Genomic DNA, 115343 nt, shown 5'->3' with positions numbered 1-115343 from the left:
TGATCTTTATTAGCTTCATTAACCCTATCTTTAAGCCAGCCTTTATCCCAATGCATATTCAAAACCACGTACATATTGTTGTTCATACAATAATCAACAACCTCTTTAACACGTGCAATCCAAGCTGCATCAATCACAGAGTTAATAGTATCAGAATGGGTAAACCAAGCAGCTGGAAGCCTAACAGTATTAAAACCTGAAGCTTTCACCTGGTCAATTAATGCCTGAGTAGTATAAGCACCACCCCATGCTTGCTCTCCACCAATAGCTTCAAGCGTATTTCCCATATTCCAGCCAATTTGCATTTTGCTGGCAATTTGTTGTGCTGTTGGCAATTGTCCAAATAAACTTGCGGACATTAAAATCCCGGTTAGAAAACAAACAAAACGTAGGTTTCTCAAACATAGATAGATTTTTTTCATAAAAATAGATTTTGAAGATTTAAATTAACTAGTTCGCTTTAAATATGATCTAAGCATTTTTGATTTTAAGCAACCTTTATTAAGTTGAAATTAGTTGTAGATAGATATTCATAGTTTCACTTGATTTTAGGCATATTAAAATATACCTAAAATCAAGTGAAACCATGAGGGGCTTGATGTGATCAATGAACCTTAATATTCACTTTTCCTTTTATATCACGAGATGAACTTCCAACTAAAAGGGTATAACTTCCCGGTTCTACTACCCAATTGTTATCCGTTTCACTATAATAGGCCAAATTATTTATTAAAACATCCATTGTTACAACACGGCTTTCTCCTGCCTTTAAATATACTTTTTCAAAAGCTTTTAGTTCCTTTGCTGCTCGTTCAACTTCTGATTGAGGCTTAGCCACATAAAGTTGAGCTATTTCAGCACCATCAGTGCTACCACTATTGGTTATTGTAAAAGACACTTTAACTGTTCCTTCTGCATTTACCTCTTTTTTATCCACTGTAGGTTTTGAATAAGTAAATGATGTGTAACTCAATCCAAAGCCAAACGGATAAAGAGGTTCAATCTTTTTTGTATCAAACCAACGGTAGCCCACCAAAATACCTTCTTTGTAATATTGATTAATGCTATCACCTGGGTAAGAAATTCCCCCAAACGACTGAGCTGCATTATTTTCCAATCTTTTAGGAAAAGAAAATGGCAATTTACCTGATGGATTCACATCTCCTGAAATAACATCTGCCAGTGCATTCCCGGCTTCTGAACCCAAATACCATCCTTGCATAATTGCCGGAACTTTGTCAACCCAAGGCATAGCCACTGCATTTCCGCTTAGAAGGATTACTGCTGTCTTTTTATTCACTTTTAATAAAGCATCAATCAATTTATCCTGTCCGAAAGGAAGGTTCATTGCTCTCCTATCGCCACCTTCACAATCCTGAAAATGATTTTTATTCAGACCTCCAATATAAAGTACTACATCAGCCTTTTTGGCTACTTCTACAGCTACAGCAAAAAGCGAATCAGTATCTAACTTTGAAGGCTCTTCCCTGCCATATAAAGAAGGTCCCGAAGCATAACCAAGGCTATAAATAATGTGAGCATCGCCATATTTTTCTTTTAACCCTTGCAATGGAGATACCTCATATGCCACTTTCAATGAAGAAGAACCTCCTCCAATAACCAGACTTTTTGAAGCATTTTCACCTATAACAGCAATCGTTTTAAGCTTACCTGCAGGTATTGGAAAGAAATCATTCGTGTTCTTCAAAAGAACAATTCCCTCTTGGGCGATTTTTCGTGCGGCCTCGCTATGTTCTGGTGACACAAAACGCCCAAATGGACGGTTGGCACTCATTGTTGTACGGAATATCAATCTTAAAATACGACGTGCTTTATCGTTTAACACTGCCATATCATATTTTCCATCTTTGATTCCTTTTAGGAAAGGATTAGCCAAATAATACTCAGAATATGGAAAATGACCTACCGTAGTCAAACCATTAGTATAGGTTCCCATTTCAATATCCAGTCCGTTGTTTACTGCTTGCTCTGTATCATGAACTCCACCCCAGTCGCTAATGACAACACCATCAAATTTCCAATCGTGTTTAAGTATTTTATTTAGCAAAAGATCGTTATGGCAACAGTGCTCTCCTTTAAATTTATTGTAAGAGCCCATAATTGACCAGGCTTTTCCTTCCTGAACTGCCGCCTTAAAAGCAGGTAGATAAATCTCGTACAAAGCCCTGTCACTTAAATTAACATTGATATGCCCACGCCAAACTTCCTGATTATTCAAAGCAAAATGTTTTACACAAGCTGCTACACCATTTTCCTGTACACCTTTTACATAAGGCACCACCATACGCGATGCTAAGTAAGGATCTTCGCCCATATATTCAAAGTTTCGCCCATTCAGTGGTGTTCGGTAAATGTTAACTCCAGGTCCTAACAACATGGTTTTATTACGATAGCGAGCTTCTTCCCCAATTGACTTGCCATAAAGCAAAGCTAATTCAGGATTAAAAGAGGCTGCTAAACAAGTTAGTGCAGGGAACGCAGTACACGAATCATTTGTCCAGTTGGCTCCACTCCATTCATCCCAAAAAACCTCCTCACGAATTCCATGAGGTCCATCAGAAGTCCATACTTCAGGGATTCCCAATCTGGCTACCCCTTTCGAACTGAATTTTGATTGAGCATGACAAAGTTCTACTTTTTCAGCTACTGTCATCAATGAAAGAGCACTTTCAACACGCTCTTCTAATGGCTTGGTTACATCCAGATATGCAGGTTTACTGTTTTGAGCAGAAAGGAATAGTACGTTTCCTAACATTAATATGAAGAGAATTCTAAGTTTCATCGTTAAATCATTATTCAATTAAGTGTTATAATCTCAACTACTCACTCCATACCAATACACCAGCAGGTTTCAATTTCTTTTCACCAATTAGAATCTTAGCTGATTCCGGAATATCCATTTTATAATCATCTGAAGAATAGTTTACTGCAATATTGAAACCATCTCGCCAATACACATAAACACCTTCAGGATAGTTTTGGGTAGTTGCTCCAGTTCCTTCATAAGTATTGCGTAGAATATCCTTTTCAAGTTTAGAATCGTCTGTAACAACTCCAATGTATGTCACAGTACCTTTACCTATTTTATTTTTCACAACAGCAGCCTTGCCTTTGTAAAAATGGTTATCATACGCAGCTAGTACTTCTGTGTTTTTATCAGGATTTAGCAAGTCGCCCCAACTATCCCAACTATAATGAGCTGAATTCATTAAAACATCTCCTTTTTTCGCATAATTAGATAACATATCGGTAGCCTCCACCTTTGCCCCAATTAAATCTGATAAAGGCGCAGCCCAATCTCCTTCCCAAATATGTCCGTCGCGATTTCGAGTGGCAGTGCGGCAAGTTAAAATTAAGTGGCCTCCATTGACTACATAGTTTTTCCATCTTTTCACCAAAGCAGAATCAACTAAATCATATGCTGGAGCTATTAAAACCTTATACTTTGAAAAATCAGTCTCTTCTGAAATAACATCTGTAGGTGCCCCTAAAGATTTTGTCATTTCTATAAACTTAATCGGGTAATTCCATGTATCCCACTGATAGGTTAGTTTCTGACGATCAATAGCCCAATAGTTTTCCAAATTCCAAAGTATAGCAGTTGATTTCTTTGCTAGTTCCTCAGGCATCTTCTGGTTTGCTTTGTAGGCTTTACGAAGTGTTTTTATATCCTTCATAAATTGCATGTATTCTTCTCCTCCTTGCGAAGCAGTTACTCCATCAGGTTTCATGATGCCTGAGTGATACTGCTCTGAACTATAATTGATTTGCCGAAATCTGTATGAGCAGGCGATTTTACCTCCTGCTGCAAATGTGTGATACAACCACATACGAACTGTACCTGGTAAAAGCAAAGGATTATACCATCCCCAATTTACCGGACCGGGTTGAATTTCCATAACACCGGAAACTCCACCAACAGACTTATAATACTCAGCTGCAAAAAGAATAGCTTTGCTATTTCCCAAACGATAACCCAGTTCACCTAGATTGTCGCTACCGCCATTAGGATAAGCCGTGTATGCTGCAAAATCAAGATGTTTGGTTCGACGCGGATCGGCTCCTGTAGAAACAGCAGTATAATTTGTAGTAATATACTGACTATCTGAAATGTACTTTCTCAAAGTTATTGCCTGAAGATCAAGCATCTCAGCTTGACCATCTGAAAGAAACCTCTTAACATCCAAAAGAGCATGTGGGTTATTTCCCCACCAACCAACTAAATCAGTATTAGGAATAATAACTTGCTCAAAACTATCAAACCATTGACTCCAAAAAGCGGTTCCCCATGCACTGTTTAATGCATCAACTGTTTTATATTTATCTTTTAACCATAACCTAAAAGCAGCTTGCGACGAAGGACTATAATCGGCAATAGCAGGTGGCTCATTATCTATTTGCCAACCTATTACATACTTATTTTTACCATAATGCTCCCCCAATTTAGCTACAACTTTTTCAACCAAATCACAGTATTTTGCATTTGTAACAGAATTTAAACCACGTGTTCCGTTCTCGGCACGAATATAGTGGCTATTTTCAATAAAGGTTTCCGGGTAATTAACGCGCATCCACGTAGGACTTGTTGCTGAAGGTGTACACATAATTACCTTTAGGTTATTCTTTATACACAAATCGACCACTTTATCAAGCCATTTAAAGTCGTACGTCCCCTCTTCTGGCTCCAATTTATACCACGCAAACTCTGCCAAATGGACAAATTCATAGCCCATATCAGAAATCTTCTTAATATCCCTTTCCCATTGGTTTTCGTTCCAATGTTCAGGATAATAATAAATTCCGGTTGATATCAGATCCTTTTCAGAAAAAAACCTATTGGCATCCTGTGTTTGTGCCTTTAATCCTGTCATCATCATCGACAGGATGAATACTATTGAGAGCACCTTTATTCTATTCCATTTTTGTTTATCCATATTTTTCACTTTTTTTTAATTGCCGAGTTTCATTTTTGAAACATCTTCCATATTACCCATGTTCCCAAGGTATGGGCGGATAGAAAAACTAAAAGTTGCTTTTTCTGTTTTCAGCTGATATTTTTCCATTGGTCCGGGGCCACAACTTCCTCCACCTAATCCGCAATGCTGCATATCAACAGTCAGGATTGTTTCTTTCCTGCGTATTAATTCGTAGGGGTGGTTTGCTTTTTCCAAATCGAGCGGAGTATAATGAAGTGCACTGAAATTCATCAAATTATCGGTAGTTACCATCATTCCAACTCCATTGTGATTGCTTACGGTAAACCAACGCACATTTGACCGATTGCCACAATCCTGAGTACGCAAATAAGGCACAAACATGTTATCAACTGATAATTCGTAACGGCCAATGGCTGCCGAGTGCAAGCGATCTCTGTAATTTTCGTGAGGTCCTGCTCCATAAAATGTAACGTTTTCAAACCCTTCAGGCATCTGCATTAGGAATCCTAATTTTGCCAATGGGTAGTCTAACTTGTCCGGATCGAAATCTGTGGTCACATCAACAAACCCATTTCCGTATATTTTCCAGATAGTATGCTGACCAACGGTGTAGCCTTTGGGTGATTTCGATTCAATCATAACATCAATCTCCAAAGCGTCACTTTGTTTGTTTAGAGTTATACTTTTCACCTTAGGTTGCATATCATACAAGGCAGCGTCGCGCCATTTCGGTCCATATCCACCACCGAACATATAATCATTATCTACTGGTGCACGGAAAACATTAAGCATTGTCCCTGCCACTTGCGCATTGTTCAACGTATCTTTGTAAAGCATTTTTGTATCAGGTTTAACACCGTAAATAGCTTCCGGATTGGTTTGCAACACAGCTGTACCAAAATAATCGAGGTCAGTAATCGTTCCTACACGTTTATTAAATTTCAGATTGAATGCTTTTCCGGAAACGAATATCCAGTCCTGATATTCATTATAAGAAAGTGAGGATAATGTTTGAGGATGAACAGGTTTAACGGCCGGCACAATGAAAGGCACTGCCATTTGTTCCCATGCCACTACATATCCACGTGATGCCCATATCTCATCCGTACGTAGTTTAAAAGTAACTTTCAGGAAATATTCACCTCCAGCTTTTAATTGTGGTTTTGTGAAAGAAACCGTCACATCGGCCGATTGCCCGGGTTCAAGATGTAGAGCAGGCATGTTTCCGGCCTCAATAACACTTCCATCACAGCTCAGCTCCCAGCATAGATCAAATTTATCAAGATTGACAAATTGATATTTATTTTTAATAATGACTTTACCGTTAAGAATATCCTGAGGTGCAATACCAATGTACTGGTACACTTTTTTTACTTCTTCCATCTTAGGTGTAACGGTACGGTCGGGTGTTGTTAAACCATTAACACAAAAGTTCCAATCGGTAGGACGGTCGCCATAATCTCCACCATAGGCAAAAAAGTATTCTCCAGATTTTCCGGGCACCTCTTTTTGTAGTCCCTGATCTACCCAATCCCAGATGCAACCACCTATCAATCGTTTGTGATTTTCAATTACATCCCAATACTCCTGAAGATTACCTACAGCATTTCCCATAGCATGGGCATATTCACAGGCAAAAAATGGTTTAGGATCATCCTTGGCTCCGGTTGCATCAAGCGACCCCACACTTGGATACATGGTTGATTCAATGTCTGCCACCTCATTGTAACCCTGATAATGAATAGGGCGTGATGAATCTAAATTCAGTGCTGCTTTACGACAGGCTTCAAAGTTAATACCCGTACCAGCTTCGTTGCCCAGCGACCAGATAATGATTGCCGGATGGTTTTTAAATGCTTCCACCATCGACACAACTCGGTTAACTTCTGCTTTTTGCCAGCTAACAAAATGACCTAATCCCTCCTTTTCGAAACCCATACCATGTGATTCCAAATTGGCTTCACTTACCATATAAATACCATAGCGATCGCATAATTTATAAAAATCGGGATGATTGGGATAATGACAGGTACGTACGGTATTAATATTAAACTGTTTGAACAATTTAATATCCTGTAACATACTTTCGTAAGTAATGTAGCGTCCGTTAACCGGATCAAGATCGTGTCGATTCACGCCTTTAAGCAGCACGCTTTTTCCGTTTACCCAAAGTTGTGAATCTTTGATTTCTATTTTACGAAAACCAAAAGGAGTTGTAACAACTTCGAGTGTTTCGCCAGATGCATTTTTCAGCACAAACACCATTTGATACAGATTCGGAATTTCGGCTGACCATAAATCGGGATGATCAACTGAAGTTTCAAAAGTCAGTTTCGAACCTTTTTTACCTATGCTGGAAGCAGAAAGTTGCTTGGTAAAAACAGGTTTCTCCCCTTGGTAGGTTTGTTGATCTTTTAATAAATATCCTTCAAGAGAAACAGCTCCTTTGTATCCATTATTGGCAAATGAAATATCTGATTTAAGTGTTGCCGAAGTAAAATCATCATTCAAGTCAGACTGTACAAAAAAATCGCTGACCTGTAATTTAGGAGTGGCGTATAAAAACACATCGCGAAAAATGCCACTCAAACGCCAAAAGTCCTGATCTTCTAAATAGCTGCCATCGTTCCATTGATACACCTCAACAGCCAGCATATTATCACCTTTCTTGAGATAAGAAGTTATATTGAATTCGGCCGGAGTCATACTTCCTTGACTGTAACCTACTTTTTTACCATTTACCCATAGATACATGGCCGATTGCACTCCGGCAAAATGCAGGTAAACCTCGTGTCCGTTCCAATTATCGGGCACAACAAAATTGCGTCGATACGAACCCACAGGATTAGGTAATTCGCTATTGGTCCAACCATTATAAGCCGCAGACATCACGTAAGGCGGCTTCTTTGCAAAAGGATAAGTAATATTCGTATAAATGGGTTTTCCGTACCCTTTCATTTGCCAGTTTGATGGCACTTCGATATCGTCCCAGTAACTTACATTGAAATTTGGTTGATAAAAGTCAACCGGACGCATATCCGGTGATTTCACCCAGTTAAACTTCCATGATCCATTTAAACATTGATAAAAAGGCGATTCGTCGGCGTAATCAGCCAAAGCCTGATCAATAGTTGCATATGGGATATATACGCTATGCGACGATTCCTTGTTGATACCAATTACTTGTTCATTCTCCCAATCGTGTTGTTGCGCAAATAAAGAAGAAAATGAGAGGGCTAAAACAAAACCCAGAATAGAAAATAATTTTGCATTCATACCTACATGAAGTTTTTATAGTTTTTATATTTTTTCCCAGATAAAAAAATAATAATTCGAATTAACTAATGCGACAATCATCTGCTCTTATCAATTTCTTGATTTGATGAAAACAAAAGAAGCCTACAAAACTATTTATAACTATTATATAAATCCTACTCTAATGTTTCCAATCTAGTATCATAATCGTGCATGAATTTACTTGTCACCCTCTAATTCAACCCAAATTTTATCTTCTTTCTGATTTCGAAAAAGTACCACTCTGATTTTCGAACCTCGATGTGACTTGTATGCTTCGAATAAATCGCTTAACCTATTTATTTGTTTATTGTTAAAAGAAAGAATCACGTCATTAACCTGTAAAAACTTAGCTGATTCAGAAGTTTTTACTACTTCCAATACCAGCACTCCTTTGGTATCGTCCATCCCAGTTGCCGAACGTTCACCAAGGGTGGTGAGGTTTTTAACCTTGGCTCCTAAGAAATCTATTACCTCGTCTTCATTGCTCTTTTCAAGCACAGTGACTTCAGGAATGGTGACTTTATTGGCAAAATCCTTTAATCTTTTAGAAACAACACCAAAACTATCCATCGGAAAATTTTTGAACCCCACAGAAAATGCTACCGAACCATCTTTTAATCGAAAATCACCTCCTTGAGGATCTATAAAATCAAATCCACCATATACCGAATGTTGATCCGTCCCCCTAGCTTGTGCCTCTTTTAAGGAATTTAAATCTGGAAAAATATTATAATCTGTTTCCTTACCCCAAACATCTATGCGAATTGGCGCATAGCCTTTAAAAACAATATTATGCTTAAACACATCATTACTATTTTTGAACCATACATGTGGATGAAAAGTGTTATTGACAAGAATATTGTTTTCAACCACTCTATTCACACCTTCTCTAAGTTTAATACCTCCATTTAGGCATAAATTATTACGGATGATGTAATTGCTGGATCCGTCATCCAAATCAATGTCCCATCCATGATCACATCTCATTCTATTGTTCTGTATAACTATGGGCTTTACTACATCAAGCATGGTAAGTTCAAAGTCGTTTTCTACAATTGAATCTAGACGCGTTTTATCAAAATGCCAGAATCTGTCGCGCCCCCAGGAATTGAATGAGCCATGATCTCCGGTTTCTTTAACGGTATTAAAAATATCGTTGTATTCTATGGTATGCCCTCCCCATGTACCTTCATTTACATTGATACCTGCTCTGGGAATATCGTAAATGGTATTATGGCTCACGGTAATACTTTGACACATGGATAACTGCACGCCAGCCGACTGCTTTTCCACTACACCTAAATTGAACATCAGGTTATCATATACCTTACATTCTGCCGGAAAATTGTTTGTTTTTGATCCAGGGGTACGATCCATTTTATCCAACGGAACGTACTGGTAGTATTGAAAACTAGGGGAACGTACCGCATTCGGATCTCCCACAAAGCAAAATGCACTGGCTCCGATTTCTGAAATCAAACAGCTAGACACCTCACAATGGCGATTATAATTATTGAAAAATACAGCGTTTCCACCTAGATTAGTCAATGTACAGTTTATTAAATCACAATTTACAGCACCATTGAAAAGCACTGCTCCTCCACGATAGATAGTCCAATCACTGCGTAGCAATGGCTCTTTATTATACATAAATGTGCGCAGAGTTTGTGTAAGTGTAAGCCCATTCACCGAAATATTTTTTACTGGGTCACTTTCAGATCCTTTGAACTCAAATAAATGAGTTATTTGTGGTGTTTCAAATTTTGCTTTTTTAATATCTAAGTCTTTTGGAGGATAGAAATACAATACTTCGGCTTTCTTATCATAAAACCACTCATTGATGGTATCCAATTCTTCAAAAACGTTTTCAACAAAACGATATTTGTTGTGCATTCCCATTTGCCGGTTGTTTTGCCAGCCTCCTTCAAGAGTTAATTCGCCTTTTTCATCTTTTCCTGTAATGAGATAATGATAATCTCCCCACTGCGAAGAATGTAAAGCGTGTACATAGCCTCCTGCAGGGGATTTCCACAGGCTAGCCCGTTCTATTGAAACAGCATCTGCAGCTGTTCCTCCATAGTATTGAGCAGAAGAATCGTAATTTGGGTATCTGGCCATATGTTGCAATTGTCCGTTGACAAATAGCTCATCAAAAATAAGCTCTTGTTTTACTTTTGCCTGCCATATGCCCTTTTTGTATTCGTTCCACTTTAAATTCAAAACAGCACTTCCACTTATAGTTACTTTCTGATTATTATAATTTACAATCTCAAGAGAGTTATCATCCTTTCGAGAATCCTTAGAAGTAAACACAATAGGTTTTTTCAGGTAATAAGTTCCTTCCATAAGTTTAATTTCAACTTTACCTGTTGTATTACGAACTTCCTCAACCGCTTTACTTATTGAAGCAAAGGGTTTTGCTTGAGTACCTTTGTTTGCATCGTTTCCTTTTGGAGAAACGTAAAAGTTTGTTTGTGCAAACAAACCTGATGGCAAAAAGAAAGCTATTGCAATAATAATTTTTTGAATCATATTCATTATTAATATAGGTAATCACATATTTTCATCGTACACTCAAGAACATCTCACCCCATGCAATTCATTACCTTTCAGCTATTGATATTAATAAAATGAAAGCATTTTTATTCACATCGACTATTGAGAACTATTACAATTTGAAAGGTATTTTATAGTGTCATCTTGATTTTCTGGAACTTTAATTAATCATTTCATGTGTCTATAATTTTTCTTTTAATGGCCACATGGAACTCGCCCCAAAGTCATTCTCCTGTGTGAGAAAGACTTTATCATGGCTCATTTCATCTTTAAAAAACCTCTTACCTCAAGCCATTTGAAACAAGCTTCCGGCCAGGTAGATTCGGTATCGTTTGACCGGCCAAGTCCATAACCATGTCCACCTGATTCATAAAGATGAAGTTCGCAAGGAATTTTAAACTTATGCATGGCCAACGTGTAGTCAATACTATTCTGTACCGGAACAGCATAATCATCTATTGATTGAACCAAAAAGGCCGGAGGTGTTTCACTGCTGACCTGCAACTCATTTGAAAAATGGTCTACCTTTTCAGAAGATGGATTTACACCAAGCAAATTCATTCTTGATCCCCAATGGGTTACGCCCTCTTTCATTGATATAACAGGATAAATCAACAAGGAAAAATTGGGTCGGGCACTGGTTGAATCAATAGGTTGATACACCTTTTCATTGAAATGAGTGGAAAGAGTGGATGCTAAATGACCTCCCGCGGAGAAGCCCATAATACCAATTTTATCCGGATTGATTCCCCACTCTTTTGCATGACGCCTGACGATACGGATGGCTCTTTGCCCATCCTGCATTGGTCCAATGGACTTATTTTCCATGATTAAACTGTCAGGCAATCGGTATTTCAACACGAAAGCAGTTATCCCTAAACTATTCAACCATTTGGCAACTTGATCCCCTTCGTGGGAAATGGCTAGCCCCCAATAACCACCACCCGGGCAAATGATTACGGCTGTACCTGTTGCCTTTTCAGCAGGAGCAGGATACATGTCGAGGGTAGGATCGGTGACAAACCTCATCTTAATCCAATTATCGGCAGAATCAACTGTCTGCTTAAAACTGCTATTGTAAATGGCACCCGGTACTTTACCATTCCAAAGATCAATAACTTTATTTTGACCTGTAAGATTACCGAAAGTGGTGATTAAAGCTATTAACGCTAATATTGTATATTTGACATATAAAATTCTCATTTTCTTTTATAATATTCGTTCATAATATACCACGCCTTCTTCTTTTCTCCTTTATCGGATAATAAGCCCTTTCGGTTGAACCCTTTCTGATTCACCGGATGCATTCGTCCTAAAGATTTATAATCGAATAAAATCCAGGGACAAACTCCGCATAAATTAGGAATCGTACCAAACATTTCTACTTGATTCTTATAAATCTGTTCCTGGTATTCTTCGGACCAAGAAGAGGCTTCGTCAGTTGGAACATCTTTGTTTCCATATAATGCCTCGCCTCCAAATTCAGAGATAAATACTGGTTTATCAGGGAAATTAACTTTCCATTTCACTTCCGAAGGTTTTCCTTGCCAAGGAATATACCAACCTATATATTGGTTAATGGCAATTAAATCTGAATAGTTATACAGAGTGTCCCAAACATTGAATGAGTTATTAGTATAGCCTTGTGTATTTATAACATGAGACACTAATCTGGTCGAATCTATTGCTTTGCAAATTTTAGTCAAATTAATAAGTGCTTTATTCCTGTTTGGAGTACTCGAATAAGTTTCGTTCGAAAGACTCCAGATAGCAACTCCACAACGGTTTTTATCTCTGCGAATCATCTCTCTCAACATTGTCTCCATTTTTTTAGGAACCAGACTATCCGCAAATTGAATATTCTGATAGATGGGAAGTTCGCTCCATATCATTAATCCCATTTTTTCTGCTTCCTTTATCATGTATTCGTTATGTGGATAGTGTGCCAATCGAACAAGGTTGCAGCCCAATTCTTTTGCTGAATTCAGTAATAGTTTGGCATCGTCCAATGAATAGGCTCTGGCTTTTTTCATTGGGTTTTCTTCGTGGATATTTACACCTTTCAGAAAAATTGGCTTTCTATTCAACAAGACCTTATCCCCCTGTACATCAAGGGTTCGGAAGCCTATTTCGTCCACAATCGTATCGGTTTCACTTTCAACAATTACATTGTAAAGCTTAGGGCTTTCTGGCGACCAGAGTTTGAAACGCGACGAAAATTCTACTCTAGCAAAACCACTGTTATTGGTTTGGCTTTTATAAACGATATTTAGTTCGGGTATTTTTACTTTAATCTTTTGCTCAGCTTGCCCACCATTGAGTTGAATCCAGCCCAGCACATCATTTAGGCTACCTTTTTCTAATTGTATAAAATAGTCTTCAATGTATGTATTGGCTGTTTCAATAATACTAACATCACGTGTGATACCTCCATAATTTAACCAGTCATAACCATAACCCGGAAGTCCATTCTCTAAACGGCGGTTATCTACATTTACGATTAATGAATTACTGCCGTCTTTAACTTTACCTGTAATCTCGAATTGAAAAGGAGTGAAACCACCTTCGTGGCTTCCGAGTTTTTCACCATTCAAATACACATCTGCGATATAATTAACAGCACCAAAATAAAGGAAAAGTCGCTTATCTTTCTTTTGGGCAACATTGAACAGTTTTCTGTACCAAACAGAGCCTTCATAAAAAGAGAGTTCGCACATCTGCGAATTGAAGTCGCCCGGCACATTCAATTCCGGTGCACCGTCAAATGAATATTCAAAAAAGTCGGTCTTCTTCTGTAATTTTGGTTCTATCCAAAATTTTTTCCATCCCCCAACATTTCCCTGATCTACCATCACATTCCATTTCCCATTCAAACTTATCAAATGCCGGGATTGATCATTAACCATGGCCGTTTGGGCATGTGAACTTCCTGCCATATTCAATAACCAAAACAGAACAATAACCGAACCCCTAAATAAATTATCTTTAAAAACATTCATTTCACATCGTATTTATTTAATTTTACCTGCTACCTTTAAGTTTCATATCACATAAACCTGTGTATAGTATAAAGCACTACAAGCAAAACACCATCAAACCTACATTAATCTAAATTTCCGGGTTTGTACATAAACTTATCAAAATCAGCATAAGCTTTAGTATTTTTACTTTGGGATGTGGCATATAATCCAATATAAACTCCCGTGAAACCGCCATTGGTTTCAGAACTCAGATACCATACGTTTATCTTGTTTAAAAAATTAAATTTTTCACCATCCAGAGAATAATAAAACGAATAAAAGTCCTTATCTCCTTTCACTTTCAAATAGATTTTATCATCTGATATTTCCTTCTCGTAAGCGATGTGGTTCAGCACTCCCATATGATAACGTACTACCAGTTTACGTTTGCCTTTTTCCGATTTTTTTAAAAAGATGTCATAATGCGCTTGACTCGTGTACAGAATTGTCATTCCTGCTTCGTCACCTTCCTTCGCATCATTTAAGGACAGAACAGTGGTAGCCGAAAAATCAATATGCTCCTGTCTGCGTCCTACAAAAGTAGGGGAATCATTATCATCCAAAGAAACCGGGCTGGCTTTCAACCTCAAAGAACCTTTCTTCTCTGTAAGAGAATAATTCTTCATATATGGATTTCGAAGATAGTTCCAATCAACACCTAACTTTGCTTCATCAAAATCGGTAGAGAGATCATGTTGCTTTACAGGTTGTAAAGGTAAAGTAGGTACCTTCATATCTATACTAACAGTACCGTTACCATTGATCACAGGCCAAGCATTTGCATCCCATCTTACCGGAGCTAAAAATGTTTCACGCCCCAATACGTGATGTAGTAAGCTTTGTGGACGAAAGCCCAAGAATACTATCCACCACGAACCGTCATGAGCCTGAATAAAATCGCCATGCCCTGTACCTTGAATTGGATTGCTTTGTGCATTTTCATTTATATGGGTAAAAATCGGATTGGCAGGATTCGAATTATAAGGTCCATAGATATTTTTGCTACGTGCAATCGTCATTTTATGTCCATATTCGGTACCTCCTTCAGAAATGAGTAAATAATACCATCCGTCTTTTTTATAAATATGCGGTGCTTCCGGATAACGTCCTCCTGTACCATTCCATACAATTCTGCCTTCAGTAAATTTTTTTCCTGTTTTAATATCTATTTCAGAAATGGTGATGCCTTTGCCATTTGATATAAAGTAACATTTTCCATCTTCAAAATACAATGTTGGATCAATACCTCCCTGTTCTACAAAAATAGGTTCAGACCATTCCCCTGCAGGATTATCTGTATATACATAAAAATTTCCACTAGATACATTTGTAGTAACCATATAAAAAAGCCCCTTATGATAACGAAGTGTCGGTGCATAAATACCCGCAGAAGGTGGACATTTATCTAATTTTAATTGGGAAGGACGAGTCAGACAGTGTCCAATCTTTTCCCAGTTTATCAAATCTTTACTATGAAAGACCGGAACCCCTGGGAAATATTCAAAACTACTAGTTACCAAATAAAAATCATCACCCACCCTACACACACTTGGATCTGGATGAAAACCAGAAATAACAGGATTTTTATATCCTTGAGCATTTGAGTAGTGAGAAAAACCTAAAATGCAAACTAAAAGAAAAATTATTTTTTTCATATTGTTTTTTTAATCAATTATAATGTTCTATTTCAAAAGAAAGTTAACTGTACCTTTGATATCGGTTGCCGAAGCTCCAATCATAATTTTGAAATGACCCGGTTCTGCAATCCATTCCTTTTTTTTGTCATTATAATAAGAAAGATCCTTTTTTGTTAAAGTAAAACTTACCGTTTTTTCCTCTCCCGGCTGTAAAGAAATTTTCTCAAATCCTTTTAGTTCTTTAACTGGGCGTGGCAAACTTGACTTTTCATCATTAACATACAGTTGAACTACTTCCTTTCCCGCAACTTTTCCTGTATTTTTTACTGGAATTGTCACAACTAATGAATCGGCTGTTGTAATTGATTTTGAAGAAACTGTAGGTTTTCCATATTGAAATGTTGTATAACTCAATCCATATCCGAATGGGAAAAGGACTGGAATATTTTTAGTATCGTACCAACGGTATCCTACTAAAATATCTTCTTTGTAATACACGTTGACACTGTCGCCTGGATAACAGAGTTTATCAAAGGCATGTGCCCCAACATCTTCAAGTTTTTTAGGAAATGAAATAGGGAGTTTCCCTGAAGGGTTTACGTCGCCAGAAATAATATCTGCCAAAGCATTTCCGGCCTCAGAGCCAAGATACCATCCTTGCACAACAGCTGGTACTTTATCTAACCAAGGCATCAAAACCGCATTTCCGCTTAATAAAACTACGGCAACATTTTTATTGACTTTCTGTATGGCTTCAATTAATTTGTCTTGTCCGAATGGCAAACTAAGAGATTTACGGTCACCACTTTCACAATCCTGAAAATAATTTTTATTCAACCCACCAACAAAAAGTACCACATCGGCCTGACGGGCAACCTCAACTGCTGCGTTTTGCAATGAGTCTATATTTAATTTAGAGGGTTCTTCTGCTCCATATAGCGACCGACCTGAAGCATATCCCATGCTGTAAACAATATGATTTTCACCGTATTTACTCCTTAATCCCTGTAATGGTGAAACTTCATAAGCAGCTTTCAGCGACGTGGAACCTCCACCAACAATCAGACTACGTGTAGCATTTTCGCCTATCACAGCAATCCTTGTGTATTTACCTTTAGGAATGGGTAAAAACTGTTTGTTATTTTTTAGAAGGACAATACCTTCATCTGCTATTTTTCGAGCCACTAAATTATGTTCAGGTGATACAAACCGACCGAAAGGACGATTGGCACACATGGTAGTGCGAAAAATCATCCGCAGGATTCGGCCCGCTTTATCATCAAGTTTCGACATCTCGTATTTCCCCGATTTAATTCCGTTCAAGAACGGATCGGCCAAATAATAGCTAGAAAAAGGGAAATGACCTTGTGTTGTCAATCCATTGGTATATGTACCCATCTCAATATCAAGTCCACCATTAACAGCTTCATCGGTACTGTGTACACCGCCCCAGTCACTGACCACCACGCCATCAAACTTCCAATCATTTTTCAGGATTTTATTCAATAAGAAGTCGCTGTGACAGCAATGCTCACCCCGTATTTTGTTATATGCGCCCATGATTGACCACACTTTCCCTTCCTGAACGGCAGCTTTAAAGGCCGGAAGATAAATCTCGTGCAACGCCCGGTCACTAACATTCACATTAATTTCGCCACGGGAAATTTCCTGATTGTTCAATGCAAAGTGCTTTACGCACGCAGCAACTCCATTAGACTGTACACCCTGAATGTATGGAACCACCATGCGTGAAGCCAAAAAAGGATCTTCACCCATATATTCAAAATTCCGACCATTGAGTGGTGTACGATAAATATTGACTCCTGGTCCTAACAACATGGTTTTGTTTCGGTATCGGGCTTCTTCTCCAATAGATTTACCGTAAAGCAATGATATCTCGGGATTGAATGTTGCCGCAAGACAGGTTAATGCAGGAAAAGCGGTGCAAGAGTCATTAGTCCATTGTGCCCCACTCCATTCATCCCATAATTTCTCATCGCTCACACCATGCGACCCATCGGCAGACCATACATCTGGAATTCCCAGACGGGGAACTCCTTTTGAACTGAATTTTGACTGAGCATGGCAAAGTGCCACTTTTTCTTCTAATGTCATTCGTGACAAAGCATCCTTTATACGAGCTTCTATAGGTTTATTTACATCTAAATAGACAGGCCCTTGTGCCCATCCGTGAACAGACAACAGCGTAAATAGTAATACTAAAACGCTAATTTTTCTTTTTTCCATGATATTGTATTCTTTTCTTTCTATTTCTCAAACTACTATTCCGTTTATTTATGACAAAATAGATAGCTGAGTTAGTGTCTTTCAATTAACTTTATTCGCAGACTGTTTTTATTTCATCTCATAAGTAGTCACTTTATAAACTGCAGGAGTTTGAACCTCTGTAGTCTTAGCAGACTCTTGTACTGGCTGGTCTGGCCCTGGCTGAGGAGGAACAATTTGTCCGTCTACAGTTTGTGCAACTATGGCTTTACGTCCTGTTACCAGCACACAGTCATGCTGCCAAGTTTCATCACCATTAAGCATACGGAAAGGCACCCATTTTTCTCCTTCAAACTTTCCATCAAACACATGTCCTAAGCGAATCTTTCTTGATGGATCTTTCTTTCCAAATGTTATTCTTGCTGTAATACCTGCTATTATATATTCATCCGGAGCAGTTTGAATAACCAAACCATATCCTGTAGTATTCCATTTATCATATTCCACATACACTTTATCGTCTCCAAATGTTAGTGTGTCTCTGGTACTTTCTTTTGTGCGCATAAAACCCCGCATTTTACCAGTACCTTGATATTTTTTAATATAGGGCATTAATTCATTTATTACAGAAATTGCTTGACGATAAGGTAAATTGGTATAAGCATCTTCGATTCCAAATGGAGAAAAACACATCGCATCATGTTCTGCGTATGCATAAAAAGCACGAGCCTGATCTATAGTACTTTCGGGAATGAAAATTGGATTATCTGCACGATGATACATTGACAATACTTCTTTAAAGGTAGGTACGTAAATATCAGGCGCACAGAAATCGATATCAGATGCAGCGGCTTTGTAAACATCCATTGCTCTGGATACAGGTCCTCCGTTTGGATATGTACCAGGCAAATCAGTTGGATTTTGAACCAACCAGGCATTTACAAACATTGGAAGATTTAGCTCTTTTTTACCTAAGCGACATATTTCATTTATATACGAAGCATATTGCCAAGTCATAAAAAAGTTTTGTGCACTTTTCATGTTATCAGCAAATACTTCAGACCATGTGCCTTTAGTTTTGCTTCCATTTTTTTGCCAAACAGATTTCATTTCTGGGCTCAAATTATTCGTGTTTTTTTGCAAATACCGAATTAAGGTTTCCGGAACAGGAGACTTAAATAAGTCAAGTGCTTGTTTATTGTAGTCCATATCCTGGAATGCTCCAACCTCGTTTTCAGGCTGCATCATTACAACAGTATGGTCTTTGTCAACTTCCTTAATTCGTTTCATTAATTGCACATAAGCCTTGGCATCTGCCATCTGCGCTTCCTTGCAAAAAGAGGAGATTACTTCGCCAGTGCTCCCATCGCTTTGCTTTAATTTAAAAAAACGTTTTGAATCCTTTTTTACCCAAAGTGGCGTATAAGTGGAAAGTCCATTTTTCCAGCTGGCAAACCATAAAATACAAAGTTTCAGATTATTTTCGCGAGCTTGGGATATAATCCCATCAATAAGTGTATAATCAAATTTACCCTCCCGTGGTTCGAACTGTTCCCATGCAATAGATGCTATCACTGTATTAAGTCCCATTTCTTTTAATTTTGGAAAAATGGGTGCTAAATAAGTTAAGTTGGAAGATGAAGAATTATGCAACTCTCCTGCAACCATCACAAATGGCTTACCATCAACATACAATCTGGTTATATTTCCCTCTTTTTTCAATTGTGGTAATTCCTGAGCTTTTAAATTGTTGAATAGTATGGCTGTAAAAAATAAGGAAGTAAGTAGAAGTAATTTCTTCATAAAATAAATCTTTCTAAATGATTTCAACAAAATTTACGACTTGTTGAATGCTTGATTTGTAATGGAATTGGGTTGTTGCCAACATCTCAATTCTTCTGATTAATCAGTTATTCCCTAACTCAAGAGCCGGGGAATAACCGATTTTATTCATTATTCTGTAATTACATCTACTTCGGCATATCCAGCAACGTCATCACCATACGTATTTTTCAATGCACGCAACTTAATGTAACGAGCTTTTACTGGTGCAAAAGATTTGATTTGCATCAAGGGATTGTTTTTGATGTTTGAAAATTCGCCTTCACTTACCAATTTCCAGTTTATATTATTGGTCGAAACAAAGAACTGATAGGTAGTTATGATACCCGAACTCCATTTATTCTGATCGGGCAAGTATTTGAAACCACAAACACTATTATTACTGCCAAGGTCAATCACTAGATCAATTGGCATTTTCAGGTCTCTCTGATGCCAAACACTGGATGGATCTCCGTCAAGTAGTGCTGTAGCTTTATCATCGCTTATCCCTACCAATTTCCAGTTATTCTTTGAAATACCGAATTTTTCCTCACCTACAGGGCTGCTTTTACGCAAAGTCGGATCGTAGGATATCGCTTTTACAACCACTTTCCCATCTGCTGCAAAAGGACCTGTATATTTAATTGAATTTGCAGTTGGTTCACTACCATCTAATGTATAATAAAAGATGGGACCAATATCATTTGTGTTAATAGACACTTTACCTGATTGATTTCGGACAATAGCAGGTGCATTTAGGAAAACCGGTGCATCATAAATTCCAATACTAGAAATGATAGGACTGCATTTTGAGTCGATAACATTGAAACGTACCTGAGTTGCATTCACTGCCGGGAAACGAAGAATACGTTTGTAACCGATAGTAGTTGCTCTCGCTATTTCTTTCCAGTTTCCGTCCACTAGAGCTTCAACTGAGAAAGCCTTCACACGTTGTCCTAAACGAATGTATTCCTGTACCAGAAAACGATTAAACAAGGTTGGTTTGCCCAGATCAATGGTCAATGAAGCTATGTTCACGCTATCATCAGTCGCCCAATAAGTGTCTTTATCATCATCGATTGCTTTTGCTGCACCAAAATCTTTCTCGTTCCCGCGAATATTAGACGCTTCAGCCTTTGCTTTTTGAGCCAAGTTGACAGCAAAAGATTCCTTCACCGCCTGGCCAAATTCAATTGCATTCTTTTCGTCGGTTGGGTGAATTAAACCGTTTGGCATAATAGGGAAGTTAAGCAACAAGGTGCCGTTACGCCCGATAGAGTGATAGTAAAGATCCATCAATTGAGGAACGGTCTTTACTTTGTTATCTTCGTTCGGATGGTAAAACCACTCCGGACGGATAGACGTATTTACTTCGGCAAGAACCCAGGCATTACCGGTTTCGAGACCAAAATGTAAATTGTTCCATGGAACATCACCCGTTGCGTTCAAGAGACTCCAGTTGGTTTCGCCCACAGAACCTTCTTCGGTACCTACCCAACGAAGGTCGCCACGATCACCGCCATCGTTCCAAATCACACAGTTGGGCTGTAACTTATGAATTAGCGCATACGTATTCTTCCAATCGTAATAAGTTGTACGGTCAATTTTACGAGTTTCGTTAGCTCCACCGTAGTAACCGTCTCCACCATTAGCTCCATCAAACCACACTTCGAAAATTTCACCATAATTGGTAAGAAGCTCTGTCAACTGGTTTCTGAAATAGGTAATATATTCAGGTTTTCCGTAATCTGCACTGTTTCTATCCCATGGTGACAAATAGATGCCCAATTTCAAACCATACTCTTTACAAGCATCGGCCATTTCGCGGATCATATCGCCGTTGCCATCTTTCCATGGTGCATTTTTCACCGAATACTCTGTGTATTTTGAAGGCCATAAGCAAAAACCACAGTGATGCTTTGCTGTAATAATTACACCTTTCAGCCCTGCTTCCTTGCAAATACGAGCCCATTGGCGACAATCCGATTTCTCTGGATTAAAAAGATTAACATCTTCATTTCCAAACCCCCAAGACTGATCTGTGTACGTATTGAGTGAAAAATGTACAAAAGCATAGCTTTCCATTTCCTGCACTCTCATTTGGTTCTCTGATGGTGTTGGGCCGCATGCTGCAGGTACCTTCGTTTTTACGCATGATGTTGCTGTTAAAACAAAGGTGAATATGACACCCAAAAAGAATTTGTCCCGCATAATATCTTAGTTTGTTTAATATTAAATAATGTTTAATACTCTTTGTAAAAGACCTTAGGTGAAAACCACAGTGGAGCTTTGCCGTAAGGATAACAACATACAGTTATAATTATTTTTCAGTGCTAATGATAATTGCAAAGCCACCACCATTAGCCATATTAACTGTTAGCTTTTCGCCATTTGCAACTTTCACTATTTCGCGTTTATAGTCGGTGGCATCTTTCGCCGCGTTAATTCCATCTTTAAAAATTTCGGCGGAGTAGGTTCCCTCGCCCAGAAAAGACAAGTCTATCGTCATGTCTCTTGCCGTCCAATTAGTTAAACCACCTACAAACCATTTATCATTCTTTCGCCTGGCAATAGCAACGTATTCTCCAACTTTTCCATCCAGAGCTATAGTTTCATCAAAAGTGGTAGGAATCTGAGAAATAAAGTTGGTACTTTCCTGCTCTTTCAGATATGCTGTAGGACTATCAGCCATCATTTGCAACGGCGCTTCAAAAATAACATACATGCCCAATTGATGACATCTTGTTCCCTGACTCATCGGCATGGAATTACTTGGACGAAAGTCTGCTCTTGTGGCATTACGCATTGCCCCCGGTGTATAATCCATAGGTCCGGCTAGCATTCTGATAAAGGGGATACTGGTTTCATAGCGTGGCATATCATCATCGGGTGTCCATTTGGCGTTCTCTAGTCCTTTAACCCCTTCAAAATTAACAACATTCGGGTAGGTTCGCTGTATACCGGTGGGTTTATACATACCGTGGAAATCAATAAATAGTTTATATGATGCTGCTTTCTTTGCAATGTCATAAATTGATTTTACCATTTTTTGGTCATCACGATCAATGAAATCGATTTTAAAGCCCTTCACTCCCATTTCTGAATAGTGAGAAAAAGCATTATCCATAACCTGATTTATAGCATACCAGGAGGCCCAAAGAATGATACCGACATTTTTCTGTTTTCCATAGCTGATGAGTTCTTCAATGTTCATACTCGGCGAAATTTTCAGCATATCGGTATCTTCACTCCAGCCTTCATCCAACACTACATACTCAATATGGTTTTGGGAAGCAAAATCAATATAATATTTATAGGTTTCCGTATTAATACCGGCTTTAAAATCAACCTTTGATATATTCCAGTCATTCCACCAATCCCAAGCTACTTTTCCAGGTTTTATCCAGCTTACATCAGCAATTTGCGAAGGTGTAGAAAGCTTTTGAACCATATCATTATTCAACAGATCTTTATCGCTCTCACTTATTATAATTGCTCTCCATGGGAAATCACGGGTACCGCTTGTTTTTGCGATATAAGATTCCCTTTTCGCCACCATAAAGTTCATTTTATTATAACCACCCAAACGTTCTTCCTTCGGGAAATGGGCAAATACACCCTTCAAGCCTGGCTGTGATTGATTATTCCGAGTTAAGTACATGCCTGGATAATCCACCAATTCGGCCTCCACAATAGCCGCTTTTTTTCCATTTCCTAAATCGATAAGAAGCGGAGAAATAGCCAGTGAATCTTTTACAAATTTTGATAGCGGAATGTCATCATACATAGCTTCGAAAGCAGATGAATACATATCGTTTTCCCTTAGATCCCGCACATAGGGAACAAAGGCTTTATGATCTGTACTGAAGTTAAAATTGGCTTCCTCTGATTCAACAATGATTTGTCCCTTCTTACTGGTGAAAAAACGGTAAGCTACACCATCGTTATAGGCTCTTAAAATCAAACCGAAATCACCCTTAAAGTTTACTATAACCTGATTGTACTCATCAATCACCGATTTCTTTTTATAAAAGGGTGTGGCAAAAGAGCTGTTTACTTTTGAGTTTTTAGAACTAATAATTTTTACATTATTTCCTAGAACGCCCCCGCTACCAAGTGTCAATGAAATAGTGGAAGGAGCAATAACTTCTGTATTTTCATGTTTTACAGACCATGAAAGTTTCGCACCACTTTCCAAAGCCATGTCAATTTTCCCGTTGGGAGACTTTACATGGATTACCTCAGCAATACCAACACTTGTTGATAGAAACATAAGAACGGCTAGGTATAAGAATAATCTATTCATATGATACATGGTATATTAAAAATACTATTTAATCGTTTTGATAATTATTACTGTTTCTGCTAACCCGGGCGAGGCAACCATTAGTTTAATATCGCCGACATCATGTGTGCTCTTTATCACAACTAAAGCACGGCCCTTCCATGCTTTACGTGAATCTCCCACATATTGGTCGCAATCTTTGATGTTTGCATTATCTACTCCCGCAATTACACCGGGTCCATCAATTTTGAAATTCAAACGATTTGCTGCATTCGGTTGGATTATTCCATCCTTATCAGTTATTTCAACAGTTATGTATGATAAGTCCTGTCCATTGGCCAGTATCTCTTTTCGGTCGGCTGTAAGTTTTATTTTTGCAGCATCACCCGAAGTTTGCAGAATGGTTGATTCCATTTCCTTATCATTTTCAACCCCAACTGCTTTAAGCTGTCCAGATGAATAAGGAACTGAAAATATTGCTTTAAACTGCTGATCGCGGGTCGTTGCCTGTTCACCAACCAATTTGTTGTTCAAGTATAACCTAACTTTTGGATATTTGGAATAAACTTCAACATCGATATTCCGACCTTCAAAACCCGGCCATGTCCAACTTTCCCACGTTGGCCATACCGACCACCAGGTTGTTTTGATTTCCAAAGGTTCCGGTTCAGGCTCACGAACTGCCATGTAGAGTTTTTCGTTGTTGTTGTACAACATGCTCCGGTAATGCGAAATCGGTTTTCTCCAACCAATCAAATCAATATCGCCACAATAGGCAGCATGAATGGGAAACATATCGTTATCCCAGTTTTCGCCAGGTGTTTCACCAGAATAATAAGTTCTACCAAGACCTGCTTCGCCGAGATAATCTATTGCTGTCCAAACAAAATCGCCAATAACGTAATTATTTTCTTGCACCAATTTCCAATTATTAAAAGCATTTTTCGGGTAGGATTCGGTGTGAACTATGATACGTGAAGGGACTCTTTTATGATCATCCGGTGCACTCCACAGGTTGTAATTATATCCCGCAACATCATGTACTGCCATAAGTGTATCAAATTTTGACCAATCCTTACCATTATTCACAATGGCGGATGTTATGGGGCGGATGTTATCCATTTTCTTTATCGCATTTAAGAGCATTTTGGAAGTTTCAATGGCAGAATGATCACCTCTTTCAGGTATTTCGTTACCTATACTCCACATGAAAATGGATGGATGATTGCGATCGCGCAATACCATAGCATCCAAATCGCGTTGCCACCATAGGTTGAAATACTTTGAATAATCGTTATTGTTTTTTCCTACTTTCCAGCAATCGAAAGATTCGTCCATTACCAACAAACCTAATCTATCGCAAGCATCCAGAAATGCTTCGGAAGGTGGATTGTGCGAAGTCCTGACAGCATTGAATCCACCTGCTTTAAGTAATTCGACTTTACGTTCTTCGGCACGGTCAAAAGCAGCAGAGCCTATGCAACCATTTTCGTGATGAACGCAACCGCCGTTTATTTTCACTGTTTTTCCATTCAATTGAAATCCGTTTTCGGCAGTAAATTTTATGGAACGGATACCAAAATCGGTTTTGGTATCATCAAGCACTTTTTTATCTTTTAATACTTGAATCTGAGCCTGATATAAATTGGGGGTTTCAGGCGTCCAAAGCAAAGGATTTGATATGTTTATGGTTTGACTGATTTCCTTTTCGCTATTGGCAGGAATCTCAATTTGTACCTGACCTTTTCCTGCATTTTTAGAACTTTTATTCCAAAGAATAGTTTTAACAAGAATACTCTGTATTGATGAAGTTTCGTTTTTCACCATCACTTTCACCAGTACGGTTGCCTTTTTGGTAGACACTACTGGAGTAGAAATGGCTGCACCCCAATGTGCTACATGCACCGGATTGGTTACCATCATCCAAACATGGCGATAGATTCCGGAACCACTGTACCAACGGCTATTTACCTGCTGTGAGTTGTCTACACGCACAGCAATAATGTTCTCTTTTCCGAAATTCAGATAAGATGTAAGGTCGTAGCTGAACGATGTGTAGCCATAAGGATGAATACCCAGCGATTTACCATTGATAAAGACTTCGGAATTCATATAAACACCTTCAAAATAAATAGCTATTTTCTCAGTTTTCCACGCATCGGGTGCCTGAAAGGTTTTCCGATACCAGCCAATACCCGCAGGAAAATATCCTCCAGCTCCTTTTATCGGATTTTTTGGATTTACTTTTCCTTCGATGCTCCAATCGTGAGGTAAATCGAGTTTACGCCAGCTATCATCATTGAAATCATTTGTTATGGCTTCAGAAGCATCGCCTAAAAAGAATTTCCAATTATAGTCGAATAATTGTTTTCTCGCCACGCCATTTTGTGAATAGCCTGAAATAGAGCTTATAAATAGTATGATTACCCATACTATTTGTTTTGCAAAATAATTTTCTTTGTATGAATTTAAGCTATACATTTTGTTACGTTTATATTTATTTCATCATTAATTTTCGCACTTCCAATTTACCTTCATTTACAACACTAATAAAAAGTTCCTTATTTGTAAATGCTTAGATCAAGAGTGGTTTAATTCATAAAAGAACCCTTGAATGTTTCCCTTTCCAAAGTGTAGCCAAAGAATAACTAATCAGATTAGCTGAATTTTAATATTTCAGATTAACAATTCATTTGTTTGCAGGATTAGAACATGCCTTTTGCAAAGGAGATTTTGAACCCAAAATAGCCGAAACTGAACCAATCGAATCAGTCAGAGTTACATTATCAAAATACAAATCAATATTACCTGTGGCTCCGTAAGTACCAACATTTATACCAAAATAAATAGTATCTGAACTAAGGGATGTAGGAATTTTAAAATACTGGCTTGACGCAGCACACGATGTCTCAACAAGACCATCGAATCCTTTACCATTACATGCTTGCTTCGAGTCGAAGTTAGCAACATTAGCTTCAGAAATATCCTGACCAGTTACAGGTTTTTGATCTGTCCACGCAATACCAATCCAACCATCGACTAAAGTCGTAGATACATCCTTCATTGCAGCCGAAAATTTATATGCACGTCCTCTTTTGACAACAACTTTCTGATACACAAACACCTGCGAAGAACTTCCAGCTGCCGGACATTTAAGCTCCAAAAATTTATTTGCCCCACCCTGAGGGCCGGTTCCATCGGTGCCAAATGCTGCGTTGATTGCTCCGTTCACATCGCATTGTGTGACCATCCAAGAGCCTTGTGTTTCACAATCGCTGTTTTGCAACAAATTAACACCTGGCTGACCTGTACCAACTGTAATCTGTGCTTGTCCAAAACTATCGGAATCATCTTTGGCTGTTGCCGTTACAGTAACCAAGCCATCTTTATTTGCAATTAGTAAACCAGTATTGCTTATTGATGCTATAGTTGCATCACTTACACTCCAGGTTACTGTACTATCGGTAGCAGTTGTTGGTGTTACAACCGCTGACATTTGCAAAGCACCTCCAACATCCTGAATACTAGTCAATCCGTCCTGCCCCATCACGTTGATACTACTTACTTTCGTATATTCCGTTGAAGCTGTTGGAACACCGTTTACATCGATAACTACAACCGAGTTATTTGCATTCGGAACCTTAACCGGCACAGAAATACGGATATATCCAATACTATCTTTATAGCTCAATAATGTTGTTGTGTCATTCAACAAGTAAATTTTGTTGATTGTATTTGTTAGTGATGGTACTTTTAACAATCCGTTTGCAGGCCACGAAAAAACATGGGTATATAGTTTTCCAGCTTTCTTTGTGTACAAACCCCATGTAGGTTCCAACGCAAAAGGGCTACGGGTTGCTCCATATATACTGCTGCTATATATTTTCATCCAATCGCCGATGGCGTTTAAATCTGCAATTGATTGCTCTGTGACCGAACCATCACCTTTTGGTCCAATATTCAACAAATAGTTTCCATCTCGCGATACCACCTGAACCAATTGCTGAATTAAAGCTTTGGGTGTTTTATAATTATTATCACCAGAATTATAGCCCCAAGTGTCATTCATAGTCTGGCATGTTTCCCAAGGTCGGCTTTCTGGGGCGGCAGGCACTACACCTTCAGGACACGTCCAATCGCCCAATCCGGCTCCTCTGAAAACCCGTTCGTTTACCAATAGATTTGGATCAAGTTCTGTTAGGTAATTATACAAATCTTCACCATCAGCCTTAGTCCACCACGAAGCTAGTGTTGCTGCACCCCAATTATAAGTCCAGTCACCATCGAACCACATTATTGCCGGATGGTATTTGTCTATTAGTTCTTTCAACTGCGCTTTCATATCGGCAATATAAGCGGTTCGTGCTTCAAAGCTTTTCATTGTAGTAGAATAGAAGCCTGTCTGCGAAGAGTGATTCCAATCTAATATTGAATAATACAAACAAAACTTAACTCCCACTGCATCGCAAGAATCTTTGAGTTCTTTCAGAATGTCTCTTTTTTTGAAAGCCGTAAAACCGGGCAGGTCATAATCTTTTTTTCCTGTAACATCTTTAAAACTGGCTACCTGAGTGTCCCACATACAAAACCCCTCGTGGTGTTTAGCAGTAATTACCAAATATTTCATACCTGCTTTTTGTGCCAACCGCGCAATTGTACCTGCATTGAAATTTGTTGGGTTAAACTTTGCCGAAACATTGGTTTGATAAGTTGATTTTGTCCAACCATTTGGCATATCCCATTCGCCCTTAGCTAAATAGGAATATGAGCCAAAATGTATAAACATACCAAAACGGGATTCATACCACCAGTTCATTTTGGCTGGAATGGAGTATTGGGACACTACTTTTTGAGCAGAAAAAAAAAGTGTGACAAACAATGCTACAAATAAATAAAAATGAGATTTCTTCATGAATGCAATATTATAATTAAGAGTTATATTGTACCTGAACTATACTAATTTTGAGTTTTTGTATTATCACTTAGCTTTAAAATATAGACTTCTTTCGACAAGTGAGGGTCGGAACTGATACGCTTTACAAAGTCAATATCATTTTTACTTGTTTTTTTGTATTCATTTTCATTATTTTTAGATTTTCAGAGTTTTTCTACAGCCTGTATATTGGTGTGAACCAGCACAATTCAATATCATTTTATTCTTGAATTATTTTAAATACGATTGCAATATTATTCGGAATAATCTTTGGTTTTATAATTACCAGAGAATCTGAATCTTGTTTCCAAGTAATCTTTTCAGTACTTCCGAGCACTTCGACATTTTTGACTTTGCCAGTTTTGTTCTTTTTACCAAGTAATTTCAAACTTACATCACCTGTTGGAACTCCCAATATGGTAGCATAAAGAGTATTGCCTTTTTGGTTGTAACGAACATCTTTGTCTGAGAATTTTACTTTCCCTGCATTAAATTCATCTTTTTCAAAAGGATTTACGTTATCTATAGCAGGTCCTTCGCCAAATATTTTCCACGGACGTGTATCAAAAATGCTTTCTTTATTGATGTCCATCCATGCCGCAACATCCTCAAGAATTGCGATTTCTTTTTCATCAATAGTACCATCGCCACGAACAGGAACACTAAGTAACAGGTTGCCATTTTTACTGACAATATCGACCAACATGTGAATAACAGTAGTTGCAGATTTATACTCCCCCTTTTCATATAATTCCCTTTTATAATGCCAGCTCCCAATACAACTACAGGTTTGCCAGGCAAGGTTTTGTGCTTTATCAGGAACACCACTTTCCACATCCCATACTATGCACTTTTTTTGCTCATCGGTAAGTTTCTTCCCAAAGATCACAGCTTCCAATTTACCATTGTGGGTGACCATATTATGGTTGTAATAATGGGCTGCAAGCTTCAACCCTGCATCACTAATGGGATATAGAGGAAGTGCTGTATCATCAAAATAAATCAAATCAGGATTAAATTTATTGATGAGATCCATGGTACGATTGTAAAATTTATCGCAATATGACTGCGAAGGTATAGAGCATCCATTGCTCCATTCCCAGTTAAATGCTGTACTTAGCGGATGATTTTGTGCATACAACTCTTGCGGATCAAGACCATCCCACCATGTTCCTTTGCCATCGTCTTTTGTAAGGTTTCCATCGTAAGAAACTCCTTTGAATTTGCCAATGGTATCCGCTTTTTGAGCCGGTTCATAAAACATCCATGCATGAGATGCGTGTACGCTCAATCCGAATGGAAGACCCTGATTTTTTGCCGCTGCTGCCCAACCTGCAATAATATCTTTTTGAGGTCCTACACGAACTGAATTCCATTCCTGATATTTACTGTTCCATAAATCGAGGTTATCGTGGTGATTAGCCATGGCAAAGAAATATTGGGCCCCCACTCGTTTGTAGAGGGCTACAAGCTTTTCAGGATCCCAATTTTGGGCTTTCCAATCGTGTATCACTTCTTTAAAACCCACTTTAGAAGGATGACCGTAATTTTGCACATGCCATTTGTAGTAATCGGAGCCTTCTTCGTACATGCCGCGCGCATACCAGTCGCCTTCTTCGGGCTGGCATTGTGGTCCCCAATGAGCCCATATACCAAACTTGGCATTACAAAACCAATCCGGAACTTTGTATTGAGATAAGGATTGCCAGGTTGCTTCAAATTTACCGGAGGCAATGGGTTCTTTTTCTGTGTTGACCACTATAGTTTTATTATCCTGGGCTGACGTTAAAAAAGATAGCAGGACTAAACAAATACTTAAGATAGTTGAGCGCATGACTTTATTGAATTATTATAATGATATTAGTTTATTATACGTTTTCTTTGCGTTGTTCTATTCTCGATTTTCAATTCTTAATATCAATCTTATTTACTCCATCTTTCAATTGCTTTTGAACGCCATTCCAAATGAAAACCCCACCTAAATTAGCTGGTAAATCCACTTCTCCACGAAGGCTATTTTTATCTTTTTGCAACTTAACATGAATAGCTCCCAGCTTATGTGGCATGGTGGCATCGATATTTTTCAAATTTCCAAACTTAGGTTCTATCCTTACGGTTTTAAAACCTGATGAGGCAGGTTTAATACCACTTACCAAAGATAAGAAGTAATAAACCGGCGAGGCACTCCATGCATGACAATCGGAACGTGCTGGATCGGGTGTCTCGGCAAAAGTAGTTAAACCGGTATCCACCATTTTTTCCCAAGGAGTTAAAGATGCTGTAAATTGGTCGGCCTGCCCGGCTTTCTCAAGTGCTTCGATCAAGTAAAATTTGAAATACAAAGTACATTGTGCCAAATCTTTGTCGTTGAGAAGATCACTAACTAGTTTAGCTTTATCCGTTGTTTTGGGAAATGTATTGGTTAAAATAGCCAAAACATTAGCATGTTGACTAAATGTGTTTTTTTCAGGCGAATCAGCAATTAATCCTTTATTCGAATCGAAGCATGTTGAAAAAACAGCTTTCTTAATCTTATCCGCCAAATTTCTATATTCAACAGCCATGTCATGCATTTTGTAAGCATCGAAAACTTCTGTTGCTTTTTCCAATGTGTATACATATTGTAAACTGAGTATAGACGAATTGCCGGTATGCGCAGCAGGCGGATTACCATTATCCCAACCTTTTGAATAGGTCCAATCTACAAAATCCCACCACTCAACAGCACCTAACATACCACTTGAGTCAATGCGGTTTCTAAACCAGTTGAGTGTTTCCTGCATGCCGGGAATCATTGATTTCACAAAAGTAGAATCGTCATTTAGCATCCAATAATCATAAACCATTGTAACCCAAACCAGCGAAAAGGTTGGAATAATTTGGGTTTGGTTACTTGGGAACCGGCTTTGTGTTATGCCAATTGGCAATTGTGAATCGTGTAAAACGGAAATTGCATTTTTAGTCAAGCGTGAATCTCCTGAAACATAAGTCGATACCAATGCCTGAATCCGGGCATCGCCAATGTATTGAAGTTGCTCGTAATATGGGCAATCAAAAAAAGTTTCGTTCGCACATAAGCGTTGGGTACGCCAGCCAACATTCCAAATTTCACTAAACTGAGGATTATCACAAGAAAACGATGCCTTTTCTTCGAAAGGGTATGCTGAAAAAATACTATAGAAATCATTCAAAACAAGCGGTTCATCTTTCGTTTGAATCTCCATTTCAATGTATCTGAAGGTCCGCCACCACAACGTTTGGAATATCCGGTTGTTTGACCCGTCACAAATTATAAGATCGGAGTTGCCGTATATTTGTTTGTTTTCAATGTTATTACGGTTACCCTTATTTCCAATACTATCAAATAAGCTTTCTGCATAAGTAAGTTTTATTGTGCTTTTCCATCCTTTCGAGAAATTTAGTACAGGATATGCAGTTGTCAATACATTTTGGTCAATAAGCAATTTTACTTTCGAATTTACTGCAATAGTGATAGGTGTTTTGCCCATCAGGAAACTTTCCGGAATGTTGGTAATATCAGAACGGCGAACTTTAAAAAAACGCTGTTCCTTTTCTTCCATGAAAGGTATTTGTCTTTGCGAAAGCAAATGGATTGAAGGCTCTCCCCATTCACCCATACAACCAAGAGGTTTACCGTTTTCCACCAGCTGAGCTTGTTTCCACCCTGTTGCATTAAATTCATTATCCATCCAGTCCCACCGATGCTTTTCACAATTGAACTCCTCGCCGGCTCCGGCAGCATAATATTGTTTTAAATTTACCGGAAGAGGCTTATAGGCAATATCTTTAAATACAACCCAACTGTTATCTGAGTTAATAATATTCTCTTCTTTCGTATTTCCCTGAATGATAAATCCTGTTTGCCCCGAAATCTGAGCTAAAGGACGATGCCATGCAAAATTCCATACTATTGAAGAAATAATATTTTTTCCAGAATGAAGATAAGATGAAATATCTATACTTTCGAAATTCCATTTGAACAAATGACTTCTGGCAGGGCCGTTACAAACGCATACACCATTGATATATAGTTTGTAGCGATTGTCTGCCGATACATGAATAATAAATTTGTCAGGTACTGCATCAATTGAAATTTCTTTTCTGAATAAATAAACTCCATAATCCGTATTTGAATTATCGGGATATGAAATCCATTTTGCAGTCCAGGGTTTGCGTGGTAATTCAAGATTGACTTCTGTCACCTGTTGTGCCAAAAGTCCGGTACTAGTATGAGATACACTCTTTTTCTGTGCACTAATATTTAGTGACAGAAAAAAGAGAAGTATCATTATATTCACAAAAAGAGGACGAATTGGATTTTCTTTTTTCATGGAGATTTCTTTTTAACCTACTTAACAGTTACAATAACGACTTCTGTTGCTTTTAGATTTTCTGATATTGCTTTTAACCTGATTTCACCATCCTTTTTATCCGATTGAACAAGAACCAAACAATACCCGTTGAAAGCCATACGTTGACTAACTTTATCGCGTTCGTGGCTATTAGGATTGCCGTTGGCTACACCAATTATTTTACCTGGTCCTTCAATCAAGAACTTCACCAGATTGTCGGCTGTTGGCACTACCCTGCCTTTGGCATCTTTAATAGACACCTTTATTATTGCCACATCGCAACCATCAGCTTTTAGGGTGCTAACATCGCTATTTAAAGCAACCTGTTCAGGTGCTTTGGTAGTTGCCACAATATCTTTGGTTACCAGTTTTCCAGCTTTGTAACCACGAGCTTCTAGTTTTCCGGGTTTATATATCAGTGGCCAAATCAGTTTTGTATAAGGAACTGCTTTTTGCTTTCCTATACTTTTGCCATTAAGGAATAATTCAACTTCATCACAATTGGTGTAACAGTGTACTTTGATGCTGTCTCCTTCTTTGCCGGCCCAATTCCAATGTGGAAAAATATGTACAGTCGGAATATCAGTCCAAGCCGATTTGTAAGCATAATAGCCGTCTTTTGGAAATCCACAAACATCCAAAAAACCAAATTGAGAGGATACACTAGGCCACGAAAATGGCGTTGGTTCTCCACGATAATCGAACGCTGTCCAAACAAATAAACCACCTAGATAGGGATACTTAACTATATCAGCCCAATCTTCTCCCGGATAAGGCCCCCAACCGGGTTGCCATAAAATTGAGTTTGAACATAAATGTTTCCACCAACTATTCTCATATTCGCCACGGGTCGAAACAAAGCTTGTCCCTTCGGTACAAAACATAACGCGGTCAGGGTGATTCTCTTTATCTTTTACATACGCCAATTGCTTGTCGCCATAATTATAACCTACAACATCCAGGACATCGCCATACCCTCCCTCATTGCGAGCATGATTCATAGCCGCAGTGACTTTTCGAGCAGGGTCGATCTTGTGGGCTGTATTAACCATTGTTTGCATAATTCGGGCACCCATTACAGTCCCCTGCATTGCTTCTTCATTCTCCAAGCTCCACATGAATATCGAAGGATGGTTGCGATCGCGATAAAGCATGGCAGACAAATCCTTTAATCCTTCTTCACTACTTGACAAGTGGCGGTTTTCATCGAGTACCAGCATACCGATACTATCGCACATATCAAGTACTTCAGGGGTCGGCATGTGATGTGTACATCTATAACCATTGCTTCCCATTTCTTTAAGTACCTTTAATTTGTACCAATTTATTTTATTGGGAAGTGCAACCCCTATGCCTGCAAAATCCTGATGGTTACAAGTTCCTTTTACAGGATAAAGTTTGCCATTAAGAAATACACCATTCTTGTTAATTTCAACAGTTCGCACTCCAAAAGTAGTTTCATAAGCATCTACAATATTGCCATTTTCAACAACTTCGGTAAGTACTTTATACAGGTTTGGTGTTTCGGGCGACCAAAGCAAAGGTTTTTTAATTGCACCTGTTTGAGATACTTCAATCTGATCGAATGGAGAGATTGATAGAGTAGAAGTTTCAGTATCAAACACAAAACCTTTTTTGTCTACTATTTTAGAAACAAGAGTAACGTTTTTAGCAGTTTTGTATTCATTTTTCAATGTTGTTTTAATACTTACATCTGCTTCTGCATCAGAAATCGTGGGCGTGGTAATATATGTACCAAATCTTGCAACATGCAGCCTGTCGGTTTTAACTAGCCATACATGCCTATAAATACCACAGCCTTCGTACCACCAGCCTTCAGGCTGTGTAGCATCCACCTTTACCAAAATCACATTTTTTCCTTCATTGCCATAACGCAAAACATCGCTAAGGTCATAGTTTGATGGCGTATAACCGCTTAAGTGAGTCCCCATAAGATGACCGTTTACCCAAACGGTGCTATTTCTGAATATCCCGTCAAATTCAATGGATATTTTCTTTCCTTTGTCCAATTCAGGTATTTCAAATTCCTTCCTATAAACTCCTACACCGACAGGTAAATATCCACTAGCAGATGGCTGACTTCCCAAATAATCGTCATGAACGAAGTCTCCTTCGATACACCAGTCGTGAGGAAGGTTTACCGTTTTCCAATCGGCCGGTAACATTGATGTGCTACTCCTAAAATTCGTATAGTCGATAACGGTATCTTTCTTCTGAATAATTGGGACATTAATATCAGTTATACCTCCTTGACCGACTCTAACAACAAGCTTCATAGCTATGTCGCCTTTGTGGAACTGCCAGTTGAAATCAAAATTTAGCCTGACTCTTTTTGAAACATTGGTCTGTTGTAAAACCTGAGCGTTTCCTTCAACCAATAAAAACAGTAGAGAAAATATAAAAATTAATACTTGTGATTTTATAAGATTCATATTTATTGAATAGTGATTTTAACCATTTTCAGATCTTTTGAATCTGAACTATTTCCGTAAAAGACCTCATATTCTCCGGGAGTTACCATCATTTTTCGTTGTGTCCAATCGAAAAATTCAAAAGAGGCTGAAGGTAAATCAATGGTTATCGGCTCTGTTCTACCAGCAACTAATTCAATGCGTTTAAATGCCCGTAAGGTTTTAATAGGGCCATCTATGTCATTCACTTTATGGATATACACTTGCAAAACTTCGGCGCCAGTAGTTTTACCAGCATTGATTACCGGTATGGTTATTTTAGTAGCTTCACCAACATTTAGGCTTGATGAACTCAGCTTGGCTTCTCCAATTTTAAAGGTTGTATAGCTTAAACCATAGCCAAAAGGAAAGAGGGCATCATCCATAAAGCGGTATGTACGGCCTTTCATGGAATAATCTTCAAAATCGCCCAGATAATCCGAATTTTTATAGAATGTTACAGGCAACTTACCTGAAGGATTGTAATCGCCAAAAAGAACATCGGCCACAGCCTGACCTCCCGATTGCCCACCATACCAAGCCTGCAATATGGCATCGCAACTTTCGGTTTCGGGCGTTAAGGCCATCGCGGAACCGGAACAATTCACAAATACCACTTTTTTACCTGCTTTTTTAAGAGCCTGAAGGCATTTGCGTTGTGAAGCAGGAAGCTCAATATTGGTGCGGTCTCCTCCTTTAAAGCCATGAAACTCTATCGGCATCTCTTCGCCCTCCAATTTGGGAGATATTCCACCAACAAAAATCACCTCATCTATTCCTTTCAGTTTGTCTATCAATTCGGTATAATTCACCGGAATCTCCCTACCTATATTTAGCTTAAGACTTGCCTCTACCCCATCGTTAACAGCTGAATATTTAACTTCGATCTTGTAGTCTTTCCCTTTTTCAACCTTAAAAGGAAGCCTGATTGGCGCTAATTGCCATAATTCTTTTGAAAACAAGGTTTCGTTGTTTACGATCACATCGCATTTTCCGCCAAATTCCAATCTTAAAACTATTTCCTCCGATTTATTAGCATGGTAAACCGCTTCATATTTTCCAGAGAAACCTTTAAGATTTACTCCACGACTAAATTGATTTTGACCCGCAGCAGTTAACTGTATCGGATTTACAATCTGTTCTTGTGTCACTGCATCGCCCTTAAACTCTTTGTTATTCCAATAGGTAGCTTTCATACCAGCTTTTCCATCAAAGGAGCAATTCTCGAAAAGGCTTTGAGTAATCATGTCTTCTATCAAATCGCAACCTTTGTCGTAGAATATTTTATTTGCAGGAAGTTTTGATTTAACACCTTCTAAAATAGTAGTAATAGCGGATGGAAAACCGTTATAATTGCCCAATAACATAGGTTCATCATCGGCATTTGGCCCAATGACAGCAATTTTCTTTACCGATTTAGACAATGGAAGGATGTTGTTTTTATTTTGGAGTAATGTCATTGACTCCCGAGCCATCATAAGGGCTAATTCCTGATGCTGTTTAGAATCAACTACCGACATGGGGATTTTAGACCATGAAACTAAAGAATCATCGTCCATTTCACCTAAATCGAAACGCCCGACTAAAACGTTTTTTAAATGTTGATCTATTTCCTTCTCAGCTATCAAGCCTCTTTCTACAGCTTCTGGCAATTTAGCATAGTCATAACCCCATCCACACTCTACATCGGTTCCAGCCAAAACGCCTTTTGCTGCTGCATGAATATTATCCGACGAAACTTTATGGCTGCTATGAAAATCACCAATTGCACCACAATCAGATACCACCAGGTATTTAAAACCCCACTCATCACGAAGTATTTTCTGTAGTAAGCGTGTACTTCCGCAACAAGGTTCATCATCCAAGCGTTGATAGGCACACATTACTTCTCGCACATCGGCTTGTTGCACCAACGCTTTGAAGGCGGGCAAATAGGTCTCCCACAAATCACGCTGGTTCACATCGTTAATATTTAACGTATGACGACTCCATTCCGGGCCTGAATGAACTGCAAAATGCTTGGCACATGCCAAAAGTTTTTTGTATCTCGAATCTGCCGGGCCTTGCAAACCATCTACAACAGAAATTCCAATGCGAGAGGTCAAGTAAGGATCCTCGCCATATGTTTCCTGTCCACGACCCCAACGCGGATCACGAAATATATTTACGTTAGGTGTCCAAACAGACAAGCTTCCAAACTTGCTATTTTCCTGTCCGTTACGTCTAGCCTCATGGTATTTGGCACGAAACTCATCTGAAACAGCATTGAAAACATCGTAAACCAGTTTATCGTCAAATGATGCCGCCATGCCTATTGATTGAGGAAAGACTGATACATTATGTCCATACCGGATACCATGCAACCCTTCGCTCCACCAATTGAATTTTCTTATCCCCAAATGAGGAATAGCTTCCGATTCATCACACATCAGCACAGATTTTTCCTGTAATATTAAACGTGATATTAAATCCGCAGCACGTTCTTCTGAGCTTAAATTGTGATTTTGATATGGCAATTGGGCTTTTACGTTCATAACTAGCAAAAACCCTAATGCAATCAAAATTTTTATCTTTATTGTATTCATCTGTTTAAAATTTATTAACACCTATAAATGATTATGGATTTGCAATTGGGGTATATTTTAAATTCTTAAATTTCACTGCACCTTCTCCTATAGAGTAAAGTATATTTTACAAAATCAAGAGCATCCACAGACCCAACATATTTATGCAAGGCATGGGCGACAGGCTCCCGGTTAATCAGGTTGAATATTATTCTCTTCATAATGAATAATTTCTTAATTAATCCTCTAATCTACCCCTATGGTCACTTTTAATTTTCTCAATATTTTTATCATCATGCGGATGATAGTTGGCTCCAACATACAATTCCTGCGCTTCGGAGAAGGGGTTTAAAAAGAAAGTAAATACAATCAACAACATCACTTTTGTACAGGTCTTTCTCATTACATTATCATATTTTACAATTTTTATCATAAGCGACTGTAATCTAGTGACTCCTAAATCCTTTCACCCAGAACACTACACACATGTATACTTCAAATAAACGATAATTCAAATATATCGTATTCCCCAAACTCCCATGGGACTCCATGTTTTACAAAGGGTGTATAAATGTATTATTTCCATTATTTTGATATTTAACAGCAACTCTCAGAGTAAATAGTGTTTGTTTAAATTTGAAACTAACTGCATATTTATTTCTGCTTTAAGGATAAAATTATCAAGGATAAACTGAAGGAATAATCCCACAAAACAAAAAAGCTGACTGATTCTTCTATAAAAAAATTCAGTCAGCCTCAAACTTATTTATACAATTCCGTACTATTAATGAGAATTATAATAATCTAGAGATACATTATTATGTATCATACAACCATCGCTCTTTACTGCTATTAGTTGCACTTGATCAGCAGTAATCTACTAGTCTGTTAGGTTTTAGAAGTCCTTTTTCTTTGGCATATACTGTCTTATAAGTCCATTTAAATTTTCGTTAAAACCTCTTTTCCATGAGTGGTAAGGATGTACAAAAAATAAAAGCATATCGCGAATGGAAGATGCAATAATCAACATGCCTTTTGCTACAAATCAATTTGACAATATTTATCGGTTGTACTTCATTCTTAAATATGATGGTTCCTTTTCAAACGGCTGGAAATATAAAAACGAGCAAATTACCCACATCATAAACCATCAGAAAACCGTACAGTTCACCTTGTTAAAAGGCGGTCACACGGAGTGTGAAACCTATCGGCACACCGTACTAGTTGAGGAGTGTACGAATTATTACTCCTTTAGTGAGTTTGGCGTTGATTATTCGGGGGCTTCTCTTTCTTGTAGTAAAAATGAATAAACTTAATCTGAATCATTCACATTATAAAACCACCTATATTTAAATCGGCCGTAAGAATAAATTTCCTACGGCCGATTGAAGTGTTATTCTTTCATTGCAGATATTGAAAAAACAAAAATGCTCATTACCTGCAACCTTAAAATCATTGCCTTTTAGTTAGCGTTTAGCCCTGCCATAATAGCATCTAGCGTACGCTGGTCTCTAACACCAGTACCTTCCCTATCAAGCAAGCCACCTGTATCCCAAACAAATGGAGCTCCGCCAATAGCTTTACATTCCCTAGTATTAAACGTGTACCAGTCATCAACTGATTGATTGTATTTTTCCATATTTTCCGGAACAAATTTTGAGCTTTCGTTAAACCTTTGGCTACTAAATTCGCCCATTAAACATGGAATACCTTGATCAATATATGCTGTTTTAATGTGTTGATATCCTTCTAATAATTCAGCCTCTTCGCCGTAACCACAATTTCTATCAATTCCCGTACTTTCGGTATAATGATTACCCTCTCCCCAATAAAAACGAACATTATCCCAGCCTCCGTCAGCCTTATCATCATACAACAGAGTAAAACTACTTGGTGTATAATTGTGCCACTCATATACAATACGATCTGCTGTTGGGTCAGTTGGGAATTTATCGGGAGTCGATAAATCAGTATGACCTTGAATGACTAATGTACGATAAGTATTTCGCCCACCTGTAGAACGTACTGCATTGATGAATGATTGATGGTACGACATCAGCACGTCATTCTCCTCAGCATTCTCAACGCTTGGCTCATTAGCACTGGCAAACATTAAATGCTCATCAAAATCGCGCATTTCTGTAGCAATTTGCTCCCAGTAAGCCTTTTGCTTGGCATTAACAGAATCTTGTTTCTGAATTGTACAGTTTTGTTCAAGCCATCCACCGTCCCAATGGATATTCAATAACACATACATATCCCTGTTGACACACCATTGTACCACTTTTTTCACCCTTGCCATATATTCAACGTCAATTTTGGCAGTTTCCTGGTCTGCACGTTGGCCAAAGCCGCCAGGAATGCGAACTGCATTAAACCCACTCGCTTTGATTAAGTCAATAAAAGCTTCAGAAGGATCTGCTTGAGCCCACGTAGTTAACTCAAATGTATTACCAATGTTTATCCCTACTTTTATATTCGCAATTATTTCAGTTGCTGTACTCTCCATTCCTGTTGCATCTGGTGCTTTAGGTGATATATTGTAGGTTTGGAATATCATGCTAGCCTGAGAAACTGTAACTCTGCGTGATTGTCCATTTGTTGAGTTTATAACCAAGATGGTAGAACGGGTAAGTCCAGTATTATTAACTTCTGTTGATAATACAATGGCAGCGGTGTTGATAGCACCGGACGATTGACTTAACTGTAACCATGAGGCAGAATTATTTGCACTCCATGTGTCGTTACAGTCTACTGTTAAAGTCGCCTCTCCGCCTTCTGCTTCAATAACAATTTCTTTCGCTGAAACAGTCAGTACTGGATCCTTTGTATCTGATTTATCACAAGCAGCAAAAGATATAATTGCAACAAGAAAAACGAACAATCTATTATACATTCTGAACTTCATTTTATTGTAATATTTATGAACAATTAATAATAAAGTCTGTCAGGTTATAAAAACCTGACAGATCTTTAAAAAAGGTTACATTAAGTAACTGTTCCAATTTTTAGATATAGTCTTCATTTAAAATATAAACTATCTTTTTGTTACCCTCAAATTATCAAAGGCGCCATCAAAACTTGTTGATGCAGAAGTCTTATAGTTATGTAAATAGACTATCAAACCACTCTTTTCTGATGCCGGGTTTAACAAATCTGAAACTTTAGTTATAGAAGGTCCTTTTCCTTCAACACCATTATCATCCTCATCACGAAATTCCGACAATGGAATTGTTACCGTTTGCCAACCGGATGTAACAAAATCCGCTGTTTTTGTTGAAGTTATTTGCCAAGGTTCTACTCTTGCAACATATTTATACCTTGTACTTGTTTCATCATCTGTAGTTCTTATACAAATAGTACTTCCGTTCCAAGCATTTGGTACATTGATTTCAAATTTTAATGCCCAGTTATTACCTGAATCATCTAAATTCTCTGTCGGCACCCATAAACAATCACCAAAATACATTGAATTTCCAACGGCACCTTCACCCCCGTTTAAAACAGGGCTTTTAAGTTCCAAATACATTCCAAATCCTTCTCCAAAATCAGCATTGTATGGAGGCCAACCAGAATTTGGGTCTGAACTGTTCAGGATGCCTTCTTTCCACCATGTCCAACCAAAATAATCACCCCATTCCATATTTGCTAAAATGCCAACACCACCTGCATTAATAAAGTCAATATCATTCACCATGTAGGCTGTGGTAAAGGTTCCAGCTAATGTTGTAATTTCAACTGATCCGCTTTGTGTCAAAGCTGGCGCAATAAATCCAATCATGGATTCATTTGCTGATACTTCATATGAAGTAATTGGTACACCTGCAAAAACCAGACTTTGAATTGACACAAAGTTATACCCAAATAGATAAACCTGATCTCCTTCGCGAGGAATTTCATAAGAGACACTCGATATTACAGGCGGACCCACAATTTTAATTGGGAAAGTACCTTCACCAATTTTTGTTGTATAAGTAATCGTATTTGCCTTTGAAGCATCAGAACCCGACAAATCTGCGGGCACTTGTACAATTGCACTTGTATCGGTATAAACAACATTCGTTAAATCAGCAAGGATACCCTGGAATGATATTTCAGTGGCATCTTTAAGATTATATCCAATAATATTGATTTGATTCCCTGGGTATAATACATTAACAATTATATCATTGGGTGAATCAGCAGCACTTCTAACATAAGAAATGTATGGTGCTCCTTTTACAGGAATTTCATAAGAACCTATTCCACCTTCACTCACAACCTCAATTTTATTGCGCGCTTCATCAGATACATTTTGAAATTCAATGTTAGGAATTTGAATAACAGCATAATGATCTGTAAGCATTGTTGAATTAATATCAGCACGCACCCCATTAAAATAGGCTACTGTTATTCCAGCAAGGTTTCTACCCTCTAATATCACCCACTGCTCTGCAAGCACAACATCAATAAGGGTGTCATTTGGAGAGGCTTCGTAATTCCTTATTTGTGTTATCACCGGGGCATGCACTATATCTTTTTCACAAGCCGACAGCAGAATCAGAATTGCTGCAAAACAAGTCAGTAATAACCGACGAACGTGTGTATCTATTATCTTTTTCATAAGAAAGTTCTTTTATGTTTTTAAAATGAATATGATACCGGAGGTTCTGATAATTTGGGGTTGGCTGTTATTTCAGAAGACGGTATCGGCAGCTTAAACGAATTGGCAGATGCCGGTGTAATAACCCCAAATGGTTCCCCTGCCGTTGCAACTCCATCACTGCTCAATTTAAAGGTAACCCGCTCCTGATTATTAAGAAAGGCAACTGCTTTTTCAGTATTGTAATAAGACAGGCTCACCAAATCAAACCAGAATTGACCTTCAGCGGCTAGCTCAATTCTTCTTTCTTTCAATAATAGATCACCATCAAGTGTTGTAACTGCATCAACACCTGCTCTTGTACGCACTTTATTAAAATACATTAATGCTTCGACATCCGATGTAGTTGCATTGTTACCAAGAATAGCTTCGGCATATACCAAATACACATCAGAAAGTCGCAATAAAGCATTATGCTCAGCAGAAGAGGTTAAGGTCATGATTGCCAAATTATTATCTTTCTTCGTGCCAATAATATGTTTTTTTAAACCGGCATCTCCTGTGTACGTATACCCTCCGCCTGCGGCATTTAACTCAGGATAATAATCATTTTTATACATATAAGTCGCTTTACGTCTTATGGTATCCTTCTCTGAATATTGAAGAAACATATCGTAGGTAGGTGCGATTCCATACCAACCAGCTTGTCCATCGGCGGAGATTTCAGTACCCCCCGGAGAATATATCTGCAACATATTCCCTTCAAGCCAACTTCCAACACTAGGATCCCATCTTAAAGCAAACAATGCCTCATCATTAAAGTTATTCTCTGTTTTAAACAGGTCTGCATAATTATTCATTAATTCCAAACCACTGTTTATACAAACATTGCCGGCATATAGTTTGGCACTATCTAAAAGTGCCTGATTCCGTTCTCCAGCACTTTCCGGATTTAAACCCGACCATGTTAAATACACTTTAGCCAAAAGTCCTTGTGCAGACCAACTGGTAACCCTTCCTTTCTCCCAATTGGAACCAACAGAAAAAGGCAGATTTTTTGCAGCATAGGTCAAGTCATTAACAACAAACTGGTAAACATCACTCACCTTAATTCGAGAAACCAAAGGAGAACTAATGAGCAGGGTATTATCTTCGATGATAGGAACGTCACCCCATAACACTGCCAGATTGTAATAAGCATATCCTCTTATAAATCTTGCTTCTGCAAGGGCAGCATTCTTTTCTTCTTCCAGAACAGATTCGGGCGTCTTTTCATTAATCGAATTAATGGTTGTATTGCAATGTGCAATTACCTTGTACATTCCACTCCAATTGGATTTTACAGCGCTATTTAACCCCGTAACAGAAAACGTATTAAGCTGTATGGCATCGTCGTTATATCCAAGTACCATATTTCCACTCATCACATCACCTATTGTCAAGTAACTGCTATAAGTCCAATCGGCCCATGGTGTACCTGCATACAATGCAGCGGTAGCCAACTTCAAATCAGAAGCAGTTTGATAAAAATTATCTGTGCTGATCTCAGATAAAGGCGGACGATCCAGAAAATCCTTATTGCATGATGCGAATAATCCGGCAACAGTAAATAATAAGAAAATTATTTTTGAATTTATTTTCATAACGGTATTTTTTTAATTAGACAATGTGATGTTTACTCCAAAAGTAAACCTGCGAGCTTGAGGATAATATCCATTATCAATACCCGCATTTACAGGATCCCATGAACCAACTTCAGGATCCATACCTGAATAGTTCGTGATAATAAAAGCATTTGTCACATTCGCATAAACCCTTAAAGAATTGATATGCGCTCTTTGCAACAGCCCCTGCTTAAAGGTGTAACCCAATGAAATGTTCTTACATCTTACAAAAGACCCATCTTCAATATATTTGTCAGAGAATCTGGCATTTTCATTTGTCTGGTCATTTCGAACTCCTGGAATATCTGTATCTGGATTCGTAACATATACATTATTAATGTCCGTATCGGATCCTTCTGGATCAATTAGTGCAAGTTTCGCATAATTGCCTAATGATTTAAAATATCCATAACTGGTGATTGGATTTTCGGCATTCACACGCAACTGATTAAAAACTTTATTGCCAAGACTGGCTGTGAAAAATAGATTCAAATCAAAATTCTTGTAGGTAAATGAATTATTTAATCCCATTTGTACTTTTGGAGTTGGAGACCCAAGATAAGTTTGGTCATTTTCATCAATGATACCGTCTCCATTAATGTCTTTAAACATGAGATCACCATACCAGATACTACCTGATGCATTAGCAAAAGGCAAAATTTCACCATTTTTAGCCGGTCTGGCATGGGGCTCAATGCCATTTTCCGTATCGCCCAAAACATCAATGGCAGATGCAAAAACGCCATCAACAACATACCCGTAAAAATCACCGATAGATCTTCCTTCAACTGTCTTGCTGTATTGCCCCATAATCGGTGCTCCATCGGCATTGAGTTTTGTAACTTTATTGATATTTCGCGACAGGGTAAAATCTGTTTTCCATATAAAATTCTGTCCTTTGATATTAGTGGAACTTAACCTTATGTCAAAACCTTTGTTTCTCATGGCTCCAACGTTTACCCATGGTGCATCCAATGCTCCCGGATCCCAACCAATAGCTGTTCCTGAGTACATTGGCAAAGAGGTTTGCATAGCGAGACCTTCCGTATTTTTAAGATAAAAATCGAGAGAAAAACTAAGACGCCAGTTAAAAAATGCCCCATCAAGACCAATATTAGAATTGATTGTTTGTTCCCATTCCAAATCTGGATTGGCAATATTTTTGATACGTTGAGCAACACCCGTCAAGCCTGTAGGAACGGTGACAAACGTTGATGTATAGACATAATCCCTACCAGCTTGCCTGTTCGTTAAGCCATAGCCTACACGTAACTTCAACTGATTAATCTTACTTGCATTTATCAAAAAATTCTCTTTGTCAATTTTCCAAGCCAAGGCACCAGAATATGATAAGATCCAGCGATGATCTTCTGCATACATTGAAGCACCGTCTTCACGAATATTACCGGTAAACAGGTATTTATCGTTGATCCCAAAATTTAAACGCCCATAGTACGCCTCTTTAGAGTTGTGTCCTTTATTTCCACTATTTGTTGCCGTAGTAGGATCACCGCCATCAAGTACCTTAACACTAGCTGAGGGGTAATTGGTACGTGACCCTGAGATTTTATGTGATTTATCCAATGATGCTTCATGACCCGCCATAGCTGTTAAACTATAGTTAGAACCAAACTGATGGGAATAGGTAAGATAGTTCTTCAGGGATGTATAAGCGCCTTCACTGAATGAAGAACTTCCATCACTGGTCAATTTTTCCAGATTACCCATTTTGTAACTTGGGTTAAAAGTATCTTCGGAAGCAATACTAAAATTTCCTGAAGCCTCATTCCGTAACACCAAACCTTTGGCAAAGGTAATCTCAGCATAAAGGTTGCCGAAAACCTGTTTTCTATTTGCCTCGTGTGTATTTAATTCTGCGATAGCTCTCGGATTTACTTTTTGCTGCACCCAGCCTACAGTACTGGCAGATCCACCCCAACTACCATCCTCGTTTTGAACTGCTATGTCAGGTGTTTGCTCAAGTGCCGAACGGATTACACTAGAACTGCTACTATTGATGTTCTCATCGATGTTTACCAATTGGAGACTGGTTCCGACTTTCAACCAATTGGTCGTTTTGTTGTCAAGGTTTAAACGTAAGGAGATCCTTTCAAATTCCGAGCCCAAGGCAATCCCTTCCTCGCTCTGATACGATCCAGACAATAAGTACTGAGTTCTAACATCACCACCGCTAACTGTAAGTGTATGTGTAGATGTAGGAGCTTTTCTGAAGAGTTCGTCCTGCCAATCAGTACCCTCTCCTAAATATTGGGGATTGGCAAATTCAGGTCTGGAATCGAAACCCCAACCAATACCGGCATTTCTTTCATTTACAAAGGTTGCAAATTCCCGCAAATTCATAACCGGCAGTTTCTTAGTCAACTCTTGAAAACCGGTAGAGAATTCATATTCAATTTTAGGCGGTGCTATTCGTCCTCTCTTGGTTGTAATAATAATTACTCCATCGGTACCCTTTGATCCATAAATCGCTGTGGCAGATGCATCTTTCAACACATCAATCGATTCGATATCGGAAGGGTTTATACCTGCCAATGGGTTAGATCCACCTCCAACAGTCGCAATACCCTGTAGTTCTACACCATCCAAAACATACAATGGTCCAGAACTTCCAAATCCAGTTGCTCCATGAATCTGCACGGAGACACCACCACCTGGCTGCCCCGATGTTTGTTGAACGACCATACCAGGTATTTTTCCCTGCATGGCCTGTTCAATTGTTACTGGCTGCGATTGGAGGATCTCTTTGCTGCCAACTGAAGATACTGACCCAGTAACATCTTTTCGCTTAACTGAGCCATAACCAATTACAACAACATCATCTAAAAACTGAGATTCATCTTTTAATGTAACGTTAATCACATTTTGTCCTGTAAAAGGAATCTCTTTCGTTTCGAAACCTACAAATGAAAAAACCAAAGTTTTTCCATCTTCAACCTCTAAGCTGTAGGCGCCATTGATATCAGTAATAGTCCCTTGATATGTCCCCTTTATGATGACATTTACACCCGGCAGAGCATCACCATCCGAACTCGACTTTACAACGCCCGATATTGGTATTTTTTGTCCAAAAACAGGCAACACAATTAAATTCATCAGCACAATGGCGAGAAGAACTCTATATTCTCCATTTAACCACATGCGTACTCTAAATTTCAATTTCATAATAACATAGATTTTAGTTTAAAAAACAAGCCTCTTGGTCAATTCAATAAAAATACACCTAACTGTATTTACAAGAGGGTCTTTATGTTTCTCATTTAGGATACTTTCGTATTTAATCCAATGGTATTATTTAAGTTGGGAGTACTATGTGTTTGATAAGGGGTTATAATGTATTAACAACACCATAACACCCATTCGCAATTGCCAACTAAAACTTTCACTACAAGCCATTTAAATACGCTCTTTTCTATTAAGTACTCAAAGTAACTATACAGGGGACATATCATTAAGAGACAATTCCTTGATATCAGGAAGAACTATATATATTGAGTTAATCCTCCGTTTTATTATTTTTTTTAATCTAAAAAATTTACATAAACCATGAGAAATACAACCTTCCTATTTATATGTTGATCAAATAATAAATTAGCAAAAGGAATATAACAACTGTTATTCTCTACAAGCATATTTAAGCTCCATAGTATTGAAATGGTTCAAATAATTATTAACCTGATGATTTATAAATTTAAGTAGGTAAAAATTATTGTTCTCTACCTAAACTTGTCCTCCAGACAGACCAATTCCTTTCAAAAAAATTCAATCCTTGAATTTGTCACATTGGATATCTAAAACTTTAAACATCATATTGTCAACTATGTACAGATCAATATTTATAACAATCCAGTCTATTTTATGATAAAACTTTCAGATCGCGAATAAAACGTATTCCTACTCCAGCTTTATCTGCCAAATCCTGCTGAGTCAGGTTCAGTAATTTTCTTTTGTAAAAACAGATAATGACATGTGCGCGATATTTATTTAGTTAAAATAATATTTACAGGGGTGATTTATACCTTTTCGGGTATAGTTTGGAATTTATCAACAGGAAGTTGATTTATTTTAAAGGCTGTTAGATCTGAAAAAAGACGTTGACAGATTGGTTTTTGTATTTTTATTGAAATTGTTAAGTGTCTCCATGCCAAACGGGCTGTTCTTTTATTCATTCTTAATTTTAACGGGTATTCATGATCTCGCAAAGCTCAGTTATCATTAACTCAAAAGAAACAAAAAATCAAGACTACGGCGCTCTGTGCCTCATTGCGTTTTAAAGTCTGTAAAAACATGATGCTCTCACCTGGAATGAAAGCATCAAGATGTTAAAATCTCTTCCTGCTACAGGTCTGCTTCATCAGCGATCCCCCCTAAATCATCTTCTGACAGCGCTTTTCCTTTTCTCATGTATTCATTAAATGCATCCCAATTATAGGTGTCTTTTTCGTTCCTGTTGATGTGTTTCGCCACATCAAAAAGATAATCCAAACCACATTCTTTAAAAAGGGTAAAAATTCCTTGTTCAGGATTCATTTCGCTGGAAGCAAACACTTCCAGTTTGGCAATGTTCCAATAAGTAATTTCCTCTTTGCTTAAGCCTGATAATTTTTCCAGCTTATCACCTTCGGGAGTACCACGCTGTGTCACGAAAAGAAAAGTGCTGATTACAAGCTTGTCACCCACCGGTCCGGCAATAAAATACCCTAACTTAAAATCTTGGTAACAAATCGGAAACAATACATTTCTACGATAAATCAAAGGCTCTTTATTCCTCATACTAATACCTATGTAAGATTGTCCAACATCTTCTCCAATGGGTTTAATCCGGCTAAAATATCTTATAAGTGCATGATTTTGAATGCAAACCGGAAGTTCTTCCTCATCTCCTTTGTATAGGCCGAATAGCTTAGTTGCCGAAATGCTGACCCAATGAGGTTCATCATTTACACTTTGGCAGCCTATCTGATAAACAATTCTTTTGATCCCATTTATTTTCACTTTACTAACCCGTGGTTCAACGCTACATATCTTTAGGGTATGATACAAGCCATGCACATCATCTTTTCTGTATTCATATGAAGTCTTGAAAGTGTGCATGGTTGTCGTAAATGGATTCGATAAAGCAAGTATCCTGTTGTAATTCCAATACAAATCCGTTATTGGGTTTTCAATTTTAGCAAAATGCCCAAATAATACATCCAAAGCCTTTTTAATTTCAGTACTTCTTGTTTCAGGAACATAGGAGTGCCATGCTATGAACCGCTCAACGGCCACCATAGCAATCACCGAAACCGGCTTTTGTCCTTCTACCAAAACGGATTTTTCCTGCTGGCAAAACAGCTGACAGAAATGGCTGTAGATTCTCATTTTCTCTCTACTGATCTTATGCCCCGCCGTAATTTTCGGCTGCATAAAATGCATGCGAAGCCTGTAAATTTCTTTAATCTCCCGCTGACTTAGTATGCCTAAGGCATCGGCACAGCCAAATATCCGGCACACTTGTTTTATCCGATTAAAATTGACATTTACGGCCGCACTTTCATTGTACTTTACAGCGGGTGTTTTCCTTTTTCCTTTCCTACTCATCCATAGCCTCCCCCAGCAATTCTTCCAGCTCTTCATCGTCTGCTCCTTCATCAAATAGTTCTATTTTCCCCTTATTGATGTATGCGTTTAAAGCTTCCCAATTGTAATTTCTCTGCTCGATACCATGGGTCAATGGATCTACTTTAAATAAATGACTTATTCCAACGTCCTCAAACACGTTTCTCATTTCATGATTCGTTCCCAAATCGGAATAGATGAAATTTTGAAGGCTGCCAATATTCCAATATGTAATTTCTTCTTTACTTAAACCCAATGCTTTTTCGAGTTTCTCACCTTCGGGAGTATAATGATGGGTCAAAAATAAAAATGTCTTAATGATCAATCTATCTTTATTAATTACTCCTAAGAAGTAACCACATTTTTGTCCTATATGGAAATACGGAATCAGGATATTTCCCTTGTAGATTTCAATCTTCAAAGAGTTTTGTAAAGTAAAACTAAGCTGAAAAACAATATCTATATCAGATAGTGGTTTTAATCGCTCCAACAACCGATGATAGGCGTGATTTTGAATACACAGCGGCAGATCCTTTTTATCACCACGGTATACTCCCTGAAGGCTTTTTACAGGTACAAACACCCAATTCAGAGTAAAGCCATAATCCAAATACCCTAACTGAAATACTTTCCTGAGATTACCATTTTCGATATAATTACCGGAACGGCACGGAACAGCCTCTAAAGTTGAAGAATAATGCATCCCGAGTGTTGGATATTCCTTCACATTAAAATCAAACTTCAGATTATATAAGGTTTCGCTAAAAATGTTGGTACTATTGGCAGTAATTGTATAATGATAAATAATTGTCTTAATCGTTTCCTGCAAAGTCCCCAATTTTAACCGCATAGGAGTAAAAGCAATCTGCAAGTGATTTTTTCTTTCACCTTTCACATTGTCAAGTGAGGTTAAAAATTGCAATCCTACAAGAATTTCAAAATTGGTGAGTTCTACTTCCATATCCGGCTGCAGTTTGTAAATAATGTCAGCATAAAAATCCTGCACATATTTCGTAAAGAATTCTAATGCATCTTTTGAAACAGCCTCTTTGTTCTCAAACTTAATAGATCCTACATAAACTCTCTGTCCGAAGGCATTACTTTTTTCATCTTTTGAAAGAAGTTTAAAAGCAGTTTCACAGTCGGTCTGATAACATACCCGTTCTAAAATTTTTAAATATTTTTTTTTAAGTACCGGATTGTTATGAGGACTATTATCCCGCTTTCTTATTTGCGAAGTATTTGTTTTCTTTCTCTTTTTGGACATCGAACATCTGATTTAAAATGCAGGTGTTAAATTAACAATATACCCGCAAATAAAAATAAAAACCCCTTATTTTATATAACAATTTTATTATTATTTGTCAAATGTTATTTAAAGGCTGTCCGATCTTAGCCTCTGACAGGTTGGGTTTAAAGAGATTGAAAATCTCTCAATCGCACCATACTGGAATTGAAAATGCAGGGGCTTATCAATTTGTCGCATCTAATCTCTATCTTCGCAGTCCTGATTTTGTTTGCAAATAGCTGAAATTCGGGATGGCATTCTACTAAAGTTTTCTAATTTTTAATAATGGCATAACCTGATGGGCATATATTCGAAACAGGAGCATCAATTCAATAAACGGCAAAATACAAGAAGCTTATCATCAACTATAAATCACTACATTAAGGCAGATTAGCACATGGATTTCGAAGAAAAAAAATATCAAATTAAAAGATACGATCTATCAGAAGATAAATCGTTAAAGGCCTGGAGTGCTGCAGACGAATATCTTTTGCAGGCGTTTGCTGATTTAGAAAAAAAACCAAATCATTTAGGAATTTATGGTGACCGGTTTGGTTTTTTGGGCTGTTATTTACATTCATTTAACCCGACAGAAGTATTTACTCAAAAAAGTCAGCAAAAAGCCATTGATGCCAATCTAAATGCGCACAATATTCCATTACTTTCTTATTCAGACCCGCTATCGCCTCTTAAAAATGAAATGGATTTCGCTCTGGTAAATGTGCCTAAATCTTTAGAGCTATTTCAGCTTTATCTGGAACAGATTGCAGGCAATTCAAGCGAAGACATTACTGTAATTTGTGCATTTATGACCCGCCATTTTAGTCCTAAATTATTACAGATAGCGCAAGAATATTTCGATGTTTTGGAACAAAGCAGAGCGGTAAAAAAAGCACGCTTATTGGTGCTTACTAAAAAGAAAAACGTCGTTAAAAAAGAACTCATCACCTCACTAAATTACAACAATCAAGACTACAAGCAGTATTGGGGTGTGTTTTCGGCACAACATATTGATTATGCCACACAGTTTTTTTTGGAACATCTTGAAATAGATGATACCGATCGGTGTATTTTGGATTTAGCCTCTGGAAATGGAATTATTGGCAATGAAATATTCAAAGAATTGCCTGATGCTGAAATCCATTTAATGGATGATTCTTACCTGGCTGTTTCTTCAGCAAAATTAAATATCCACGGAGAAAATATACATCATCATTTTAATAATGAGCTAACTATTTTTGATGATGAAAGTTTTGATTTGATTGTGACAAATCCACCCTTTCATTTCGAATTTGAGATAAACATCCAAATTCCCCTTCATCTTTTTAAAGGATGTCTCCGTTGCCTGAAAAAAGGCGGAAATCTTCAGATTGTCGCAAATAAACATTTAAACTATAAAATACATTTGGAGCCTCTGTTCTCGTCGGTTGAGGTTATCGCTGAAGACAAAAAATTCATTGTCTACAAATGCATTAAGTAATTATACCAAAATTGATCTTATAAAATAGTGCTTATAAAATCAAGTCATAACCCTGACAAGAACGACTTGTATACAGTCAGAGCATGACAAGCTGATATTTTAAGCAGGATTTTGATATTAAATTGGTATTAAACCTAAGAAGCATATAAAAGCCCGGCCAATACAGCCGGGCTTCAATTTTTAATCCTGAAGGAAAATATCTAAGCTATTTGTTCTATTCGTACTGATGATGTCCTTCGTCACTTTTCATCTCAGCATTCGTCCGATCGTATTTACAACAAGCCGGCAGCTTATTGTAATTCTCATCTTTCGCTTTATGAATTTCCGTATCATGACCAGCATTGGCAATGGCCATATGTATTTTGTGAATGTCTGTTTTAGTCGTATCAAAAGCAACTTTAATTATTTTCGTTTCCTTGTTCCAATCTGCCATTGTTACACCATCTACTGCTAAAGCAGCTTTTTCGATTCGGTTTTCGCACATTCCACAATTACCAAATACCTTAAATTTTTTACTTGTTTGCTGAGCAGATAAACTAAACCCACTCACTAAAAACAATCCGATTAATCCTATTAGTTTTAATTTCATAATATTTACTTTTATTGTTGTTAACTATCTATTTTAAAATACATTTCAAGAAGAGAATACTCCTCTATCCTCTTGAAAAAATTACTTAATTGTTTCCTTCACTTCTCCACACCCAAGCATTTCTCCTCCAAAATACGGGTTTTGAATTTCCTCAGAATTACTGAACCAGTAAGCTCCTTTATCATCAGCAGCCATTGGGCAGAATTGATAGTAGGTTGTTACCTTATCCAAACCAAACAATTTTATACTTTTATACAATGCCTGGTTAAAAGGGGCAAAAGCAGTTCTTTGCTTACCAATATCTTCACTATCAGCAATCGCTTTCAACTTGGTCTCAAGTACATTTAAATTGGCCATCCACTCCATATGTGCATCACCTTTTAGCAAGCTCATGTCAATAGCACTCAGCTTTGACAATAAGGATTCTGCAGCAGGTTTAACCAAAGATGGATTGGAGGTAACAAAAGCTTTTGTGAGCAGCAAATATTCGTTATAAAAACCAGTTAATTGCTTTTTGAATTTTTCATCCACCACAGTGCCTTCCATTTTTTGCATAGAATTACCTACACCAATATCTCCATGATTATGACCCGTTGAGACTTTTGCTCCATCAGGATTCATCATACTTGGAAGTCCGATTAGCTGAGCTGCAGCATCAATTTTAAAGACTCCGTTGATGGCAATTTCTTCATTCTCTTTCAACCCCTCGCTCACAACAAAGAATGCGCCTGCTTCGGGTCCCAAAACAATTTCCCGATACAAAAATGACGGTGTTTCCCGATTCGGTACTTTTACATAAACAACAGATCTTTTTCCTGTCCAAAGTACTGCTGATTTCGGAATCAGTATTTTATTCAATCCTTTCTCAATTTTAGATTTCACAATCCCATTCACAAACATCTCCGGTTTAAGCTGCTGCTTTTTATTTAAAACCTCGGCTCTCACTTTTGCTACCCTGGTATTGCCGTCAATAAACGGATCGATAAAAATCACCTTAGCTTCATAATTCTTACCTGGCATCGCCTGCACTGTAAACTCAAGCTTATCGTTCACTTTTATCCAGGGCAAATCACTTTCATACGCATCCAGCATCACCCAAAGTCTCGACAAATCAACCACTTCAAATAATTTGGCTCCTTCCTTTATATATTCGCCAACGGCAACATTCCGCATAGTAACTGTTCCCGAAATTGGAGACAACACGTTAAAATAAAGCATAGGTTCTCCTTTTGTTTCAATCTCCTCAATTTGCTTATCGGTAAGATCCCATAATTTCAATTTCCCTTTAGATGCCTGATATAAGGACGGACGCGATGATTTAAAACTAATTGCCTCCAGTAATTCACGTTGCGCGGTTACCAAATCGGGAGAATAAATGGTAGCCAGCTTGTCGCCTTTACGAACTGTTTGTCCTGTGAAGTTGACAAATAACTTCTCTATTCTACCTCCAAACCGAGCCGTTAATTCCGATATATTTCTTTCATCTGCATGGATTTTCCCCTGCAAACGAACTGATTTTTCGGGAACTCCCAATTGAACTTTCATGGTTTGAATGGCCGCCAATTTTGCAGCAGACTCTGTCATCACAATTTCGTTCGGATTGACATCATCTCCTGCAGATTGCCTATTCATGAGCGGAATTAAATCCATTGCACATATCGGACATTTTCCCGGCTTATCCTGTTTTATTTGCGGATGCATGGAACAAGTCCAGATAGTTGGATCCTCAGATTCATGATTGTGCCCTTCGTGCCCTTCAACAGCATTGGTGCCTGCAACTGTTTTATCAGACGATCCGGAAAATATCAGGCCGAGAAAAACTCCAATTACCAAAACTGCAATTACCAATTTGTAATTCTCTTTTATATTATTGATTATTTTTTTCATATGCTTATAATTTATTTTCATTTGCACATGGAACTCGCCAAATAGTTATTCTACTTTATGAGTACTTTTCTTATGGCTCGTTTCATAACAGAACTGTTTATTTACCCATTAGGTAGTTGATGAATGCAATTGCCGCTTGTTTATCTGCTCTGGCTTTTTCCAATTCCAGGTTGTATTTCAGAACCTTTCTTTCCATTCTTAAAATCTCCTCAAAATTCTTATTCCCTGTTGCATAATCGGTTTCCAACAGATTTAACGATTTATTGGCCAATTCTAATTGAGAGATGTACAAAGCAATTCTTCTGTGTCCGTCTTTGTAATCTTTCCATGAATTTTCGAATATAGATTCCAACATGTTTTGTGTATTGGCTTTGTCCATCTCTTTCGCGGTTTCGAGCAAAACAACTTCATTAATCATTGCTTTGTATTTGTTCCGGTAAAGAGGAATTGTGATTCCAATTTTAGGAAAAACAAAGGCATCTTTTCCTGCCAGATTCTGATCTCCCTTCCCAACAATTGTATACTCAAATCCTAAATTAAAATCGGGCTTGCCCTGTTTGTTTGCCAGTACCTTTCGGTATTTCAACGACTCCTGCTGAAGCGCTATTCCCAGCAACTTGTGATTGTTGCTTCTCACAGAATCCAACAAGGCCTCTTTTGCAAAACGAATATCGTCTTCCCACAGAACATCCGGAGTATTTACCGCGCTTGATCGTTCAGCATTCAGCAGTTTGTTAAATGCAACTTCCAATGCTTTCTGCTTATCGGTTAACAGAGCCAATTGATTTTGCAAATCACCAATTTCCATCTCAATACGGTACTCATCAACAGCTGAAACCAAACCAGCCTCTACCTTTATAGCTGCCAAATTTTTAAATACACTCAGAATTTCAAGGTTCTGATTGGTTATTGCAATGGCCTTCTTATTAAAATAAATGTTGTAATAGTTTGCACTGATATCACTGAATAATTTTGATTTGGTATCCAGAAAAACCTCATACTTGGCCTTGGCATTCTGAATTGCTATATTTTCTTTTGCTTTAAGAGTCCCAAACCAGGGAAACATCTGCGACACCGAGAATTTAAATTCCTGAGGGCCCATTCTTGTTTCAACCGGTTCTATAAAATATGCGAATGCCAACTGAGGATCCGGCAGTGCTTTCACCTGAGGGGCAACCTCAAGTGCTGCCATATACTCCTTGAACCGGGCTTGCAGTCCCGGATTATTTTCTGCTCCCACTTTCAGGTAAGCTGACAGTTCCTGCTGACCAAAAGCAACAGAAGATGTCAAAAGAAACAGGACTGTGATAATTCTATTTATTTTTCTCATGATTCTATTCCTTTACTTTTTTTAACTCCTTTGTAACTTTAGCTTCCTGCCACATGCTGTACAGAACCGGAACAACGAACATTGTCAGCACCTCAATGGTCATTCCTCCGAACAGTGGAATTGCCATCGGCACCATAATATCGGAACCTTTTCCTGTTGATGTTAAAATTGGAATCAGGGCAATAATGGTTGTTGCTGTTGTCATAACTGCAGGACGAACCCGTTTTGAACCCGCCTCCAAAACCAAAGCACGAACCTCTTTCGCTGTTTTAGGACTCTTTTTTTCCTGCAGTTGTTTGATGTAAGTACTAATCAAAACACCATCATCTGTGGCGACACCAAACAGAGCAATAAATCCTACCCAAACTGCCACACTCAGATTTATGGTGTGAACCTGAAACAAATCTCTTAGATAAATGCCGCCTAACTCTCCGTTCAGGAACCAGGGCTGACCATACAGCCAAAGCATAATAAATCCGCCTGACAAGGCTACAATTATCCCGGTAAATATGAACGCTGTTGATACAACAGATTTAAACTGGAAATAAAGAATCAGAAAAATGATCAGTAATGAAATTGGCACAACAATCATCAATCGTTTCGTTGCGCGAATCTGATTCTCATAGTTTCCGGTAAAAACATAGCTGACGCCTGCAGGCAAATTAAATTCTCCTTCAGATATCTTTTCTTTTAGGTAAGCCTGTGCATTCTCAACCACATCCACCTCTGCAAACCCTTCCTTTTTATCAAAAATTACATATCCTACCAAAAAAGTGTTTTCACTTTTTATCAGTTGAGGGCCACGGATGTAATTGATGCTTACCAAATCGCCTAATGGAATTTGAGCTCCATTCGATGCCGGAATTAATATCTTCTTTAGATCTTCAGGATTGTCACGAAGTTCCCGTGCATACCGCAAGCGAACAGGAAATCGTTCTCTTCCTTCCACCGTTGTTGTCAATTTCATTCCTCCAATGGCACTGCTTATTACCGATTGCAAATCTTTAACAGAAATGCCGTATCGTGAAATCGCATCCCGGTCAATTTCAAGCTCCAGATAAGGTTTCCCGACCACCCGATCGGCAAAGACAGACATGGCCTGTACCCCTTTCACCTGCTTCAGATGTGTTTCAATCTCGTATCCAACCTTCTCTATTGACTCCAGATCGGGACCAAAAACTTTGATTCCCATGGGTGCCCTCATTCCGGTTTGCAACATCACCAAACGTGTTTGAATTGGCTGCAATTTTGGGGCTGAGGTTAAACCTGGAATTGATGCTTGACTGATGATTTGATCCCAAATATCATTTGGCGATTTTATTTCTTTGCGCCATTGACGGAAATAATCACCACGATTGTCTTCTATCAGATTTTCTTTATCGATTAAACGAAACCCCTCTTCCCGGGGATTGTATGTGGAACCATCCTTCAACACAAACGCGTCTTTCCTGTTTACTTTAAACCGCATTCTGTGTCCGGATTCATCCAACATGTACTCCGACTTGTAATTAATCAAATTTTCGAACATCGAAGTGGGTGCCGGATCGAGGGCCGAATTTACACGTCCCCATTTTCCAACTACACTTTCCACCTCAGGAATCGAATTCATCTTCTTATCCAGAATGGCAATTACGTCAAGGTTCTCCTGTATTCCGGAATGTGGCATTGTTGTTGGCATAAACAAGAATGATCCCTCATCAAGCGAAGGCATAAATTCCTTACCAATTCCCGGAATGGCCGCATCCAATTTTTTATAAACACCGGTATTTTGAACAAAATCAGGCATAAAACCAAACAATTTGTCAAATCCCTGCCATACTGAAATTCCAAATACCACAAACAGGATGGGAACAGATAAAAATTTCCATTTGTTGTCTAAACACCATTTCAGAATTTTCGCATAAAAAAACACGACTGATGACAATGCTCCTAAAACTACACTTACAATTGCAATTACGAACAAGAAGTTTGCAAACAAGCTGTTCTCTGCTCCCAAAGGCAACCATGCCTTGGTTAGGAAAAATACGACTACCACAATTGTGATGGCAATATTTATTAAATTCACCCATGATTTTTTGGTCTCCTTCCATTTATCGGCAAAAAAACCATTTAAGCCATATGCAACCAAAGCCATTGCTACATAATTCCCTGAAACAATCGACAAAACAATACCTGCCACAACAATCAGGCTGTTCCAAATTTTAGAATATTTGTTTTTGTCAAAACGAATTGAAAATACCAGATGAGCCAATGTTGGAATAATGATTAAACCAATCAGCAAGGCTGCCAACATGGTAAAGGTTTTGGTATAGGCAAGTGGTTTAAATAGTTTTCCTTCGGCCGCCTCCATGGCAAACACGGGTAAAAAACTGATGATGGTAGTGGCCAAAGCTGTTACAACTGCCCCTGCAACCTCAGTTGTAGCGGTATAAACAATTTCCAAAAGTTTTTTCCCTTTGGCTCCCACATTTTCAACTGCCTCGGCATGCCTGATGATGTTTTCGGTGAAAACTATCCCCACATCAACCATAACTCCAATGGCAATTGCAATACCCGACAGAGCAACAATATTCGCATCGACTCCAAACTGACGCATGGCAATAAAGGTGATCAATACTCCAAGTGGCAGCAAACTTGATATTAAGAAAGAAGCCCTGAGATTCAACACCAACACGATAATCACTAAAATACTGATCAAAAGTTCCAAAGAAATTGCTTCCTCTAATGTTCCAAGGGTTTCTTTGATCAATCCTGTTCGATCGTAAAAAGGAACGATTGTTACTTTAGACAGCGTGCCATCCGCCAATGTTTTTGAGGGCAAACCTGGTTCTATTTCCGCAATTTTATCTTTTAAATTTTCGATTGTATGCAAAGGATTAGCTCCGTAGCGTGCTACCACAACACCTCCAACAGCTTCTGCTCCGCCTTTATCCAACCCTCCGCGGCGGGTTGCCGGACCAAAATTCACCTTCGCAACATCACTTATCCGGATGGGAATATTATTTCGAACAGCAACAACACTTTTTTCAATGTCTTCCAGACTTTTGATATAGCCTAAAGCTCTTATTAAGTATTCTACTTTATTGAACTCAATGGTTCGGGCTCCAATATCCAGATTGCTGTTTTTAACGGCAGCCATTATCTGACTAATATTTACACCATTCGCCTTCATTGCATCCGGATCAACATCAATCTGATACTCCTTTACAAAACCTCCAATGGAAGCGACCTCTGCCACTCCTTTGGCCGAAGTTAATGAATAGCGGACGTAAAAATCCTGAATGGTTCTTAATTCGTGAGGATCCCAACCTCCTGCCGGGTTTCCATCTTTGTCTCTTCCCTCTAAGGTGTACCAGTAAATCTGCCCAAGAGCTGTTGCATCGGGTCCTAAAGCAGGAGTAACATCCTCGGGAAGGGTTCCGGAAGGAAGAGAGTTTAATTTCTCAAGAATCCGAGTACGGCTCCAATAAAACTCTATATCCTCATCGAAAATAATATAGATACTTGAAACACCAAAAATGGAATTGCTGCGAATGGTTTTTACACCTGGTATCCCCAAAAGGGATGTTGTTAACGGATACGAAATCTGATCTTCAATATCCTGGGGAGACCGACCCGGCCATTCCGTATATACAATTTGTTGATTTTCTCCAATATCAGGAATTGCATCAACAGGTACAGGATCGCTTGGCAAAATGCCGGTATCCCAACCAAAAGGAGAATTAATAATCCCCCAGCTGATCATGACAATCAGCACCAAAAAAGTAATCAGTCTGTTCTCAAGGAAAAAGCGAATGATTTTATTAAGCATAATTAGTATATTATGATTTATCTTAAACTTTTAAAATTACTGAAACGCAAGAAATTAGAAGGCATAGTAATTTCAACGCATCTTATAAAGATAAGTTACAAATCATAATCTATAATTCTGAAAACGGGAAAGTACAGTTTGGATTTTGGGCGGAGGAACAATATATTCTACGAAATTCTTCCTGACATTAAGAGGTGTTTCAACCTTAATTAATTCAATTAAAACCGGCAATACTATTTCCAATTGCTCGAAATCAAAAGAATAAGATGATATTGAAAAATCATCTTTTATTTTCATGGTAAAAACTTCATCGTGGCAACACCCTTGTGGAATTTCGCAACAGGCTTGTGGTGCAGATAAAAAAGACACATCTTTTACATTACCACCACAATAATGTGTGGAGACAGTTATACCTGTTGTAACAACAAATACAACCAAGGCTAATAGTAAATGACTGAATTTTCTGAGCATTGCAGATGATTTATCTAACAAATGTAACTCCTATTTACACAAAAGTTGTGTACAATTTATTAAAAGATGTGCACAATTTAGAAATAAAAGAGTTTTATATCTCATTTATCGGGCGTCTTCCTGCTTTTTTATTTTTACCAAATTCGGTAGGTGTTAAGCCGGTAATCGATTTGAATTGTCTGGAAAAATGTTGACTGGAACTGTAATTCAACTGATAAGCGATTTCGCTGATACTCAATTCCTCGTAAAAAAGTAATTCTTTTGCTTTCTCTATTTTTTGAAGAATCAGGTACTTTTCGATTGTTGTTCCTTCCAATTCGGAGAAAAGCTTGCTAAGCGAAGCATAACTATGCCCGAGAGTCTTCTGCAAATGATCGGTTAAATTTCCAGACTGAATGGCTTGCTCCTGATAATGAACAATTTTGATAATTTCACTTTTAACCTGCTCAATCAATTGCGATTTCTTGTCGTTTAAAAGTTCAAAACCTATTTCTTCCAGTTCAATTTTCAACTTTTGCGTTTCATACTCCGTTAACAATCGATCCAAAATCACTGTCCCCAAGTCTATTTCAAGAAAATTAAGCTTTAACTTCTTAAGAACAATCTCCACTGCGGCTATGCATCTTGGACATACCATGTTCTTAATATGAATGCGGTTTTGTTCCATTTTATTGTTTTAATCCGAAAAGCAAAATAAGAAAAACTATTAAGAAGGCATCTAAAAGAAGAAAGGAAAATTGAACTCTTCAGACACCCTCTTTTATTTCAACTACTCTTTATACATCTTATTGGTCTATAGCAACAAGATGTATAAAAAGAGAATTTCAAGAATCAGCACCCTTTCGCCTGTCGGCACCTTCCCTTAAAAAGGAAGGATTCATTTATTTAAGGTGTTTCTCCCTTTTTCATGGGGAGATGTTCCAAGAACAGAGGGGTGTTTATATTTACAAACAAACTCTTTCGTTGTGAAGCGGATATTTGTGTATAAAGAGCAGCTATTTCAGAAGAAATTAATCTGAAATCCTATCCGCAAATATGAGTAAGTTCACCTTTCAATAATTTTTTCCTCTTTTCGCTTAAGGCAAATGGATCCAACAAATGAACGTTTTCTTTTAGCTGCAAACAAGTAAGAATGTTTTGATCCATTAAATCCTGCTTTTCTGTTTTTGTAAGATTACTTAGTATGGTTACAGGATAAAGACGAAGTTCTTCAATGATCTCTTTCAGACCTCTGCTTTGAGGATAATCCCATCCTAACAAATGCAAACCACTACGAGTGCCGTACTGTACCGAATCGGGTGAAAAACGGGTATTCGTAACTACCCATCCTGTAAAGGAAAGACCTTTGTATTCGGGCATATCCTTTCTTTTTTCGATAATATCGTTTACACGCGAACGCACATACAAAGGCACTTGTACGCTAACATGTTTTCCCTGATCTTTATGATATTTGCATTCAACCAAGTGTTGCTCCTTATTGCGGGTGGCAATTACATCCATTTCGTGAGTCACACAAACACCCTCTACAACAACTCCCACTTCAATATCAAATTCCTGTTTTTTGAACAATTGTCCGATAAATTGCTCAAAAGGATATCCTGTTGGGCCAAGCTCCATGATTGCTTTCTTTAAGCGGTAACGCATGGCCGAAGTGTTTTTTTCGCGACGCAAAATTGAAAAGGCCCGGGAATAGATTTGTTTGGTAGTTACGCCATTAAAAATCCAATCTTCAATATCCACAAGGATTTTTTCTATTGCAACGGTACTTGCGCCGGCATTTTGCAGCGAACGCTCTAACTTATCAATTGCAAAAGGCTCCTCATCACCCGAAGCCTTTTTCACAAAAATAAATTCACTATGGAAGGAATCTGGTTCCTTACTGTCTGTATTTTCGATACTCTCGATCTGTTTTGAATTGGTCATATTGGTCTTTCAATTTATTTATTTCACAATGGGAAAGGTAAAGCTAAAAAATAATGAATCACATTGCTGCACTGTAAGGTTGATCAATTTATAGAATTTAAAGTTTCCGGATTCAGTTCCTTTTGTTATTACAACCATTTCTTTTTCCGGAAGTACCATATCATTCCTGCGGCTACCAAAATCATGATAACAAGTATGCCGAAGTAGCCGTATTTCCAATCCAGTTCGGGCATGTACTTAAAATTCATACCATAAATACCGGCCAAAAAAGTAAGTGGAATAAAAATAGTTGCTATTAAAGTCAGAAACTTCATGGTATTATTTAGTTGGTTGTTCTGTTCCGATTGGTGTGTATCCCGAATATTTGAGAGATAATCGCGCAGGTAATCCAATTGATCGATAACAAATAAAATGTGATCCTGCGTATCCCGGAAAAACTTCACATTCTCATCTACAAATAAAACTGATTCACTTTGAATTAAAAGATCGTAAGCCTCTTTTAATGGTAGAATACTTCCCCGGGCTTTCATTATTTGCTTCTTAAAATCCTGAATTTTACGCGGAATGAAACCCGAATCTTCATTCTCGATGAATTCTTCCAATTCTGTCAGCTGATCGTTCCAATTTTCAATGACATGAAAATAGTTATCCACAATTGTATCTGCTACAGCAAAAAACAAATAATCGACTCCTTTCGATCGTATTCTTCGTGTACTATTTTCCAGACGGCTAAATAAGGAATCCAATACTGCATAGTTGGTATCCATAAATGAGATCACATAATTTTCCCCTAAAATAAGATGAACAGGTACAGACTGAAACCTATATTCTCCTATTTTTGGAATCATCAATTTTAAGGATAGAAAACTATAGTGATCCAGGTCCTCAAATTTAGGTCTCAAATGCGAATTAAGTGCATCTTCCAAAGTCAGATTATGAATGTTAAGCTGCCTGCCTAAATTCTCATAAGCCGGAATATCAATCCCTGAAAAATGAATCCAGGAAACCAAATCTTCCTCTTTAAAATCATATTTAATCTGATCCAAATCAGTTGTATATTCGGTCAATTTAATTTCTTCCAAATTATACTGCCTCAGTTGAACCGAAGCATGCTCAAGTTCACGGGGGCCAATATGCAGCAGAGTTCCTGGAGCCATTCCTGTTTTTTCAGAAATCCGACTTGTTTTTTTCTTTGTCATGACTAAATAGATATGATTAATTGTATCTTTAAATTAAACAATTCAATTACTAATTAAACAATATTTTACCACAATGATAGAAACATTGGAAGCTTTATTAAAAAACCTTGGGATTGGATACAAAGTCCTATTCATACTCACAACTATCATTACAGGGCTAATTATCTCAAAATTACTTCATTTCTTCATGAATCGCATGCTGAAAAAAGCTTCGGATCTATTAAATGTTGACCCAACCAATTACAGTTTTCTGAAAAATGCTGTTAGCTTCCTGATTTTCATCATCATGATCATCATCATTTTTTATTCGATACCTGAATTAAAAAGTGTTGGTGTAAGTCTAATGGCCAGTGCCGGCATTTTAGCTGCGATTCTTGGTTTTGCATCTCAGCAGGCTTTTTCAAATATTATCAGTGGTATCTTTATTGTCATTTTTAAACCCTTTCGTGTTGGCGATTTTATTAAAATAGGCGAATTACACCACGGTACTGTTGAAGATATTACGTTGCGCCATACCGTAATTAATAATCCTGAAAACAGAAGAGTAATTATTCCCAACTCGGTTATTAGCTCAGAAACCATTTTAAATTCGTCTATTACAGATCCAAAAATATGCACATTCTTAGAAATAGGAATCAGTTACTCTTCCAGCATCGACAAAGCAATTGAAATCATACAAAATCAGGCTTTAAATCACCCCAATTTTTATGACAACAGAACTGAGGCAGAAAAAAATGAAAATAAAGATAAAGTAGGCGTTCGGGTAATTAATCTGGGAGATTCGAGCGTTACGCTAAGAGCATATGTTTGGGCCGAAGACTCGGGCAAAGCTTTTGTAATGAAATGCGATTTACTAAAATCGATTAAAGAACAATTTGACAAAGACGGTATTGAAATTCCATTCCCCCATCAAACCGTTTATCTTCGACAAGATAAACCGTTAAAAATCACTCAAATTTAAATTCTATTTTATTTTTTAGCAGGAAGAATCAAGTGCAGAGAAACAGCATGAAATGCGGTTTTCGCGCTGCTTGATTCTTGTTCCCTTTTCACCAATTAAATGGAATTCGCCGAGCTAAGAATCTCACAACTCAGCAATTCCTTGATTACATTTTCGGTCAACTCACTTTTGAAGGCAAACTCAAACCGAATGTCCATCACATAAGCTTTTAACCGCATTTTGTAACAAAGCTTATCGTACTTAATATCGTTCACAAAAACAACAGCGATTGGCTTGGCCAAATACACATAACTTGAAAGCTTGGCTACTTCCATGGCTATTTTTCGAACCTGATGTGTATCGATGGTAATTGGCAGATAAATTTCGGCAACTACCTGACAGTTGGTTTCGCCCGAATTCGAATTGGAGATGGACTGATTCATCAGTTCGCCGTTGGGCAGGGTAACAATTGAATCATCAGCAGTTTGTACCCGGGTAGATCGAAGAGACATATCCAGAACCTCACCATAGGTACTTCCTACTTCAATTTTATCACCAATTTTAAACGGCCGGTCGATAATGATCACAAAACCACCGAATATATTTTTTAAAATATCCTGAGCGGCAAAACCTACGGCAACACCCACCGATGCACCAAAAGCAATTAAGGATTCCACTGGTGGATTAAATATTCCTTTTACAATGAAGTAAGCAATTACCATCCAGCAAATAATTTTCACTACCGGCACAATGGCTTTTCCTTTTACTCTTCTATCCGGACTTTTTTCAGACCAAATCTCGATGGTTCGGGTCAGAAAACGAACCATAAAATATCCGATGGCAATAAAAACAAAGGCCCAAAATATCTTCGAAAAAGAAATGATATTGGAAACATCAGGAGCATCAAATTTAGCCCCAATTGATTTGATAACACTATCGGTTGATGAAACAACAGAATCTCCTTTGACCAGCTCTGTTTTTGCAATAGAATCAACAATCTGATTTTGCGACAGTAAGGTTTGAGTGCCTATAAAAAAGATCCCGGTAACGAGAAGTATGCTTATAATTTTCTTCATTTTATTCTGTAATTATTTTCTATTCTTCAATGCCTTTAGTGTATGTAATTCAAAACAGCCAGGTGATCTGAAATCTGTCTGTAAAGTAATGGGTTTATAAAATACACTTCATTTCTTTTAATTAAAATTCCATCGTCGGTAAGCACCATTAAATGAGCAAAACTTTCCTCCTTTTGCCAGGAAAAAACAGCAGCATGCTCGCCGAGTAAAAGTCCCCCGTGAAGAACCAATGCATGCAAAGTGGTAATTTGAGAGGTGCTAAGCGTGTTGAAAAAAGAATACTCCAGATGTTTGTACTGCAAATGAAAAATATTATCCTCAACACTTACAATCGATCTCATCCAGAAAATTAGTGCCAGGGATAGATTGTTCTGTGCAAATTTGTACAGGCGGTTAAAGTAATCCTGCTCTAAATACGCCTGTTTCTCTGCCTCCGACATTCTCTTATACGATCGTTTTGGGTGAAATTCTTTCGGTGGCAAAAAGTTAAGTTTAAAGCCGCTAAACTTATGCCGTTTAATAATGATCTCGGTTAACTGCTCCTTGTTCAAGCTATCCAGATTCACCACATATCCAAAATAATCGCTCATTTTTAAGGTGTAATTAAGATACTTGTAGGTATAAAGCAAGCAAGTGCTCAACCAAAAAATCTGGGAATTGGTTTGTGATATCAGTCTAAAAAACTCCGATAGATTTTTAAAACCATGAAGTTTACGCAGAAATAATTGATGCACATTCTCTATTACAACTATTCTTCGCCCCTTCAAATTCTGAATTTCCTCAATCAATCCGTCCATCGAATTGAATTCCAAATCAGCAAAAACAGTTTGTAAAAACAGAATAAAATCTTCTTCACTGCTGATTTTACGATCCAGGTCGAATCTGTAAAAAGCGTACTGATGTCCAAATTTCTCCTTAAAAACACTTACCATAGAAGTGATTCCACTCCCCGCCTCTCCTACCAGACAAGTGGGGGCAAACTTCCCGTTTGTCCAGTTACTGTAAGCAATTTCGAGCTGTTGAATCACCTTAGGTCTCTCAATTCTAAATTTAGCATTTGCAATGGGCGCAATTCGAAATAAGCGCTGATACATCAAAGGCAGGCGGGCAATGGAAATTTCTGTTTCCGATAAGTAATTGGATAATTCACTGCCAATGGTTTCCTTTTTTTCCGACAAACCCAAAACTTCGCGGTAGGCCGTATATTTTAACCGCCCCTGCTTAATTAAATCAAGAATTTGGGCTTGTGATTTGCTGAATTTTTCTTTGAAAAAAGCCAGACTGCTACGCAAAACATTTTTAGCATCCCTGATTCTTTTTTTCCGAATCATCTCCGTCTGTTTCTGATCCAGATTATCAAGAGTGGTTGCCATTGTAATTTCAGATATGAAATTGGCATTAATTCTATCGATTTGTTCCAGCACATCCGTTGACAGCCGGGTATTGTACTGCTTATTTTCTCTTACTTTCTGCACGGCGCGTTCAATGCCTTCTCCAAATTCAGAAAGCTGTTTGCTTCCATTCTCAAGATCACTGGCATTGTAGTATTCCAAGGCATATTCCACAATACCTGCCAATTCGCTTGTGTTTGCTATGGACTGATGAATGCCGTTTACCAAAGTGTTTTTTTGAATCGTAAGAGGACTATCGATCGATTCCCCGATGCAGCCAACTACAATATTATTCACATTGGTTTCCCTCAATTTTATTGAGCCTAAATCTTTATGCCAGCCCTTTTTATATGGCAGTAAATAGCTTGACGGTATGTTTTCAAATTCTTTGGAACATTCCAATTGCAAAAGATCAAAATACGGAGCAAAATCCGTTTCCATTAATTTCTCAATATAGGCTGGAATTCTCCCGGCCAGCAATTGTTTTGTCAGCAAATTATCTTCAACATCCTGCAAATCGCTTTCGTTCTTAATTTTTTTAAGAGCAGTTTCCAAAACACTCACAAAAAAAGAATCCTCGCCAAGTAAAACCTCTTCCAAAGTGCTTTCTAACTTAGCTTCGTGTTGATTGAAAATATTTGTAACGGATAAATTTGAAAAACGAATTTCGTAAACAAGCCGCCAATGCTCAAACAAAGCAAACACACGACTGTTGTAATTCGTAAATAATTTCTCCTGCTTTTTTATACAAGCATCTGCTTTTTTCGTCAGCTTCCCCGATTGAATTTTGCCGGCCGGAAACTCAAGGGTACCTGTTTTCGCATGTAATTCGGCATACAGCAAATCCAGAGCTTCTTTTAACCCCTTAAATTTCAGCTCAATTTCAATTTGTTTGGCATCAATCTGTTTGCTTAGTTCTGTTAACTGCAAAGCAAAATCATTTTCGATCCATTTGCTGTTTGCAAGCAGGTTGTTTTCAATTTGCTGATCAATTGACTTGATACTTTGAAAAATATCCTGCCGGAATGAAAGTACATCCTCAACAATCGAGTTCACATCCTCTAAAAAGCGCACAAAATAAATCAGTTCGGCCAATTGCCGGCGATGAATTTTGTGTTTCCGGTAATTTTTAGGAATTGGCTCTTTTTTAAATAAGGATCGGAATTGATTTCTGACACCCAGCAATCCCCAATTCATCTTAAGAAAAAACAACTTCCCCAGTTTTCTTGTTTTCAAAAAAAAGCCATCCGAAGGCAAAGCATAAAACCGGTCCTTATCCTGAAATTCTTCAACCTGCTCTTCAAAACCGGAAATGTATTCTTTAATCTCTGCAAACTGATCGAAAAACTCCGAAACGTCAAACTTATTTAAATCATTAAAATACCCGTGAACGTATTTCTTAAATTCTTCGCTGTATTTTTGGTAATCGGAATAATTATCAGAAACAGCCTTGTTTTGCTCAATTGAACCAAGCGTTTCCTGTAAAGTAGATATCATGCCCTCTATCGGTTGAAGAGAACTTAGTAATTTTGATGAATATTTAGTGTACATGGCTTATGTGGTCAGTAATTACAATAATTCAAATTACGAAAAATACCCGATATGCCAGCACCAGTATAAATTAAAGGCTTAGACACCAGCTTTGTGAACATTCTCCATCTTTTTGCTTGGAAAGCTTATCTTTTTGTTTGGACGGCTTATTTCCCTGAGAAATGCGTCAACTTTTTGTTTGAACGACTTATTTCCCTGAGAAATACGTCATCTTTTTGTTTGGACGGCTTATTTCCCTGAGAAATGCGTCAACTTTTTGTTTGGACGGCTTATTTCCCTGAGAAATACGTCATATTTTTGTTTGGACGGCTTATTTCCCTGAGAAATGCGTCAACTTTTTGTTTGGACGACTTATTTTCCTGAGAAATGCATCAACTTTTTGTTTGGACGACTTATTTCCCTGAGAAATGCATCAACTTTTTGTTTGGACGACTCATCTGAAACTCATACGAGTCAACTTTTTGATTGGACAAAAAAAAGTCAGGCTGGGAGCCTGACCGTTCACTTTTATACTGATAATTTTTTGAAACCACTTTTTCGGCTTTCTCCACCTTTTGCAATTACAAAAATCTATTTAAATTTTTACAAAATTAAATTTATAGATTGCCTGTTCCTTGTACTCACTTCTGCTAACAGTTAAAACAATGCTCGTTATTCCATCAGAGGTGGTATTTGAATCAACATTAACAGATACGCCTGAACAAGAACTCTTTGCTGAAACAAAAGGCGTTTCTTTTGTAGTTGACAGTACTGAATATTCTATTACACAGTGTTTGGTGGATTCTGTAATTTGGCTTCCTGTAACAGCAATATTCTTTGAATCTTCTAATTTTAACAACAGATTGTCATCAATGCTGTATGCAATGTTATTTACACTTATGCTTGTGATTCCAAGTACACTGAAATCAGCTTTTGAAATTTCATTGTCATCTTTATCACACGAGCAAATGGCAATTGTGATAAAAAACAATACCAAATATTTTAAAGTCTTCATTATTGAATGTTTTATGTAAAAAATAAAGTCTGCAAATATAAAAAAAAAGCAGCAATACATAATTAAGTTTGATGTCTTATTTTACTTTTTCACGATGAACCGTAAATCGTTATTCAATTCCCGTGTTTTCAATTTCGTCTGCGGTTGATGGTATGGTGTCGTGCTCTATTTTAATCGTGTTATTTTTGTTGTTTTAAAATCATATTCACCAATTTCTTTTTTATCAATCCTAAATTGTCTGGAATCAAGATATTGCTCAATAAATGGCAAGTCGGGCGCATAATAAAAGGCACCTCCTATTTTAAGTGATTTTAATATTTCCATATACTTTTTTGCATACCCAATATAGTTTCCATCTTCTCTTAAATTATGGTGCTTAAAATGATTGGAAAATCCAAGATTACTGATTATTGCTCCCCACTTTTCTATTCCATAATCATATTCCAACCAATCAAAATTGAAAAGATTATTACTTGTGAAAGAAAACCGGTCGATACCATATGTGTCAATGCCATTCTCACATAAGTAATTGACTAAATTTCCTTGTTTTCCACAACCTATATCTAAAACCGGCTCTTTTAATTGTGTCGTTTCAATTTGCAGAATCTCAATTTGCAAACCGGGACTGTATTCTGAGCAGACAACAGGTTCAACTTTAGAACCGGCATTCAAATAAATTTTTTCGGCAAATGAATTGCTGTTTTTAATCCAGTCTTTTAGCCTTTTGTAATGATTTTTTGAAATATTTTCTGTAGAAATCATTCCTGTCCGGATATCTGCAAATAAACAGGTGTAAATATTTCTCAGCTCAATTTTTGATTTTGTATCAAATGAATAGTATTGGTTTACTCTGCAAAACTCTTCAATGGCTTTATCGGCAGCATAATCGACTAAAAACTTTTCAGAATCACTGTTTATTTCATTTATGTTCGAGATTGCATTAATTGTTTCGTTAATAAAGCGAAACATTTCAGGCTTATCAAGGAAGATATTTTTCCCTTGATTAAATTCTATCTGTTTATCGATACTTTCTATAAATTTATCCATTTAGTATGGGTCTTGTTGTATGTGGCATAACGTTTGGTGGCATGAAATCGTTGAGAACTGCAGGCTGCTTTCCTGTCAGGTTACAAAAAGGTTGATGCGGGCTTCGAAGCTTGAAATCAGCATTTTTTCTGCCATTGCCTATACAAAATATGTGTATAGTTTTTACAATCCTAAACGTTCAAGTTCATCTTTCAAATTTACTCCCTTTAACAGAGGTATTGTATTAAAACCAAGTCTGTTTGCTGCATCAATATTCTCCTGATTGTCATCAATAAATAATGATTCATTCGCTGTTAATCCATATCGGGTAAGTAACAATTGATATATCCGTGCATCAGGTTTTATAATTTTCTCTGTTCCTGAAACTACTATACCTTCTAATTCCTTAAAAAAAGAATATTGATCAAATACTATCGGAAATGTTTCAGCCGACCAATTCGTGAGTCCAAATAAGCGATATTTATCTTTCAAATCCTTTATTAGAGCCGCATTTTCTTCGATTGCTCCTCTAATCATTTTTGCCCAATCAGAATAATAATTCCTAATCTCTTTTTCGTATTGAGGGAATTTTTTTACTAATTCTTCAGTTGCTTCATCTAATGAGCGACCTGCATCTTGCTGGATATTCCATTCGGTGCTGCAAACTTCCTTTAAAAAGTATTCCATTTCTACTTCATCCTGAAATACATTGCGATAAAGGTATCTCGGATTCCAATCAATCAGTACACCTCCAAAATCAAATATTATGTTTTTTATTTTCATCTGTTTATAATTTGTTTTTAAGTTGTCACATGGAACACCCAAATTGCAACCATCTTCCTGTGTGTAAAGCCTTTTACATGGGTGTTTCATCTGTTTATAATTTTAAGTTTTTGTCAGATGGAACTTACCACATAATCATCTCCCTGTGTGCAGAAAGCTTTATACGTGGACGTTTCATATGTTTATAATTTGTTTTTAAGTTGTCACATGGAACACCCAAATTGCAACCACCTTCCTGTGTGTAAAGCCTTTTACATGGGTGTTTCATAATTATTCCGTTATTTCAACCCAATTGCCTTCACTATCTTCAATAACACTCTCATAAAAGCCATCACCTGTAGTTCTTGGCTCTCCCACAATTTTATATCCATCAATACGTAATTGTTCGGTTAGTTTATCAACTTTCCTTTTACTCCCAACTGATATTGAAAAATGAGTTAATCCAAAAGAAATGGAATGTTCTCCACCTAAGTCCGTAATATCAGGTTTGTGCATAATTTCTATTCGGGTTGAAGATCCTTCGAATGATAAAAAACAGGAAGAAAAGTTCTTTTTAGTGTTGGTGTATTTTTCACCACACTTCATTTCAAAATACTTGATGTAAAATTCTTTTACTTCTTCTAAATCTTGTACCCAAATTGCTATATGTTCTATTTTCATCTGCTTATAATTTTAAGTTTTTGTTAGATGGAACTCCCAAATTACACTCATTATCCTGTGTGTAACTCTTTTTGAATGGTCGTTTCATACTGTTTTAAATTATAATTACAGCGCAAAGGTAAGGGGTACTAAATTTAAGAAATTGTATATTTTAAACAGGTTAAAATAATTTAAAGTTATAATTGATGATTTTGCTCTGCTTATCAGCCAATTTTATTAATGCTTGATAAGCTGACGGTGTTTGGTTTACAAACATTTTAAATTCACGAATGAAGTGTGCCTGGTCGAAATATCCTGAATTTGATCCTATTGAGGTCAAATTATCCTTACTGTCAATCAAACTGCAAAGCGATTTGCGAAATTTAATCAGTCTCTCAAATTTCTTAGGAGTGATTCCAACAATTTGGGTAAAACTTCTGTTTAGCGTTGTATAATTTGTTCCTGTTCTTTTGCAATAATCTTCAATAAAACATGCCTCATCATTCCACCTGAATTGTTTGTAAAAATCCATTATTGTAAAAACTGCATCATGTAATTTTTCGCAATATAAATCACTTAACAGTTCGTAAACCTTCTCAATTAATACAGTATCCGAATCACTAACAGAACAATTAAGAATGCCCTTTATTTCTTTTGTTTCAAGAGGGTAATAAATTGAATTATTAATTAGCTTTTTTCCTTGAATCTGAATAAAAGGATATAAACCAAAGGCAAAAAATCTTACTCCAATTATTTTAGTCCCGGCGGGATAAACTAATACTGTGTTTTTAGTAGAAATGCCTTCTATTTGCGGGGCTTCAATTAATATTTCATCTCGTTTGTATGCAGAATGATTCAGTGAAAAAATTAAGTTAACGTACTGGTTTGGTGGAATCATTAATTCCACTTCTGTTTCCTTATTCTCTGCAACCCAAATTCTATCAATCAAATCTGGAAATAGTTCAGCTTTATGTATTTTTATAGTCAGCAATTCGTTTTTTTTAATTACAAACAAGCTGTTGTTCGGTCGTGCTTTTCTAAAAGAAATTTTAATTCATCACTCGTCATAGATGGAGTAAACTCAGTTGTAGGTATACGATAAACATAGTCACCTAATTATTGATTTAAATACTCCTCTGTGGTTTGCACTGTTGAATAAAAATAATTTAATGCTGATAAAAAACTATTCTGAACTTCATTGGCTTCAACAATTTTTCCATTGTATTCTAAATCTTTTGTTGCACAAGCATCACCAATAACAGAGATATTAAATCCAAAATCTTTTGCGGCTCTTGTTGTTGCATCAACGCACATATGGGTCATCATACCACATATTACCAAGTCAGTTGTTTGTGTTTCTTCAAGATATTGCATTAGGTCTGTTTCTCTGAAACTATTTGGATAATGTTTAACTACTATCTTCTCACTTTTTAAAGGACTGATTGTCTGATGAATTTCTGCTCCTTTTGTATTTGGTAAAAAGAATAATGCATCAGGCCGTGTTGCAATGTGCTGAATAAAAATTACGGGTAATGCCTCTGCTCTAAATTTGTCTAAAAGAAGTTTTGCTTTCCGGCAGGCTTTATCCGAATGAACAAGAGTCATTGTTCCATTTTCAAAATAATCATTCTGAATATCTATTATAATCAGTGCTTTTTTCATTTTTATCCATTTCAATTTTAAATACTATGTGTCTGAGAGTTGCATGGCACACAAGGTCAGTCTGTCTAAAAAACGAATCAAACTGCTCAATTAAGTTTTAAATATAGCGGCTTTAAGGATGCATAAAAATTGAAAAAGCTTTTATTTATAAATAGAATTGAGGTTCGCATTTGGGTCACTTTCACCCCTGCTCAAGAATTTAAAGTTTCTGGATTTTGAACCTAAAAAAGAAGCTTTAAAAGCTCGCTGATCAGCAAGCTTTTAAAGCTTTCATCTTATTTTTTAGAAATAGTAATCGGTTGTGCAAGGGTTACCGTTTTCAGCCATTGTTGTTTTATTCAAAATCAATGTTCCAATTATTTCTCAATGACTGCAATTTAGGAACAACACAAGACTTCTCCTCATTTTCAACAGACACGAAAATCGGAACAAAATCGTCGTTCTTTTTATCACTCATAATCGAAAAGTCTGTTGTAAAGGATTCTCCAATAACTTTATTTCCGCTTCTTGTTTCATATTCATAATGCACAATAATTCCTTGTCCAAAATTAAAAACAGGAAGTCCGGATTTTAGCATCATAGAAACTATTTTTCCTTTTGATACTTTTCCGAATTTGTAGAGTTTGAGTTCCTTTTTCAAGTGTAAGATTGAATAGATTAAAAAAGGCAATCCAATAATCAGAAATGGGATTGGTATAAGTAAAAAGAACCAAATTGAAAATCCATATGGTTTTAAGTCTTTTACTATTGAATTTCCATCAAGTTCTTTGATTTCAATATCATCTCCAATTTCTAAATTTTCTATTTTTCTTTCTTCCAGAACTTTATATTTAGATTCAATTTCTTTTCCATTCTCTGAATATTTGTATGAAATTATTGTTGGGTGAACTCCATTAATCGTCACATTATATTGAGTTTCAATGTCCGTTATTTCAGCAGTGGTTTCTTTTCCCTGTAAATTTATCAATTCATAATCAATTTCGGGCGTGTCGTTTCCAAATGACGAAAACACTATCGATAAAACAATAACAAGGAATAATGGAATTAGAGTAAAAAGAAAGCCAAAAAGCATTGGAATCGGTTTCTTTTTCAAGATGTTAAGTGTGGTTGAGAATTTTATTTTTCTAGGCATATTGTTCATTCGTTTCGTTTTTCTAATAATGGTTAATGGTAAATTGTATAAGCAGTAGCAGATTTCGTGGTACGTTACTGTCAAAGCGTGATGAAGTTTGAGCGGACTACAAATCTTATTATTTGGACTTCCCCTGCCATTACTTATACTAAATGTTGTGCTTAAGTGCTTTTACTTAATTTATTTTTTCAGATATCAATTTTGAATATTTAGAGATAATGGGAAGCCCTATTTTCTCAAAATGTTTTATGTATTGGTTCATTTTCCCAACTTTAACAGTGTAAATTCTCATTTCATATATCATATCCTGTTGCTTTTATATCATTTAAAATAAATTAATATATTACGCTGTTGCGTCTTTTTAGCATGAAGCACAACTTCTAAATAAAGCCATGGGCTTGATTTAGTTTGTATTTATACCAAAAGTGTATCTAGCAACCTACAAACACTTATGATATTCAGTCCGCGAATCTACGAAACTAACATCGTTTAACAAAAAAATAATAAAGAATAAAATACAAAGAAGACTAAAAAAAACAGACCAAGCTATCAGCTTGGTCTGCAGGGAATAAAAAAGGGTGGCTAATGCCACCCTCCTTAGATTATTAACGAACGACCATGAGTCGTTTCGTTACTATAAATTGATCTGTTTGAATGGATATAAAATAAGTTCCAGAAACCAGATCCTGAATATTAATTCTGTGTTTCTCGTGAGGCTGTATGGTTTTCACTACCTGCCCATGATTATTCAAGATTAAGATTTTAATCACATCGGCATCGGGTAAATCGATACTCACAAAATCGCGTGATGGATTTGGATAAATCTTAACAATTTTCTCAAAAATCTCTTTCAATCCTGTTGGCTGGCTTACAGTAAAAAACTGAAATTCTTCGGCGGATCCAATATTAGCGTTGCCATCCTGATGAGCCCGAACTTTAAATTCGCCTGGTAATGTTGGTGTTAGTATGGATCCATTAAGTTCACCACTACCTTCCAACAGCTCGAAAGCAACCGTTAAACCTTCCGAAGAAACGGCACTCAATTGAATTGGCTCTCCCACAACAATCAATCCTTCTACAGCATCGAATGTAATTGACTGACTTGCTTTAAAAACCTCAAAACTGCGGGATTCACTTGCCGCTTCGTAATTATCATTACCTGCCTGCACTGCTTTTACAACAACGGTTCCGGCTCCGGTAAGTGTCAGTTCTTTTCCGGATAAAGTTGCCGGGCCTGATACCAGTTCGAAGCTTACTTCCAATCCTGATGATGCACTTGCCACCAATTCGAAAGCAGGATCACCGTAAGTTTTATCTGCAAGAGCCGCGAAAGTAATGGTTTGATTTTCTTTACTTCCAACAACTGTAAATGTTCTGCTTACCGATTCTGCCGCTTCGTAGTTGTCATCACCTGCCTGCACTGCTTTTACAACAACTGTTCCGGCTCCGGTAAGTGTCAGTTCTTTTCCAGATAGGGTTGCCGGGCCTGATACCAGTTCGAAGCTTACTTCCAGTCCTGATGATGCACTTGCCTCCAATTCAAAAGCTGCATCGCCATAGGTTTTGTCAGCCAGATCCGCGAAAGCGATATCCTGAAAAGCTTTATTTACAGTAAACGTTTTGCTTACTGCTTCTGCCGCTTCGTAGTTGTCATCACCTGCCTGCACTGCTTTTACAACAACGGTTCCGGCTCCGGTAAGCGTCAGTTCTTTTCCGGATAGAGTTGCCGGGCCTGATACCAGTTCGAAGCTTACTTCCAGTCCTGATGATGCACTTGCCTGCAATTCGAAAGATGGATCGCCATAGGTTTTGTCAGCAAGAGCATCGAAAGTGATCGTTTGCGATTTTTTACTGATTTTATCTGAACGCAATTTTAACCGCAGTAATATCGGATGATGATCGGATATGCTGACATTCTCCTCGCTTGTATTGTTGGTCAGAACCTGATATTCATCGTACAATTCATTGGAAATGGTAATGTGATCGATATTGGTACTTGAAGTGATTACATGATCGAAATAATCTTTGGTTTCGAACCATGATGCATAAGGAGAGGAAGCCCCGCTGGTCATACTTCCTTCTAAATAATCGTTGTAATCACCCAGAATCACCAAATTGTCGTTGGAATAGTTCGTATTCAACTCATTCACTAAAAATTTAGCATCAGCCAATTTTCGGGAATGACTATCCTGACAACACTTGGCGTGAATGTTCACCAACTTGATGTTCTCTTTCATGCCATCAATAAATACCTCTGCTTCGAATAGATATGGCAAACGTCCCGAAGCCCAAAAACCGGACGCATCGCCTGTGTACCCATCAATGGAAGCAGTAGATGTGTCGGGGTATAAATCCGAAAACATCGAGAAATCGCCTAAGTTACTCACTGTTGTTTGGTTGTAGATGTAACAAATGCGCTGAGCCGGATAGTCTGTACTTGGTGCTGAGTCGTCGTGAGAATATCTTGGTCCCATACTGGCGGCATACAAATCCTCTCCTGCCAAAACATTCAACTTCTCGACCAGAGGCTGCAGAAAATCACCATTTACATTATCGGAAACCAATTCCTGAATGGCATAAATATCGGCATCCAATTCAATAATTTTCTCAGAAACAGCAGTCAACTGCTCATCGAAGGAAGATGCATGTTTCGACATTGTTGGAGATCCAAACCACTCCACATTCCACGATACAATATCCAGTGTTTTATCTCTACCCAAAGTTGAAGCGTCAGCAATTTCGGTTGATGCCAAAGAGCTTACAGCGACAACTAGCGATTCAGCCGCTTTTGCTTTGTGAGTAATCGTTCCTGCAGATCCATTAATCACAGCTGTTTTTGGAGCAAAACGAACCGTAATCAATACAGGCGAAACTTCTGATTGATCAATATTTAGCTTTGATTCATAAGTACTTCCATCTAAAGAAATTTCATAATTATCGCTGGCCTGAATGCTAATATCTCCCTCTATTTTATCGAAATTTAATTCATATAACATAGGCTCACTAACCGCGCCAACTTCTGTAAACGGAAATTCCAAATCAGCAATAAGATTGCTTGACAAACTTCCTGTTAGTGGAATTTTATTTCCTTCAACCACCACATCATCTACCTGATAGGTTGTAGTAACAGAACTGCCGTCGCCGGTATATTTAAAAGCGATGTATGCTGTTCCTTCGTATGCTGACAAATCGATATCGCCGGATTCTACAAAGTCGGCTCCATAAGCAGTATTATTTCTTTCATCAATTGCTGCATCCAATTTTTGCCAGGTGGCTGCGCTTACATCACCGCCATCGTAATCTGTCGAAATCAACACTTCTAAGGCAAGTCCCTTAAAATAACCATTCTTGGTTTTAAAAGTCAGCTTCTCATTATTATAGGCATCCAGATCCAATTCAGGAGAAATTAACCACGAAACCACTTCACCAGTGGCTTTGTAGGCCGACATTTGCATGTACTTATTACTTGAAAATTCTGTTATTGCCCAATTACGAGAACCAATTTCCGATTTCAAAATCCAATTGCTGTGCGTATCCGTTTCGAAATCCTCATGTAAAAATGCAAGAGGAACCAATGCCGCATCTCCCTCAGTACCCGATACAGCTATCGACTTGGAGTTTTCGCCGCTTGTTATTTTCAGATCTCCTGTCACCTTTGCTGCAACAGCCGATTCAGGAACAAATTTCACAGATATTGTGGTCTCTGCAATAGTTCCATCGGCAGTGGCTAAAACCAAAGAGGAAGAATAGTTGGTGCCGTCTTTGGATATCAGGAAGTGCTGCGGAGATGTTATGCTTACATTTTCGGTTAAGGAATTTGCCGATACAGTAAAAGTCTGAACGGACGACTCTTCACCAAATTTCACCATACCAAAATCAGCCAATGTCCCAGTAATCTTAATCTTAGCTGGCTCTGTACCAATTCCGCCATTCCATGCCTGCGCCTTGGCTTCTCCAAAAATGTACTGCACCAATTCAGGATGGTCAATAAATGGATTTCTATTGTGCTGATATCCGTAAATCACATTGTTTCTTCTTACTTCATACGGATCAACAGGATCTTCCTCGTGCCATTTCAATAAATCGGACAGCTTTCCATGACGGGCAGCACTCTCTGTTTCCTTACACTGATCATCAACGGTCATATCCCAACGGGTTGCCATGTAAAAAATCATACGGGCAACATCACCTCTTGCCGATTTAGGTGGAGTATATCCCGGAGCCTCATCGGCAAAATCGCGACTGCCACGTACACTATTCTCCTGAGCATCGGTAGCTCTTAGGTGATGACCATCGGTTCCCGGACCATTTGCAGTTCCAAAACCGCCATGCGACTTTGCCCATGTGTGTTCTCTGTTCCATCCTGTACTACCCGATACGTGAGCTGTTTTAGCAATACCTTCTTCAATATACATTTGCCAGACTTGAGAAGCATCTTTCGGATTCTGATCGCCATCTTCACACATGTTCCAAACGGTGCTGTAAGATTGCGCTTCAGCTCCGGTCTCAATTATGGTATGAATTTCATCGCGCAATGTACTGCCGGTAGATCCAACAGCACTGCTGTAATAATCGGCCGGAATTTTCACACTTCCCATGTGATGACTTGGACTTACTGTCTGTACATATTCTTTTGGTGTTAGGTTCACTACAATACTTCCATCACCATTGGTTTCCGGAGCCAAATAAACGTAGTTAGCCAAAATGCTTCCAGTGCTTCCATCATTATCAGTAATACTAATTGAAGCACTTACTGTTGTTCCCAACTGAATTCCTGCTGAAGGATTCGTAATGGAAACCGTCATGCTCTCGGTGCCCTCAACATCCGAATCATCAACAATCGTAAGACTGGCAGTTGCAGTACTTTCGCCTGCTGCAAATGTGAATTGTGTTGCTGACAGTGTATAATCTCCGGCTGTAATTCCCGTTCCGGAAATAGTTACGTCAAGAGTCTGGCTTTCACTTACCGCTTCACTTGCGGTGGCTGTTAAAGTAATTATTGTTTGATCGGCTTCGCTGGCTATTGTGGCAGATAAAGCCAAATTTACAGAAGCCAATGTTGGTTCCCCTGATAAATTAACAATTACCGAATTTCCTTCGAAGGAAGCATGACCACTGTACGTATCTCTAAAACCGTTGAATTTAATTTGTTTGCCCAAATTTTCAGGATGATCCTGTAAATTCCAGGTATCACGATTTACTCCTGCTTCCAATTTAAGATTCAGGCAATGGTCAAAATTGGTCTCATCCTGAGAATCAGCAATAGAAATATAGTAAGCGTTTGTAAATGGTGCTTCAAAATCAGTACCCACCGAAACAATATAACCATAGGCATAATACTCGGCAGAAGTTTCGGACAAAGCCAAAGCCTCGTTTATGGTGAAAGGGCTCGTTTCCGTTCCATCATTAGCTGCACTATCATTATCTGTTATGCTAAGAACTGCACTAACCGTTGTTCCCAGCTGAATTCCTGCAGAAGGATTCGAAATAGAAACCGTCATGCTCTCGGTGCCCTCAACATCGGCATCATCAACAATGGTAAGACTGGCAGTTGCAGTACTTTCGCCTGCTGCAAATGTGAATTGTGTTACCGACAGCGTGTAATCTCCGGCTGTAATTCCCGTTCCGGAAATAGTTACGTCAAGAGTCTGGCTTTCGCTTACCGCTTCATTTGCGGTTGCTGTTAAAGTAATTACTGTTTGATCGGCTTCGCTGGCTGTTGTGGCAGATAAAGCCAATTGGACTGTTGTTGCAGTACCAGTGCTGGTATTTGATTTTCCGGGAGTTGGAATTCCGGCGATAAAAGCCGTTGTATTTCTCGCTCCGCCTTCTCCGTCGCTTGCCCGGTATATGGAATGATTTACCATGTCGCCCGAAGCATTCTCATTAATTTGTCCGCCTTCGATTATTCCTACCAACAACCCAGCATCATCGGCATCATCAGTATCATAAACTACAAAATCGACTACATTCTCTGTTGTTACAGCTGTATTATTTGGAAAATCTGCTGCCGGAGCTTTATACAAGGCAACAGCATCGGCACCATTCTGAAGAGAGAAACCTGACGGAGACAAATTTACATTTGCAACCTCGGTACTTCCGATTACAAAAAAGCCTTGTGCGTTGGTAGTCTGCCCGGCAAGATCATAAGTTGCATAAGACAAATCGTTGCTCCCGTTGTACAAAACCAAAATGTATCCATCCAAAGAAGTATTCCCGGCTCCTCCATCGTACAATTCAACAAATTCCTTTGTATCTGTACTTGCCTGATCGCAATCCAATTCATTAATCAGGATGTTTGAAACAACAGGAACTTCCAGAGTTACTGTCACCACGTATTCCTGGCTCGATCCATCTTCGGCTGTTACCGTGTAAGTCACCGGATTTGTAAAATCCTGAGATGCGCCACTTGCAGGCAAAACAGTTGCCTTATCGGATATTCCGATTTCAGGAGAAAGTGCTGTTAGGATAGTAGATTCAGGCAAAGTAAGGCTAATTGTATGTGCACCTTCGTTAAGGGTTCCGGCTTTGCCATCAATTACAAATGATGTTATGGCCTTTGCCGAACTTTGAACCGGAGCAGATCCATAGGCAGTCCACTGAATATCATCAAGACTTACCTGTTTTCCTCCTCCCGAAATATTCTTTATTTCGAGACTAAAAATGCCCTCTACATCAATATCATTTACAATAAAATCCTGCAATCCGGTAATTTCTTCCGATTGACCAACAGAAACTCCATTAATGAATAACTCAACCTGTCTTATGTTAGTTGCTGTGTATTCCTTTTGAACTTTGCAGCTAAAACTGCCAATTCCATTGGGAATATTTTCCCCTTTTAACGAACTGTCGGTTTTCCCAAAACAAATTGCTTTTCCATTTATCGGTCGGTCACCTCTGGAATTTACATAGCTCCAGCTTTGTGAATTGTTCCCTTCAAAATTTCCTGTTTGATATGAAGATCCCGAAAGAGGCAAGTTCGTAAAATCTTCTAACCCCTGCCCAAAACTTACTTGAGCAGACATCATAAAAATAGTAAGTAATGTCACCAGACACCACCTCTTACATGTGTAAAATGAAAACATAGGCTTAGTAGTAAATAAAAAATAGTTTGAAAATGAACTTTTCAAGAAGCGTGTATAAAATGGTTATTTTGAGAACTAAAAATATACAAAATATCTCATACCCAAACATATCAATGTTAAGTTTATGTATCCTTTTGATTAACATTCACTTTTTGATTACGAGCTATCTATCAGCATGTAACCCACTAACAAGCAACATATATAAAGAGCTTTAAACCTCTTGCATTAAAAGAACAATATAATAGTTGATGGGTTTGTGATTTTAGCTAGCCGAAACGAGGTTTGCGCTACATATAGAAGACATTTTTTTGGGGGAGGGTGTACAAGATATCTAAAACCAGTAGAAGACTTTTTTTATTGGTCGGCACATTTCCCGGAGCTTTTCAACATTTTTTTTCCTGGCCAGCCTATTTGCCACACAATATGAGTCAAATTTTTGCTAAAGCAAGAAAAAAGGCCAAACTTCAAGCTTGGCCTATGGGTTTTTAACGGAAAATTATAAGTTATCGTTTCGAATTTTGAAGAGTGTCAGTGTCCGAAGGACGAAGACGGTTAAGAAAAAAGCAGAGGCAATGCATAACACAAACCCCACAATGCAGATTAGAAAATGTTAGCAACAGATTTTAATTCATTTTTAGTAATTCAATTTCATTATTTTCAAAACTATCTATTTTATAGTCCGCTATCTTACACTCAATTTCTTTATTTCCATTGGTAAAAGCGACAACGGTAATACCTGCATTTTTTGCCGCCAACATACCAGAGTAAGAATCTTCAATTACGATGCAATCTTCCGGTTTCGTAAATAATTTTTCTGCAGCCCTATAATAAACAGCAGGATCAGGCTTCCCTTTTTCTTCAAACTCTGCCGATAATATCGAATCAAATAAATGCAAAATATCTAATTTCTTTAAAACCACAGGAATAATTCTGCTTGGTGAATTTGTTGCTAATCCAATTTTATATTTTTTTATTTTCAATTTTTCTATAAATGATTTTACTCCATTTATTTGGCAATTTTCAGTTTCAATCAGCTCAATAACCCGTGAAATAACCATTTGTTCTACAACTGCTGCATCTTTATTTTTCCAAGGATATTTGTCATGCCAAAATTGGGTAACTTCAGATGTTGTCATCGACTTTGTTATTTCTGAATATTCGTCAGTTACCTTAACTCCCAAAGAAGTAAACACTTCATATTCTGCTTGTTTCCAATATTTCTCTGAGTCAATTATGACACCATCCATATCAAATATAATTGCTTTCTTATTTGCCATATTTATTGGTTTATCGCGCCTGTTCTTTTAATTTTCCACTAAGGTAAAAGTGTTTTTTATTCTTTAATTTTTTAAAATTAACAAAACCATATTTGGAAGACTGATTTTAGATTCTAAAAATAGTTCTAAATTAAAGGATAAAAAGAATTTACTAAAACTCTTACAGATCTTAAATGCTGACTGATTTAGCAAATTGCAAAGCTTAATTAATACGATCGGGCAGTATACTTACTTGCTTCTGTTATCTTTGTATTTGAAAAATAAAAACCGATACATGAAGAACAAATTGACACTTGACAGATTTCAGGGAAAAGGATGGTATGAATTCATGATTAAGAATTTATGGAGGTATCCAAACAGATTGCTGGCGCTAAAAGCAACAATTTCCATGAGTATGCTGCTGATTCCATTTGTTGTTGCTGGTTCTGCAAATATGGGTTTCACTCTTGCGTTGGGTGCTCTGGCTGGTGCTCTTTCCGAAACCGATGATCATCCCAAAGGACGTGTAAAAACACTGATTCTTACCATTATTAGTTTCATTATTTCGAGTTTATCGGTCGAATTACTGCTGCCTCATCCAATTCTGTTTGGCATTGGATTAATTGGTTCCACCATTACGTTTATTGTTTTGGGCGGACTGGGTGAGCGATACAGGGGCGTTACATTCGGAGCTTTGCTCGTTGCCATTTACACCATGTTAGGTGCCGATATTTCGCCAAACTGGTACTGGCAGCCTTTGCTTTTGCCTGCAGGTGCCTTGTGTTACGGAATACTGTCTCTTATTTTACTTATTCTTCGTCCGAACAGACTATTGGAAGAGCAATTGGCTCAAGGATTCGAGGATCTGAGCCTGTACATGAAGGAAAAAGCACGGCTTTTCCCAAGTGATTCCAAATCGCAGGAAAAAATCAGAGGTCGGTTGGCTACCTTAAATATTCAGTTCATCAACTCGTTGGAAAGATGCAAAAATGTACTCAACTCCTACTCCGATGCTTTAGATGATCCAAACGAACTACGCCCTTACCTGCACAAATTTGTACTCTTGCAAAGTTTGCACGAAAGAGCCTCTTCGAGTCACGAACGATACGACCTGATAAGTGATGAAGCTGACAACACCGAAATTCTGGAAGGTTTAGGGCAATTATTACTGCAATTATCACTTGCCTGCCACGAGGTTTCAAAAAGCTTGTTAATGGGAACAAACTATCAGCATCCGGTTTCATTCAAATGGACAATTGCAGCCTTGAAGGATAAAATTAAAAAGCAAAACCCGACAACAAAAAGTACTAATCTTAGCTTACTGCTCCAGAATCTTACACAATCTCATTTTTCACTGCAAAGCATGAATTACTATGTAGATTCGGGATTGCTTCCAAAAGTAGACAGAGATACCAAGAGCTTATGGCAAAAACTAAAAGAGCAATTGAATTGGTCGCATCCCAGGTTTCGATATGCCATTCGGTTAAGCACCTGTTTTTTGATTGGTTATTTTCTGATTTTAGGTTTTCATCTGGAAAAAGGATATTGGATTTTACTAACCAGTTTATTTGTATGCCAGCCAAGTTACAGTGAAACCCGAAAGCGGCTATTTGAAAGAATTATTGGAACTCTAAGTGGTGTAGTGGCGGGTGTATTGTTTGTACAAATACTTCCTACTCTTGCCGGACAGGTAATTTTACTGCTGGTAGCAGCTTATGCATTTTTTGTATGGCTGCGAAAAAACTATGCTTTAGCCGTTGTGTTTGTTACCATGTTTGTAATTGCTGCTTTTAATCTGATTGCAGGAAAAGGGATTATTGTTATGGAAGCACGAGTAATGGATACTATTATTGGTGCCGTTTTGGCAATAATAGTTGTCCGTTTTATGTGGCCCGATTGGCAATACAAGCGTTTGCCCAACTTACTTTCAACTGCCCTGGAAAAGAACCGAAACTATTTCACCTCCATTTTGCAGGAATACAAAGAATTAAATGAGGATGATTTGAATTACCGCATTGCCAGATATCGTGCAAATCAGGCTGATAATGCTCTTGCTTTATCGTGGCGGGGAATGAAACTGGAACCAAAAAAGCATCAGAAATTTCAAAAACATGCCTTTGCTTTAACTTATCTAAATCATGCATTACTATCCTATTTATCTGCCTTAGGAGCACACCGCGACATCAAAAACTACATCAGCGATGATCAATGGGAAATGTTTGGAAGTATAGAATTAGAATTAAGCAAAGCTGTCAGTGGTTTACAAAAGTCGGAAGCTTGTGACCCGACTCAAAGTCTTAAAACATTCATTGATAATTTAGGACAAAAAATCACTGAAATTGAACGGGGAACTGAACGCCAAAAATTGGTTTTGCTTTACAATATCGCTGAAGTTACCGAACAGTTATTGGAGGAAGCATCGGAACTGTTTCAAGAATAAATTAACGGTGAGTGTTGTGCTGTTTTTGCACAGGCTCACCGCTCCATATTATTTGAATTCAATTTTGACCTTAGCAGTTTGCGCGAGTGATTGACAGGTTAAGATTACCCTGTTCTTTACATCTTCGGCACTCAAAGCCATTGTTGCTTTCATTTTCACCTCCCCTTCAATCAGGTGAGCTTTACACGTTCCACAAATACCGCCCTGACAAAAATAAGGGGCAGGTGCCGCAATTCTTTTCAATCCCTCTAAAATAGTTTCGTCTTGCGCCAAGTGCAGCTGGAATTTTTCATTCCTGATTGTTGCATCCACCAAGGCATTTTTCACTGCAGTTAATCCCTCTTCGTACTCAATAGCCTGAGTGGAAAAATACTCGAAATGAATGAATTTTGATGAAACTCCCATATCGATCAACGTCTCCTGAATCATTTGATTCATCCCATCCGGTCCGCAGATATAATATTCTGAATTTTCAGGAGCTGCTGGATTTTCAAGAAGAAAAGATTCCACCAACTCCTCATCAATCCTACCTCGTTTTCCATCCCAGGGAGCCAGTGAAAAATCCAGGAATCGTTTCGAAAGGGTTTGAGTAATTTTCAATCGCTCGGGAAATTTTGCCTGCCACTCCAATAATTCATTGTAAAATAAAATTTCGGGAACACTCCTATTTCCATAAAGCAAAAACACCTTACTATTTGGTTCTGCCAGCAGTATGGAACTTAACATTGAGTAAATTGGCGTAATTCCACTTCCGGCAGCAAACAAATAATAGGACTTACCAGCCTTCTCATCCGGTTTTACCGTAAAATCCCCTTGAGGAGCGGATACTTCTACAATATCTCCTGCTTTTAAATTGTTCGCGATGTAATTGGAAACCAATCCATCTTTCTGAATCTTTACAGTTACCTGATACAAATCCTTTTCGTAGAGAGAATTGTGCAAAGAATACATTCTTAGTTCTTCCACGTCATTTACAACAAAGCGAAAACATAGGTGTTGCCCCGGGTGAAACTTAAAAACCGATAACAGCTCATCTGGTATTTGAAAGCTTAGTGTTACAGCTTCTTTTATTGGCTTGTGAATGGCAAGTATGGGTATGCGATAAAATTCCTGTTCCATAATATCCGAGATTTATATAGTTCTTTCATTAAAATACGGATATTTTCACTGGTTAGAGCAATCATTTTTCCAATAACCATTCCATTGCCATTTTACGCGTTGAAAATACCTTTGGAAAATACCGCGGATTATTATTAGTCCGTTCACGCATAATTCCATAAGCAGTTGGTAATGGGTTTACACGCAACATTGCATGCCTAATTTCTCTACTGCCATCAATCTGATGTTCCAGAATTCTACAAATCTGATCGATTTCAGTGATTTTAAAATCAAATTCCGCAAGAGAAGCATCTTCAAAAATCCTTAAAGTAATAGGAGAGTAACTATCATTATTGATTCTCTCCCAGCACTCCTTCATCTCTTTACGTCCTATTTTTCTCTTCAATTCAATATTCAAAATATTTTTTTCTAAGCAATATCCCATTTTTACCATTAACAATTTCTCTTTATTTTATACCAATTAATCAAAGACTTATGAAGACTTTAATTAAGAGACACTTAAAAAAGCTAAAAGGGTGAGGCAAAATCGAAACAAACTTGCAGTGCAAGACAAATATTTTCCGATTACAAAAAAGCTCAGGCAATACCTGAGCTTTAAACTATATTTTAAAGAAAATTTATTCCCAATCGAGAATTACTTTTCCACAATTTCCTTCTTCCATAATATCGAATCCTTTTTGGAATTCATCAGCTTTAAAGCGATGTGAAATCATTGGAGATAAGTCCAATCCACTCATCAGCATCTGCTCCATTTGGTACCATGTTTCGTACATTTCACGTCCGTAAATTCCTTTTAACTGAAGTCCTTTGAAAATGATATCGTTCCAATTTACTTTTGTTTGCGGAGGCAAAATACCTAAAAGAGAAATCTTACCTGAGTTGTACATATGAGAAACCATATCGCCAAAAGCTGCTGGTGCACCTGAACACTCCAACCCTATATCAAAACCAATCATACCCAAATCCTTAATTGCGTCATCAAGACTCTCTGTTAAAGGATTAATGACCCGATCGGCACCCATTTTCTTAGCCAACTCTATTCTGTATGGATTGGTTTCGGTTGCCACAACGTAGCGGGCTCCAGCAAATTTTGCAATTGCCACACACATACTTCCAATTAAACCAGCCCCTGTAACCAATACATCTTCTCCGATAATCGGCCATGAAAGAGTGGTATGTGTTGCATTTCCGAATGGATCCATGATCGCCAAAAGCTCATCACTAATCTCATTACTCATTTTCATCAAATTCGATGAAGGAATAGCTGCATATTCGGCAAAAATACCATCTATGTTTACACCAATACCAACTGTATTTTCACACACATGCTTCCGTCCGCGTCGGCAGTTTCGGCAGTGTCCGCAAGCAATATGACCTTCGCCTGTCACACGGTCGCCAATTTTAAAACCAGTAACACCAGCTCCAACCTCAGCAACTTCTCCAACATACTCGTGCCCGATAATCATTCCCGGTTTAATGGTATTCTGTGCCCATTCATCCCATTTATAAATGTGCAGATCGGTACCGCAAATAGCTGTTTTTCTAATTTTTACAAGAACATCGTTCACTCCTACTTTAGGAACATCAACTTCTTCCATCCACAAACCTTTTTCAGCTTTGGATTTTACAAGAGCTTTCATTTTAGTCATTGTCGTTTTGTTATATTGTTGTTGTGTAAGTATTTAAATCTCTGCAAATATGGCTGTTGCCTATTCGATTAATCTATTTCGAAAGTATAAAAACTAAATTAGATTTTCAATATCTGATTTATAAAAAAAACGCTTCGTATTGCTTCTTGAAAAGCTTTCAGCAGATGCATATTCACGATTGCCTGATGAAAATTTTATAATGGTTGAATTTCAAAGACATACTGGGATCCCAATCCCTATTTTAATTTCTCAATTCTATAAAATTGGAACCCAGTATCAGGCTTAGGATACAGTTTTCCGGCTCTTACGATCCGATCTCTTGCCAGATCTGAGATGGTAGAAAAACCCATTCTACCTGCATCCGAATCCTCTTTTACTATTTCTGTATTCTGAACACAAATAAAACGTCGTTTAGTGGATTGCTTTTCGTTTAGTTTGAAAACAGCATGAGGCATTGATGCTGAGCCGGCAAAAAGATCCAAAATCAAATCCTCATCTTCGCTTAACTGCTCCAAAATCACAAGTAGTAAATCAGTTGGTTTTGGATATTTAAACGGCAATCCTTCCGGATATAATTCTTTCAGCTCCCGGGTTCCTTTGCTTGTTGGAATATCAGTAATAACCGATGAGATGGGATTAAAAATACTCTTGAGTTCCGACTTGTACTTTTTCAACAAAAAGCGTTTGCCTTCCTCTTTGGGAAAAATCAATTTTCCTGAGTCGAACCACTCGGTAACCCGCTGTTTCGAAAAAGCCCAATATCGTCCCGATGGAGGTAAATATTCCTCTTTTGTAAAGGGATTTGTAATCACAAAACGGGAATTGGAGTTACCGCTTGCCGCCGAGGGATTATCAGGAATCCAATCTCCATTGGGGTCGTTATCAGGATTTGAATAATTGGATAAATCCTTACGTTCACCTTTCAACTTTACTTCCTTTGCATTTTTAGCATAGAGTAATATATATTCATGATTTGCAGCAAATAAATTACCCGAAACATTGGAGTTCGTTCGATTGATCCAGATGAAACATCCAACGAAATGATCCTCTCCAAAAACCTCATTGCAAATCAGCTGCACATTAGCCTTCTCACTTTCGTCAATAGAAACGGCAATTGCACCATCATTGGTTAACAGCTGTCGGGATAAAATCAGTCGCGGATAAATCATGTTCAACCAATTGGTATGAACTTCCCCGCTTTCAATCTGATTTTTCAGCCCAAAATCAACCCGTTCAATGCCGGTACCATTCAAAAATTCCAAATACTGATTCGATCGGATTTTAAAACGGTCATTATAACCAAAATCATTACCCGTGTTATAGGGTGGATCGATATAAATCAACTTTATTTTCCCAGCATATTCTTTCTGCAATAAGCGCAAGGCATCTAAATTATCACCTTCTATAAACTGATTTTGAGTCGTTTTTGGCTGAACAGATTTTGCTTTATCAAAAAACAGTTTATCCGTACTTTCTTCACGGGCTTGCGTTGCTGCATTCTCTTTTCCAAACCATGTTAAGCCATAATTCGATTCATCTACTAACTGGTCAGATTCTAAATAAATTTTAAGCTTCTGAATATCCAATTGATCTCCTGCAAACACCTCTGGGAAAAGACCTTTCAGCTCAGTTAATTTCTTTTGTTTCCGATAAAAAGAGAGTAGCTTTTTTCCTTGCATAACAACAAGTCTGAAGTAATATGATTTGTTTCACAAACCTACAACTTTTCAGTCTTGAATAAAAATTCCAAAGCTCTATTTCGTGCTAAGAAAATGCCTGACAATCCTGAGTAAGCAGTAATCTCTCGTACAAATAATCATCATTGCCGCTTATTCGAACCATATAAGCTTCATCAGGTAAATTACATGGTAATTCTTCTTCACAAAACTGATTTTTCGAGCCTAAACTTAAGTACACGATCTCTCCCGATAAATTGATCAATTCGATTCGATACATTCCTTCGCTATACATATACCTGATTATTAATTTTTCCGAAAGTAATCGAAGATAATTCGTTGTTTGTTCTCTATATGTTATTAAAAGTTGATTTAATTGTGCGGATTTTGAACTATTCGGGATCCCAAACTTTCCGGCATTGAGTTTTTGTTATCTTTGCGCCATGCAAGCAAAAAACATGGATACTAAAAAGATTTTAGAGAAGCTATCAATTCAGGAATTGAATGAGATGCAAAAGGAATGCGCAAAAGCCTATACCAAAAACAGCGATCTGCTTTTGGTATCCCCAACAGGGTCGGGAAAAACTTTAGCTTTTTTGTTGCCAATGCTTGCTGAACTGGATTCTGAAACAGATGCTGTTCAGACCCTGATTTTAACTCCTGCACGTGAACTTTCTTTGCAAATAGAGAGTGTTTTTAAAAGTATGGGGACTGATTTTAAGGTAAATTGCTGCTACGGCGGGCATCCAATGTCGACCGAAAAAAACAATTTAAAAACTCCTCCGGCTGTGCTTATTGGTACTCCGGGAAGGATTGCAGATCATATTCGAAGAGGAAATTTTGATTGCAGAAATATCAAAACTCTGATATTGGACGAGTTTGATAAGTCGTTGGAATTAGGCTTTCAGAAAGAAATGAAGGAAGTTACACTAGCTCTGCCTTCTAAAATTAAAAAGGTATTGACCTCTGCCACCAATAATATTGATATTCCGGATTTTACCAGACTAAATTCGCTCATCGAGTTGGATTTTATTCCCAATGCAAAACCGATTGCTTTGGATCAAAAGAAAGTAATATCTGTAGAAAAAGACAAATTAGCGACTCTTTTTCAATTGGTTTGTCATTTGGGAAATCAGCCAAGCTTAGTTTTCTGTAATCACCGTGATGCAGTGGAACGAATTGGAAAACATTTTTTAAATGAAGGCATTCAGTGTGATGTTTTTCATGGCGGATTGGAACAGGATGATCGGGAGAGAGCCCTTCTAAAATTCCGAAATGGAAGTCATTACCTGCTGATTGTTACCGATCTTGCTTCGAGAGGATTGGATATTCCTGAAATTAAAAATGTGATTCACTACCAACTGCCAAGAGTAGAAGAAGCATTTACACATAGAAATGGGCGAACAGCCAGAATGAATGCCGAAGGAACTTCCTATCTGGTACTTGCTCAGGACGAAACACCTCCGGAATTTATTCCTGAAAACATTGAAGTACTTGAACTGGCAGAAGATCAACCATTACCGGCAGAACCTGAATGGGAGACTCTTTACATTTGTTTGGGTAAAAAAGAAAAAATAAATAAAATTGACTTGGTTGGATTCTTTTGTAAGGTTGGAAATCTGAAAAAAGAGGAATTGGGGAAAATTGATGTTCTCGATCACTCTTCATTTGTTGCGGTAAAGAGAGGAATGGGCGAAAAATTGGCCCGGAAACTTAAAAACGAACTCATTAAAAAGAAGAAAGTTAAAATTCAGGTTTCGTATTAATCTGAGTTCGATTATTGACTCTTTAATAAAGAGAAACTTTAAATCTTTGGCTAGTTATTTAGTGGAAAAAGTAATTAGTAACTAAATATTAGCAGTTAACTGTTAAGACTTTTATACAATTGAATAAGCTGACTAAATTTTATTAATCATCAAAAATTTTATCGAGCAGCCGGCTAAACATTTTTTTTGTTTTGGATTCTTTATGCGAAATAGAATTTTGCGTGGAAATGCTTCTGAATATGTGCTCCCATTCCGGTAATCCACCAAAATTGCGGTCATCAATGTATAAATCAGCGTAAATTTTGCGACTGATGGTGTCATCAAATTCCTCTTCAGGGTAATTGCTGTTCACAGCGTAGAATTCCAAACCTCTTTTTTCACAGTAATCAACAGCTTCGTAAAGATTTTCTTCCGTTCTGTACGTCCATAAAATAATTTGATGACCTTCCTTTTGCAATGCGATCAGACTTTCCACAGCAAATGGAATTTCACTTCCAATTTCAGGATATTTATGATGTACAATGGTTCCATCAAAATCTACAGCTATAATCATAAAGAGAATAATTTAAGTATCAATTAGTTATAAAAATATAGAATTCTTTTATTCTTTCTCTATGATTAACGAACAAAAATGGCCTGAATTGTTATTCAGGCCATTTATTTACTCTTTTAATTACTGGAGACTTTTTCCCACAGTCTTCGGACTATTCCCGGCGAACTGTCTTCGTAATAATATCCGTTTCCACTTGTATTTCTTGAGGATTTGCCTTGATAACCATTCATGGCAACATCATTCAATACCAATGAAACGTTCGACAAAGTGCCTTTTACAGCCAACTGATTCACAAAACTAATCTGTTCCCGATGACTGAATCCCCGTCGAAGAACAAACAAATTAGCATCTGCAAATTTGCCTGTGATGATTCCATCCGTTACCATGGAAAGAGGCGCATTGTCGATAAATATATAATCGTATTTCCCTTCCACTTCGCATAACAATTGCTCAAACCTTCCATTTTCCAGCAGCTCAGCCGGATTTGGAGGCACAGGTCCAGAGCTTACACAGTGAAGGTTTTTAATGTTAGTTTCCTGAATGATCTCGCTGCATTTGCTATGACTGATTAAATAGGTGCTTAAGCCAAGCGCATTATCCAAATCAAAAGCGATTTCAATTTTTGGCTTTCGTAAATCAGCACCAATCAATAAAACCTTCTTATTATTCATGGCAACAATGGCAGCCAGATTAACTGCAGCAAATGATTTTCCTTCTTCGGGTATTGTTGAATGAATTCCGATAATTTTAGTCGGATTGTTGGGCAGTACATAAGTTAAATTTGTCCGCAAGGTTCTAAATGACTCGGATATAGCCGATCGGGGATGATAAAACACCGGAACTGCTTCGCTGTATTTATTATGAGCAATAGTCCCCAAAATAGGAAGTTGAGTCTTCTTCATAATTTCTTCCTTATTCTGGATATTATCATTAAAGAATTCTTTTAGAATAATGATTAAAAAAGGAAGACCAACTCCCAAAAACATGCCAATTAGTAAATTAATTGCTGTTTTGGGCTTAATTTTAACAATAGTCGCCAATCTTGCCGGATCGATTATTTGTGAATCGGACACATTGGATGCTTTGGCAATGGCTGCTTCTGCACGTTTTTTCAGTAGAAAAGTATAAAGTTCGTTGTTTAAATCGAAGTTCCTTTTCATACTAACCAGTTTTTGCTCATGTTTGGGCATTCGGGCCAATTGCTCTTTAACGGTCTCCATTCTTCCGCTTAAACTTTGTACTTCAATTCGAGAGTTGGCCACCATGCTTTGAAGATTCTCCTCCAAACTTTGTTGAATTAACTGAATTTCCTTATTCAGAATAACCAAACTCGGATTTTTCTCCTGAACACTATAAGAAAGCACTTCCCGTTTTCCGTACAAATCAGTCAATTTAGCCACCAATGCATCTAACGAAGGATCTGTAACACCTGTTATGGAAGGAGCTATTACTTGTTTCATTTGATTTACATCGCCTAAATTACGCAACAAATTTTCATAATAATCCAAAGAAATTTGAGCCCTGGACAACTGACTTTCAAGCTCCTCTACTTTTGCTACAATCACGCCGGCTTCCTGTCCCAAATCAACAATTCTGTTTTTTGATCTGAAATTGCTAAAACTCTGACCTGCCATTTGAAGAGAATCCACAATTCCCTCTAACTGAGAATCGATGAAACGTACCGTACTTTCCGATTTCTTATTTTTTTCGATCAAACCAAATTGAATGTAAACCCAATTCAATTCATTTAAATAATCCACTCCTCTTTCGGGTTCCGAATTATCAATTCGAAGATGAATCAATTCAGCCTTTTTCTCAGCTACGCTAATAGTCATACTCTCCATATACGCGAGAGTAAGCTCATCTAAATTGTTGAAAACGAAAAAATAATTTTCATTCTTATCAATTCCCTCTTCTTTCTTCTTAAGTATAAAATGAAAGTAGTTGTTCTTAAATGGCTGATCGAAAAAAGCTTTCTTTTCAAATTTAACATGTACTTCATCACCCTTATAATCGGCTTTCCCATCTACTTTAATTTTATAGGATTTGTCATCAATCTGAACAATGGAAATTGGTAAGTTGGTTATATTATCCCCGTCCATTTGCTGCACTTCGAATGGTTCATGTCTATATAAACCTCTGTCGGAAAACAACTGCTTTTTATACCAGGATTGATTCCAAGCCAAGTTTCTCATTGCCTTCCGGTTAATGGTATATGATTTTAGAATTTCTAAATGGTTTTGTATGTTTGCTTTCTCCTGAATTTTATAAGCATCAAACATACTTTGTGCGCTGGTTTCCCCTGCATCAACATGAATTAAGAGAGTACTCCGCATCATGTAAACCGGATTCGAATACTTGCTAATAAAATAAGCCAACAATATCCCCAAGGCTCCGCATACAGCAAACATCTTCCATTGCGACAGCAGGCGATAAAGAAATTCCTTCACATCCGGACCCTCTTTTTGATCAAAATAATCCATTACTTCATCTACATATTTCATTGAAATAAATTTTGTGCCAGGCACCAAGCAATATGGCTTAGTTGTTGGTTAGTATTAAACTGGTTATCAATACTGCCGTAGATACTGTTGATAGCAGCAAGCTATAAATGGCCGAATTCATATTCGTATTTTTAATCCTGTGAGGCTCCACATATACAACATCATTAGGCTGCAAAAAGAATGCTTTCGATTTTAGAAAATCCTTCTTTGTTAAATCCAAACGAAATGTTTCACTTTGTTTCTCGGAGGTCCGCATCACCAAAACACGGTCAATTTTTGCATATTCGGTGATTCCATTCGCCATACTAATGGCTTCCAGCACAGTTAAGCTGCTGTTGTAGTTGTAGTAAACACCTGGTGTAGCAACTTCCCCCATTACACTTACTTTGTAATTTAAGAGTTTTACTTTAACACTGGCATCCTTTAAATATTCGTCGGCCCTCTCCTGAACCTTAGCTTGTGCTTCGGCCTGACTAAGTCCTGCAATTCCCACATGACCCAAAATTGGCAAAGAAATATTTCCATTTGAATCTACCTGATAACCATTTAAATACTGGTCGGATTGCTGACTGTATAATTGCTGTGCTCCCCCCATTCCACCAACGCTTTGCGCAGGGTTATACAATTGATTCACCTCTGGATTTAAGGATTTAATACTCACAAACAGATTGTCGTTTGTCTTGATCCGATACTCGGGAACTTTTGTTGTAAATTCACTTGCCAACACCTCAGCTTCGGTGTCCTGCAGGTAAACCAAATCTTTTTTTGATCGACAGGAAATGATACTCATTACTAAAATGAGACTCATCAGAAATAAATATTTTTTATTCATGGTCTTGGTTTTTTTGTTGATTCTAGTTTAAATATATTGAGATTAACTATTGCCCTTCACCAGTGAACACAACTTTAATGGTGCTGAGAAATAGTATTAAATCCAGTTTTAAGGACCAGGTGTCGATGTAAAGCATATCCAGTTTCATCCATTCCTCGAAAGGAATATTATTGCGGCCAGACACTTGCCAGATACATGTAATTCCTGGTTTCATGCTTAATCGCCGGCGTTGCCAGCGTTGATACTGCTGAACTTCGGAAGGGATTGGCGGCCGTGGACCAACAATCGACATTTCGCCTCTGAGAACATTAAAGAACTGAGGCAACTCATCCAAAGATGTTTTTCGAAGAAATCGTCCGACACGGGTTACCCTCGGGTCATTCTTAATTTTGAAGACCGGCCCTGATTGCTCATTCTGATTTTCAAGCTTCACCCGCAAGGCTTCAGCATTTTCAACCATTGTTCTAAACTTCAGACAATGAAAAATACGTCCATTCAAGCCTACCCGACTTTGACGGAAAAAAACAGAGCCTCCATCTTCAATTTTTATGGCCACTGATATGGCTAATAAAACAGGAGAAATCAATACCACAATAACAAATGAAAACAAGAAATCGAGCATTTCCTTTACCTTAAGGGCAAAGTAATTCTTCGTATTGTTGGCGAACGTAAGGAAAGGAAGTTCTTTAAAATAAGTGAGATGAGATCGCTGACTAACAACACTTAACAATTCGGAATAAACACGGAATGTAACCCCTACCTCGGAGCATGCATAAATCAGAGCACGAACCTCTTCGTTATCAAACTTTCCTTTGCAGTAAATTACCTCATCAACCACATTGGCATCGATAATTTCGCTTAGCTGAAAATGCTCATGCAAAACCCGAACGTGCGACTCGTATTTATTTTTGATGTGTTTCCCATCCGACATAATCGCCCACACATTGTATCCCCAATCGCGAATAAAAAGCATTCGGTCGATAAAGTGCAGATACGATTCATCATCGGCAACAATTAAAACATTTCTGGTATTAAAGCCTTTCCCTCTCAGTAATTTGAATAGATAATAACTTAACATCCGAAAGCCAAAAAGCACTACAAGATTTAGGCAGGCAAACAAAGCCAGAATTAATGCTGGTACAGAATCAGTAAGGAATAAGCTTCCTAAATGCAGCAATCCAGAACTGATTACAACAAGGGCAAAATATTCGGCAAACAATTCGGAGTAGGTTTTCACCCGTAGCATTTTACCCAGATTCAGCTCCTTTATTAAAGTGTACCAAATGGCAATAATCAGCAGGTAAATTGTATTATTATCGTGAATATCAATATTTACCGGTCTTAAATAGGTAGTAACTGCCCATGCCACCACCCAATAACAAGCAACTGATAAACCTACTTGCATAAGAGTACTCAAACGTGCAAGGGTTTGTTCTCTTCCTTTAATCATGGTTGTAAGGTTTTAAAGTGAAATTTTAAAAGACCACAGCCAGCTTTTCAAGTTGATGGTTGGTCAACGGCTGTCTGTATTCTGAGTTGAGTATTTTTTATAATTGAGATGCACACTTGCTTCAGTAAAAATAAAGTGTGAGTTTATCTGAAAAATTTTTGAATTCGTTCTTTAAATATGTAGTAGAGAAACAGAGAATTGGTTGTTAAGTATCTTTTCCACATTCGGCCGGGCTCCTGCAGGAATCGATAAAACCATTCCAAACCTGAGTTCTGCATCCAAAGGGGTGCTCTTTTTACTTTTCCGGCTACCACATCAAACGAACCGCCAACGCCCATAACAAAAGGCACTTTTAGCTGATCTTTGTAAGTATTCAGAAAAATCTCCTTGGTTGGAGAGCTTATGGCTACAAATAAAATATCAGCATTTGATGCTGCAATTTGTTCAGCAATCTCTCCTTCCTGATCTTTATCAAAATACCCATTTCGGAAACCGGCAATTATTTCTTCTCCAAAAACAGATGTGTACTTTCGGACCACTTCGGATACCACTTCTTCTTTGCCGCCAAAGAAAAAGATTTTGTATTTTTTTTCGGAAGCCAAAATAACCAGTTCCTGCATCAAATCAACACCAGAAACTCTTTCGGGTAATGATTCCCCTAGTAATCTGGAAGCCCAGACAACAGCCATTCCGTCGGCATTAATAATATCGCTGGCAACTACCGATTTATATAGCTCGGTATCGGTTTGCATGTGCACCAGTTTGGCCGCATTTACCACGATGTGCTGAATTGGCTTTTTATCCCGAATCGAATCGTCGATCAAATGAAGAGTTTCCTTCATCGTCAACACGTCAACCGGCGAGTTCATTATCGTAATTCTCTTTTTCATCTGAGTATAATTTCAAGTTTTTGCCATATGGAACTCGCCAAACAGTCATTCATATGTTTGTGAGCTTTTTCTCATGGCTCGTTTCATATTCCGGTGTTTTTATGGTTTCAACTAAATAGTTTGATAAGGACAGAAACATCCAGGCTTGTGCCCATCGGATGTAAGGAATTTTATTTTTTCCGCGTTTCCCTAACTGGAAATAGAAGTACCCGGATTGATCCTGAAGATTGCTGATTGTCCATTTTAAAACCCGGTCGACCAATTCCTGATTCTCTTCGAACACGTGTAAGCTGCTTAGTGTAATTGGCAGTTGAGCCGGACAATGTATATCAATCGGATAAACCGAATTGTTGTAATATTTTGGTGTTCCGTCATCGGCGAAAAAATTGGCCAGGTAATAATCCAATCCCAATGCAATTTGCCGGTCGAAGGAGGAATCATTACTATATCGGCGATAATCGGATAAAGCTTCGAGATTAAATCCGGTATGAAAATTATCAATCCATCGATGATAAGGCAAAGTACCGTACGACCAGGATCCATTGGAATTTTGATGCTTGATGCAATACTGAGCCGATTGTTTGGCACAATTCAAAACTTCCTCTTCTTGCGTGTAATGATAGATTCTCGACAACATCCGGCTTCCTAAAAGAGAAGCATTAAAAACCTGAGTTTGATCCAATGGTGAATAGGAAAAACAGAAATCCCCGTTTCTGTCGTAGGTTCGGTTCAAATCTTTTAATATGAAATCTTTGATTTGCAAGGCCGTCTCCAACAACTTTTCATCTCCCAATATTTCGTAGGCATCCAGCAATGCACATCCTACGTAAGTAGTTACCACTACCGATGGTGTGCCTTTGGGTTGAAAAAAGGCTCTGGCCTGCCAATCGAAATTGTATCCCCAACAGGGGCCAGACCAGCCTTTGGATTGCATTTCCAATAATTTTTCACTCAGAAAATGAATCCGGGATCTTACTTCCTGTGTTCGATCAAGTTGATAGAGCTTACAATATCCACTAAGAAATAAACCAAGACCTTTTGGATTGTAATCCTTATCAACTCTGGTAAGACCCCGGAAATTTATTGGGTTCTTTTTAAATGCCTGAATCCAAATCAATCGCATTAACCTGCTGTTTTTCACAAAAGGAATGGACTGAAAAAATTTGGAATTCAAAGCATCGTATGGATCCCAGCCTTTGTATTCCTGGCTTTCGATATAGTTTCGAAGATTTTCGAAGCTTGTTTTGTACATGTTTTCTCAACAATAGATGGTTAGATAAAAAAGGCTGTTAACTAAAGATTAGCGTCTGATCACGCTTGAAAATTGATTTAACCTGTCAAGGGGTACGAAGCTCCTGACAACCTTAACTCCAACAGGTCTGCGACTCTGTCGGATTCTCTACTTACAATACCCCAAACCCCTAAAGGGCTTACAAAAAATAAACAAGCATTAATTGCAGATCAAAGTCTCCTTTGTGGGATTTAGTTTTTTTATTTACTGTTCCTTTATCTTTACAAGCAATTCGCTCAAAGTATGAAATGCAATTTCTCTCTTGCCTGCTTGTTTGGCCAAATAAAGCAAGGCATCCGGATAGTAGAAATCCTTTGGATGTCCGACCAAAACAAAGGGATGAAACAGCATTGCAGAATGCTTCTGAAGCCTGATTGCCGCGTTTAAAAAACTTCTCATTTTACCTTTCGAGAACAAACAAAAATCCCAGGTTAAGGCCTCTTCCTGAAGCAAAAACCGAACAGTCTCCCATTTTGATTTCTTTGCGCTGTTGTTTTTAAATTTCTCTAAAGAATTGGCTTTGTTCTGCATTGCAGATTTTATTCGTATTGCATCGTATTTTAAGATCCGTATTCGCTTTTGAGCAAAAATTGGCAGCTCCAAAAATCCACTGCCAATGCCGTTTGAACTCATTAAAGAAGTATTGGAGGCATACCAGTAAGCTTTGGTTTCTGAAATGTTGGAATAATCATAGCTTGATAAATTGCCCTCTGCTTTTCCGCCAAAATAAACCGAGCTATCCGCAATAAAAGAATGCTGTTTAAGAACTTTCAGCAATCGGTCAGATGGATCGATATTGTAGCCACCAGCCCGAAGTATGCTGCACTTGTACTCCGGATTTGCAGCTTGCAGAATGGACTCCAAAGTCTCTTTTCCCTTTCTAATTATGTCTGACAATCCCATACTAATGGTTTCGTCCGGTTGATCGGGCACCTCCGGCAACCTCCAGTAATCCAAATTCAGCAGCCATTCCCCATTTTCATATTTCGCATCAATCCATTGCGGATGCAAATGCAATTGCACATCGTGCCCCAATTGATAAGCTCTCTGTATTTGCTCTTTCATGGCAGTAGCTGGATTCGATGGATAGCCCATTGAAATACCATTCTCGTAAGCTTCCTTCAGCTTCCAATACTCCACTACTTCAAAAAATATAGTCAGCTTGATGTTGTGCTGTTTGCAAATGCTCAACATTCTATTGGTTGGCTCAATAATGTGCTGAAACACATTACCGCGACCGGAACCAAAAAGTTCGTAGTCGAGCGTCAGGCATAAACTTGTCTTCAAAGTTGAGTTGATTTTACGTTTGATTTATTTTAGGAGCAACACTTGCCGTTTCCATGCATTTCTTCCATGTTCCCATGTATTTCTTCGCGTTGATCAGGCATTTCTTCGACGTTCCCATGTATTTCTTCACGTTGATCATGCATTTCTTCTACGTTCCCATGCATTTCTTCATGTTGATCATGCATTTCTTCGACGTTCCCATGCATTTCTTCACGTTGATCAGGCATTTCTTCGACGTTCCCATGCATTTCTTCACATTGCGTTTGTGATTTCCTTTGCGTACCTGAGCCTTGAGTACTTCCTTTGGTCTTCTTTAGCGTTTCACCTGTCGGAAAAATGGTTTTAAATCACCAATATCCCACACATCAAAAGTTCTGCTGCTGAAATTGAATAGGACCGATAACATATGCATTATGCTGAGGGGATTTTTAACAGCCAAAACCATATCGCGCAATATATTCATCCACTGAACCTGCTTGGGATTCTTTTGATTGCTAACACTATCGCCTAAAATATAGGGGATCAAATCAGGATATTTCAGTTTCATAATCCGGATAAATCCAAATGGACGGGGGTTTACTTCCAAAAGATAAGGCTCGCCATTAAAGATTTTAAATTCAACATCAAGAAAACCGGTAAATAATGTTTTGCCAATTAGGTTAATGGATTTTTCTTCGATGATTTCGGCAAATTCGCCACGATATTCTTCCACAACCGAAGAGACTCCCGAACGATAGTGCCGGACTTCATTCACACAAATGCCTGCAACTAATTTTCCTTGATCAAAATAGGCTCCATAGGAAAAATTGTTTTGTAAATCTTCTCCCAAATACTCCTGCATAACCAACGATTCTTTCTCCCGATCGATAAGAGTTTGCTTAAGATTCTTTAGCTCTTTGACATCTTTTACCACACAGGTTTTAAAGATTGGCTTTTGGTACAAATAAATATCCTGATTCCATTTTACTATTTGCGGAAATGTAAAACTCCTGTAATCGGTATCGTGATTCAATTGACTCAGAAGAATTGATTTTGGGTATTTACAATTAATCTCCCCGGCCAATTGGTAGGTATTTAGTTTGTTCAAAAAAATAGATAAAGCCTTGGTATCTTTAGGTACAACATTAAAAAGAATGAAAAATTCAGGAAAATACTTCATCAGAAAAGACAGGTAAAAACCACTCGCTACCATACAATCCTGTTTCTCATTTTTCGCAGCTAAACCGGTTAATTTCTGAATTAAATCTTCTTCTGCATCAACAATTAATTTTGTGCCATAACGTGAGTACATGGCAATTTCATTTTTGCGCCCTACCAGAGTCACCAAATATCCTATCCGACTATATTCCCGTAACAAAAATAAAGCTTGCGGTCCTGCTCCAACAATCACAATCTGCTTCTGAATCAGGCTCATTTTTTTTCAATTTGAGATACAACTAAATTAAACTTCCCTTTGCTGCTTCGAATCAATCCCTGCGTTTCAATTTTTTCAAAGCTAATCCTGCAGTCATTCCCCAACAAAGCCCTTAAATTTTGTTCCAATTGTGCGCAGTCTAATTTTGTAAATCCTTTATCAGGAATCAGATTTACCTTTATCTCTCCAACCGTATTTTGAATTATCTGAGCGGCCAAAAGTTGATTTATTTTCTTGAAAGCCAAATCCAATCGTCCAATTCGCTGCCCATCTTTCAAAATCACATAATCATCATCGCGTCCCTCAATTTTTTGAACCACACAGGCTCCGTTGCTTGTTGGGGCCAATTGAATCAGATCATCTACCTCATAACGAATTAATGGAAATGCACTATTAATAAATCCGGTTGTTATTAAGTGATTGTCTTCGAATTCGGTGTGTGAATACAAGGGAAATTCATGATAATAAGAATCATCAAACTGTCCGAAAGCAACTGTTTGCTCTGCATTTCCATACCAATCAAATATCCTGGTGTTAAAAACTTTTTCTATAATTTCTCTTTGAAAATCGTGCAGTACCTCCGAAGAAGTAAACGCAATCGGAATGTTTAGTTCCAAATTGGCTTTGTACAACTCAGTGGCCAATATGTGCATGGAACTTGGATATGCCTTTATTACTTTCGGCTGAAAATCAGTAATCATTTTATGAATCCTGCCAATTTTATCCGCCCCCAAATGAAAACTTGATATGTACAATACATGATTGCTTTTATCGAAATAAGAAACCGTATTCCGATCCAATACACCTCGAAGGGAAACTACCGGATCGCCTAAATGATAACCATGCATCTGCTGGAAAAAATGTCCGTATGCATACTCTTTTATGGTAGATGAAAAATTGCGGTAAACCCGCAGAGGTGTTCCTGTGGTACCACTCGAATAAGCTTTAAAAACCGTTAATCTTGATTTGGTTAAAATATCGGCACTGTTTTTTTTAACGATCGACTTATTGATGATTGGTAATTTATTGACATCCGATAAATTTTTAACCGAATCAATCGTTAATCCATGAGACTGATACAGATTCTGATAGAATTTTGAATTCTCAAAAGCATTTCGAAATTGTTTTACAATCTCCTTCTCTTTTAAATCCAGTAATTTCTGTTCCGAACAGGTGCTCAAATCAATAATCTTTTTGAGCTCTTTTTCGAACCCACTTCCAAACTTAATTTTATAAGCAATCAAATCTTTGATTAATCGATAAGTCATATTCGAAGTTTATGGTTTAAGCCTCCTGTATAATTTCTCTGATCACCTGATTTCTCTTCTGAGAATTGAGGTTTGAAACCATCAAATTATACTTCCCTGATACTGTTCTAATAATTTGGTCTTCACCAATTTCTTTATAATGAATTTTACAATCAGCACCCAAAAGCTGAGTTAAATTATTAATGAGGTTCGCTTTATTCGTCTCTGTAAAATTATCATCGGGAATGATATTCAGACTGATTTCGCCTACCACATTCTGAACTATTTGTGCTCCCAGAATGTTCTTTACATTGCTAAAATTAAAAGCATGATCCAATAGTCCAATTTGCTGCCCGTTTTTCAGTTCTATGTACTGATTGTCGCGTCCTAAAATTTGGCTGGCACAACAACGAATGCAGCTGCTGTCGCACTTCAGTTTTATCACATCATCAATTTTGTAACGAATCAGCGGAAACGACTTATTAATAAACCCGGTCGTAACAATACACTTTTCCTGCACCTCAACATGACCATACAAGGGAATATCCTGATAGAAACCTTCCTTCACCTGTCCCAAAGAAATCGTCTGCTCTGAATTCCCGTACCAATCGAAAATTTTTGTGTGCAGAATCTTTTCAATAATGCTTCGTTGAAAATCGTGCAGCACTTCGGAAGAAGTAAATGCCAACGGAATCTGCAAATCGAGTCCTGCTTTGTACAATTCTACAGAAAGAATTTGCAGCGACGATGGGTATGCCTTTACTACCTTGGGTCCGAAATCTTTAATTAACCGGTAATACTTTTTAATATTTTTTTCATTCAGATTATAGCTCGATAAATGAAGGGTATTTAAAGAGCGGTCGTATCTGGATATTTCTCTTTGATCTAAATCTCCCTTGATTGAAATAACCTTGTCGCCCAACTGATAACCATGCGACATCTGAAAATAATATCCGTAGGAATATTCTTTACAAACCGATTGATAATCGCGGTACAACTTTAATGGCGATCCGGTTGTTCCGCTGGTATAAGCAGTATAAACAAAGAGTTTATTACACGTAAGCAACTCATCAACCCGATGGCGAATATCTTCTTTTGTGATGATTGGAATCAGCTTTGCATCATCGGTAGATTGAATTGAATTTAGGTTCAAACCATGCTCCTGATACAGACTTTTATAAAACTTTGAATTGGCAAATGCATTTTGATATTGCTTTACAAATTCCCGGTTTTTTAATTCCAGCAGTTCAGAATCACTCATTGAATACAGTTCCGTAATTCGTTGCAATTCCTTTGAAAAACGGTACCCAAATTTAATTTTGCTCAATAAGTAATCCCTTACTCCCCGATAGTTCATGGTAGATAGAAAATAGAGTTTTTAAAACGCTTTGCGGATAAAAGTCAACGCTTCCTTTTGCCGACCTTTCAGAGTAGATTTGTATCAGATTATGGTTGTTTAGTAATTTTAAAATGGCTTTTTTTATCTCTTCCTCATTTCCGGCATCCACTAAAATGCCATTCTTGTATTTGTAAATTAAATCAGGAATTCCTCCGGCATTACTTGATATGATCGGCAGTGAATAACTCATTGCTTCCAAAATAGATAAAGGCAATCCTTCCTTGTAAGAAGGCAAAATAAAAATATGCGATGAGCGCAGCAAGCGGTCTTTTTTCTCTGCATCTGCCCAACCTTCAAATTGTACCAGACTCTCCAGTTTCCAGCCCGCAATGTATTTCTTTAGCCGGGCAACTTCGCCATTGCCGGCAACCTTTAAAGTTAATTTACCCTCAAAAATAGGTCTGTTTTTCGATATGGTTTTTAGTAAATCAAATATTCCCTTATTGTCACCAATTAAGCCCAAAAAGAGAAACTGAAGTTTGCCATTCAACACTATTTTATTGGGTTCGTCCGGAGGAACAATCATGTTGTTCAAAATCACAATCTGCTTCGGATGAAACGCACTGGAAAAGAAATGCCTCCATTTTTCAGTCAGGCAAAAAACAACATCTGCAGACTGAATTACGTAACGAATTCTCTTTTGTATAAATACCGGTGATTCCAAATAAAAATCGCGAAAACCTCCTCCGTGTATGTGATAGATCAGTTTCTTGTTAAATAACCTGTGAACAATCGAGAACAGAATGTATTTGCGGTAAAAACTGCCTTTCGATGCTCCGTGAATATGAATAATTTTAATCTCTGAATCTATTAAAAGGCGAAATATCAATTCAATTACACAAACAGGAAACCAAATACTATTCAACACTTTAGAGTTGAAGCGATGAGTAACAATCAGCTTAAATGGCTTAATGTGTTTCGAATAATTATTTACACACAAGCCTATCCCACCTTTACTGTTGGTATTCCCAGGAGCAATAAATAATACTTCTTTCATCTGTTTATAATTTTAAGCTTTTGTCAGATGGAACTCCCAAATTACACTCATTCACCTGTGTGTAATACTTTTTACATAGTCGTTTCATGAATATATAAAGTATGAGAACACTACCCTTTTTAGGAATACTGATCTATGATTTGAACGCTGACTTTCCTGTTTTCTGATTTTAATTTCAACTGCAAAGGTTGAATGTACTGATGCCACAAACCTAACATACGTGCAATATTTTCGTATTTCCCTCCTTTTGTATTGATAGAAACTCTGGGGAGTTCGTACATTCCATTATTTTCACGGCTAAGATTCGGATTCGTAGTAAAAGCCATTTTATAGCCGTTCTTTTTTAAGAATTCAAAATCCCTTTCATCGTAATCGCCGTTTGGATATGCAAATGAATTAATTTCCGTTTTCAACCAGCTCTCTAAAATCTTTTTCGATTCGGAATACTCAAATGCCAGTTCCTCATCGCTGCATTGAATACCAATTGGATGGTGATAGGTATGCGATCCGATGGTAACAAGCGGATGGTTGTGCAAATATTCCAGTTCTTTCAGATTTACAGCCGATCTCTTTAAAATTCGTTCAGCAACAGCATTTCGAACATATTCCATTCGCTGTCTGTTTTTCATCCTTTTTAAATCCTCCGCACCACTTATTTCGGGATACTTACTTTTTAAATAAGGAACATATTCCCACCAATAATTCCCCGACACAACCGGTTTAACGGGTGTGAAAATTGAAATAGGAATTTGATATTTCTCAATAATTGGAATCAACTTCAAGTTCCCTTTCCAGGCATCATCAAACGAAACAAAAGCTTTTCTTCCCTTCAAATCCTCCCCGCTAAGTGCAAAATCATACAATTCTTTCTCGCTGATAAAATGAAAATTGTTAGCTCTTAAAAACCGTATTATTCCTTGAAACAAAAAAGGGGACGGATTGTGAAAATAGACAGACAAAACATGTTTATCGAACTTTTTCAATCCATAACCTTTAAAAAGTAAAAGCAGAACCAAACCCAAAATATCTCCAAGTATTTTCTTAAATCCCTCCATTGCCATTTACATTTTGAAGATTTTTAATTACTTGCTGCTCTTCTTTTTTCAAGCGATACAAAAAGTAAGGCAAGGCAAACAAGGATTTTAATCGAAGCTGATAATCGAAACACATATAATAGCGATCAATCTGATCGGTAAACTGAAATTTGTAGGTATCCAATCCCATTCCGAAAGACAATTTCTGCTTTTTTTCACTAAAACTATGCTGTATAACCGCATCAATACAATGAATTCCTGCACCATATTTTCGGTAATCCCGATCAAAGGCTGCATCAATCCCAATTCTTTCTCCATTCCAATCGATACTTGTTGCGTAAGCTACCACTTGCTGATTAAATTTTACGAATACGACTTGCGAAGGAAAGCATTCATACATTTTTAAATGAAACTGAGCTTTTTCAGTATCTCCGTACAAAAAGCTCTTCCCATCAACTTCTTTCGATTTCGCAATTCGTCTAATCTCAGATAAACTCGCCTCATTTATTTTCTCAAAACTTAGCTCGAACTCAAAACCATCTTTTTTAATTTTCCGAAAAGTTCTTCTCAAATCCATACGAAATTTTCCTGCATAAACCTCATCCGAAAACACCTTATAATTATTGTATTTACCTACTTGCACAAAAGGCGCACCAGCGTAATGAAACAACCGGTACTTATTGGCCAAAACCGATGATTCGGGCAGGTATTTAAAAAAGATAAAGTGAAATTTTATATTGGTTTTTATCCACGAAATCAATTCAGATGAAAAGCATTCTTCCAGATCATCAAACTTTATAATATCATTGCCGAGGCAGGACCATTGCTGTCCCATAAACTCCAGAAATTCAATTTTAATCACTTTAAAATAGGTCCGATATAATTTCACAAGCGGAACTACAGCAACAAGCTGATCATCTTTATAAGCTGCTACGATACAGGCCTTTTTATTGTATCCAAGCACATTGTTTTCAACTTTTTCGAAAACAGAAAACCAATTGTAAATCCAGTTGAACTGATTACTCGGAAAATTCCCTGTATAATCAATCTCCTTGAGATCATTTAAAGTAATAAAGCGAAAATGATACATGTTTTAAATTGTAGTTGAGTGAGTCATCGAATTTGATGATGCGAGCCGCTGTTTTATTTCAATGTAACGGTTAATCCTATTTTCGATCAATGAAATTCCGATGAACAGAGAAAGAAACAGATCTAATAAAAAGTAGTTTGCCTGCTGCGTTACCAAACAGGAAATAAACATGAAAAAGATCGATGTAGTCAATTGATTGTAACTGCTTTTTGCTGCGGAAATTTCGCTAAAAATGGAATAGAGAAAAACCAAATAAAGTAGGAAACCCAGTATTCCGTTATCGACTAAAGTTTGTACAAAACCATTGTGTGCAAAGAGTGGCATTCCATCCTTTTTCTCATATCTGTTTTGTGATTCCTGCATGCCCATTCCCACTAAATAGGTAACGAAATTACTTTCGTACAAATTTTCCAAATAAACCGCGGCAATTTGCAATCGCCCGGAACCTACTGTTTCGTATGCCGATTTATCTTCCTGTCCCGCCCGGTCGTCCATCACTCTGCGGCGGAAACCCTCGTTGGTTTGATACAACACAACAAGACCTGCAAATAAAAGAACACTAAGAGCCAATATTTTTCCCGCTTCTTTAAAAGTGATTTTTCGTACAAAAAGGACGCCAACACCAACTACAAACATGAGCCAGCCGGTTCGAGTGTAGGTTTTAAATAGAAAGAATACGCCCAAAACCAAAAGTGGTCCCAATACTAAATTCAACAGCATACCGCCTCTTTTCTTAATGATAAACTCAAGAATAACAATGCAGGCGATCGATAATAAAGCCGAGGTATAATGCGGCGCGCCCAATATGCCAACCAAACCATCCAAAGAGGTATCCTCCATCCAAAGCATGGTTTTACTGACCGGAGCCGAGAAAACACCCAAATAGTAAGGAATATTTGAAATAATTAGAAAGCAGGCCAGATAAACCGGCAGCATCCGTAATTTCTTCAGGCCTTCAACACTGTTGATATTCAAATAAATCCAATGAACCACCAAGGGTATCGTTAAATATTTAGAGAAATTGATGATGGAATCAACCGGATAATCGAAAAAAGAGATATTTACCAGATTCTTAATCGCGAAAAGATAGCCGAGAATCAAAAAATTGAAATGGACTTTCTGCCCCAGAACACTAACAAATAGAAAAATAAGTAAAGGCAGCTTCCAAATGTAAACCATTTCCTGACCGCCAATTGTATAACTCTTTAAGAAAAAAGCAATAAAAAAAGCCAGCATCCAAAGTCCTGTTTCAACGTACTTCATATTTACATCAGCGAATTAACCAACTACAAATTCTATTATTCCAATTCAACTGCAATTAGTTCTCCTATTTTATTCATGATCCGATCCCGTGTATCTCAATTTGGAAATTCAAGCAGACCTATACCTACAGTGCAATTCGATCCGCAAAAGCGAAAAATGGCTGTTCCTTTTTCAACCATCAATTTAATTTCAAGCACATATCACCCTTATTTTTAACAATCCCACATCACAATATTTACCAGTCACAGGGGAGTAAATTAGCCTAAGCTATAATCTTAAGTTTCTTTCTGGATGTATATAAAAAACAAAAAACAGAATCGAACATTTTGTACCTTGAAAGCATTCGGTACAAATATTCATTCCTTTTGGCTTTTTCTTTAAAATAGGTACTGCACTGCTCCCTTAAATCCTCTTTCTTTAAGAAAATAGCATATTTCAAAAGTTCCCTATGATAAACGTTTGAAATAAAAGGCAGTAAATGCTGACGATTAAATTTCCCGATATAATATTTTTTGATCAAATATCTGTCCTTAAAAAAACGATAATCTCCATTCCAATCTAATTTATGGGTCACCGAATCGTCGTGAATCCGATAAGTTACGGTATCGTCTTTCATGTAATGAACTTTCGTTGCTGCAGCTGTCTCAATCCATAACGGATAATCACCCATTTTCCATTTCTCATCAACAATTTTCTGCCCAATATTAATTTTTTGAAGCAAATCATTTTTCATGCATACCGTTGCTGTTGCTATGTGATTTCCCTTTAACACATCATCTAAAACATCACCCGTTGGTAACATTGCATCACCCCGAAGACTCTTTATTGTTTTTCTATCTTTAACACAAGAAAAATTGGTGTGTACCATTCCGAAATCAGGATTAGCCTCTAAAAAATCAACCTGCTTTTGCAGTTTATACGGATCGGTCCAAAAATCATCACCTTCGCAAAAAGCAACATATTTCCCTTTGCAGGCAAGGTCTGTTCTATGATCGTTTGCCGTTGCGCCCACATTTTTTTCGTCGGTGATGATCCGGATTACATCAGGGTATTTAGCTGCATATTCCTGAACAATTTTCATTGTACCATCTGTACTGCAATCCTCACCAATAATGTATTCAAACGTGAAATTGGTTTTCTGCATCATGATTCCTTCAATGCACTGCGCAATGAATTTTTCATGATTGTAGGTAATCGTTTTTATACTAACAAAAGGGGTCGTCATATTTTAAGAATTTATTGAATGTTTTTTTTTACAACGCAGCCAGTAACACATTACAAATCCGCTCCATTTCTTCTCTGTTGTATCGCTGATCGACAGGAAGAGGAAGAATGTATTTTGCCAAAATGTTCCCAAAGCCGATGTTTTATCCGAAAAGAATGCCTGCGAATTGTCAACAATCAGATTCTCGATCTGATGACTCAACGGCTCAAGTACAGCATCTTTAATTCCGAAGTAGTTGATGTAAAGCGCCACCTCATCCTTTATTGGTGAAAAATCTAAAACAGGATTCAGATTCTGATCGATTGAATGGAACTCAGGTTCTGCATTCAACTTTTTTATGGGTTCCAAAAGCACTTTACAGGAGAACTTTGGCAGGTATATTTTTTTGAAATTACCGACCCGAAGCAAATATTCGAGACAATTTCTTCCGGTATTCAAATGCAGGAAATCCGGGTAATATCCCGGTCCGCCAAGCTCTTCCAACTCAAAATAGCCGCCAATTGCTTTCATTGCTAAATAGCCAAGCGATTCGTGTTCACATTATTTATAAGAAGTATCTCTTCCGATTCGAGTTCAATCTGAATGTATTTTTCGCTGTTGTCTATCTTTTCATACATCTCATCTCCCGACGAAAATTGCAGTAAAAGAACGCCAATGGTTGCATTCGATCCTTGAAAGGATATTACCGCATCACCGGTATTTTTAAAAATGTGCTTCTCCAGAATATTTTCGGCCAAATCCGGAGATATCGTTATTTCTTTTAACAGACCATTCCGACTGCTGTGCAGAACATAGTAAGCAAAAAAGCCTTTTTTGTGAATATGATCAACAATAATTTTCTTTCCCATGGCAGCTTCAATAGTCGCATGCACCATATTAAATCCGCTTGCATACTGCTCCAGCTGAGGAACCAAATTCCCTCCGTTGCGAGGACCGACTTCCATTAAAAAAATTCGGTCATCCTCATCAATTCTAACTTCGATATTAAAGGCTCCCTGCTTTACAGCAAGAAGATCGAACAAGCGCTGCACTTCCAATTCAATCCGGCTCAAAACAGCCGCGGAATGGATCGATGGCAATGTTGTAGAGTAAGGAACAAATGGATTTACTTTTTCATCGAAATGGTGATCACCCAAATAACAAAAACAGATTTTCCCTCCGCATACAAATACATCACCATGAATCTGCGGTCCTTTCTTAACAAGAAACTCCTCCATCACGATCCTTTTGGTTCTGGAAAAACTCATCGCATATTCAAAAGCGCTTATCAACTCTCCCGCTGAATGAATCTTTCGAACCCCCTTACTTCCCGATGAATCAACAGGTTTTACCATCAACGGAAATGAAAATTCATCGATTTCAAGCAAGGCATCTGCCAAGCTCTCAAATCCTTTTGATTTTGGCAGGTTAAATCCATTCTTTTGAAGAAAATTCCTAAACAAATCTTTCTCTGCCAAAATTTTCACCGATTGATAGGAATTCCCCGGCAGCTCCATTTTTTCGGATACATATGCTGCGGTTGGTGCGGCAGGATCCGAAGCGTAGGCCACGATACCATCTATCTTCAGCTTTTTAGCCAGTTCGAGCACCAATTCTTTATCCGTAGTGCTAATGTTGTAATACTCATCGGCATATTGATGCCCGGGATTTTCAGGCGCAAAATCACAGGTAATTACGTGATAGCCCAACTTCTTTGCAGCAAGAACAGAAGGCACCTGAAAATAAGAACCCCCAAGTAGTAATATCTTCTTCTTATTCATAGCTCTACTCTATTTTTCTTTTAATTTGACTCCATATCTTCACAGGAATTTCTTTTCTCTCAACCCGTGCCATTCCTTTAAGAACAGACACAACCGTATCAACCACTTCATCGGCTAAATCAGGATACAAGGGAAGACAAATTACCTGTCGTGATATCTCGTAAGCAATATCCAAACCTTTTGCTGACGGCAATCCCCGGTATGTTGAGAATTCACTGATTAACGGGTAAAAATACCGACGTCCGTAAATGTTGTGCTTTTTCAATTCTTCATATACATCATCTCTCGATCTGCCAAACTCCGATTCGTCAATAAAAACAGGAAAATAGGAATAGTTGTAGTCAACATCCACCGGATTTTCGAGGTAACGTACCCCTTCAATATCTTTCAACCCTTCGCGGTATTTTTCAGTAATGTGCTGTCTGCCGTCAATTGCCGAATCGAAATATTTCAATTGCAGAATTCCGTAAGCGGCCTGCAATTCGTTCATTTTAGCATTAATGCCAGGCGCAACAACGGTTGTTTCATCAGCAATGCCAAAATTTTTCAAATAATCAATTCGCTTCTTTGTTTTCAAATCATGACAAATGATGGCACCGCCTTCGATGGTGTTGAAAACTTTGGTTGCGTGAAAACTGAGAATGGATAAATCGCCGTAATTCAGAACACTGGAACCTTTGTATTTCACACCAAAAGCATGAGCGGCATCATAAATTACCCGCAAGCCATATCGGTCGGCCAGATTTTGAATCTCATCAACATCGCATGGATTTCCGTATACGTGAACAGGCAATATAGCCGTGGTCTCAGGTGTAATAGCCGCCTCAATTAATTTAGGATCCAAATTGCAGTAATCAGCTTCAATATCAACAAAAACAGGTTTTATTCCATTCCACCATAAAGAGTGGGTGGTGGCTACAAAACTGAATGGCGTAGTAATTACTTCCCCTTTTATTTTCAGACACTGCAGCGCAGCCATTAAGGCCAGCGTTCCGTTCGAAAATAAGGATACGTAAGGTACTCCTAGAAAAACGGCCAATTGTTTTTCAAATTCCTGATGGTATTTGCCATTATTTGTCAACCACCTGCTGTCCCAAATATCCTCTAACAAAGGGATAAATTCCTTTAATGGCGGCAATTGCGGCCGGGTAACTAATATTTTATGTTTTTCCATCTTCTTAGGGGTATTACTTCTTTTAAAATCAGCAATCCATCGGTCAAAGCTTCTTGTTTTGTTGCTATTGCCAACAGTAAATAAGATCCGATACCTATAAGTATCTGGTAAGAGAGAGAAAGAATTTCATTATCGATCAACCAACCTGTCATCATAAAAGCAACCATTAAAAGACTGATTAAAAAGGTTTGACTAATGTCTTTAAGTTGATTCGGTATGGTATAGGCAATCAATTTTCCCGTAAAAAAAGCATTGATGAAAAAGCTAATGAAAGAGGTGCAGATCTGGCCGATTACCAAACCCATTATTCCCCAATTCAATCCAATAACAATTGCAAGTATCACAATCGATTTTTTAACGATTTCGAGGTACAAGAATAAATCAGACCGGCCTTTTACCTTTAAAATATTCAAATTAGAAGCGTGCAAAGTGTAGATCATTCCGGCGATACACAACAACTGAAAGTAAGGTACTGCCGGCAGCCATTTTGCGCCTAGAATTAAAACCAGAAGTGGTTTGGCTACCACAGCCAATCCCAGCATCAGAGGGAAATTAATAAAGACCAAAAGTTTAATCAGTTTTCTAAATCCTTGTTTCAACTTTTCGTTATCGTCCTGAATTTTCGAAAAAGCCGGAAAGGTTACATTTCCCACCACCTGTGCCAATGTAGTAACCGGAACCTGCTGCAGTTTTTTTGCCTGCGTGTAAAAACCCAAAGCTGATGCTGAAAACATTCGTCCGATTACCATTAAGTAAATGTTCTCGAAAGTTTGACTGATAATGCCGGACAGCAGCAGTTTAGAACCAAAACGAAACAGTTGCTTAAAAGATTGAATGGAAAAAATAAATGAGGGCCGCCACGAACTCTTCATCCAAAACAAAACAGTTCTAAAAAAATAGATGCCGATAATTTGACCCGCCAAAGCCCAAACTCCATAACCAAACAAAGCCATTCCTATTCCTACAAAAGCCGATAAAAAGTTGGCAATGACCACCACCTGAGCAATGGACTTAAAATTCATTTCGATTTTAAACTTCACCAAATGAATTAAGCCAAATGAATTGACTGCTAAAACAACACAAACAACCCGCGTTAAATCTATCAGCAAAGGCTGATGAAAAAAGTCAGCGATATAAGGAGCAGCGGCAAATAGCAGAAAGTAGAGTACAAAACCTATTGCGATGTTAAAATAAAAAACCGTTGAATAATCGGTCTGATTCACATCCTTTTTCTGGATAAGTGCATTATCGAATCCACTATCGATAAAGGCCTGGGAAACCCCGATAAAGATGGCCAGCATCCCTATCAAGCCAAAATCTTCCGGCTCCAGCAGTCTGGCAAGTACAATCTGAGAAATCAGGAGAATGAACTGGCTTCCGAATTTTTCGAGAAAACTCCAGAATACACCTTTAATGGTTTGACTCTTTAATTCGGACATTTATAATGTAATTAAGCAACAATTCTTTCCCGAACCGCAATCGCTTTTTTCAATTCCTCTACTATTCTTATGCAAGCATGTCCATCGCCGTAAGGATTACTGGCGGTTGACATTTTTCGGTAAATGGCATCCTCCTCGAAAAGCATTTCCACCGCTTCAATAATTCGAGAAGAGTCCGTACCAACCAATTTTACCGTTCCGGCCGACAAGGCCTCAGGACGCTCCGTTGTATCTCTCATCACCAAAACCGGTTTTCCCAAAAACGGCGCTTCTTCCTGTATTCCTCCCGAATCGGTTAAAATCAGGTAAGAAAGATCCATCATGT

76 protein-coding genes (2 of these 76 cut by a window edge) are annotated in these 115343 nt (G+C 37.8%); 5 read left to right on the top strand and 71 right to left on the bottom strand.

Features of this window, described 5'->3' with window-relative positions:
* From QUH73_RS09230 to QUH73_RS09140, 19 genes are all read right to left on the bottom strand, one after another.
* Nucleotides 1-422, bottom strand: partial view of a glycoside hydrolase family 5 protein gene (locus QUH73_RS09230; RefSeq protein ID WP_289530153.1) — the 5' end (the start) only. The gene continues 730 nt to the left of window position 1, outside the view; the window shows 422 of its 1152 coding nt (coding positions 1-422); its start codon is at nt 420-422; its stop codon lies beyond the left edge, outside the window.
* 182 nt (nt 423-604) lie between these two features.
* On the bottom strand, nt 605-2803 hold the full coding sequence (locus QUH73_RS09225) for a beta-glucosidase family protein (RefSeq protein ID WP_289530152.1): 2199 nt from the start codon (nt 2801-2803) through the stop codon (nt 605-607).
* 37 nt (nt 2804-2840) lie between these two features.
* Nucleotides 2841-4955 (bottom strand): beta-galactosidase, encoded by a 2115-nt coding sequence (locus QUH73_RS09220; RefSeq protein WP_289530151.1) that lies wholly within the window; start codon nt 4953-4955, stop codon nt 2841-2843.
* Nucleotides 4956-4970: 15 nt separating this feature from the next.
* Entirely contained in the window at nt 4971-8234 is a 3264-nt protein-coding gene (locus QUH73_RS09215; RefSeq protein WP_289530150.1) for a glycoside hydrolase family 2 TIM barrel-domain containing protein, read from the bottom strand.
* Nucleotides 8235-8432: 198 nt separating this feature from the next.
* Nucleotides 8433-10787 carry a PDZ domain-containing protein gene (locus QUH73_RS09210; RefSeq protein WP_289530149.1) on the bottom strand — a complete coding sequence of 785 codons (2355 nt, stop codon included), beginning with the start codon at nt 10785-10787 and terminating at the stop codon, nt 8433-8435.
* A gap of 282 nt (nt 10788-11069) precedes the next feature.
* Nucleotides 11070-12014, bottom strand: a complete 945-nt coding sequence (locus tag QUH73_RS09205) for an alpha/beta hydrolase (RefSeq protein ID WP_289530148.1) — start codon at nt 12012-12014, stop codon at nt 11070-11072.
* Nucleotides 12011-13810 (bottom strand): glycoside hydrolase family 2 protein, encoded by a 1800-nt coding sequence (locus QUH73_RS09200; RefSeq protein WP_289530147.1) that lies wholly within the window; start codon nt 13808-13810, stop codon nt 12011-12013. The genes QUH73_RS09205 and QUH73_RS09200 overlap by 4 nt, the downstream gene beginning before the upstream one ends.
* A gap of 104 nt (nt 13811-13914) precedes the next feature.
* Complete coding sequence (locus QUH73_RS09195; RefSeq protein WP_289530146.1) at nt 13915-15486, bottom strand: glycoside hydrolase family 43 protein; 1572 nt, start codon at nt 15484-15486, stop codon at nt 13915-13917.
* Between the two features lie 27 nt (nt 15487-15513).
* The gene (locus QUH73_RS09190) at nt 15514-17715 is read right to left on the bottom strand and encodes a glycoside hydrolase family 3 C-terminal domain-containing protein (protein ID WP_289530145.1); all 2202 of its coding nucleotides are present in this window, start codon (nt 17713-17715) and stop codon (nt 15514-15516) included.
* Between the two features lie 108 nt (nt 17716-17823).
* Entirely contained in the window at nt 17824-19497 is a 1674-nt protein-coding gene (locus QUH73_RS09185) for a GH35 family beta-galactosidase (protein ID WP_289530144.1), read from the bottom strand.
* 150 nt (nt 19498-19647) lie between these two features.
* Nucleotides 19648-21726 (bottom strand): alpha-L-fucosidase, encoded by a 2079-nt coding sequence (locus tag QUH73_RS09180; RefSeq protein ID WP_289530143.1) that lies wholly within the window; start codon nt 21724-21726, stop codon nt 19648-19650.
* A gap of 109 nt (nt 21727-21835) precedes the next feature.
* Nucleotides 21836-23821: a glycoside hydrolase family 97 protein gene (locus QUH73_RS09175; RefSeq protein ID WP_289530142.1), complete on the bottom strand. Its 1986-nt coding sequence runs from the start codon at nt 23819-23821 to the stop codon at nt 21836-21838.
* Between the two features lie 24 nt (nt 23822-23845).
* On the bottom strand, nt 23846-26281 hold the full coding sequence (locus QUH73_RS09170) for a sugar-binding domain-containing protein (RefSeq protein ID WP_289530141.1): 2436 nt from the start codon (nt 26279-26281) through the stop codon (nt 23846-23848).
* Between the two features lie 208 nt (nt 26282-26489).
* On the bottom strand, nt 26490-28712 hold the full coding sequence (locus QUH73_RS09165) for an alpha-L-fucosidase (RefSeq protein WP_289530140.1): 2223 nt from the start codon (nt 28710-28712) through the stop codon (nt 26490-26492).
* A 241-nt stretch (nt 28713-28953) separates the two neighbouring features.
* Entirely contained in the window at nt 28954-30492 is a 1539-nt protein-coding gene (locus tag QUH73_RS09160) for an alpha-L-fucosidase (RefSeq protein ID WP_289530139.1), read from the bottom strand.
* A gap of 145 nt (nt 30493-30637) precedes the next feature.
* A complete protein-coding gene (locus QUH73_RS09155; protein WP_289530138.1) occupies nt 30638-33085 on the bottom strand; it encodes an alpha-L-rhamnosidase-related protein in 2448 nt (815 codons plus the stop codon).
* Between the two features lie 17 nt (nt 33086-33102).
* Entirely contained in the window at nt 33103-35559 is a 2457-nt protein-coding gene (galA, locus tag QUH73_RS09150; RefSeq protein ID WP_289530137.1) for a beta-galactosidase GalA, read from the bottom strand.
* 2 nt (nt 35560-35561) lie between these two features.
* Nucleotides 35562-38162, bottom strand: coding sequence for a xylan 1,4-beta-xylosidase (gene xyl3A, locus QUH73_RS09145; protein WP_289530136.1), 2601 nt, complete (start codon nt 38160-38162; stop codon nt 35562-35564).
* 217 nt (nt 38163-38379) lie between these two features.
* A complete protein-coding gene (locus QUH73_RS09140) occupies nt 38380-38574 on the bottom strand; it encodes a hypothetical protein (protein WP_289530135.1) in 195 nt (64 codons plus the stop codon).
* A 574-nt stretch (nt 38575-39148) separates the two neighbouring features.
* On the opposite strand from QUH73_RS09140, the gene QUH73_RS09130 reads away from it, so the two are divergent.
* Nucleotides 39149-39451 (top strand): hypothetical protein, encoded by a 303-nt coding sequence (locus QUH73_RS09130; RefSeq protein ID WP_289530161.1) that lies wholly within the window; start codon nt 39149-39151, stop codon nt 39449-39451.
* A gap of 152 nt (nt 39452-39603) precedes the next feature.
* Here the strand turns inward: QUH73_RS09130 and QUH73_RS09125 are convergent, their stop codons facing one another.
* The 6 genes from QUH73_RS09125 to QUH73_RS09100 all read right to left on the bottom strand — a co-directional run bounded on the left by QUH73_RS09125 (nt 39604) and on the right by QUH73_RS09100 (nt 51273).
* Entirely contained in the window at nt 39604-41037 is a 1434-nt protein-coding gene (locus tag QUH73_RS09125) for a cellulase family glycosylhydrolase (RefSeq protein ID WP_289530134.1), read from the bottom strand.
* A gap of 141 nt (nt 41038-41178) precedes the next feature.
* Nucleotides 41179-42744 carry a glycan-binding surface protein gene (locus QUH73_RS09120; protein WP_289530133.1) on the bottom strand — a complete coding sequence of 522 codons (1566 nt, stop codon included), beginning with the start codon at nt 42742-42744 and terminating at the stop codon, nt 41179-41181.
* A 20-nt stretch (nt 42745-42764) separates the two neighbouring features.
* Entirely contained in the window at nt 42765-44366 is a 1602-nt protein-coding gene (locus QUH73_RS09115) for a RagB/SusD family nutrient uptake outer membrane protein (RefSeq protein WP_289530132.1), read from the bottom strand.
* 12 nt (nt 44367-44378) lie between these two features.
* Nucleotides 44379-47570 (bottom strand): SusC/RagA family TonB-linked outer membrane protein, encoded by a 3192-nt coding sequence (locus tag QUH73_RS09110; protein ID WP_289530131.1) that lies wholly within the window; start codon nt 47568-47570, stop codon nt 44379-44381.
* A gap of 1173 nt (nt 47571-48743) precedes the next feature.
* The gene (locus QUH73_RS09105; protein ID WP_289530130.1) at nt 48744-50039 is read right to left on the bottom strand and encodes a hypothetical protein; all 1296 of its coding nucleotides are present in this window, start codon (nt 50037-50039) and stop codon (nt 48744-48746) included.
* Nucleotides 49981-51273, bottom strand: a complete 1293-nt coding sequence (locus tag QUH73_RS09100; protein ID WP_289530129.1) for a hypothetical protein — start codon at nt 51271-51273, stop codon at nt 49981-49983. Before QUH73_RS09100 ends, QUH73_RS09105 begins: the two co-directional genes overlap by 59 nt.
* Nucleotides 51274-51691: 418 nt before the next feature.
* Here QUH73_RS09100 and QUH73_RS09095 point away from each other — a divergent pair, with 418 nt between their 5' ends.
* Nucleotides 51692-52774, top strand: coding sequence for a class I SAM-dependent methyltransferase (locus QUH73_RS09095; protein WP_289530128.1), 1083 nt, complete (start codon nt 51692-51694; stop codon nt 52772-52774).
* A gap of 214 nt (nt 52775-52988) precedes the next feature.
* Here QUH73_RS09095 and QUH73_RS09090 read toward each other — a convergent pair whose 3' ends face one another.
* From QUH73_RS09090 to corA, 8 genes are all read right to left on the bottom strand, one after another.
* Nucleotides 52989-53363, bottom strand: a complete 375-nt coding sequence (locus QUH73_RS09090) for a heavy-metal-associated domain-containing protein (RefSeq protein ID WP_289530127.1) — start codon at nt 53361-53363, stop codon at nt 52989-52991.
* Between the two features lie 81 nt (nt 53364-53444).
* The gene (locus tag QUH73_RS09085; RefSeq protein ID WP_289530126.1) at nt 53445-55250 is read right to left on the bottom strand and encodes an efflux RND transporter periplasmic adaptor subunit; all 1806 of its coding nucleotides are present in this window, start codon (nt 55248-55250) and stop codon (nt 53445-53447) included.
* A 97-nt stretch (nt 55251-55347) separates the two neighbouring features.
* On the bottom strand, nt 55348-56580 hold the full coding sequence (locus tag QUH73_RS09080; protein ID WP_289530125.1) for a TolC family protein: 1233 nt from the start codon (nt 56578-56580) through the stop codon (nt 55348-55350).
* A gap of 4 nt (nt 56581-56584) precedes the next feature.
* Nucleotides 56585-60391, bottom strand: a complete 3807-nt coding sequence (locus QUH73_RS09075) for an efflux RND transporter permease subunit (RefSeq protein WP_289530124.1) — start codon at nt 60389-60391, stop codon at nt 56585-56587.
* A 102-nt stretch (nt 60392-60493) separates the two neighbouring features.
* Complete coding sequence (locus tag QUH73_RS09070) at nt 60494-60862, bottom strand: HYC_CC_PP family protein (protein ID WP_289530123.1); 369 nt, start codon at nt 60860-60862, stop codon at nt 60494-60496.
* Between the two features lie 94 nt (nt 60863-60956).
* Nucleotides 60957-61529 (bottom strand): helix-turn-helix transcriptional regulator, encoded by a 573-nt coding sequence (locus QUH73_RS09065; protein ID WP_289530122.1) that lies wholly within the window; start codon nt 61527-61529, stop codon nt 60957-60959.
* Nucleotides 61530-61885: 356 nt separating this feature from the next.
* Nucleotides 61886-62785: a restriction endonuclease gene (locus QUH73_RS09060; RefSeq protein WP_289530121.1), complete on the bottom strand. Its 900-nt coding sequence runs from the start codon at nt 62783-62785 to the stop codon at nt 61886-61888.
* 128 nt (nt 62786-62913) lie between these two features.
* Nucleotides 62914-63984: a magnesium/cobalt transporter CorA gene (gene corA, locus QUH73_RS09055; protein ID WP_289530120.1), complete on the bottom strand. Its 1071-nt coding sequence runs from the start codon at nt 63982-63984 to the stop codon at nt 62914-62916.
* Between the two features lie 73 nt (nt 63985-64057).
* On the opposite strand from corA, the gene QUH73_RS09050 reads away from it, so the two are divergent.
* Nucleotides 64058-64945, top strand: coding sequence for a mechanosensitive ion channel family protein (locus QUH73_RS09050; RefSeq protein ID WP_289530119.1), 888 nt, complete (start codon nt 64058-64060; stop codon nt 64943-64945).
* A 95-nt stretch (nt 64946-65040) separates the two neighbouring features.
* Here QUH73_RS09050 and QUH73_RS09045 read toward each other — a convergent pair whose 3' ends face one another.
* From QUH73_RS09045 to QUH73_RS08995, 12 genes are all read right to left on the bottom strand, one after another.
* Nucleotides 65041-66000, bottom strand: coding sequence for a mechanosensitive ion channel family protein (locus QUH73_RS09045; protein WP_289530118.1), 960 nt, complete (start codon nt 65998-66000; stop codon nt 65041-65043).
* A 35-nt stretch (nt 66001-66035) separates the two neighbouring features.
* Nucleotides 66036-68942 carry a hypothetical protein gene (locus QUH73_RS09040; RefSeq protein WP_289530117.1) on the bottom strand — a complete coding sequence of 969 codons (2907 nt, stop codon included), beginning with the start codon at nt 68940-68942 and terminating at the stop codon, nt 66036-66038.
* A 574-nt stretch (nt 68943-69516) separates the two neighbouring features.
* Complete coding sequence (locus QUH73_RS09035; protein ID WP_289530116.1) at nt 69517-69936, bottom strand: hypothetical protein; 420 nt, start codon at nt 69934-69936, stop codon at nt 69517-69519.
* 165 nt (nt 69937-70101) lie between these two features.
* Nucleotides 70102-70983, bottom strand: coding sequence for a hypothetical protein (locus QUH73_RS09030; RefSeq protein WP_289530115.1), 882 nt, complete (start codon nt 70981-70983; stop codon nt 70102-70104).
* 162 nt (nt 70984-71145) lie between these two features.
* Nucleotides 71146-71745: an HAD family hydrolase gene (locus tag QUH73_RS09025; protein WP_289530114.1), complete on the bottom strand. Its 600-nt coding sequence runs from the start codon at nt 71743-71745 to the stop codon at nt 71146-71148.
* A 270-nt stretch (nt 71746-72015) separates the two neighbouring features.
* On the bottom strand, nt 72016-72405 hold the full coding sequence (locus QUH73_RS09020; protein WP_289530113.1) for a VOC family protein: 390 nt from the start codon (nt 72403-72405) through the stop codon (nt 72016-72018).
* Nucleotides 72406-72565: 160 nt separating this feature from the next.
* Nucleotides 72566-73375: a helix-turn-helix domain-containing protein gene (locus tag QUH73_RS09015; protein ID WP_289530112.1), complete on the bottom strand. Its 810-nt coding sequence runs from the start codon at nt 73373-73375 to the stop codon at nt 72566-72568.
* 125 nt (nt 73376-73500) lie between these two features.
* The gene (locus QUH73_RS09010) at nt 73501-74046 is read right to left on the bottom strand and encodes a cysteine hydrolase family protein (protein WP_289530111.1); all 546 of its coding nucleotides are present in this window, start codon (nt 74044-74046) and stop codon (nt 73501-73503) included.
* A gap of 334 nt (nt 74047-74380) precedes the next feature.
* Complete coding sequence (locus tag QUH73_RS09005; RefSeq protein WP_289530110.1) at nt 74381-75013, bottom strand: hypothetical protein; 633 nt, start codon at nt 75011-75013, stop codon at nt 74381-74383.
* 340 nt (nt 75014-75353) lie between these two features.
* Nucleotides 75354-75470: a hypothetical protein gene (locus QUH73_RS20880; protein WP_442913409.1), complete on the bottom strand. Its 117-nt coding sequence runs from the start codon at nt 75468-75470 to the stop codon at nt 75354-75356.
* A gap of 313 nt (nt 75471-75783) precedes the next feature.
* Nucleotides 75784-82203 (bottom strand): endonuclease, encoded by a 6420-nt coding sequence (locus tag QUH73_RS09000; RefSeq protein ID WP_289530109.1) that lies wholly within the window; start codon nt 82201-82203, stop codon nt 75784-75786.
* 683 nt (nt 82204-82886) lie between these two features.
* Complete coding sequence (locus QUH73_RS08995) at nt 82887-83540, bottom strand: HAD family hydrolase (protein WP_289530108.1); 654 nt, start codon at nt 83538-83540, stop codon at nt 82887-82889.
* 274 nt (nt 83541-83814) lie between these two features.
* On the opposite strand from QUH73_RS08995, the gene yccS reads away from it, so the two are divergent.
* On the top strand, nt 83815-85959 hold the full coding sequence (gene yccS / locus QUH73_RS08990; protein ID WP_289530107.1) for a YccS family putative transporter: 2145 nt from the start codon (nt 83815-83817) through the stop codon (nt 85957-85959).
* A gap of 48 nt (nt 85960-86007) precedes the next feature.
* Here the strand turns inward: yccS and QUH73_RS08985 are convergent, their stop codons facing one another.
* From QUH73_RS08985 to QUH73_RS08965, 5 genes are all read right to left on the bottom strand, one after another.
* Entirely contained in the window at nt 86008-87078 is a 1071-nt protein-coding gene (locus QUH73_RS08985) for a ferredoxin--NADP reductase (protein WP_289530106.1), read from the bottom strand.
* 61 nt (nt 87079-87139) lie between these two features.
* On the bottom strand, nt 87140-87502 hold the full coding sequence (locus QUH73_RS08980; protein WP_289530105.1) for a hypothetical protein: 363 nt from the start codon (nt 87500-87502) through the stop codon (nt 87140-87142).
* A gap of 193 nt (nt 87503-87695) precedes the next feature.
* Nucleotides 87696-88727 (bottom strand): L-threonine 3-dehydrogenase, encoded by a 1032-nt coding sequence (gene tdh / locus QUH73_RS08975; RefSeq protein WP_289530104.1) that lies wholly within the window; start codon nt 88725-88727, stop codon nt 87696-87698.
* A 236-nt stretch (nt 88728-88963) separates the two neighbouring features.
* Nucleotides 88964-90406 carry a site-specific DNA-methyltransferase gene (locus QUH73_RS08970; RefSeq protein ID WP_289530103.1) on the bottom strand — a complete coding sequence of 481 codons (1443 nt, stop codon included), beginning with the start codon at nt 90404-90406 and terminating at the stop codon, nt 88964-88966.
* 85 nt (nt 90407-90491) lie between these two features.
* Nucleotides 90492-90698: a hypothetical protein gene (locus tag QUH73_RS08965; protein WP_289530102.1), complete on the bottom strand. Its 207-nt coding sequence runs from the start codon at nt 90696-90698 to the stop codon at nt 90492-90494.
* Nucleotides 90699-90861: 163 nt separating this feature from the next.
* Between QUH73_RS08965 and QUH73_RS08960 the strand changes: the two genes are divergently transcribed.
* Nucleotides 90862-92169, top strand: coding sequence for a DEAD/DEAH box helicase (locus QUH73_RS08960; protein WP_289530101.1), 1308 nt, complete (start codon nt 90862-90864; stop codon nt 92167-92169).
* A 142-nt stretch (nt 92170-92311) separates the two neighbouring features.
* Here QUH73_RS08960 and QUH73_RS08955 read toward each other — a convergent pair whose 3' ends face one another.
* The 21 genes from QUH73_RS08955 to wecB all read right to left on the bottom strand — a co-directional run.
* Complete coding sequence (locus QUH73_RS08955) at nt 92312-92722, bottom strand: BT0820 family HAD-type phosphatase (RefSeq protein WP_289530100.1); 411 nt, start codon at nt 92720-92722, stop codon at nt 92312-92314.
* Nucleotides 92723-92838: 116 nt separating this feature from the next.
* Nucleotides 92839-95226 (bottom strand): GumC family protein, encoded by a 2388-nt coding sequence (locus tag QUH73_RS08950; protein ID WP_289530099.1) that lies wholly within the window; start codon nt 95224-95226, stop codon nt 92839-92841.
* A gap of 37 nt (nt 95227-95263) precedes the next feature.
* Nucleotides 95264-96058, bottom strand: coding sequence for a polysaccharide biosynthesis/export family protein (locus QUH73_RS08945; protein WP_289530098.1), 795 nt, complete (start codon nt 96056-96058; stop codon nt 95264-95266).
* A gap of 46 nt (nt 96059-96104) precedes the next feature.
* Nucleotides 96105-97508, bottom strand: coding sequence for a sugar transferase (locus QUH73_RS08940; RefSeq protein ID WP_289530097.1), 1404 nt, complete (start codon nt 97506-97508; stop codon nt 96105-96107).
* Nucleotides 97509-97651: 143 nt separating this feature from the next.
* Nucleotides 97652-98398, bottom strand: coding sequence for a WecB/TagA/CpsF family glycosyltransferase (locus QUH73_RS08935; protein WP_289530096.1), 747 nt, complete (start codon nt 98396-98398; stop codon nt 97652-97654).
* Nucleotides 98399-98447: 49 nt separating this feature from the next.
* Nucleotides 98448-99650, bottom strand: coding sequence for a hypothetical protein (locus QUH73_RS08930; protein ID WP_289530095.1), 1203 nt, complete (start codon nt 99648-99650; stop codon nt 98448-98450).
* Nucleotides 99651-99893: 243 nt separating this feature from the next.
* Nucleotides 99894-100976 carry a hypothetical protein gene (locus QUH73_RS08925; protein WP_289530094.1) on the bottom strand — a complete coding sequence of 361 codons (1083 nt, stop codon included), beginning with the start codon at nt 100974-100976 and terminating at the stop codon, nt 99894-99896.
* 29 nt (nt 100977-101005) lie between these two features.
* Nucleotides 101006-101182, bottom strand: coding sequence for a hypothetical protein (locus QUH73_RS08920; protein ID WP_289530093.1), 177 nt, complete (start codon nt 101180-101182; stop codon nt 101006-101008).
* Nucleotides 101183-101289: 107 nt separating this feature from the next.
* Nucleotides 101290-102390 (bottom strand): hypothetical protein, encoded by a 1101-nt coding sequence (locus tag QUH73_RS08915; RefSeq protein WP_289530092.1) that lies wholly within the window; start codon nt 102388-102390, stop codon nt 101290-101292.
* Nucleotides 102387-103658, bottom strand: a complete 1272-nt coding sequence (locus tag QUH73_RS08910) for a hypothetical protein (protein WP_289530091.1) — start codon at nt 103656-103658, stop codon at nt 102387-102389. The genes QUH73_RS08915 and QUH73_RS08910 overlap by 4 nt, the downstream gene beginning before the upstream one ends.
* Nucleotides 103659-103674: 16 nt before the next feature.
* Nucleotides 103675-104898 carry a hypothetical protein gene (locus QUH73_RS08905; protein ID WP_289530090.1) on the bottom strand — a complete coding sequence of 408 codons (1224 nt, stop codon included), beginning with the start codon at nt 104896-104898 and terminating at the stop codon, nt 103675-103677.
* 52 nt (nt 104899-104950) lie between these two features.
* Complete coding sequence (locus tag QUH73_RS08900; protein WP_289530089.1) at nt 104951-106033, bottom strand: glycosyltransferase family 4 protein; 1083 nt, start codon at nt 106031-106033, stop codon at nt 104951-104953.
* Between the two features lie 119 nt (nt 106034-106152).
* The gene (locus QUH73_RS08895; RefSeq protein ID WP_289530088.1) at nt 106153-107088 is read right to left on the bottom strand and encodes a polysaccharide deacetylase family protein; all 936 of its coding nucleotides are present in this window, start codon (nt 107086-107088) and stop codon (nt 106153-106155) included.
* Nucleotides 107075-108157: a GNAT family N-acetyltransferase gene (locus QUH73_RS08890; RefSeq protein WP_289530087.1), complete on the bottom strand. Its 1083-nt coding sequence runs from the start codon at nt 108155-108157 to the stop codon at nt 107075-107077. The genes QUH73_RS08895 and QUH73_RS08890 overlap by 14 nt, the downstream gene beginning before the upstream one ends.
* A 3-nt stretch (nt 108158-108160) precedes the next feature.
* Nucleotides 108161-109420, bottom strand: coding sequence for an O-antigen ligase family protein (locus QUH73_RS08885; RefSeq protein ID WP_289530086.1), 1260 nt, complete (start codon nt 109418-109420; stop codon nt 108161-108163).
* 262 nt (nt 109421-109682) lie between these two features.
* On the bottom strand, nt 109683-110645 hold the full coding sequence (locus QUH73_RS08880; protein ID WP_289530085.1) for a glycosyltransferase: 963 nt from the start codon (nt 110643-110645) through the stop codon (nt 109683-109685).
* A 3-nt stretch (nt 110646-110648) separates the two neighbouring features.
* The gene (locus QUH73_RS08875; RefSeq protein WP_289530084.1) at nt 110649-111155 is read right to left on the bottom strand and encodes a hypothetical protein; all 507 of its coding nucleotides are present in this window, start codon (nt 111153-111155) and stop codon (nt 110649-110651) included.
* Nucleotides 111156-111157: 2 nt separating this feature from the next.
* Complete coding sequence (locus QUH73_RS08870; protein WP_289530083.1) at nt 111158-112405, bottom strand: ATP-grasp domain-containing protein; 1248 nt, start codon at nt 112403-112405, stop codon at nt 111158-111160.
* A gap of 4 nt (nt 112406-112409) precedes the next feature.
* Nucleotides 112410-113579 carry a DegT/DnrJ/EryC1/StrS family aminotransferase gene (locus QUH73_RS08865; protein WP_289530082.1) on the bottom strand — a complete coding sequence of 390 codons (1170 nt, stop codon included), beginning with the start codon at nt 113577-113579 and terminating at the stop codon, nt 112410-112412.
* On the bottom strand, nt 113558-115018 hold the full coding sequence (locus QUH73_RS08860) for an MOP flippase family protein (protein ID WP_289530081.1): 1461 nt from the start codon (nt 115016-115018) through the stop codon (nt 113558-113560). The genes QUH73_RS08865 and QUH73_RS08860 overlap by 22 nt, the downstream gene beginning before the upstream one ends.
* Before the next feature lie 11 nt (nt 115019-115029).
* Nucleotides 115030-115343 carry the final stretch of a non-hydrolyzing UDP-N-acetylglucosamine 2-epimerase gene (gene wecB / locus QUH73_RS08855; RefSeq protein WP_289530080.1) on the bottom strand. It continues 922 nt past the right edge of the window, so 314 of the gene's 1236 nt are visible here — the last part of the coding sequence; the start codon falls outside the window, past its right edge — the gene reads right to left on this strand; it ends in the stop codon at nt 115030-115032.

The sequence above is a fragment of the Labilibaculum sp. K2S genome (assembly GCF_030372765.1).
Lineage (GTDB): Bacteria > Bacteroidota > Bacteroidia > Bacteroidales > Marinifilaceae > Labilibaculum.
The sequence above is the reverse complement of the archived record's forward strand: the minus strand, read 5'-3'. Positions and strand labels throughout refer to the sequence as shown.

Coding starts and splice junctions, on each gene's coding strand:
- QUH73_RS09225 (WP_289530152.1), bottom strand. CDS start 2,803: ATGAAACTTAGAATTCTCTTCATATTAATGTTAGGAAACGTACTATTC.
- QUH73_RS09220 (WP_289530151.1), bottom strand. CDS start 4,955: ATGGATAAACAAAAATGGAATAGAATAAAGGTGCTCTCAATAGTATTC.
- QUH73_RS09215 (WP_289530150.1), bottom strand. CDS start 8,234: ATGAATGCAAAATTATTTTCTATTCTGGGTTTTGTTTTAGCCCTCTCA.
- QUH73_RS09210 (WP_289530149.1), bottom strand. CDS start 10,787: ATGATTCAAAAAATTATTATTGCAATAGCTTTCTTTTTGCCATCAGGT.
- QUH73_RS09205 (WP_289530148.1), bottom strand. CDS start 12,014: ATGAGAATTTTATATGTCAAATATACAATATTAGCGTTAATAGCTTTA.
- QUH73_RS09200 (WP_289530147.1), bottom strand. CDS start 13,810: ATGAATGTTTTTAAAGATAATTTATTTAGGGGTTCGGTTATTGTTCTG.
- QUH73_RS09195 (WP_289530146.1), bottom strand. CDS start 15,486: ATGAAAAAAATAATTTTTCTTTTAGTTTGCATTTTAGGTTTTTCTCAC.
- QUH73_RS09190 (WP_289530145.1), bottom strand. CDS start 17,715: ATGGAAAAAAGAAAAATTAGCGTTTTAGTATTACTATTTACGCTGTTG.
- QUH73_RS09185 (WP_289530144.1), bottom strand. CDS start 19,497: ATGAAGAAATTACTTCTACTTACTTCCTTATTTTTTACAGCCATACTA.
- QUH73_RS09180 (WP_289530143.1), bottom strand. CDS start 21,726: ATGCGGGACAAATTCTTTTTGGGTGTCATATTCACCTTTGTTTTAACA.
- QUH73_RS09175 (WP_289530142.1), bottom strand. CDS start 23,821: ATGAATAGATTATTCTTATACCTAGCCGTTCTTATGTTTCTATCAACA.
- QUH73_RS09170 (WP_289530141.1), bottom strand. CDS start 26,281: ATGTATAGCTTAAATTCATACAAAGAAAATTATTTTGCAAAACAAATA.
- QUH73_RS09165 (WP_289530140.1), bottom strand. CDS start 28,712: ATGAAGAAATCTCATTTTTATTTATTTGTAGCATTGTTTGTCACACTT.
- QUH73_RS09155 (WP_289530138.1), bottom strand. CDS start 33,085: ATGAAAAAAGAAAATCCAATTCGTCCTCTTTTTGTGAATATAATGATA.
- galA (WP_289530137.1), bottom strand. CDS start 35,559: ATGAATCTTATAAAATCACAAGTATTAATTTTTATATTTTCTCTACTG.
- xyl3A (WP_289530136.1), bottom strand. CDS start 38,162: ATGAATACAATAAAGATAAAAATTTTGATTGCATTAGGGTTTTTGCTA.
- QUH73_RS09140 (WP_289530135.1), bottom strand. CDS start 38,574: ATGATAAAAATTGTAAAATATGATAATGTAATGAGAAAGACCTGTACA.
- QUH73_RS09130 (WP_289530161.1), top strand. CDS start 39,149: ATGGAAGATGCAATAATCAACATGCCTTTTGCTACAAATCAATTTGAC.
- QUH73_RS09125 (WP_289530134.1), bottom strand. CDS start 41,037: ATGTATAATAGATTGTTCGTTTTTCTTGTTGCAATTATATCTTTTGCT.
- QUH73_RS09120 (WP_289530133.1), bottom strand. CDS start 42,744: ATGAAAAAGATAATAGATACACACGTTCGTCGGTTATTACTGACTTGT.
- QUH73_RS09115 (WP_289530132.1), bottom strand. CDS start 44,366: ATGAAAATAAATTCAAAAATAATTTTCTTATTATTTACTGTTGCCGGA.
- QUH73_RS09110 (WP_289530131.1), bottom strand. CDS start 47,570: ATGAAATTGAAATTTAGAGTACGCATGTGGTTAAATGGAGAATATAGA.
- QUH73_RS09105 (WP_289530130.1), bottom strand. CDS start 50,039: ATGAAGGAGCAGACGATGAAGAGCTGGAAGAATTGCTGGGGGAGGCTA.
- QUH73_RS09100 (WP_289530129.1), bottom strand. CDS start 51,273: ATGTCCAAAAAGAGAAAGAAAACAAATACTTCGCAAATAAGAAAGCGG.
- QUH73_RS09095 (WP_289530128.1), top strand. CDS start 51,692: ATGGATTTCGAAGAAAAAAAATATCAAATTAAAAGATACGATCTATCA.
- QUH73_RS09090 (WP_289530127.1), bottom strand. CDS start 53,363: ATGAAATTAAAACTAATAGGATTAATCGGATTGTTTTTAGTGAGTGGG.
- QUH73_RS09085 (WP_289530126.1), bottom strand. CDS start 55,250: ATGAAAAAAATAATCAATAATATAAAAGAGAATTACAAATTGGTAATT.
- QUH73_RS09080 (WP_289530125.1), bottom strand. CDS start 56,580: ATGAGAAAAATAAATAGAATTATCACAGTCCTGTTTCTTTTGACATCT.
- QUH73_RS09075 (WP_289530124.1), bottom strand. CDS start 60,391: ATGCTTAATAAAATCATTCGCTTTTTCCTTGAGAACAGACTGATTACT.
- QUH73_RS09070 (WP_289530123.1), bottom strand. CDS start 60,862: ATGCTCAGAAAATTCAGTCATTTACTATTAGCCTTGGTTGTATTTGTT.
- QUH73_RS09065 (WP_289530122.1), bottom strand. CDS start 61,529: ATGGAACAAAACCGCATTCATATTAAGAACATGGTATGTCCAAGATGC.
- QUH73_RS09060 (WP_289530121.1), bottom strand. CDS start 62,785: ATGACCAATTCAAAACAGATCGAGAGTATCGAAAATACAGACAGTAAG.
- corA (WP_289530120.1), bottom strand. CDS start 63,984: ATGACAAAGAAAAAAACAAGTCGGATTTCTGAAAAAACAGGAATGGCT.
- QUH73_RS09050 (WP_289530119.1), top strand. CDS start 64,058: ATGATAGAAACATTGGAAGCTTTATTAAAAAACCTTGGGATTGGATAC.
- QUH73_RS09045 (WP_289530118.1), bottom strand. CDS start 66,000: ATGAAGAAAATTATAAGCATACTTCTCGTTACCGGGATCTTTTTTATA.
- QUH73_RS09040 (WP_289530117.1), bottom strand. CDS start 68,942: ATGTACACTAAATATTCATCAAAATTACTAAGTTCTCTTCAACCGATA.
- QUH73_RS09035 (WP_289530116.1), bottom strand. CDS start 69,936: ATGAAGACTTTAAAATATTTGGTATTGTTTTTTATCACAATTGCCATT.
- QUH73_RS09030 (WP_289530115.1), bottom strand. CDS start 70,983: ATGGATAAATTTATAGAAAGTATCGATAAACAGATAGAATTTAATCAA.
- QUH73_RS09025 (WP_289530114.1), bottom strand. CDS start 71,745: ATGAAAATAAAAAACATAATATTTGATTTTGGAGGTGTACTGATTGAT.
- QUH73_RS09020 (WP_289530113.1), bottom strand. CDS start 72,405: ATGAAAATAGAACATATAGCAATTTGGGTACAAGATTTAGAAGAAGTA.
- QUH73_RS09010 (WP_289530111.1), bottom strand. CDS start 74,046: ATGAAAAAAGCACTGATTATAATAGATATTCAGAATGATTATTTTGAA.
- QUH73_RS20880 (WP_442913409.1), bottom strand. CDS start 75,470: ATGAGAATTTACACTGTTAAAGTTGGGAAAATGAACCAATACATAAAA.
- QUH73_RS09000 (WP_289530109.1), bottom strand. CDS start 82,203: ATGTCTGCTCAAGTAAGTTTTGGGCAGGGGTTAGAAGATTTTACGAAC.
- QUH73_RS08995 (WP_289530108.1), bottom strand. CDS start 83,540: ATGGCAAATAAGAAAGCAATTATATTTGATATGGATGGTGTCATAATT.
- yccS (WP_289530107.1), top strand. CDS start 83,815: ATGAAGAACAAATTGACACTTGACAGATTTCAGGGAAAAGGATGGTAT.
- QUH73_RS08985 (WP_289530106.1), bottom strand. CDS start 87,078: ATGGAACAGGAATTTTATCGCATACCCATACTTGCCATTCACAAGCCA.
- QUH73_RS08980 (WP_289530105.1), bottom strand. CDS start 87,502: ATGGGATATTGCTTAGAAAAAAATATTTTGAATATTGAATTGAAGAGA.
- tdh (WP_289530104.1), bottom strand. CDS start 88,727: ATGACTAAAATGAAAGCTCTTGTAAAATCCAAAGCTGAAAAAGGTTTG.
- QUH73_RS08970 (WP_289530103.1), bottom strand. CDS start 90,406: ATGCAAGGAAAAAAGCTACTCTCTTTTTATCGGAAACAAAAGAAATTA.
- QUH73_RS08965 (WP_289530102.1), bottom strand. CDS start 90,698: ATGTATAGCGAAGGAATGTATCGAATCGAATTGATCAATTTATCGGGA.
- QUH73_RS08960 (WP_289530101.1), top strand. CDS start 90,862: ATGGATACTAAAAAGATTTTAGAGAAGCTATCAATTCAGGAATTGAAT.
- QUH73_RS08955 (WP_289530100.1), bottom strand. CDS start 92,722: ATGATTATAGCTGTAGATTTTGATGGAACCATTGTACATCATAAATAT.
- QUH73_RS08950 (WP_289530099.1), bottom strand. CDS start 95,226: ATGAAATATGTAGATGAAGTAATGGATTATTTTGATCAAAAAGAGGGT.
- QUH73_RS08945 (WP_289530098.1), bottom strand. CDS start 96,058: ATGAATAAAAAATATTTATTTCTGATGAGTCTCATTTTAGTAATGAGT.
- QUH73_RS08940 (WP_289530097.1), bottom strand. CDS start 97,508: ATGATTAAAGGAAGAGAACAAACCCTTGCACGTTTGAGTACTCTTATG.
- QUH73_RS08935 (WP_289530096.1), bottom strand. CDS start 98,398: ATGAAAAAGAGAATTACGATAATGAACTCGCCGGTTGACGTGTTGACG.
- QUH73_RS08930 (WP_289530095.1), bottom strand. CDS start 99,650: ATGTACAAAACAAGCTTCGAAAATCTTCGAAACTATATCGAAAGCCAG.
- QUH73_RS08920 (WP_289530093.1), bottom strand. CDS start 101,182: ATGCATGGGAACGTCGAAGAAATGCATGATCAACATGAAGAAATGCAT.
- QUH73_RS08915 (WP_289530092.1), bottom strand. CDS start 102,390: ATGAGCCTGATTCAGAAGCAGATTGTGATTGTTGGAGCAGGACCGCAA.
- QUH73_RS08910 (WP_289530091.1), bottom strand. CDS start 103,658: ATGACTTATCGATTAATCAAAGATTTGATTGCTTATAAAATTAAGTTT.
- QUH73_RS08905 (WP_289530090.1), bottom strand. CDS start 104,898: ATGAGTGATTCTGAACTGCTGGAATTAAAAAACCGGGAATTTGTAAAG.
- QUH73_RS08900 (WP_289530089.1), bottom strand. CDS start 106,033: ATGAAAGAAGTATTATTTATTGCTCCTGGGAATACCAACAGTAAAGGT.
- QUH73_RS08895 (WP_289530088.1), bottom strand. CDS start 107,088: ATGGAGGGATTTAAGAAAATACTTGGAGATATTTTGGGTTTGGTTCTG.
- QUH73_RS08890 (WP_289530087.1), bottom strand. CDS start 108,157: ATGTATCATTTTCGCTTTATTACTTTAAATGATCTCAAGGAGATTGAT.
- QUH73_RS08885 (WP_289530086.1), bottom strand. CDS start 109,420: ATGAAGTACGTTGAAACAGGACTTTGGATGCTGGCTTTTTTTATTGCT.
- QUH73_RS08880 (WP_289530085.1), bottom strand. CDS start 110,645: ATGACGACCCCTTTTGTTAGTATAAAAACGATTACCTACAATCATGAA.
- QUH73_RS08875 (WP_289530084.1), bottom strand. CDS start 111,155: ATGAAAGCAATTGGCGGCTATTTTGAGTTGGAAGAGCTTGGCGGACCG.
- QUH73_RS08870 (WP_289530083.1), bottom strand. CDS start 112,405: ATGAATAAGAAGAAGATATTACTACTTGGGGGTTCTTATTTTCAGGTG.
- QUH73_RS08865 (WP_289530082.1), bottom strand. CDS start 113,579: ATGGAAAAACATAAAATATTAGTTACCCGGCCGCAATTGCCGCCATTA.
- QUH73_RS08860 (WP_289530081.1), bottom strand. CDS start 115,018: ATGTCCGAATTAAAGAGTCAAACCATTAAAGGTGTATTCTGGAGTTTT.